The sequence below is a fragment of the Ensifer adhaerens genome (assembly GCF_002007205.1).
Taxonomy (GTDB): Bacteria; Pseudomonadota; Alphaproteobacteria; order Rhizobiales; family Rhizobiaceae; genus Ensifer; species Ensifer adhaerens_D.
The window spans coordinates 1,345,444-1,455,880 of the sequence record NZ_LAZS01000005.1 but is presented as its reverse complement, the minus strand read 5'-3'; the positions used below and the strand labels follow the sequence as shown (position 1 = coordinate 1,455,880).

The 110,437-nt window shown below is 61.8% G+C and carries 118 protein-coding genes and 6 tRNA genes (2 of these 124 running past the window's edge); 76 read left to right on the top strand and 48 right to left on the bottom strand.

The annotated features are described in order from the left end of the window. The 8 genes from XB14_RS10855 to XB14_RS10820 form a co-directional block, all read right to left on the bottom strand. Positions 1–413 carry the 5' portion of an NUDIX hydrolase gene (locus XB14_RS10855; protein ID WP_077961545.1) on the bottom strand. 292 nt of this gene lie to the left of the window's left edge, so only the first 413 of its 705 coding nucleotides appear in the window; the start codon lies at positions 411–413; its stop codon lies off the left edge, out of view. Next, positions 410–865, bottom strand: a complete 456-nt coding sequence (locus tag XB14_RS10850; protein ID WP_077961544.1) for a DUF983 domain-containing protein — start codon at positions 863–865, stop codon at positions 410–412. Before XB14_RS10850 ends, XB14_RS10855 begins: the two co-directional genes overlap by 4 nt. Before the next feature lie 25 nt (positions 866–890). Further along, positions 891–3,263: a ribonuclease R gene (gene rnr, locus XB14_RS10845; protein WP_077961543.1), complete on the bottom strand. Its 2,373-nt coding sequence runs from the start codon at positions 3,261–3,263 to the stop codon at positions 891–893. A 2-nt stretch (positions 3,264–3,265) separates the two neighbouring features. Then, positions 3,266–5,932: a type I DNA topoisomerase gene (topA, locus tag XB14_RS10840; protein WP_077961542.1), complete on the bottom strand. Its 2,667-nt coding sequence runs from the start codon at positions 5,930–5,932 to the stop codon at positions 3,266–3,268. Between the two features lie 229 nt (positions 5,933–6,161). Continuing rightward, the gene (dprA, locus tag XB14_RS10835; RefSeq protein ID WP_077961541.1) at positions 6,162–7,310 is read right to left on the bottom strand and encodes a DNA-processing protein DprA; all 1,149 of its coding nucleotides are present in this window, start codon (positions 7,308–7,310) and stop codon (positions 6,162–6,164) included. Continuing rightward, on the bottom strand, positions 7,310–7,921 hold the full coding sequence (gene plsY / locus XB14_RS10830) for a glycerol-3-phosphate 1-O-acyltransferase PlsY (protein ID WP_077961540.1): 612 nt from the start codon (positions 7,919–7,921) through the stop codon (positions 7,310–7,312). Before plsY ends, dprA begins: the two co-directional genes overlap by 1 nt. 30 nt (positions 7,922–7,951) lie before the next feature. Continuing rightward, positions 7,952–9,244 (bottom strand): dihydroorotase, encoded by a 1,293-nt coding sequence (locus XB14_RS10825; protein WP_077961539.1) that lies wholly within the window; start codon positions 9,242–9,244, stop codon positions 7,952–7,954. Next, positions 9,241–10,182 (bottom strand): aspartate carbamoyltransferase catalytic subunit, encoded by a 942-nt coding sequence (locus XB14_RS10820; protein ID WP_077961538.1) that lies wholly within the window; start codon positions 10,180–10,182, stop codon positions 9,241–9,243. The genes XB14_RS10825 and XB14_RS10820 overlap by 4 nt, the downstream gene beginning before the upstream one ends. A gap of 157 nt (positions 10,183–10,339) precedes the next feature. Between XB14_RS10820 and XB14_RS10815 the strand changes: the two genes are divergently transcribed. After that, complete coding sequence (locus XB14_RS10815; protein ID WP_077961537.1) at positions 10,340–11,992, top strand: acyl-CoA dehydrogenase family protein; 1,653 nt, start codon at positions 10,340–10,342, stop codon at positions 11,990–11,992. Positions 11,993–12,050: 58 nt separating this feature from the next. On the opposite strand, the gene XB14_RS10810 is transcribed toward XB14_RS10815, so the two are convergent. After that, positions 12,051–12,986 carry an AEC family transporter gene (locus tag XB14_RS10810; protein WP_077961536.1) on the bottom strand — a complete coding sequence of 312 codons (936 nt, stop codon included), beginning with the start codon at positions 12,984–12,986 and terminating at the stop codon, positions 12,051–12,053. A 241-nt stretch (positions 12,987–13,227) separates the two neighbouring features. Here XB14_RS10810 and XB14_RS33175 point away from each other — a divergent pair, with 241 nt between their 5' ends. Continuing rightward, complete coding sequence (locus tag XB14_RS33175) at positions 13,228–13,368, top strand: hypothetical protein (RefSeq protein ID WP_089045732.1); 141 nt, start codon at positions 13,228–13,230, stop codon at positions 13,366–13,368. Further along, positions 13,365–13,706 (top strand): DUF6105 family protein, encoded by a 342-nt coding sequence (locus XB14_RS10805; protein WP_077961535.1) that lies wholly within the window; start codon positions 13,365–13,367, stop codon positions 13,704–13,706. Before XB14_RS33175 ends, XB14_RS10805 begins: the two co-directional genes overlap by 4 nt. On the opposite strand, the gene ruvX is transcribed toward XB14_RS10805, so the two are convergent. Next, positions 13,652–14,137 (bottom strand): Holliday junction resolvase RuvX, encoded by a 486-nt coding sequence (ruvX, locus tag XB14_RS10800; protein WP_077961534.1) that lies wholly within the window; start codon positions 14,135–14,137, stop codon positions 13,652–13,654. The two genes, XB14_RS10805 and ruvX, sit on opposite strands and share 55 nt — an antisense overlap. 81 nt (positions 14,138–14,218) lie before the next feature. On the opposite strand from ruvX, the gene XB14_RS10795 reads away from it, so the two are divergent. The 5 genes from XB14_RS10795 to XB14_RS10775 all read left to right on the top strand — a co-directional run bounded on the left by XB14_RS10795 (position 14,219) and on the right by XB14_RS10775 (position 18,988). Further along, a complete protein-coding gene (locus XB14_RS10795; RefSeq protein WP_077961533.1) occupies positions 14,219–14,923 on the top strand; it encodes a metal-dependent hydrolase in 705 nt (234 codons plus the stop codon). Between the two features lie 109 nt (positions 14,924–15,032). Next, entirely contained in the window at positions 15,033–15,320 is a 288-nt protein-coding gene (gene gatC / locus XB14_RS10790; protein WP_077961532.1) for an Asp-tRNA(Asn)/Glu-tRNA(Gln) amidotransferase subunit GatC, read from the top strand. 50 nt (positions 15,321–15,370) lie between these two features. Continuing rightward, positions 15,371–16,852 carry an Asp-tRNA(Asn)/Glu-tRNA(Gln) amidotransferase subunit GatA gene (gatA, locus tag XB14_RS10785; RefSeq protein ID WP_077961531.1) on the top strand — a complete coding sequence of 494 codons (1,482 nt, stop codon included), beginning with the start codon at positions 15,371–15,373 and terminating at the stop codon, positions 16,850–16,852. A gap of 82 nt (positions 16,853–16,934) precedes the next feature. After that, positions 16,935–17,426, top strand: a complete 492-nt coding sequence (locus tag XB14_RS10780; protein WP_077961530.1) for a GNAT family N-acetyltransferase — start codon at positions 16,935–16,937, stop codon at positions 17,424–17,426. 125 nt (positions 17,427–17,551) lie between these two features. Further along, a complete protein-coding gene (locus tag XB14_RS10775) occupies positions 17,552–18,988 on the top strand; it encodes a sensor domain-containing diguanylate cyclase (protein ID WP_077961529.1) in 1,437 nt (478 codons plus the stop codon). A gap of 88 nt (positions 18,989–19,076) precedes the next feature. On the opposite strand, the gene XB14_RS10770 is transcribed toward XB14_RS10775, so the two are convergent. Further along, positions 19,077–19,331, bottom strand: coding sequence for a YjhX family toxin (locus tag XB14_RS10770; protein ID WP_077961528.1), 255 nt, complete (start codon positions 19,329–19,331; stop codon positions 19,077–19,079). Between the two features lie 206 nt (positions 19,332–19,537). Then, positions 19,538–19,816 carry a DUF1294 domain-containing protein gene (locus tag XB14_RS10765; protein ID WP_077961527.1) on the bottom strand — a complete coding sequence of 93 codons (279 nt, stop codon included), beginning with the start codon at positions 19,814–19,816 and terminating at the stop codon, positions 19,538–19,540. 160 nt (positions 19,817–19,976) lie between these two features. Between XB14_RS10765 and gatB the strand changes: the two genes are divergently transcribed. The 5 genes from gatB to XB14_RS10740 all read left to right on the top strand — a co-directional run bounded on the left by gatB (position 19,977) and on the right by XB14_RS10740 (position 23,654). Beyond that, a complete protein-coding gene (gatB, locus tag XB14_RS10760) occupies positions 19,977–21,479 on the top strand; it encodes an Asp-tRNA(Asn)/Glu-tRNA(Gln) amidotransferase subunit GatB (RefSeq protein WP_077961526.1) in 1,503 nt (500 codons plus the stop codon). 2 nt (positions 21,480–21,481) lie between these two features. Further along, positions 21,482–21,982 (top strand): GNAT family N-acetyltransferase, encoded by a 501-nt coding sequence (locus tag XB14_RS10755; RefSeq protein WP_077961525.1) that lies wholly within the window; start codon positions 21,482–21,484, stop codon positions 21,980–21,982. Positions 21,983–22,103: 121 nt separating this feature from the next. Next, a complete protein-coding gene (locus tag XB14_RS10750; RefSeq protein WP_077961524.1) occupies positions 22,104–22,574 on the top strand; it encodes a GNAT family N-acetyltransferase in 471 nt (156 codons plus the stop codon). Positions 22,575–22,677: 103 nt separating this feature from the next. Next, positions 22,678–23,076 (top strand): NADH:ubiquinone oxidoreductase subunit NDUFA12, encoded by a 399-nt coding sequence (locus XB14_RS10745; protein WP_234804037.1) that lies wholly within the window; start codon positions 22,678–22,680, stop codon positions 23,074–23,076. A 125-nt stretch (positions 23,077–23,201) separates the two neighbouring features. Further along, on the top strand, positions 23,202–23,654 hold the full coding sequence (locus XB14_RS10740) for a DUF2155 domain-containing protein (protein ID WP_034795441.1): 453 nt from the start codon (positions 23,202–23,204) through the stop codon (positions 23,652–23,654). 39 nt (positions 23,655–23,693) lie between these two features. Here the strand turns inward: XB14_RS10740 and aat are convergent, their stop codons facing one another. The 5 genes from aat to XB14_RS10715 all read right to left on the bottom strand — a co-directional run bounded on the left by aat (position 23,694) and on the right by XB14_RS10715 (position 27,500). Further along, complete coding sequence (gene aat / locus XB14_RS10735) at positions 23,694–24,308, bottom strand: leucyl/phenylalanyl-tRNA--protein transferase (protein ID WP_077961523.1); 615 nt, start codon at positions 24,306–24,308, stop codon at positions 23,694–23,696. A gap of 10 nt (positions 24,309–24,318) precedes the next feature. After that, positions 24,319–25,662 carry an acetyl-CoA carboxylase biotin carboxylase subunit gene (gene accC / locus XB14_RS10730; protein WP_077961522.1) on the bottom strand — a complete coding sequence of 448 codons (1,344 nt, stop codon included), beginning with the start codon at positions 25,660–25,662 and terminating at the stop codon, positions 24,319–24,321. 12 nt (positions 25,663–25,674) lie between these two features. Then, a complete protein-coding gene (accB, locus tag XB14_RS10725; protein WP_043614150.1) occupies positions 25,675–26,154 on the bottom strand; it encodes an acetyl-CoA carboxylase biotin carboxyl carrier protein in 480 nt (159 codons plus the stop codon). Between the two features lie 25 nt (positions 26,155–26,179). Further along, positions 26,180–26,626 (bottom strand): type II 3-dehydroquinate dehydratase, encoded by a 447-nt coding sequence (gene aroQ / locus XB14_RS10720; protein ID WP_077961521.1) that lies wholly within the window; start codon positions 26,624–26,626, stop codon positions 26,180–26,182. A 106-nt stretch (positions 26,627–26,732) separates the two neighbouring features. Further along, on the bottom strand, positions 26,733–27,500 hold the full coding sequence (locus XB14_RS10715) for a DsbA family protein (RefSeq protein WP_077961520.1): 768 nt from the start codon (positions 27,498–27,500) through the stop codon (positions 26,733–26,735). A gap of 233 nt (positions 27,501–27,733) precedes the next feature. Here XB14_RS10715 and XB14_RS10710 point away from each other — a divergent pair, with 233 nt between their 5' ends. After that, positions 27,734–28,891 (top strand): pyridoxal phosphate-dependent aminotransferase, encoded by a 1,158-nt coding sequence (locus tag XB14_RS10710; protein WP_143348322.1) that lies wholly within the window; start codon positions 27,734–27,736, stop codon positions 28,889–28,891. 116 nt (positions 28,892–29,007) lie between these two features. On the opposite strand, the gene XB14_RS10705 is transcribed toward XB14_RS10710, so the two are convergent. Next, positions 29,008–31,809, bottom strand: coding sequence for an Rne/Rng family ribonuclease (locus XB14_RS10705; protein WP_077961518.1), 2,802 nt, complete (start codon positions 31,807–31,809; stop codon positions 29,008–29,010). A gap of 771 nt (positions 31,810–32,580) precedes the next feature. Between XB14_RS10705 and XB14_RS10695 the strand changes: the two genes are divergently transcribed. The 3 genes from XB14_RS10695 to prfB all read left to right on the top strand — a co-directional run bounded on the left by XB14_RS10695 (position 32,581) and on the right by prfB (position 37,821). After that, positions 32,581–33,801: an N-acetylmuramoyl-L-alanine amidase gene (locus XB14_RS10695; RefSeq protein ID WP_077961962.1), complete on the top strand. Its 1,221-nt coding sequence runs from the start codon at positions 32,581–32,583 to the stop codon at positions 33,799–33,801. Positions 33,802–34,139: 338 nt separating this feature from the next. Continuing rightward, positions 34,140–36,593, top strand: a complete 2,454-nt coding sequence (locus XB14_RS10690; RefSeq protein ID WP_077961517.1) for a penicillin-binding protein 1A — start codon at positions 34,140–34,142, stop codon at positions 36,591–36,593. A gap of 96 nt (positions 36,594–36,689) precedes the next feature. Then, a protein-coding gene (gene prfB, locus XB14_RS10685; RefSeq protein WP_143348320.1) for a peptide chain release factor 2 occupies positions 36,690–37,821 on the top strand; the annotation gives its coding sequence in 2 pieces (ribosomal slippage) (positions 36,690–36,758 and positions 36,760–37,821; 1,131 coding nt in all). Between the two features lie 67 nt (positions 37,822–37,888). On the opposite strand, the gene XB14_RS10680 is transcribed toward prfB, so the two are convergent. Together XB14_RS10680 and XB14_RS10675 are read right to left on the bottom strand one after the other, a co-directional pair. Beyond that, positions 37,889–38,377, bottom strand: coding sequence for a hypothetical protein (locus XB14_RS10680; protein WP_077961515.1), 489 nt, complete (start codon positions 38,375–38,377; stop codon positions 37,889–37,891). A gap of 102 nt (positions 38,378–38,479) precedes the next feature. Further along, positions 38,480–39,253, bottom strand: a complete 774-nt coding sequence (locus XB14_RS10675) for an NAD kinase (RefSeq protein WP_077961514.1) — start codon at positions 39,251–39,253, stop codon at positions 38,480–38,482. Positions 39,254–39,409: 156 nt separating this feature from the next. Between XB14_RS10675 and XB14_RS10670 the strand changes: the two genes are divergently transcribed. Beyond that, a tRNA-Thr gene (locus XB14_RS10670) sits at positions 39,410–39,485 on the top strand. Between the two features lie 126 nt (positions 39,486–39,611). Here XB14_RS10670 and XB14_RS10665 read toward each other — a convergent pair. Next, positions 39,612–39,971 (bottom strand): hypothetical protein, encoded by a 360-nt coding sequence (locus XB14_RS10665; protein ID WP_077961513.1) that lies wholly within the window; start codon positions 39,969–39,971, stop codon positions 39,612–39,614. On the opposite strand from XB14_RS10665, the gene XB14_RS10660 reads away from it, so the two are divergent. Then, positions 39,964–40,443: a hypothetical protein gene (locus tag XB14_RS10660; protein WP_210190010.1), complete on the top strand. Its 480-nt coding sequence runs from the start codon at positions 39,964–39,966 to the stop codon at positions 40,441–40,443. The two genes, XB14_RS10665 and XB14_RS10660, sit on opposite strands and share 8 nt — an antisense overlap. Before the next feature lie 268 nt (positions 40,444–40,711). On the opposite strand, the gene XB14_RS10655 is transcribed toward XB14_RS10660, so the two are convergent. After that, the gene (locus XB14_RS10655) at positions 40,712–41,653 is read right to left on the bottom strand and encodes a LysR family transcriptional regulator (protein WP_077961512.1); all 942 of its coding nucleotides are present in this window, start codon (positions 41,651–41,653) and stop codon (positions 40,712–40,714) included. 136 nt (positions 41,654–41,789) lie between these two features. On the opposite strand from XB14_RS10655, the gene XB14_RS10650 reads away from it, so the two are divergent. Together XB14_RS10650 and XB14_RS10645 are read left to right on the top strand one after the other, a co-directional pair. After that, a complete protein-coding gene (locus tag XB14_RS10650; protein WP_077961511.1) occupies positions 41,790–42,410 on the top strand; it encodes an FMN-dependent NADH-azoreductase in 621 nt (206 codons plus the stop codon). Between the two features lie 132 nt (positions 42,411–42,542). Continuing rightward, entirely contained in the window at positions 42,543–42,806 is a 264-nt protein-coding gene (locus XB14_RS10645) for a hypothetical protein (protein ID WP_419178571.1), read from the top strand. Positions 42,807–42,857: 51 nt separating this feature from the next. On the opposite strand, the gene XB14_RS10640 is transcribed toward XB14_RS10645, so the two are convergent. Further along, positions 42,858–43,733 (bottom strand): TrmH family RNA methyltransferase, encoded by an 876-nt coding sequence (locus tag XB14_RS10640; RefSeq protein WP_077961510.1) that lies wholly within the window; start codon positions 43,731–43,733, stop codon positions 42,858–42,860. Positions 43,734–43,950: 217 nt separating this feature from the next. Between XB14_RS10640 and XB14_RS10635 the strand changes: the two genes are divergently transcribed. The 3 genes from XB14_RS10635 to tuf (XB14_RS10625) all read left to right on the top strand — a co-directional run bounded on the left by XB14_RS10635 (position 43,951) and on the right by tuf (XB14_RS10625) (position 45,585). Further along, a tRNA-Tyr gene (locus XB14_RS10635) sits at positions 43,951–44,035 on the top strand. Between the two features lie 23 nt (positions 44,036–44,058). Further along, positions 44,059–44,132, top strand: a tRNA-Gly gene (locus XB14_RS10630). Positions 44,133–44,409: 277 nt separating this feature from the next. After that, the gene (gene tuf / locus XB14_RS10625; protein ID WP_034795467.1) at positions 44,410–45,585 is read left to right on the top strand and encodes an elongation factor Tu; all 1,176 of its coding nucleotides are present in this window, start codon (positions 44,410–44,412) and stop codon (positions 45,583–45,585) included. A 16-nt stretch (positions 45,586–45,601) separates the two neighbouring features. Here tuf (XB14_RS10625) and XB14_RS10620 read toward each other — a convergent pair whose 3' ends face one another. Beyond that, a complete protein-coding gene (locus tag XB14_RS10620; protein WP_077961509.1) occupies positions 45,602–46,138 on the bottom strand; it encodes a GrpB family protein in 537 nt (178 codons plus the stop codon). 250 nt (positions 46,139–46,388) lie between these two features. Between XB14_RS10620 and XB14_RS10615 the strand changes: the two genes are divergently transcribed. The 9 genes from XB14_RS10615 (at position 46,389) to rpoC (ending at position 58,836) form a co-directional block, all read left to right on the top strand. Then, a tRNA-Trp gene (locus XB14_RS10615) sits at positions 46,389–46,464 on the top strand. A 198-nt stretch (positions 46,465–46,662) separates the two neighbouring features. Beyond that, positions 46,663–46,863, top strand: coding sequence for a preprotein translocase subunit SecE (gene secE, locus XB14_RS10610; RefSeq protein WP_034795473.1), 201 nt, complete (start codon positions 46,663–46,665; stop codon positions 46,861–46,863). 16 nt (positions 46,864–46,879) lie between these two features. Further along, the gene (nusG, locus tag XB14_RS10605) at positions 46,880–47,410 is read left to right on the top strand and encodes a transcription termination/antitermination protein NusG (protein WP_034795476.1); all 531 of its coding nucleotides are present in this window, start codon (positions 46,880–46,882) and stop codon (positions 47,408–47,410) included. Between the two features lie 207 nt (positions 47,411–47,617). Beyond that, positions 47,618–48,049 carry a 50S ribosomal protein L11 gene (rplK, locus tag XB14_RS10600; RefSeq protein WP_034795479.1) on the top strand — a complete coding sequence of 144 codons (432 nt, stop codon included), beginning with the start codon at positions 47,618–47,620 and terminating at the stop codon, positions 48,047–48,049. Positions 48,050–48,053: 4 nt separating this feature from the next. Then, the gene (gene rplA / locus XB14_RS10595; RefSeq protein ID WP_057252169.1) at positions 48,054–48,752 is read left to right on the top strand and encodes a 50S ribosomal protein L1; all 699 of its coding nucleotides are present in this window, start codon (positions 48,054–48,056) and stop codon (positions 48,750–48,752) included. Positions 48,753–49,083: 331 nt separating this feature from the next. After that, the gene (rplJ, locus tag XB14_RS10590; protein ID WP_034795485.1) at positions 49,084–49,602 is read left to right on the top strand and encodes a 50S ribosomal protein L10; all 519 of its coding nucleotides are present in this window, start codon (positions 49,084–49,086) and stop codon (positions 49,600–49,602) included. A gap of 58 nt (positions 49,603–49,660) precedes the next feature. After that, positions 49,661–50,038 carry a 50S ribosomal protein L7/L12 gene (rplL, locus tag XB14_RS10585; RefSeq protein ID WP_077961508.1) on the top strand — a complete coding sequence of 126 codons (378 nt, stop codon included), beginning with the start codon at positions 49,661–49,663 and terminating at the stop codon, positions 50,036–50,038. Between the two features lie 267 nt (positions 50,039–50,305). Continuing rightward, complete coding sequence (gene rpoB, locus XB14_RS10580) at positions 50,306–54,445, top strand: DNA-directed RNA polymerase subunit beta (protein ID WP_077961507.1); 4,140 nt, start codon at positions 50,306–50,308, stop codon at positions 54,443–54,445. A gap of 185 nt (positions 54,446–54,630) precedes the next feature. Beyond that, positions 54,631–58,836 (top strand): DNA-directed RNA polymerase subunit beta', encoded by a 4,206-nt coding sequence (gene rpoC, locus XB14_RS10575; RefSeq protein WP_077961506.1) that lies wholly within the window; start codon positions 54,631–54,633, stop codon positions 58,834–58,836. Between the two features lie 115 nt (positions 58,837–58,951). On the opposite strand, the gene XB14_RS10570 is transcribed toward rpoC, so the two are convergent. After that, positions 58,952–59,248 (bottom strand): hypothetical protein, encoded by a 297-nt coding sequence (locus XB14_RS10570; protein ID WP_034795498.1) that lies wholly within the window; start codon positions 59,246–59,248, stop codon positions 58,952–58,954. A 568-nt stretch (positions 59,249–59,816) separates the two neighbouring features. Between XB14_RS10570 and rpsL the strand changes: the two genes are divergently transcribed. The 31 genes from rpsL to rplQ all read left to right on the top strand — a co-directional run bounded on the left by rpsL (position 59,817) and on the right by rplQ (position 79,184). Further along, on the top strand, positions 59,817–60,188 hold the full coding sequence (gene rpsL, locus XB14_RS10565; RefSeq protein WP_003507760.1) for a 30S ribosomal protein S12: 372 nt from the start codon (positions 59,817–59,819) through the stop codon (positions 60,186–60,188). 77 nt (positions 60,189–60,265) lie between these two features. After that, the gene (gene rpsG, locus XB14_RS10560) at positions 60,266–60,736 is read left to right on the top strand and encodes a 30S ribosomal protein S7 (protein ID WP_043626305.1); all 471 of its coding nucleotides are present in this window, start codon (positions 60,266–60,268) and stop codon (positions 60,734–60,736) included. Positions 60,737–60,769: 33 nt separating this feature from the next. Then, the gene (gene fusA, locus XB14_RS10555; protein WP_077961505.1) at positions 60,770–62,869 is read left to right on the top strand and encodes an elongation factor G; all 2,100 of its coding nucleotides are present in this window, start codon (positions 60,770–60,772) and stop codon (positions 62,867–62,869) included. Between the two features lie 71 nt (positions 62,870–62,940). Continuing rightward, entirely contained in the window at positions 62,941–64,116 is a 1,176-nt protein-coding gene (tuf, locus tag XB14_RS10550; RefSeq protein ID WP_034795467.1) for an elongation factor Tu, read from the top strand. Positions 64,117–64,436: 320 nt separating this feature from the next. Then, a complete protein-coding gene (gene rpsJ / locus XB14_RS10545) occupies positions 64,437–64,745 on the top strand; it encodes a 30S ribosomal protein S10 (RefSeq protein ID WP_003507767.1) in 309 nt (102 codons plus the stop codon). A gap of 139 nt (positions 64,746–64,884) precedes the next feature. Continuing rightward, complete coding sequence (rplC, locus tag XB14_RS10540; protein ID WP_065776811.1) at positions 64,885–65,571, top strand: 50S ribosomal protein L3; 687 nt, start codon at positions 64,885–64,887, stop codon at positions 65,569–65,571. Between the two features lie 12 nt (positions 65,572–65,583). Further along, complete coding sequence (gene rplD / locus XB14_RS10535) at positions 65,584–66,204, top strand: 50S ribosomal protein L4 (protein WP_034795521.1); 621 nt, start codon at positions 65,584–65,586, stop codon at positions 66,202–66,204. After that, positions 66,201–66,494 (top strand): 50S ribosomal protein L23, encoded by a 294-nt coding sequence (locus XB14_RS10530; RefSeq protein ID WP_034795524.1) that lies wholly within the window; start codon positions 66,201–66,203, stop codon positions 66,492–66,494. The genes rplD and XB14_RS10530 overlap by 4 nt, the downstream gene beginning before the upstream one ends. Positions 66,495–66,537: 43 nt before the next feature. Then, the gene (gene rplB / locus XB14_RS10525) at positions 66,538–67,374 is read left to right on the top strand and encodes a 50S ribosomal protein L2 (protein ID WP_043623402.1); all 837 of its coding nucleotides are present in this window, start codon (positions 66,538–66,540) and stop codon (positions 67,372–67,374) included. Positions 67,375–67,389: 15 nt separating this feature from the next. Further along, positions 67,390–67,668 carry a 30S ribosomal protein S19 gene (gene rpsS / locus XB14_RS10520; protein ID WP_018239488.1) on the top strand — a complete coding sequence of 93 codons (279 nt, stop codon included), beginning with the start codon at positions 67,390–67,392 and terminating at the stop codon, positions 67,666–67,668. A gap of 2 nt (positions 67,669–67,670) precedes the next feature. Then, positions 67,671–68,060, top strand: coding sequence for a 50S ribosomal protein L22 (gene rplV, locus XB14_RS10515; RefSeq protein WP_077961504.1), 390 nt, complete (start codon positions 67,671–67,673; stop codon positions 68,058–68,060). Next, positions 68,060–68,794, top strand: a complete 735-nt coding sequence (gene rpsC / locus XB14_RS10510; RefSeq protein WP_034795537.1) for a 30S ribosomal protein S3 — start codon at positions 68,060–68,062, stop codon at positions 68,792–68,794. Before rplV ends, rpsC begins: the two co-directional genes overlap by 1 nt. Before the next feature lie 38 nt (positions 68,795–68,832). Then, complete coding sequence (gene rplP / locus XB14_RS10505; protein ID WP_011975175.1) at positions 68,833–69,246, top strand: 50S ribosomal protein L16; 414 nt, start codon at positions 68,833–68,835, stop codon at positions 69,244–69,246. 11 nt (positions 69,247–69,257) lie between these two features. Further along, entirely contained in the window at positions 69,258–69,458 is a 201-nt protein-coding gene (rpmC, locus tag XB14_RS10500; protein ID WP_034795543.1) for a 50S ribosomal protein L29, read from the top strand. Positions 69,459–69,470: 12 nt separating this feature from the next. Then, positions 69,471–69,707, top strand: a complete 237-nt coding sequence (rpsQ, locus tag XB14_RS10495) for a 30S ribosomal protein S17 (RefSeq protein WP_034795546.1) — start codon at positions 69,471–69,473, stop codon at positions 69,705–69,707. A gap of 178 nt (positions 69,708–69,885) precedes the next feature. Further along, complete coding sequence (gene rplN, locus XB14_RS10490; RefSeq protein WP_034795548.1) at positions 69,886–70,254, top strand: 50S ribosomal protein L14; 369 nt, start codon at positions 69,886–69,888, stop codon at positions 70,252–70,254. A 14-nt stretch (positions 70,255–70,268) separates the two neighbouring features. Next, positions 70,269–70,580 carry a 50S ribosomal protein L24 gene (gene rplX, locus XB14_RS10485; protein WP_025426674.1) on the top strand — a complete coding sequence of 104 codons (312 nt, stop codon included), beginning with the start codon at positions 70,269–70,271 and terminating at the stop codon, positions 70,578–70,580. Then, the gene (gene rplE, locus XB14_RS10480; protein WP_077961503.1) at positions 70,573–71,130 is read left to right on the top strand and encodes a 50S ribosomal protein L5; all 558 of its coding nucleotides are present in this window, start codon (positions 70,573–70,575) and stop codon (positions 71,128–71,130) included. The genes rplX and rplE overlap by 8 nt, the downstream gene beginning before the upstream one ends. A 34-nt stretch (positions 71,131–71,164) precedes the next feature. Then, positions 71,165–71,470, top strand: coding sequence for a 30S ribosomal protein S14 (rpsN, locus tag XB14_RS10475; protein WP_034795562.1), 306 nt, complete (start codon positions 71,165–71,167; stop codon positions 71,468–71,470). 12 nt (positions 71,471–71,482) lie between these two features. Then, positions 71,483–71,881, top strand: coding sequence for a 30S ribosomal protein S8 (gene rpsH / locus XB14_RS10470; RefSeq protein WP_025426677.1), 399 nt, complete (start codon positions 71,483–71,485; stop codon positions 71,879–71,881). A 46-nt stretch (positions 71,882–71,927) separates the two neighbouring features. Next, complete coding sequence (gene rplF / locus XB14_RS10465; protein WP_034795564.1) at positions 71,928–72,461, top strand: 50S ribosomal protein L6; 534 nt, start codon at positions 71,928–71,930, stop codon at positions 72,459–72,461. Between the two features lie 12 nt (positions 72,462–72,473). Next, positions 72,474–72,836, top strand: a complete 363-nt coding sequence (gene rplR, locus XB14_RS10460) for a 50S ribosomal protein L18 (protein ID WP_034795567.1) — start codon at positions 72,474–72,476, stop codon at positions 72,834–72,836. A 128-nt stretch (positions 72,837–72,964) separates the two neighbouring features. Further along, a complete protein-coding gene (gene rpsE, locus XB14_RS10455; protein ID WP_043623386.1) occupies positions 72,965–73,534 on the top strand; it encodes a 30S ribosomal protein S5 in 570 nt (189 codons plus the stop codon). 12 nt (positions 73,535–73,546) lie between these two features. After that, positions 73,547–73,750 (top strand): 50S ribosomal protein L30, encoded by a 204-nt coding sequence (gene rpmD, locus XB14_RS10450; protein ID WP_077961502.1) that lies wholly within the window; start codon positions 73,547–73,549, stop codon positions 73,748–73,750. 13 nt (positions 73,751–73,763) lie between these two features. Further along, positions 73,764–74,234: a 50S ribosomal protein L15 gene (gene rplO, locus XB14_RS10445; RefSeq protein ID WP_077961501.1), complete on the top strand. Its 471-nt coding sequence runs from the start codon at positions 73,764–73,766 to the stop codon at positions 74,232–74,234. Positions 74,235–74,467: 233 nt separating this feature from the next. Then, positions 74,468–75,808, top strand: a complete 1,341-nt coding sequence (secY, locus tag XB14_RS10440) for a preprotein translocase subunit SecY (RefSeq protein WP_077961500.1) — start codon at positions 74,468–74,470, stop codon at positions 75,806–75,808. Continuing rightward, the gene (locus XB14_RS10435; protein WP_077961499.1) at positions 75,805–76,383 is read left to right on the top strand and encodes an adenylate kinase; all 579 of its coding nucleotides are present in this window, start codon (positions 75,805–75,807) and stop codon (positions 76,381–76,383) included. The genes secY and XB14_RS10435 overlap by 4 nt, the downstream gene beginning before the upstream one ends. A gap of 232 nt (positions 76,384–76,615) precedes the next feature. Continuing rightward, on the top strand, positions 76,616–76,984 hold the full coding sequence (gene rpsM / locus XB14_RS10430) for a 30S ribosomal protein S13 (RefSeq protein ID WP_034795586.1): 369 nt from the start codon (positions 76,616–76,618) through the stop codon (positions 76,982–76,984). 226 nt (positions 76,985–77,210) lie between these two features. Next, complete coding sequence (gene rpsK / locus XB14_RS10425) at positions 77,211–77,600, top strand: 30S ribosomal protein S11 (RefSeq protein ID WP_003536496.1); 390 nt, start codon at positions 77,211–77,213, stop codon at positions 77,598–77,600. A gap of 103 nt (positions 77,601–77,703) precedes the next feature. Further along, a complete protein-coding gene (locus XB14_RS10420; RefSeq protein ID WP_034795592.1) occupies positions 77,704–78,714 on the top strand; it encodes a DNA-directed RNA polymerase subunit alpha in 1,011 nt (336 codons plus the stop codon). Between the two features lie 44 nt (positions 78,715–78,758). Next, a complete protein-coding gene (rplQ, locus tag XB14_RS10415) occupies positions 78,759–79,184 on the top strand; it encodes a 50S ribosomal protein L17 (RefSeq protein ID WP_077961498.1) in 426 nt (141 codons plus the stop codon). A 161-nt stretch (positions 79,185–79,345) separates the two neighbouring features. On the opposite strand, the gene msrQ is transcribed toward rplQ, so the two are convergent. Then, positions 79,346–79,999, bottom strand: coding sequence for a protein-methionine-sulfoxide reductase heme-binding subunit MsrQ (msrQ, locus tag XB14_RS10410; protein WP_077961497.1), 654 nt, complete (start codon positions 79,997–79,999; stop codon positions 79,346–79,348). A gap of 2 nt (positions 80,000–80,001) precedes the next feature. Beyond that, positions 80,002–80,943: a protein-methionine-sulfoxide reductase catalytic subunit MsrP gene (gene msrP / locus XB14_RS10405; protein WP_077961496.1), complete on the bottom strand. Its 942-nt coding sequence runs from the start codon at positions 80,941–80,943 to the stop codon at positions 80,002–80,004. Positions 80,944–81,141: 198 nt separating this feature from the next. On the opposite strand from msrP, the gene XB14_RS10400 reads away from it, so the two are divergent. The 3 genes from XB14_RS10400 to sugE all read left to right on the top strand — a co-directional run bounded on the left by XB14_RS10400 (position 81,142) and on the right by sugE (position 84,417). Further along, positions 81,142–82,539, top strand: a complete 1,398-nt coding sequence (locus XB14_RS10400; protein ID WP_077961495.1) for a DegQ family serine endoprotease — start codon at positions 81,142–81,144, stop codon at positions 82,537–82,539. Next, entirely contained in the window at positions 82,536–83,849 is a 1,314-nt protein-coding gene (locus tag XB14_RS10395) for a replication-associated recombination protein A (protein ID WP_077961494.1), read from the top strand. The genes XB14_RS10400 and XB14_RS10395 overlap by 4 nt, the downstream gene beginning before the upstream one ends. Before the next feature lie 253 nt (positions 83,850–84,102). Next, on the top strand, positions 84,103–84,417 hold the full coding sequence (sugE, locus tag XB14_RS10390; protein WP_077961493.1) for a quaternary ammonium compound efflux SMR transporter SugE: 315 nt from the start codon (positions 84,103–84,105) through the stop codon (positions 84,415–84,417). A 134-nt stretch (positions 84,418–84,551) separates the two neighbouring features. Here the strand turns inward: sugE and XB14_RS10385 are convergent, their stop codons facing one another. The 9 genes from XB14_RS10385 to XB14_RS10345 form a co-directional block, all read right to left on the bottom strand. Continuing rightward, positions 84,552–85,337: an ATP12 family chaperone protein gene (locus XB14_RS10385; protein WP_077961492.1), complete on the bottom strand. Its 786-nt coding sequence runs from the start codon at positions 85,335–85,337 to the stop codon at positions 84,552–84,554. Then, complete coding sequence (locus tag XB14_RS10380; RefSeq protein WP_077961491.1) at positions 85,330–85,995, bottom strand: HAD-IA family hydrolase; 666 nt, start codon at positions 85,993–85,995, stop codon at positions 85,330–85,332. Before XB14_RS10380 ends, XB14_RS10385 begins: the two co-directional genes overlap by 8 nt. Next, positions 85,995–86,987, bottom strand: coding sequence for an RluA family pseudouridine synthase (locus XB14_RS10375; RefSeq protein ID WP_077961490.1), 993 nt, complete (start codon positions 86,985–86,987; stop codon positions 85,995–85,997). Before XB14_RS10375 ends, XB14_RS10380 begins: the two co-directional genes overlap by 1 nt. Before the next feature lie 212 nt (positions 86,988–87,199). After that, positions 87,200–87,577: a fluoride efflux transporter CrcB gene (gene crcB, locus XB14_RS10370; protein ID WP_077961489.1), complete on the bottom strand. Its 378-nt coding sequence runs from the start codon at positions 87,575–87,577 to the stop codon at positions 87,200–87,202. A gap of 74 nt (positions 87,578–87,651) precedes the next feature. Next, complete coding sequence (gene fghA, locus XB14_RS10365; RefSeq protein WP_077961488.1) at positions 87,652–88,485, bottom strand: S-formylglutathione hydrolase; 834 nt, start codon at positions 88,483–88,485, stop codon at positions 87,652–87,654. Between the two features lie 24 nt (positions 88,486–88,509). Then, on the bottom strand, positions 88,510–89,157 hold the full coding sequence (locus XB14_RS10360; protein ID WP_077961487.1) for a DUF1345 domain-containing protein: 648 nt from the start codon (positions 89,155–89,157) through the stop codon (positions 88,510–88,512). A gap of 48 nt (positions 89,158–89,205) precedes the next feature. Further along, positions 89,206–89,646: a YaiI/YqxD family protein gene (locus tag XB14_RS10355; protein ID WP_077961486.1), complete on the bottom strand. Its 441-nt coding sequence runs from the start codon at positions 89,644–89,646 to the stop codon at positions 89,206–89,208. 135 nt (positions 89,647–89,781) lie between these two features. Continuing rightward, positions 89,782–90,909 (bottom strand): S-(hydroxymethyl)glutathione dehydrogenase/class III alcohol dehydrogenase, encoded by a 1,128-nt coding sequence (locus XB14_RS10350; RefSeq protein ID WP_077961485.1) that lies wholly within the window; start codon positions 90,907–90,909, stop codon positions 89,782–89,784. Positions 90,910–90,978: 69 nt separating this feature from the next. Continuing rightward, a complete protein-coding gene (locus XB14_RS10345; protein WP_077961484.1) occupies positions 90,979–91,377 on the bottom strand; it encodes a helix-turn-helix domain-containing protein in 399 nt (132 codons plus the stop codon). A 246-nt stretch (positions 91,378–91,623) separates the two neighbouring features. Between XB14_RS10345 and XB14_RS10340 the strand changes: the two genes are divergently transcribed. Beyond that, on the top strand, positions 91,624–92,562 hold the full coding sequence (locus XB14_RS10340) for a DMT family transporter (RefSeq protein WP_234804019.1): 939 nt from the start codon (positions 91,624–91,626) through the stop codon (positions 92,560–92,562). 6 nt (positions 92,563–92,568) lie between these two features. Here the strand turns inward: XB14_RS10340 and lipB are convergent, their stop codons facing one another. Next, entirely contained in the window at positions 92,569–93,288 is a 720-nt protein-coding gene (gene lipB, locus XB14_RS10335) for a lipoyl(octanoyl) transferase LipB (protein WP_077961483.1), read from the bottom strand. Between the two features lie 193 nt (positions 93,289–93,481). Between lipB and XB14_RS10330 the strand changes: the two genes are divergently transcribed. The 3 genes from XB14_RS10330 (at position 93,482) to XB14_RS10320 (ending at position 95,535) form a co-directional block, all read left to right on the top strand. After that, a tRNA-Leu gene (locus tag XB14_RS10330) sits at positions 93,482–93,566 on the top strand. Positions 93,567–93,950: 384 nt separating this feature from the next. Next, positions 93,951–94,035: transfer RNA gene (locus tag XB14_RS10325), tRNA-Leu, on the top strand. A gap of 297 nt (positions 94,036–94,332) precedes the next feature. Continuing rightward, on the top strand, positions 94,333–95,535 hold the full coding sequence (locus XB14_RS10320) for a serine hydrolase domain-containing protein (RefSeq protein ID WP_143348363.1): 1,203 nt from the start codon (positions 94,333–94,335) through the stop codon (positions 95,533–95,535). Between the two features lie 53 nt (positions 95,536–95,588). Here XB14_RS10320 and XB14_RS10315 read toward each other — a convergent pair whose 3' ends face one another. Beyond that, complete coding sequence (locus tag XB14_RS10315) at positions 95,589–95,858, bottom strand: hypothetical protein (RefSeq protein WP_077961481.1); 270 nt, start codon at positions 95,856–95,858, stop codon at positions 95,589–95,591. Between the two features lie 52 nt (positions 95,859–95,910). Next, a complete protein-coding gene (locus XB14_RS10310) occupies positions 95,911–96,420 on the bottom strand; it encodes a peptide deformylase (RefSeq protein ID WP_077961480.1) in 510 nt (169 codons plus the stop codon). 320 nt (positions 96,421–96,740) lie between these two features. On the opposite strand from XB14_RS10310, the gene mgtE reads away from it, so the two are divergent. Further along, complete coding sequence (gene mgtE, locus XB14_RS10305; protein ID WP_077961479.1) at positions 96,741–98,162, top strand: magnesium transporter; 1,422 nt, start codon at positions 96,741–96,743, stop codon at positions 98,160–98,162. A gap of 44 nt (positions 98,163–98,206) precedes the next feature. Next, positions 98,207–98,620 carry a MerR family transcriptional regulator gene (locus XB14_RS10300; protein ID WP_077961478.1) on the top strand — a complete coding sequence of 138 codons (414 nt, stop codon included), beginning with the start codon at positions 98,207–98,209 and terminating at the stop codon, positions 98,618–98,620. Positions 98,621–98,700: 80 nt separating this feature from the next. Here the strand turns inward: XB14_RS10300 and XB14_RS10295 are convergent, their stop codons facing one another. From XB14_RS10295 to XB14_RS10285, 3 genes are all read right to left on the bottom strand, one after another. Further along, positions 98,701–99,174, bottom strand: a complete 474-nt coding sequence (locus XB14_RS10295) for a methyltransferase family protein (protein ID WP_077961477.1) — start codon at positions 99,172–99,174, stop codon at positions 98,701–98,703. Positions 99,175–99,177: 3 nt separating this feature from the next. Then, entirely contained in the window at positions 99,178–100,185 is a 1,008-nt protein-coding gene (locus tag XB14_RS10290) for a DUF1624 domain-containing protein (RefSeq protein WP_077961476.1), read from the bottom strand. 130 nt (positions 100,186–100,315) lie between these two features. Continuing rightward, positions 100,316–101,008 carry a DUF599 domain-containing protein gene (locus XB14_RS10285; protein ID WP_077961475.1) on the bottom strand — a complete coding sequence of 231 codons (693 nt, stop codon included), beginning with the start codon at positions 101,006–101,008 and terminating at the stop codon, positions 100,316–100,318. Between the two features lie 742 nt (positions 101,009–101,750). Between XB14_RS10285 and XB14_RS10280 the strand changes: the two genes are divergently transcribed. After that, positions 101,751–103,151, top strand: a complete 1,401-nt coding sequence (locus XB14_RS10280; RefSeq protein ID WP_077961474.1) for an L-serine ammonia-lyase — start codon at positions 101,751–101,753, stop codon at positions 103,149–103,151. Positions 103,152–103,278: 127 nt separating this feature from the next. Next, positions 103,279–103,716 (top strand): DUF1489 family protein, encoded by a 438-nt coding sequence (locus tag XB14_RS10275; protein ID WP_077961473.1) that lies wholly within the window; start codon positions 103,279–103,281, stop codon positions 103,714–103,716. A 226-nt stretch (positions 103,717–103,942) separates the two neighbouring features. Here XB14_RS10275 and XB14_RS10270 read toward each other — a convergent pair whose 3' ends face one another. The 6 genes from XB14_RS10270 to XB14_RS10245 all read right to left on the bottom strand — a co-directional run bounded on the left by XB14_RS10270 (position 103,943) and on the right by XB14_RS10245 (position 109,669). Then, on the bottom strand, positions 103,943–104,212 hold the full coding sequence (locus XB14_RS10270) for a hypothetical protein (protein WP_077961472.1): 270 nt from the start codon (positions 104,210–104,212) through the stop codon (positions 103,943–103,945). A 76-nt stretch (positions 104,213–104,288) separates the two neighbouring features. Then, on the bottom strand, positions 104,289–105,821 hold the full coding sequence (locus XB14_RS10265) for an SPOR domain-containing protein (protein WP_077961471.1): 1,533 nt from the start codon (positions 105,819–105,821) through the stop codon (positions 104,289–104,291). A gap of 181 nt (positions 105,822–106,002) precedes the next feature. Then, entirely contained in the window at positions 106,003–106,743 is a 741-nt protein-coding gene (locus XB14_RS10260) for a hypothetical protein (RefSeq protein WP_234804018.1), read from the bottom strand. 278 nt (positions 106,744–107,021) lie between these two features. Continuing rightward, positions 107,022–107,630: a transglutaminase-like cysteine peptidase gene (locus XB14_RS10255; protein ID WP_077961470.1), complete on the bottom strand. Its 609-nt coding sequence runs from the start codon at positions 107,628–107,630 to the stop codon at positions 107,022–107,024. Positions 107,631–108,321: 691 nt separating this feature from the next. Further along, on the bottom strand, positions 108,322–108,930 hold the full coding sequence (locus tag XB14_RS10250) for a PilZ domain-containing protein (protein WP_077961469.1): 609 nt from the start codon (positions 108,928–108,930) through the stop codon (positions 108,322–108,324). A gap of 109 nt (positions 108,931–109,039) precedes the next feature. Next, positions 109,040–109,669 carry a PAS domain-containing protein gene (locus tag XB14_RS10245; RefSeq protein WP_077961958.1) on the bottom strand — a complete coding sequence of 210 codons (630 nt, stop codon included), beginning with the start codon at positions 109,667–109,669 and terminating at the stop codon, positions 109,040–109,042. Between the two features lie 364 nt (positions 109,670–110,033). Here XB14_RS10245 and XB14_RS10240 point away from each other — a divergent pair, with 364 nt between their 5' ends. Then, positions 110,034–110,437 carry the 5' portion of a rhomboid family intramembrane serine protease gene (locus XB14_RS10240; RefSeq protein ID WP_077961468.1) on the top strand. It continues 328 nt past the right edge of the window, so the window shows 404 of its 732 coding nt (coding positions 1–404); it begins with the start codon at positions 110,034–110,036; its stop codon lies off the right edge, out of view.

The window sequence follows — 110,437 nt, the reverse complement described above, 5'->3', positions numbered from 1 at the left end:
ATATAGCGCAAGTTTGCAAGATCGGGAAGGAAGGGCACAGGAGCTGCCGCGGCCGGATGCGGCGCGCCAATGGCAATGCCGGCTTCCTCGTAGAGTTCACGCAGGGCGGCAAGCGCGAGCGCACGCGCCCGGGCATCCGACAGCCCGCGCGCACCGGCCACCTTGAGCGTTCGCAGGACGGAGGGATGGAGATCGGAGCCAAAGCCAATTCGGTGATCGCCGCTATCACGGCGTCCGCCGGGGAACACGTAGAGATCCGGCATGAAGGCGTGTGCACCGTGGCGCCGCCCCATCAGCACGCGCACGCGGCCGCCAACCCGATCGAGCAGCATGATCGATGCGGCATCCCGAGGCCGCAGGGTTACGGGACGCGGAGGCTTGGACTCGCTGCCGGTCTCCCCCGCCGGCGTCATGCCCGTTCGTCTCGCGGCGGCAGTACGTCCTCGGGCGCGTCCTCGTGTCCACCGAAACCATGCATCTTCAGCGCCCATTGCAGGCCGATGACGGCGCCCTTGACCGGCTGCAGCAGCGCCAGCGAACTGATGACGGTGATCGGTGCCCAGATGGCGAGGTGCTGCCAGCTGTTGAGCGGCAGGATGAGGTCGGTCGCCATGTAGCCACCAAGCACCAGGTGGCCGACGATCGTGACGACGATATAGGGCGGGAAATCGTCGGCGCGGTGGTGATCCATGCGCTCGCCGCAGGCCGCACACGTCTCAACCGATTTGAGGTAACTGCGAAACAGTTTGCTGCTGCCACACGCCGGACAGCGGCCGAGAAAGCCGCGCCTCATCGAAAGCCCAACGGAGCGCTCGTCGCTTTCGGAGCCGCCCAGATGGAGTGTTTCGCCTGCTGCTGCTTTCATGCCTATTCCTCTGCCTTGCGGGAGCCTAGCGCCTGCCTCTCGGCGGCCGAGTTCCCGGCTTCTTGCGGGCGCCGGTACGGTCACGCCGGCCGGACTTGTGGAAGGAGCGCGTCGCCGTCGGCATCTTGCGTCCCTCGCTCTGCATCTCGAACCGGAGCGCGCCCGCAAGCGGTACGGCCTCGACGAGCTTGACGCGTACGGGATCGCCGAGGCGATAGCCAAGTCCGGTCTTTTCGCCGGAGAGCGCCTGATGCGCCTCATCATAGATGAAGTAGTCGCGCCCGAGTGTAGATATCGGAACGAAGCCGTCGGCGCCATAGGCGGGCAGGGTGACAAAGAGTCCCGCCTTGGTGACACCGGAGACCCGGCCATCGAATTCCTCGCCGACGCGACCGTTCAGATGATGCGCGATCAGCCGGTCGACGGTGTCCCGCTCAGCCGCCATGGCACGGCGCTCGAAAGTCGAGATCTCGGCAGCGATGTCGTCGAGAACGGCTTCTTCCTGCGGCGTCAGTCCGCCTTCGCCGAGGCCGAGCGAGGCAACCAGCGCGCGGTGCACGATGAGGTCGGCATAACGCCGGATCGGCGAGGTGAAATGCGCGTATTTCAACAGGTTCAGGCCGAAATGCCCGATATTCTCGGGGCTGTAGATCGCCTGGCTCTGCGAGCGCAGCACCATCTCGTTGACCATGGTCTCGAAGGGCTTGCCTTCGGCCTTGGCGAGAATGCCGTTGAAGTGGTTCGAGCGCATGTTCCCGCCCTTGACGAGCGAGATGTCGAGCGTCGCCAGGAATTCGCGCAGGCTTTCCTGCTTGGCGAGCGACGGCTGGTCGTGCACGCGGTAGATCAGGACCTGGCGCTTCTGCTCCAGCGTCTCGGCGGCCGCAACGTTCGCCTGGATCATCATCTCCTCGATCAGCTTGTGGGCGTCGAGGCGTTCGGGAACGAAGACACGGTCGACCGTGCCGTCGGGCTTCAGGATGATCTTGCGCTCGGGCATGTTGAGCTCAAGTGGCTGGCGCCGGTCGCGCCCGCGCGTGAGGATGCGATAGGCCTCCCACAACGGCTTCAGGATCGCCTCGAGGATCGGCCCGGTCTTGTCGTCGGGGTTGCCGTCGATCGCCGCCTGTGCTTGCTGGTAGGAGAGCTTTGCCGCGCTCTTCATCATGATGCGATGGAAGGTGTGACCTGCCTTGCGGCCTTCCTTGGAGAAGCGCATGCGCACGGCAAGCGCCGGGCGATCGACGCCTTCCTTCAGCGAGCAGAGATCGTTGGAGATCCGTTCGGGCAGCATCGGCACGACGCGGTCGGGGAAATAGACCGAGTTGCCGCGCTTCAGCGCCTCGAGATCCAGAGCGGACTTCGGGCGCACGTAGTAGGAGACGTCGGCAATCGCCACAGTGACGATGACACCGCCCGGATTGTCTTCGGATGGATCCGGTTCGGCATAGACCGCGTCGTCGTGGTCCTTGGCGTCGGCGGGATCGATGGTGATGAGCGGCAGCGTGCGCCAGTCCTCGCGGTGCGCCATGGTGGCGGGACCGGCGGCATTCGCCTCCTCGGTCACCCGTTCCGGGAAGATGTGTGGGATGGCATGCGCGTGGATGGCGATCATCGAGATCGCCTTTTCCGAGGCGACAGAGCCGATGACGTTCTGCACCTGGGCGCGCGGCAGACCGTAGCGGCCGAGCCGCGACAGTTGCACTTCGACCAGGTCGCCGTCGGCGGCATTGCCGGTGAACTCCGGATCAACAAGGATTTCTTCGCCGCGCTTTTCGATCGGCATCAGGCGGCCGCCGCCGCCGGGTGTTGATCGGAAGACCCCGAGCACGGCATCCTTGCGTTTGTCCAGCACCTTGATGATGCGCGCCGTATAGGCAGGGCCGCCGCGTTCCTTGGCCGGGAAGATCTTGGCAAGCACGCGGTCGCCGAGACCGCCGACCGGCGCCTTGCCCTTACCCTTGGCGACAGCGGACTGCTTGATCAGCACCGCCGGCGCGACGCCGTCGTCATCGAGCCATTCGGCCGGGCGGCCGATCAACTCGCCGTCGACATCACGGATGGTGATGTCGAGCACGGTCACCGGGGGCAGGGCGCCCGGACGCACCAGCGATTTGCGCTTCTTTTCGACTAGGCCGTCGACTTCGAGCGACTTCAGCAGCGCCTTCAATTCGACGCGAGTGTCGCCCTTCAGCCCGAACGCCTTGGCGATCTCGCGCTTGGAGGCGCGATCGGGATTTTCGGCGATGAAGCGCATCAGCACGTCGCGCGGCGGAACCGCGCCGTGGATGATCGGTTCGCTTGGCTGGGCCGATCCGGCCTTTGCCGCGCGAGCAGGCTTCTTGCCCAGGCCTCTCTTGCCGGACTGCTCGGTCGGGTCGCGCGGTATTCTGGTCAAGATCAGTCCTTCTTGGCCTTGGCGGCCGTCTTGGTTTTGCTTTTGGCAGGCGCCTTGGCCTTAGCCTTGGTCGCCTTGGCGCCGTCCTCGGACTTCGCCGCTGCCTTGGTCGGCTTGGCCTTGGTTGCCTTGCCCTTTGTCGTTCCGCCCTTGGCGGCCCGCTCGGAGATCAGCACGAGCGCCTCCTCGACCGTCACCGACTGCGGATCCTTGCCCTTCGGCAGGGTGGCGTTGACCTTGCCCCAGTTGACATAGGGGCCGTAACGACCGTCACGAACGGTGATGGCGCCACCGTCGGGATGATTGCCTAGTTCCTTGAGCGCGGCTGCCGCGGCGCCGCCACGACCGGCACCGGCCTTCGACTGCTTGTCGGCGAGAACCGAGACGGCGCGATTGAGGCCGATCGAGAAGACGTCCTCGATCGATTCGAGATTGGCATAAGTGCCGTCGTGCAGCACGAACGGTCCGTAGCGGCCAAGCCCGGTTGAGATCATCTTGCCGGATTCCGGATGGGCACCGATATCGCGCGGCAGCGACAGCAGCGCGACCGCCTTCTCGTGGTCGATCGTCGATGGCGTCCAGCCCTTCGGCAGGCTCGAGCGCTTGGCTTCCTTGCCGTCGCCACGCTGGACATAGGGGCCGAAGCGGCCGCTCCTGAGCGTGATTTCCTCGCCGGTATGCGGATCCTTGCCGAGCGCCTGCGGTTCGTTCGAGACCGCCGCCTCCTCGCCGTTGCTGTCGGAGGAAAGCTGGCGGGTGAAGTTGCACTCCGGATAGTTCGAGCAGCCGACGAAGGCGCCGTACTTGCCGAGCTTCAGCGACAGCTTGCCGGTGCCGCAGACCTGGCAGATCCGCGGATCGCCGCCGTCCTCGCGCTTGGGGAAGACCAGCGGCGCCAGTTCCTCGTTCAGCGCGTCGAGCACGTTCGTGACGCGCAGTTCCTTGGTTTCCTCGATCTGGGCGAAGAAATCCTTCCAGAAGTCGCGAAGCACGTCTTTCCAGTTGACCTCGCCGGCGGAGACCTGGTCGAGCTTTTCTTCGAGCGACGCGGTGAAGTCGTAGCCGACATAGCGTGTGAAGAAGCTTTCCAGGAACGCTGTCACCAGCCGTCCCTTGGCCTGGGGGATGAGCTTGCGCTTGTCGTTGGTGATGTAGTCGCGATCGAGCAGGGTCGTGACGGTGGCGGCATAGGTGGAGGGACGGCCGATCCCGAGCTCTTCCATCTTCTTGATCAGGCTTGCTTCGGAATAGCGCGGCGGCGGCTCAGTGAAATGCTGCGAGGCATTGATCTTCTGCTTGGCGAGGTTTTCGCGCGCATTGATCTCCGGCAGGCGGCCATCCTCGTCGCCGTCATCAGTCTGTTCGCCGTCTTCCTTGGCATCCGTATAGGCAGCGATGAAGCCGTCGAAGCGGATGACCGAGCCGGTGGCGCGCAGACCGGCCTTCTGGCCGCCATTGTCCGCAGTGATTTCCGCGGTCGTACGCTCGATCTCGGCCGATGCCATCTGGCTGGCGATGCCGCGCTTCCAAACGAGGTCGTAGAGCCTGAGCATGTCGCCATCGAGGAAACGGCGAACCTGGTCCGGCGTCCGGTTGAAATCGGTCGGGCGGATGGCCTCGTGCGCTTCCTGGGCATTCTTCGCCTTGGTCGAATAGAAGCGCGGCTTTTCCGGTAGATAGCGGTCGCCGAACTGGCTGGCGATCGCAAGGCGCGAGGCTTCGATCGCTTCCGGCGCCATCTGCACGCCGTCGGTACGCATATAGGTGATCAAACCGACCGTCTCGCCGCCGATGTCGACGCCTTCATAGAGCTTCTGCGCGACCTGCATGGTGCGCGAAGCGGAGAAGCCGAGCTTGGAGGAGGCGGCCTGCTGCAGTGTCGAGGTGGTGAAGGGCGGCGACGGGTTGCGCTTGACCGGCTTTGCTTCGATGCTATCGACCACATAGGCGGCGCCATCGAGCAGGGTCTTGAGACGATTTGCTTCTTCGCCGTTGCCGACAGCCTTCGGCGCAAGACGCTTGCCATCGGCCGAAACGAGACGCGCCTCGAACTCGTCGCCGCGCGGCGTCTTCAAGAGCGCCGAGATATTCCAGTACTCCTCGGAGATGAAGCGCTCGATCTCGTTTTCACGATCGCAGACGAGGCGCAGCGTCACCGACTGCACGCGGCCAGCCGAGCGGGCGCCCGGCAGCTTGCGCCAGAGCACCGGCGAGAGGTTGAAACCGACGAGATAGTCGAGTGCGCGGCGCGCCAGGTAAGCGTCGACCAGCGAGGTGTCGATGTCGCGCGGATGAGCGATCGCTTCGAGAACGGCCTTTTTGGTGATGGCGTTGAAGGCTACGCGCTTGACCGGCTTGTCGCCGAGCACCTTCTTCTTCTTCAGAAGGTCAAGTACGTGCCAGGAAATCGCTTCACCTTCGCGATCCGGGTCGGTTGCGAGAATGAGGCCGTCAGCGGATTTGACCGCGTCGGCGATGTCCTTCATGCGTTTCGCCGAGGCACTGTCGACTTCCCAGGACATCTCGAAGTCTTCGTCGGGACGGACCGAACCGTCCTTCGCCGGCAGGTCGCGCACGTGACCAAACGAAGCCAGTACCTTGTAGCCGGGGCCCAGGTACTTGTTGATCGTCTTTGCCTTGGAAGGCGATTCCACCACTACAACATTCATCGTCATTTTCTGAGACAACCGGTCCTGGTTCGGCGTCAGCGCCGTTTGCGCCGTACTTCGCCTGATATCGACGCCCCGAAATGGACAGGGATTCGAACGGGGTCAAGGGGGTTCGCCCAAAATAACGAAGAGAGGCCAGTGGGCGAACCATGCGGAAACACGCTGAATCTGCGATCTGAAACGCGTGATTGGTCCCGCTGGCGTGCCCGCCTGTGGCTGTGGCTTGTTATCATTCGGGCGTCGCGAGCGACACGAGGCCGCCAGCATGGCGATCAAGCCGACCGGCCAGATCAAGTTCCAGCAGAAGCAGATAGACCTGAGCCGGCGAAAGCCCTGTGTGGCGGACGATATCGTCGATCTCGACCGGCGTCGGGCCGAGCGCGGTGCTGACCGCGGCGCGGTCGCCGTCGCTCGCACTCGCCGGAACACCAGTCCGCGCCTGACCATCCGGTTCCCGCACGGCCGGCAGCGGCAGCTCCAGCTGGCTGAGTGGCGCCAGCGCCTCGATCACGTCACCCGGGCCGGTCGTGACGATCGCGCCCTGTTTCAGGAGATCGTTGGTGCCATGGCAGCGCGGATCGAGCGGCGAGCCGGGAACCGCAAAAACGAGCCGGCCGAAATCGGCGGCGTAGCGCGCGGTGATGAGCGAGCCGGAGCGGTGCGCGGCCTCGACGATCGCAACGCCGAGGCTGATGCCGGCGATCAGCCGGTTGCGGCGCGGAAAGTCGCGCGCCCGTGGCTCCCAGCCGAAAGGCATTTCGCTGATCGCGAGGCCCCGACCGGCCGTGATTTCTTCGAGCAGGCCGACGTTCTCGGGCGGATAGGGACGGTCGAGACCGCCGGCAAGGGCAGCGATCGTGCCGGTATCAAGGCTGGCGCGGTGGGCGGCCGTATCGATGCCGCGCGCAAGACCTGAGGTCACGACATAACCGGCGCGGCCGGCGTCGCACGCAATCATCGCCGCAAACTTTGCGCCGCTGACCGACGCGTTGCGCGAGCCGACAATGCCGAGCGACGGGCGGCCAGCCGCGCTGAGATCGCCTTTCATCGCGAGCAGAGGGGGAGCACCGTCGATCTGCCTGAGTGCCGAGGGGTAGGCTGCTTCGCCGATGCCGATGAAGACAGCGCCATGGCGTCGGGCAGCTTCGAGTTCCCGTTCGACCTCGCTTACAGAAGCCACACGATAGGTCTGCCTGGTTCCACCGCGCCGCGACAGTTCAGGCAAGGCGTCGAGCGCATTTTCCGCGGTGCCGAAATGGTTGATCAGGTCGCGGAAGGCGATGGGGCCGACATTGTCGCTGCGGATCAACCGGAGCCAGGATATCTTCTGTCGTTCGGTCAGCGCCACTCCGTTTCGTCCTGCGCTGGCCTCAGACATTATCCCTTGTCTCCGATCTTGCTTTCCGTGCCGGCGAGCAGCCGCCGAATGTTGGCGCGGTGCTTCACCCAGGTGATGACCGTCATGGCGGTAAAGAGGAGGGCGACCTTCTCGTTGCCTGCCGCGTAAAGTAGAACCGGAATGATAGCCGTTGCAACCAGGGCGGACAATGAGGAGTAGCGGCTGATTTTCGCCATGCCGAGCCAGATGACCGCGAAGGCAAGCACCATGAGGGGAGCAAGGCCGAGCAGGACGCCGATATAGGTGGCGACACCCTTGCCGCCCTTGAAGCCAAGCCAGACCGGGTAGAGATGGCCAATGAAGGCGGCAAAGCCCGCGGCGATTCCCGCCTCGACGCCCCAGTAGGATGCGATGAACGCTGCGGCGGAGCCTTTCAGGGCATCGAGCAACAGCGTTGCGGCAGCAAGCTTCTTGTTGCCGGTTCGCAGCACATTGGTCGCGCCGATATTGCCGGAGCCGATCTTGCGCACGTCGCCGAGCCCGGCCATGCGCGTCAGGATCAGTCCGAACGGGATCGAGCCAAGGAGATAGCCTAAGGCAAGGCTTAAGAGCGTAAAGGGCAGCCCAAGCTGCCAGGACAATAGATCCACCGGTTCCCCTCCCGCGCGACCGCTTTCGGCTTAGGCCGAATGCACCAGCTTGCCGGCAACATAGGTTTGCACGACACGCCCGGTAAAGCGCGCATTTTCAAACGGCGTATTCTTGGAGCGAGAAACGATCGCCTCTTCGTAAAGCACCCAAGGCTCGTCGAGATCGAGGACGGTGATATCGGCCTTGGCGCCGGGTTTCAGCGTACCGGCGTCGAGACCGAAGATCGCCGCCGGCCGCGTCGACATCGCATCGATCAGGCGCATCAGCGGAACCTGGCCGCTGTGATGCAGGCGAAGCGCGGCCGCGGCCAGCGTTTCCAGGCCGATCGCCCCATCGGCAGCATCGGCAAAGGGCAGCCGCTTGGTGTCGACGTCCTGCGGGTCGTGCGAGGAGACGATGATATCGATCGTGCCGTCGGCCAGTGCCTCGGCCATGCCGATCCGGTCGTCCTCGCTGCGCAGCGGCGGCGAAAGCTTGAAGAAGGTCCGGTACTCGCCGATGTCATTCTCGTTGAGCGCGAGATTGTTGATCGACACGCCGCAGGTGACGTTGGCGCCGCGCTCGCGTGCGGTGCGGATCGCTGCGGCCGATTCGGGAACCGAGATCTGGGCGGCGTGATAGGCGGCCCTCGTCAGCCCGGCGATACGCAGGTCGCGCTCGAGAGGAATGATTTCCGCTTCACGCGGGATCCCGGAAAGGCCAAGCCAGCTGGCAAGCAGACCTTCGTGCATGACGCCGTTGGCGCCGAGATACTTGTCGCGGGTCTCAAGCGCGATGACCGCGCCGAATTCGCGCGCATAGGTCATGGCCCGACGCAAAACCAGGGTGTCGTGGATCGAGCGGCGGCCGTTGGTGAAGCAGACGGCACCGGCTTCGCGCAGCAGGCCGAACTCGGTCATCTCCTCGCCGTCGAGGCCCTTGGTGAGCGCTGCGGCCGGGTGCACGTTGACGAGCGCCTTGTCGCGCGCCGTCTTCTTTACGTATTCGACGAGCGCGATGTCGTCGATGACAGGATCGGTTTCCGGCATGGCGATGAAAGTGGTGACGCCGCCGGCAGCCGCGGCGCGCGATGCGGACTCGAAGGTCTCGCGGTGTTCGCTGCCCGGTTCGCCGACGAAGACGCGGGCATCGACGAGCCCCGGAACGGCCGTGAGCCCGGCGCAATCCTTGACGAAGGCGCCGTCCGGCACGCCCTGGTTTTGCGCGTCGGCACCGGCTGCGAGAATGCGGCCGTCGTCGCCGACGATAACAGTGCCGACCTCGTCGAGGTTGCGCGAGGGATCGAGGATGCGAAGGTTCTGCAGAACGAGTGGTCTGGTCATAGGCGCGGCCCCTGGTTCTGCGAGAGAAGCAGCGTTTCCATCACCGCCATACGCACGGCAACGCCCATCTCGACCTGCTGTTCGATCACGCTCTGCGGACCGTCGGCGATTTCCGAGGCGATTTCGACGCCGCGGTTCATCGGCCCCGGATGCATGACGAGCGCATCCTCCTTGGCCGCCTTCAGCTTTTCCGCATCGAGCCCGAAATAGTGGAAGTACTCGCGCACCGAAGGCACGAAGGATCCTGCCATGCGCTCGCGCTGCAGCCGCAGCATCATGACGACATCTGCGCCCTTCAGGCCTTCGGCCATCGAATGGTAGACCTCGACGCCCATGTCCGCGATCCCCGAGGGAAGGAGCGTCGCAGGTGCGACGACGCGCACCCGCGCGCCCATCTGGTTCAGCAGCAGGATGTTGGAGCGCGCCACGCGCGAATGCAGCACGTCGCCGCAGATGGCGACGATGATACGCGAGAGCTTGCCCTTGGCGCGACGGATGGTCAGCGCATCGAGCAGCGCCTGGGTCGGGTGCTCGTGCTGGCCGTCGCCGGCGTTGACGACGGAGCAGGAGACCTTCTGCGCCAGAAGTGCTGCAGCACCGGCCGAGGAGTGGCGCACGACCAGCACGTCCGGGTGCATGGCGTTCAGCGTCATCGCCGTGTCGATCAGCGTTTCGCCCTTCTTCACCGAGGAGTTGCCGACCGACATGTTCATGACGTCGGCGCCAAGCCGCTTGCCGGCGAGCTCGAAGGAGGACTGCGTGCGCGTCGAGGCCTCGAAGAAGAGGTTGATCTGCGTCAGCCCCCGGAGTGTCGACGTTTTCTTTTGTCTCTGACGGGAGATTTGGACGGCTTCGTCGGCGCGATCGAGCAGATAGGTGATATCCTGCTCCGTGAGCCCCTTGATGCCGAGCAGGTGGCGATGCGGGAAAGTGATCATGGGCCGCCCTTGCGCTCTTTAAATTTTGTCGCTCTATAAGACCTGGTCCCCGGCACGGCAAGGCTTGCGCGGTTCCGTCCGCAGAAAACTTGCAACGGCGATCCTATCTTTTCCACGCCCCGTTCCGTGGCCGGGAAACTTGCGCTAGAACCGGCCCATGAATCAGATGAACCGGACTGAACAGAAACTCGCCGAGCTGAACCAGCCCAAGCCCTGGTCCGGTGTCAACGCCTATCGCTCCGATCCGCTCGTGGTGGACATCACCTCGGGCATGAGCAAGGCGCTGCGCGACGAGTTCGACGTGCTCGGCCGTTATGTCACGTCGCCCGAGGCGCAGGAACTGGCGCGGATGGCGAACGAAGGTCCGCCAAAGCTGAAGACGCATGGCCCCCGCGGCGAGCGTCTCGATGTTGTCGAGTTCCATCCGGCCTGGCATGCGCTGATGCGCCGCTCGATGTCCTCGGGCCTGCATGCATCCGCCTGGGAAAACCTGGCCGAAGAGCGCAACCAGTCGCATAAAGTCCGCGCCATCCGATTCTATCTGACCGCCCAGCTCGAATGCGGCCATCTCTGCCCGCTGACGATGACGAGCGCCTCGCTTGCCGCGATCACTGCGTCACCGGCGGTGCAAAAGGAATGGGCGCCGAAGATCCTGTCGCGCAAGTACGATTCCACCAATCGTCCGTGGATGCAGAAATCGGCGGTCACCGTCGGCATGGGCATGACCGAGAAGCAGGGCGGCACAGACGTGCGCGCCAACACCTCGACTGCCGAGCGGGTGGGCGAGGGCATCTATCGGCTCAACGGCCACAAGTGGTTCATGTCGGCGCCGATGAGCGACGCCTTCGTCATGCTGGCACAGACCCGCGAGGGGCTCGCCTGCTTCCTCGTTCCCAGACTTCTGGAAGACGGCAGCGCCAACGGTTTGCGTTTCCAGCGGCTGAAGGACAAGCTCGGCAACCGTTCGAATGCGTCCTCTGAGGTCGAGTTCTCCGACACGTTCGGCTTCATCCTCGGCGCGCCGGATGCCGGCATCCGCACGATCCTCGACATGGTGACGCTGACGCGTCTCGACTGCGCGCTGGCCTCCGCCGGCATGATGCGCGCCTCGCTTGCCGAGGCCGTGCACCATACCCGCGGCCGCAAGGTTTTCGGCAAGCCGCTTGTCAGCCAGCCGATGATGACGCGCGTGCTTGCCGACATGGCGCTCGACGTCGCTGCGGCAAGCGCACTTTCGTTCCGTCTGGCGGAAGCCTTCGACAAGGCGCGCAACAGCGCGGAAGACGCGGCCTACGCGCGGATCATGACGCCGGTCGCCAAATACTGGGTCTGCAAGATCGCGCCGGCGCTGATCTATGAGGCGATGGAGTGCCTGGGCGGCAACGGCTACGTGGAAGAGCGGGCGCTCGCGCGCCACTACCGCGAAGCGCCCGTCAACGCCATCTGGGAAGGCTCCGGCAACGTCATGGCACTGGACGTGTTGCGAGTTCTCGCCAAGGGCAAGGATCTGTTCGAGCAACTCTTCGTGGTGCTGGCGCGTGACCTCGGGCCAGCCGGCCGCAAGACGATCGACGTGCTGCGCGCGGCCATGTCGCTGTGCGAACGCGACGAAGGCGCGGCACGCATGCTGGTCGAGCAACTGGCGCTCGCCGCCGCCGCCGCCGAGCTTTATCGCCTCGGTGCCGGGCGCATTGCCGATGCGTTCCTGGAATCGCGCCTGGCCGCCGGCTGGCGCTCGACCTATGGCATGCTCGATTCCCGCTTCGATTCCGCCTACATCCTCGACCTTCTCTATCCCCCTGCGGCGTGAGCCGTCAGGCCCCGCGTCGTCAGTCCCCTGACGTGTCAGCCCGCTGCGACGTAGGTCGTCAGCCCGCTGCGACGTAGGTCGTCAGCCAGAGCACGAGCGGGATCGTGAAGAACGACACCACCGTCTGGACGGTGGCGACCGCCGCATAGAGGTCGGCGTCGCCATTCATCTGCTTGGCGAGCAGGTAGCCGTTCATCGCCGTCGGTACCGCCGCGCCAAGCGCGATGACGAGCAACGCGTCGCCGCGGATGCCGAGTAGGTAACTCGCGCTCACCATGAAGACCGGCATGACGATCAGCTTGAGGAAAACGGCAAGCAGCGCAACCGCGCTTGGTTTCAATGCGTCGGAAGCACGCAAACCAGCGCCGACCATCACCAGCCCGAGACTGAGCGACGCGCTCGCCAGCATCTCGATGGTGGCCATCAGCGGGCTGTAGATCTTCAGTCCGATCAAGTTGACGAAAATTCCAAGCACCGAAGAAACGATGATCGGGTTCGTGGCAATCCGCATGAAGAAGCGGCGAAAGTCGCGGTTGCCGCCTGCGAACCAGACGAGCGCAGCGATATTGTAGAGATTGGTCGGGATGATCAGGAGCGTCATCAAGAGCGCGGTCAGCGTCAGGCCAAGCGAGCCGTAGAGCTTGTGGGCGATCGCAAGCGCCATGAAGCCGTTCCACCGCGTCGCAGTCTGGAAAACCGACGTGAAGGACGATGCGGAAACCTGCCGGTCACGGAGGATCGGCCAAAGCAAGAGCACGAAGATCGACATCAGGCTAACGCTGCCGATCGTGGCGATGGCGGTTGCGTCGGCCTGCAATCCGGCGAAATCGGCCTGAGCAAGGGTCGAGAACAAGAGGGCAGGGAACAGGATGAAATAGCCGAATTGCTCAAGCCCGAGCCAAAGGTTCTGGTCGACGAAGGTCGAGCGTTTGAGCCAGGCGCCAAGCAGAACCAGGAGGAAGACAGGAAGGATGCTTTCAAAGACAACGGTCATGGGGGAGGGCCTGCGTGCGGGACGTCTATCGCTACCTCAAATCATCGCCGACCGGAATGCGCTAGTGGCACGAGGCGGCGATCAAACGGGAGTGTCCCGCCTTCAAGGATCCGCGACCGGACTGCCCTGTGAAAATTAACCTTAACAAATGGTTTACATTGCGCGGGTCGCCGCAAGGGCGGAGATTGATCCGGCATTTTAATGGATTCCGGAATGGAGCGGTTCGGTGAGAACTGGTCTTATGATCATCATGATGATGTTTTTTGCCGGACTGGCGCTAGATATCGCAGTTCCCGCGATGGTTCTTGTGGCCGTCGTGCTGGCTGACCGCGCGATTTACCCAGTTGTCTTTCGGCAGATCTCGGAAAGGGGAGCCGCATGAAGTGGTTTCTGATCCTTTGGGGCGGGCCGATCCTGCTGCTGGGCTCCTGGTATGGCCTGTCGTACTACGACATGAGCTTCGGCTTCTTCATGCTGACGCGGCAAACCCATGATCTGGTGTTCCAGATCTACGGCAATGTCCTCGGCATCCCGCCGGAAACGATTCCGCCGCTCGTAGCCCGCGCGATCGTCGTCGACAGCCTGATCGTTTTCGCCATCATCGGCTTTCGCAAGCGCCGCCAGATCGCAGCCTGGTATCGCCGTCGCTTCGGTGCCGTGGCCCCTCAGTCCGAGCGGCCGTCTCTTGCCAGCGACGCCAGCCTGTCGAGCGCGCCCTGAAGAATGAACGAGGCCGCGGCCGAATCGATGCGTTCGGCCCGCTTGCGTCGTGACACGTCCATCTCGATCAGCACCCGCTCGGCCGCGACGGTCGAAAGCCGTTCATCCCAGAAGACGAAGGGCAGGGGCGTTTTCTGTTCCATGTTGCGCACAAAGGCGCGGGTCGCCTGACAGCGCGGCCCCTCGCTGCCGTCCATATTGACGGGCAGGCCGATGACAAAGGCCGCGATCTTTTCTTTCGTCGCTGCCGACAGCAGCGCCTCCGCGTCCACGCCGAACTTGACCCGACGGATCACCTCGCGCGGGGTCGCAAAGCGGCGACCGAGATCGGAGACCGAGAGGCCGATCGTTTTCGTGCCGAGGTCGAGGCCTGCAATCGCCTGGTTCGGCTGTAGCTGGGCTGCGAGTTCTTCGATGGTGAGAATTGCCATGTCGGTGTCGATTCGATCTTTGCGCGGAGAGTTGTCTGATCCATATGCTGTTGCGACCGACAAATCATCAGGGAGATCGACATGAAGATCAAATGGCTCGGACACGCCGCCTTCCATATCGAAACGGCAAAGTCCAAAATCCTGATCGACCCCTTCTTTACCGGCAATCCGGCCTTCCGCGACGAGGAGCGCCGGGACGCGACCGCCGGGCTCACTCATATTCTCCTGACCCACGGCCACGGTGACCATGTCGGCGATACCATTGCGATCGCCAAGGAGACGGGTGCGACGGTCGTTGCCAATGCCGACCTTGCCGCCTGGCTCGGCCGGCATGGCGTCAAGGCGCTGGAAATGGGGAACACCGGCGGCACGATCAATCTCGGTAGTTTCTCGACGACCTTCGTCAACGCGCTGCATTCGTCGGCGCAGCTGACCGAGGACGGCGTCTCGCACTCGCTCGGCAATGCCAACGGCCTGGTGCTGCATTTCGAGGACGAGCCGACGCTCTATCATATGGGCGACACGGACATCTTCTCCGACATGGCGCTGATCAACGAGCTGCATCAGCCGGAGATCGGCATCGTGCCGATCGGCGATCGTTTCACCATGGGCGGGGCGGTTGCGGCCCTGGCCTGCCAGCGCTTCTTCAAGTTCTCGACAGCCATCCCTTGCCATTACGGCTCGTTCCCGATCATCGACCAGACGCCGGAAACCTTCGTTGCGGGCATGGAAAGCGCGTCCACCAAGGTTGAGACACCGCATGTCGGCGGCGTCGTCGAGGTCTGATGTTGCGCCGGGCCTTCTGACGCGAGGCCTGGTCCTCCGGCAATTCCCCCGTTGCGTGGCTCGCTCTGCGCCATTATAGCGGGGGAAGTTCCAGATACCGGAGACGATCATGTCCGTAGACCTTGCCACCGTGAAGCGCGTCGCGCGCCTTGCCCGTATCGCCGTCAGCGAAGAGGAAGCCGAACGGATGATGGGCGAGCTCAATGGTATCCTCGGTTTCGTCGAGCAGCTTTCCGAAGTCAATGTCGATGGCGTCGAGCCGATGACCTCGGTTACGCCGATGGAGATGAAGAAGCGTATCGACGCTGTATCGGACGGCAACAAGGCCGACGACATCGTCGCCAATGCGCCGAATTCGGATCGCAATTTCTTCCTCGTTCCGAAGGTGGTCGAGTAACCTCCCGCCAGCCGCCCCGACGTTCCCGATTGCGAAAGCCCGATTTCACCATGACCGACCTTACCAGCCTGACGATTGCCGAAGCTCGCACGAAGCTCGCCGCCAAGGAAATCACCGCCGTCGAACTGACGGATGCCTATATCGGCGCGATCGATGCCGCCAACGAGGCGATCAACGCCTATATCACTGTCACGCCGGACAAGGCGCGCGAGATGGCGAAAGCCTCGGATGCGCGCATCGCCGCCGGCAAGGCCGGCGCGCTTGAAGGCATCCCGCTCGGCATCAAGGACCTGTTCGGCACCGAAGGCGTGCACACCCAGGCCTGCAGCCACATCCTCGATGGCTTCGAGCCGCGTTACGAATCGACCGTTACCCAGAACCTCTGGAACGACGGTGCCGTCATGCTCGGCAAGCTGAACATGGACGAGTTCGCCATGGGCTCGTCGAACGAGACCTCCTATTACGGTGCCGTGAAGAACCCCTGGCGCGCCAAGGGCTCCAACATGGATCTCGTCCCCGGCGGTTCGTCCGGCGGTTCGGCCGCAGCCGTTGCCGCGCATCTCTGCGCCGGCGCGACGGCAACCGATACCGGCGGCTCCATCCGCCAGCCGGCCGCCTTCACCGGCACCGTCGGCATCAAGCCGACCTACGGTCGCTGCTCGCGCTGGGGCGTCGTCGCCTTCGCTTCGTCGCTCGACCAGGCCGGCCCGATCGCCCGCGACGTGCGCGATGCCGCGATCCTTCTGAAGTCGATGGCAAGTGTGGATTCTAAGGACACGACCTCTGTCGACCTGCCGGTGCCGGACTACGAAGCCTCGATCGGCAAGTCGATCAAGGGCATGAAGATCGGCATTCCGCGCGAATACCGCGTCGACGGCATGCCGGAAGAGATCGAAGCGCTCTGGCAGCAGGGCATTGCCTGGTTGAAGGAAGCCGGTGCCGAGATCGTCGACATCACCCTGCCGCACACGAAATACGCGCTGCCGGCCTATTACATCGTTGCTCCGGCCGAGGCGTCTTCGAACCTCGCCCGCTACGACGGCGTGCGCTACGGCCTGCGCGTCGATGGCAAGGACATCGTCGACATGTACGAAAAGACCCGTGCCGCCGGCTTCGGCCATGAGGTCAAGCGCCGCATCATGATCGGCACCTACGTGCTGTCGGCCGGCTACTACGACGCCTACTACCTGCAGGCGCAGAAGGTCCGCACCCTGATCAAGCGTGACTTCGAACTGGCGTTCCACGCCGGCGTCGACGCGATCCTGACGCCGGCCACGCCGTCGTCCGCCTTCGGCATTGCCGACGAGGATCTCGCTGCGGATCCGGTGAAGATGTACCTCAACGACATCTTCACGGTGACGGTCAACATGGCCGGTCTTCCGGGCATCGCCGTCCCCGGCGGTCTCGACCACAAGGGCCTGCCGCTCGGCCTGCAGCTGATCGGCAAGCCGTTCGAGGAAGAGACGCTGTTCAAGACGGCGCATATCATCGAGCAGGCGGCGGGCCGCTTCACACCCGCCAAGTGGTGGTAAGATTGCGATGGCGGCGCCGGTGAGGCGCCGCCATTTTTCATTTTGAAGACCAGTCACTGTTGTCGCGGAGGTAGCCCGCGCCGTGCCCGTCATCCGCCATGCCCGCGTCGGCGACGTCGACCGTTTGACGGCGATCGGTCTTGGTGCCTGGCAATCTGCGATTGCCGGCCTTGCCGACGGCGACAAGATGCGGGGGGTGGCTGAAACCGCATTTCACCGCTTTCTTTCGGATCAATGGCTTTCCGTCCTGCTCCTCGAAGCGGACGGTGACATTCGCGGCTGGACCGCGCGCGAGAACTTCGACAATGCGATATCCGACCTGTGGATCGAGCCGTCTGCACAAGGGCGAGGGTTTGGCGGCCTCTTGCTCGGTGAGATCGAGGCCCGCATCGTCAAGGACGGCTTCGAGAGCGTGACCACCAAGACCCACGCGCGCAACGAGCGGGCCGTGCGCTTCTTCTGCAACAGCGGATACGGAGTGAGCTGGCTTTCGACCGCCTATGCACCACAACTCGACAGCGACGTGGAGTTCATCGGCCTGAGAAAAGTTCTCAGGGGGGAGGGCGACGTCTGACCTGCGGCTGCCGAATGGCTGTCATCCAGAATTGGTGCTGGCGCATTCACACCTCATTCATTAGGCCCATGAAATATTATGGGTTATGAAAGTGCGGTGGCACTGCGGGGGAACGCTTGTTGCAAATGCTGGAGAGGACGGCCGCGCGGCCGTTGGTTCTGAAGCCCTTCCATCACTCGTTTTGGATTGCCGGCCTGGGGCTGATCATTTTCGTCGCCTGCGTGCTCGGCATCCTGAGTCGTCCGGTCGGCATGCTCGCTTCAATCTGGCCGGCCAATGCCATCCTTCTTGGCCTTCTCGTCAGAAACCCTGCGTTGGCGTCCCCGGCCGGTTGGTCTGCCGCCGCCTTGGCCTATGTGCTCGCCGACGTCGTTACCGGATCGGACCTGACGCAGGCGGTCTCGCTGAATGCCGCCAACATGGTCGGTGTCATCATCGGCTACGCGCTTTTCGCGAGGCTTTCCAGCGAACATCGGCATCTGCGCCGGCCGCTGTCGGTGCTTCATATGTTTGTCAACGCCTCGCTCGCTGCGATCGGTGCCGCCATAGTTGGGGCCGCTGCCGTGCACGTTGCGTTCGGCGCACGGCTGTCGGAGGCTTTTGTCGCCTGGCTGACGACTGAACTTGTCAATTACGTGGTTATCCTGCCGGTCTTCCTGGCAGCGCCGATCTTCAGCGACGGTTCGCGCGCCGGTACCGCGTCGCTTGCGGCTTCCGCCAGGGCCGGCAGCCCATGGCCGCTGGTTGCCTTGGTCGCCTCGTGCGCCGCGGCGCTTGTGATCGGCGGTCCCGGCGCCTTCGCCTTTCCGGTGCCGGCTCTTCTGTGGTGCGCCCTGACCTATGGGTTGTTTTGCGTGACGGTGTTGACGGCGATCGTCGGTGTGCTGACGCAGATCGCGGTGGCATCCGGAGCACTGCATCTTGGTGTCAGCGCCGTTGCCGAGGCGACGCTTACATCGACGCGGCTCGGAACGACGCTTCTGGCGCTCTGTCCCCTGACCGTTGCCAGCGTCGACGCGGCCCGGCGGGCCCTGATCGGGCGTTTGTCCCATGCGGTCGACTACGATTTCCTCACGCAGTGCCTGGCGCGCTCCGCCTTCATGTCCCGGGCCGCTGCCCTGGTGGCAGCACCCGCTGCGCGCCGAAGCGGTACGGTCGTGATGATGCTCGATATCGATCGCTTCAAGGCGATCAACGATACCTACGGCCATGCCGTAGGAGATCGCGTGCTGACCGCAGTCGCCCGCACGGTACGCTCGACGCTCCGCGGCGATGATCTTTTTGGCCGGCTTGGGGGAGAGGAGTTCGCCGTCGTACTTGCCCGGCAGTCCCCTGCCGACGCGCTCAAGGTCGCCGAACGGCTGCTTGAGGCGGTGCGTGCGCTGGAACTCGATCTGGAGCAGGGTGGCAAACTCTCTGTGACGATCAGCATCGGAGCCGCCGAGGTTTCAACCGGCGAAGCCGGTCTCGACCGGCTGCTCCTGGCCGCGGATCGCGCCCTTTACCAGGCGAAGGATGCTGGTCGTGATCGCGTTCGCTGTGCCCTGCCGGCCCACGCATGACGTAAGGTCAACCGAAGCATTGGCATTCACGTTACGTGAAGAGTGAATACCGGGCATGAAACATGCCCGGTATCGCCGTCGCTGCCACTCAACGATTGTTCAGTTCCGATCGAACCAGACGAAGCCCTTGTTCGGTGATCCGGTAGGGCTTCCCGCCGGAAGACGAGATCGCCTTCTTGCGCTTCAGCTTGCGGAAGAGTTCGAGGTCGAAGCCGGGATAGACCCAGCCGTCACGGGTGAAGCACCGGATCTCGGTGATCGCCTTGTCTTCGCGGATGATTTCGATACGGCCGCCCTGGGCCAAATGATGAAGGATGCGCTGTTCTGCGCGCGAGATATCCATTGTCTGAATGTTCCGGAATAGCGTTCGGAAGAACGCAGGAAAACGTTCCGCAAATCTCTAGAAAGCGGGGTGACGTTTCCGGCCCGTGCGCGCAATCAAAAGGGATTACGCGGACGGGCTTTACCGGGACTCAGGCGACGAACGGAACATAAAAACTCCAATAGAACGATGCCTTCCTAGAAGACCGGCGCCGGCGCGTCAAGGTGTCATTGCAACGCCAGAGTGCCGATGGCCGCCAGCGCCACCTGGAAGACGATGATCAACGCGAGGCGCGTACGAAAAGGCTCCTTGCGCGTCTTGTGTCGGAAGATATGGCGCGCCGTCATCGCTCCCGGGCTGCCGCCGAAAAGGGCGACCGTCAGCAGGGTCCGCTCGCTGATCCGCCGTCGGCCGGAGCGCGCCGCTTGCTTGTCGTTCCAGAACAGCCCGAAGGCAGCCACGTTGACGAGAATTGCGAATGAGAGGAGGGCAAGGCCGATGGACATGACCGAAGTCTTGCCGATAGGCGCTAAACGATGGTTAACAGACGCCTGCCGTCCGCATGAGGATGCAGATGGCGCTTCTGATCCAGCCGAACAACTTGCACCGGCGGACCAATTGTTCTACCGAGAAACTAAGAATTCAGGCTTCAAAGAAGAGCATGATATGAGCATTGTCGACGTCCGCACCCCCGATCCGAAACGCTTCATCCCCGGCGCCACCGGCGACTGGGAAGTCATCATCGGCATGGAGGTCCATGCCCAGGTGCTTTCCAATTCGAAGCTGTTTTCGGGTGCCTCGACCGAGTTCGGCAACGCGCCGAATGCGAACGTGTCGCTCGTCGACGCCGCCATGCCCGGCATGCTGCCCGTCATCAACGAGGAATGCGTGAAGCAGGCAGTGCGCACCGGTCTCGGCCTCAAGGCCCAGATCAACAACCGCTCGATCTTCGACCGCAAGAACTATTTCTACCCGGACCTGCCGCAGGGCTACCAGATCTCCCAGTTCAAGGATCCGATCGTCGGCGAGGGCAAGATCATCATTTCGATCGGTCCGGACCGTCAGGGCCAGTTCGAGGATGTCGAGATCGGCATCGAGCGCCTGCATCTGGAACAGGATGCCGGCAAGTCGATGCACGACCAGCATCCGTCGATGTCCTATGTCGATCTCAACCGCTCGGGCGTCGCGCTGATGGAAATCGTCTCCAAGCCGGACATGCGCTCGTCGGACGAGGCCAAGGCCTACATGACGAAGCTGCGTTCGATCGTGCGTTATCTCGGCACCTGCGACGGTAACATGGATGAAGGCTCCATGCGCGCCGACGTCAACGTCTCCGTGCGTCGTCCGGGCGAAGGTTTCGGCACGCGCTGCGAAATCAAGAATGTCAACTCGATCCGCTTTATCGGCCAAGCGATCGAGTATGAGGCACGCCGCCAGATCGGCATCCTCGAGGACGGTGGCAGCATCGACCAGGAAACGCGTCTGTTCGACCCGAACAAGGGCGAGACCCGCTCGATGCGCTCCAAGGAAGACGCGCACGACTACCGCTATTTCCCGGATCCGGACTTGCTGCCGCTGGAGTTCGACGATGCCTTCGTCGAGGCACTGAAGGCGGACCTGCCGGAACTGCCCGATGACAAGAAGGAGCGCTTCGTGCGCGATCTCGGCCTCTCGGTCTACGACGCCTCGGTTCTCGTTTCCGAAAAGTCGATCGCCGACTATTTCGAGGCGGTGGCCGAAGGTCGCGACGGCAAGATTGCCGCCAACTGGGTCATCAACGACCTGCTCGGCGCCTTGAACAAAGCCGGCAAAGCCATTGAAGAGACTCCGGTTTCGCCGGCCCAGCTCGGCGGCATCATCGATCTCATCAAGGCCGAGACCATCTCCGGCAAGATCGCCAAGGACCTCTTCGAGATCATCTGGAACGAAGGCGGCGACCCGGCCGAAATCGTCGAATCTCGCGGTATGAAGCAGGTGACCGACACCGGCGCCATCGAGAAGGCTGTCGACGAGATCATCGCCGCCAACCCGGATCAGGTCGCCAAGGTCCAGGCCAAGCCCTCGCTCGCCGGCTGGTTCGTAGGCCAGGTGATGAAGTCGACCGGCGGCAAGGCCAACCCGCAGGCCGTGCAGGCCCTCGTGAAGGCCAAGCTCGGCATCGAGGAATAACAATGTTCTTCGTGCGCACGGCAAGCGACCGCGATCTGGACAAGGTTCGCGCCCTGCTTGTCGAAACGTGGCACGCGACCTATGACACCTTCTACGGTGTCGAGAAGGTCAACGAACTGACGGAGCGCTGGCATTCCCTGCCGGCGCTCAAAGCCCGGCTCGCGCGCAAGAATGCGGAGTTCCTGGTGGCCGACGACGGACGGCAGCTTGGCGGCATGGGCTTTGCCGCCATGTCCGACGCGCTGCCCAAGACTGCGGTGCTTCATCAGCTTTATGTCCTGCCGAAATTCCAGCGGCAGGGGATTGGCCGCGACATTTTCGCTGAACTCGAGACCTGTTTCCCGGACGCCGAGCGCATGCGTGTCGAGGTCGAGCCGCAGAACCTGCACGCCTTGGCATTCTACCGAAGCCACGGCTTTGCCGAGGCGGGTGAAATCGCCCACTGCGGCGACGAGCAATCCGGACTGCCGGCCATCATCCTTGAGAAGCCGCTTCCAGGTTAACCGCTTTCCGCACGGTCGCTTCCTTGGATCTGTGGAAAACCCGGAAGACTAGGGGACTGTCATCAAGCCGTTACCTTCGGGTGTTTGGTCCGCTGCCGACGACCGATGTGAGCGGGGAACCATGGACGCGACAACCGATCTCTTGATCCGCAAAGCCGAGCGCAAAGACCTTGAAGCGATCGTCGAGATCTTCGCCGGCGATCCGCTCGGCGGCCATGGCGACACGACCGATCCGGAGGCCTTTGGCGATTATGTCGCTGCGTTCGAGAAGATCGCTCTTTCGTCGTTGCAAACGCTCTATGTGGCGGTGCTCGGCGGCGAGATCGTCGGCACTTTTCAGACGGCGCTGCACACATCGCTGTCGGGGCGCGGAAGCTCCAGCCTTGTCGTCGAGGCGGTTCAAACCCGCAAGGATATGCGTGGCCGCCGGATCGGCGAACGCATGATGCGCCATGCGATCGCCGAGGCGCAGGAGAGGGGCGCAAAGAAGGTGCAGCTCAGCTCCAACGCCCTGCGCACCGACGCGCACCGCTTCTACGAGCGGCTAGGCTTCACGCGCAGCCATTTCGGCTTTCGCATGCCGTTGAAATGACGGCCTTTGCCTCGGAATCACTGGACAAGCCATGAGCGCCGGGGCATAAGCGGGGACATTGTTTTGGTATCTGGCCGCCTCCCAACGGCCGGTCAAGGACGGCATCATGAAGCTCCTGCTGCAGATTTTCACCTGGTGGAACGAACAGACGATCGGAACGCGCTTTCACACCTGGCGCCACGGTCAACGCGTCGGTCAGGATGAGCTCGGTAATGTCTACTACCAGGGCGGCAAGGACTCTGAAGGCCGCACCCGCCGCTGGGTGATCTACAACGGCTACGCCGAAGCCTCCGCCATTCCGGCCGGCTGGCACGGCTGGATGCATCACCGGACCGACGTTTCGCCGGCTGATGAAAAGTACACGCCGCGCGAATGGCAGAAGGCGCACCGCGCCAACCCGACCGGAACGGCCAACGCCTACCGTCCCCAGGGCTCGATTGCCGCGACCGGCAAGCGCCCTCGCGTGACCGGCGACTACGACGCCTGGACGCCCGGTTCCTGAATAATCTGTTATCAGTGACGACGACGGACCGCGGAACAGGTTCCTCGATCATGGCGCGGCCACAATTGATGGTTAGCGCCTGAAATCCATCGATGACGAACAGGACACGCGGGAGACAGGCGACAATGGCAGGTTCTGATCTGCGCAAGGCAATCGGCCAAGGAACACGGCGTTTGGGCTTGTCCCTGCTTGCCGCCTTGCCGCTGGTCGCATCTGCGGAAGCTGTTGACGCAGCCCGCCTTTCCAACGCTGTTGCCGTTTTCTCCGGCATCGACAAGATCACCGGCCGGATCACCACCTTCGACGTCTATATCGGCGAGACCGTGCAGTTCGGCGCTCTCCAGGTTACGCCGCGCGTCTGCTACAGCCGTGACGATACGGAAGCGCAGAAGATCACGACCTTCGTCGAAGTCGAGGAAATCACCCTCGACCGCAAGATCCGCCGCATCTTCACCGGATGGATGTTTGCCGACAGCCCCGGCCTGAATGCCGTCGAGCATCCGGTCTATGACGTCTGGCTGCAATCCTGCAAGGCGACGTCGGACCTGCCGCCACCGGACACCGCGCAGAAGCGCTGAGCGGCGGGCCGCATCCCCATTCTTTAAAAATCGGTCTGGTTAAAAGGCGAGGTCGGGCGACGACATCGCGTTTGCCAACATGACCTCGTATTCCGCCTTCGGCACGTCGACGGCGCCGAACGACTTCAGGTGCTCGGTGGTGAACTGGGTATCGAGCAGTTCGAAGCCACGCGCCTTCAGCCGCTCGACCAGGTGCACGAGGCAGACCTTCGAGGCGTCGGTGCGTCTGGAGAACATGCTTTCGCCGAAGAAGGCGGAACCGAGCGAAACGCCGTAAAGTCCCCCGACCAGCTGCTCGCCTTCCCAGGCCTCCACGCTGTGGGCGTAGCCCATGGTGTGCAGGGTCGAATAGAGCGTGCGGATCTTGTTGTTGATCCAAGTCGTCGGGCGATCGGGAGCAGGGGCCGCGCAGCCGTCCATGACCGCTTCGAAGGCGGTGTTGAAGCGGATATCGAAGGGGTTTCGGCGGATGGTCTTGGCAAGGCTCCGCGAGACATGGAAGCCTGCGAGCGGGATGACCCCGCGGATTTCCGGCTCGACCCAGAAGATCTCCGGGTCGTCGGCCGAATCGGCCATCGGAAAGAGGCCGATCGAATAGGCGCGCAGCAGCATGTCCGGGGTAATGTCGGGCTGCTTGCTGCGCGTCCCTTTCAACGTCTGGTCCTTACTCGGACGTGGCGGCCAGATGCTTCTCCAGCCAGTGGATGTCATAGTCGCCGTTGGCAATGTCCTGATTATTGATCAGGTCCTGGAACAGCGGAAGCGTCGTCTTGATCCCGTCGATGACAAATTCGTCAAGCACGCGGCGCAGGCGCATCATGCACTCGACACGGGTGCGGCCGTGCACGATCAGCTTGCCGATCAGGCTGTCGTAGTAAGGCGGGATCCGGTAGCCCTGATAGGCACCCGAATCGACGCGTACGCCGAGGCCGCCCGGAGCATGGAAATGCGTGATCGTGCCCGGGGAGGGCACGAAGGTGCGCGGGTCTTCGGCATTGATGCGGCATTCGATGGCGTGGCCGGAGAACACGATGTCTTCCTGCCGGACCGAGAGGCCGCCGCCGGAGGCGACGCGGATCTGCTCGTGCACCAGGTCGATACCGGTGATCGCTTCGGTGATCGGATGCTCGACCTGAAGACGGGTGTTCATCTCGATGAAATAGAACTCGCCGTTTTCATAGAGGAACTCGATCGTGCCGGCGCCGCGATACTTCAGCTTCTTCATCGCATCGGCGCAGATCTGGCCGATCTTCATGCGCTGGTCGACGTTGAGGGCCGGGGAGTTTGCCTCTTCCCAGACCTTCTGGTGACGGCGCTGCAGTGAGCAGTCGCGTTCGCCGAGGTGGACAGCATTGCCGGCACCGTCGCCAACGATCTGGATCTCGATGTGACGTGGCTTGCCGAGGTACTTTTCCATGTAGACGGCGTCGTTGCCGAAGGCGGCAAGCGCCTCGGCGCGGGCAGTCGACACGGCCTCTTCGAGGTCAGCTTCGGAGCGGGCGACCTTCATGCCGCGGCCGCCGCCGCCGGCGGTTGCCTTGATCAGCACCGGGAAGCCGATCTTGCGGGCGACTTCGAGCGCGTTCTCGGGCTTCACTTCGCCGTCGGAGCCCGGAACGACCGGGATGCCAAGTTCCTGCGCTGTCTTCTTGGCGGTGATCTTGTCACCCATGATGCGGATGTGTTCCGCCGTCGGGCCGATGAAGGTGATGTCGTGCGCTTCGAGGATTTCGGCGAATTTGGCGTTTTCCGACAGGAAGCCGTAGCCCGGATGCACGGCATCGGCACCGGTGATTTCGCAGGCGGCGACGATCTGGTGAATGTTCAGATAGCTATCGCGCGAGGGCGGCGGGCCGATGCAGACGCTCTCGTCGGCGAGGCGCACATGCATGGCATCGGCGTCGGCCGTGGAGTGAACGGCGACCGTGGCGATGCCGAGTTCCTTGCAGGCACGAAGCACGCGAAGGGCGATTTCGCCGCGATTGGCAATGAGAATTTTCGAGATCATCGCCGCGCCGCCTTATTCGATTACGATCAGCGGTTCGCCATATTCGACGGGGGCTGCGTCCTGGACGAAGATTTCGGTGACCTTGCCCGAGCGCGGAGCCGGGATCTGGTTCATCGTCTTCATCGCTTCGATGATCAGGATCGTCTGGCCTTCCTTGACGGTAGCGCCGACTTCAACGAAGGGGCGGGCGCCCGGCGCCGGCGACAGATAGGCAGTGCCGACCATCGGCGCGGTCACGGCATTCTTCGATGCACGGGCGCTCTCGGCGGCGGGAGCGGCAACGGCGTTTGCCGGCGCGGCCGCTGCGGCGGGCATCTGGTAAGCCGGCATCTGCGGCATGGCCATCGGCATGGCAACCGGCGTGCCGTTGCGCGAGACACGAATGCGCAGGTCGTCCTGCTCGACTTCGATCTCGGTCAGATCGGTGTCCTTGAGAATGTTGGCGAGGTCGCGGATCAGCGCCTGGTCGATACCTGGTTTCTTGTCAGCCATGGAATATGAGCCTCTTGTGTTCTTTTTATTTCGACGAATTTGTCAGGTTCTTTAGCGCATGCAGCGCAAGAATGTAACTCTGGGCGCCGAAGCCGCAGATGACGCCCTTGACGGCGGGTGCGATCATCGACTTGTGGCGGAACTCCTCACGCGCATGTATGTTCGAGAGGTGCAGTTCGACCACCGGAATGCCGATAGCGCGGATGGCGTCGTGAAGCGCGATCGACGTGTGGCCATAGGCGGCCGGATTGATCGCCACGCCTGCGGCGACGTTGCCGGCCTCGTGCAGCCAATCGACCAGCGTTCCCTCATGGTTCGACTGGCGGAATTCGACGTCGAAGCCGAGCGTCTTGCCTTCCGCCTTGCACATCGCCTCGATGTCGGCCAGCGTCTGGCCGCCATAAATACCCGGCTCGCGCTTGCCCAGCGCATTCAGGTTGGGGCCGTTCAGCACGAAAATGGTCGATGGCATAAGGGATTCCGGTCCGGTCATGGAGGGTTACCTATAGACTGATGGTCCCGCGAGGAAAAGCCCTTTGGGCCCCCGCGGGATTTGTCCACAGTCATGGGAAGGTTCGTCAGCAGGCGGTCTTGCCGCATTCGCGCATATTGGCGACCTTGCCCTCGATCTCTTCGGCGCCGACGGCCCCGAAGACCGCTTCGTTGCCGATGACGTAGGAGGGGGTTCCGGTGATGCCGAGGTCGTTGGCAAGACCATAGGCCTCGCGCACGGCCGCATCATGCGGCTCCTTTTCCATCTTGGCGCGCAGATCCTTTTCGGAGACGCCGAGCTTGGCGGCAACCGCGAGCGCGGTTTCCTCGGTGGCGCGGTCTTCCCCGCCGAGCAGCGCACGGTGGAAGTCGCCGAATTTCTCCGGCGCGACCAGGCGGAAGGCGGCGCTCACCTTGTGGGCGGCAAGCGAATCCGGACCGAGGATCGGCAGTTCCTTCAGCACGAAGCGGACGTTCTTGTCCTTGGCGAGGATGTCGTCCATGTCGGAGAGCGCGCGTTTGCAGTAGCCGCAGTTGTAATCATAAAACTCGACAACGGTGACGTCGCCCTTGGGATTGCCAAGCACCATGTCGAAGTCGGAATTGAAGATCGCCTTCCTGTTCTCGGTGATCGTGCCTTCGGCCGCTTCCTGCTGCTTGGCGCGCTGTTTCGTCGTCAGCGCCTCCTGGACCTCGAGCATGATCTCGGGATTGGCGATCAGGTATTCCTTGATGAAGGCGCCGATCTCTTCCTTCTCTTTCGCGTCGAGCGCGAGTGCGTTCTGCGGCAGGCTGACCCCGGCCACGAGCGCTGCGAGCGTTCCGGCGGCAATCATCTTGGTGCTGAAATTCATTTCTACCTCGTTGTCCTTGCGTATCCCGTGTGTCGTCCATCTCATATCGCCGGGTCAACCGGCACTTCGGAAAGGCAACAGGAATCCTCTGATCCGCAATATGCTGGCAGCATAGGGTGGGTGCCGCGGAAACGAAACGGCAAAATCGGCGGAAATACGGCACTCGCGGACTTGTGAAGGTCATTTTCATCGGGCAAAGGGCTGAGGAACAGCCGCATGTCGAGGATTTTCCATTGGTAGATTTGTCTAAACGCAGTGCCGTCGAGCCTTTCCACGCGATGGACGTGCTGGCCGAAGCCACCCGCCGCCGGGATGCCGGCCATCCCGTCATTTCGATGGCTGTCGGGCAGCCGGCGCATCCGGCACCGAAGGCGGCGCTGGAAGCGGCACGCAGGGCGCTTGAGCATGGCCGGCTCGGCTATACGGACGCGCTCGGCACTCTGTCGCTCCGAACTGCAATCGCCGGGCACTATGAGAAACGCCACGGCATTCGCCTTGATCCGCAGCGGGTTGCGGTCACCACCGGTTCGTCCGCCGGCTTCAACCTTGCTTTTCTGGCACTCTTCGATCCCGGCGATTGTGTTGCCATCGCGCGGCCCGGTTATCCGGCCTACCGCAACATCCTGGCGGCCCTCGGCCTTACGGTCGTCGAGGTCGAGGCCAATGCCGAGACCGGCTTCACGCTGACGCCGGAAAGTCTTTCGCGTGCCGCTGCCAAAATAGGCCGGCCATTGAAGGGCGTGCTTTTGGCGAGCCCGGCAAACCCGACCGGCACCGTGACGGGCAGGGCAGGGCTGAAGGCGCTCGCCGACTATTGCCGGGCGGAAAAGATCGCCTTCATCTCCGACGAAATCTATCACGGGCTGACTTTCGCCGGCGAAGAGGCAAGCGCGCTGGAGGTCACCGACGACGTCGTCGTCATCAACTCCTTCTCGAAATACTACTGCATGACGGGCTGGCGGATCGGCTGGATGGTGCTGCCGGCGGACAAGGTGCGTGGCTTCGAGCGCATCGCCCAGAGCCTTTATATTTCGCCGCCAGAACTGTCGCAGATCGCGGCTGAAGCCGCGCTCGACGCGCATGAGGAACTCGACCGCTACAAGGCGGCCTATGCGGCCAATCGGGAAATGCTCTTGAAGCGCTTGCCGGAAATCGGCTTCTCGATCGCCTCGCCGATGGATGGTGCGTTCTACGCCTATGCGGATGTCACCCGCTTTACCAATGACAGCATGGCCTTTGCCAGGCGGATGCTCGCCGAGATCAATGTCGCGGCAACCCCGGGGTTCGATTTCGATCCGCTGGAAGGGCATCGCACGATGCGCTTTTCCTATGCCGGCGCCGAAGCCGACATGGTCGAGGCCATGGACAGGATCGCGCGCTGGCTCGCGTGACCGTCTGAATAAACGGGCAGGGGTAAAGTCCCTTCTGTCATCCACCCAAAGGAAAAGGCCCGGATCACTCCGGGCCTTTCGTGTTTTTCAGACTTTGGCGCTCGCCGCACGGCTTCTTAGAAGAAGCCGCGGCGCTGCCACCAGCCGCCCTTTTTCGGCTTGGCCGGCTCTTCCTCTTCGGGCTTCGTCGCGCTCGATGTCACCACCGGCTCGGAAGCGATCTTCGAGAGGTCGCGGTTCGCGCGCACCGGCTTGGCTTCGGCCAGATCGGCCGCCGCTTCTTCCACCGCCTCGACGGTGGGGTCGGCAACGGCCGGCTGGTCTTCGATCGCTGCCTGGGCAACTTCGTCGACGCTCACGGCCGGTTCTTCAGCCTTGACGGCCTTCTTGCGGGTGCGCTTCGGCTTGGCCGGCTTTACGTCCGCCAGCTCGGCTTCTTCGGCAACCACAGCCGTTTCCTCGACGGCGACAGCCACTTCGACCTCGGCTGCAGCGGCCGGGGCCTCTACGGCTTCGGCTTCTTCGGCGCCATCGTCGCCGGCTTTCGCGTCGGCATCGGCTTCGAGCTGGCCTTCACCTTCGCCTTCCGGACGGTTGCGGCGACCACCGCGCTTACCGCGGCGGCGGCGCTTGCGCTTCTGATCGCCATCGGCGGTCGTGGCTTCCGCATCGACGCCCTCGTCGTCTCCTTCGTCCTCATCGGAACCGTCTTCGGCATCACCTGCCGATTCGGAGACCTGGAGAGCGCCACCCTCGGCCTGCTGGCCGCCCTTGCCGCGACGGCGGCGACGACGCTTGCGCTTGCGACCGCCCTGGTCGTCCGACTGCGCGGCGGCCTTCGGCTGTTCCGGGCGCTGCTCGCCGACGATTTCTTCTGCTTCTTCCTCGTCGAGATCCTCTTCGATCACGACGTCGTCTTCTTCCTCTTCCGGCTCGAAATGCAGCAACTGCTCGATCTTGACCGGGTTTTCGACCGGCTCCCCGCGATCGATCGCGAAGTGCTGCGCGCCGACATGGGCGTCAGCCTCGATGATGATCGCGACCCCGAAGCGGGCTTCGTAGTCCATGATCGTGCCGCGCTTCTGGTTGAGCAGGTAAAGCGCGATGTCCGGGATCGTGCGCACGGTGATGTCGTGCGTGGTGTTCTTGAGCAGGTGCTCTTCGATGCCACGCAGCACGTGCAGGGCGACGGAGGACTGCGAGCGAACATGACCCGTGCCATTGCAGTGCGGGCAGGTCTGCATCGTCGATTCGAGCACCGAGGCGCGAATGCGCTGGCGCGACATTTCGAGCAGGCCGAAATGCGAGATGCGGCCGACCTGGATGCGGGCGCGATCGTTCTTCAGGCAGTCCTTCAGCTTCTTCTCGACGGAGCGGTTGTTCCGCTTTTCTTCCATGTCGATGAAGTCGATGACGACGAGGCCGGCAAGGTCGCGCAGGCGCAGCTGGCGCGCCACTTCTTCCGCGGCTTCGAGGTTGGTCTGCAGCGCCGTGTCTTCGATCGAGTGTTCGCGCGTCGAGCGGCCGGAGTTGACGTCGATCGAAACCAGCGCTTCGGTCTGGTTGATGATGATGTAGCCACCGGACTTCAACGTCACCTGCGGCTGCAGCATGCGGTCGAGCTGCGCTTCGATGCCGGAACGCGAGAAGATCGGATGCACGTCGCGATAGGGCTGAACCACCTTGGCGTGGCTCGGCATCAGCATCTTCATGAAGCCCTTGGCTTCCTTGTAGCCTTCCTCACCGGAAACGATGATCTCGTTGATGTCCTTGTTGTAGAGATCGCGGATCGAGCGCTTGATCAGGCTGCCTTCCTCGTAGACGAGGCAGGGCGCGGTGGAGTTCAGCGTCAGCGTGCGGACGTTTTCCCACAGGCGCATCAGATATTCGAAGTCGCGCTTGATCTCGACCTTGGTGCGGTTCGCGCCGGCGGTGCGCAGGATGACGCCCATGCCCTGCGGCACTTCCAGCCCGCGTGCGATTTCCTTCAGGCGCTTGCGGTCCTGCAGGTTGGTGATCTTGCGGGAGATGCCGCCACCACGCGCCGTGTTCGGCATCAGAACCGAGTAACGTCCGGCGAGCGACAGATAGGTCGTCAGCGCCGCACCCTTGTTGCCGCGCTCTTCCTTGGCGACCTGCACGAGCAGGATCTGGCGGCGCTTGATGACTTCCTGGATGCGGTACTGCTTGCGCGGCTTGCGAACCTGGCGGTCCGGAACCTCTTCCATGGCATCTTCGGCGCCGACGGATTCGATGATTTCCTTTTCGCCGTCGTGGCTGTCGTCGTCGTCATCGTCGTCGTCATGGCGACGGCGGCTGTCGACATCCTCGGAAATCGCGTCGGTGTCGACCATGGCAGCCATTTCGCCGCCGTTGCTTTCGTCGCCCTCGGGGGAGGCGGCTGCCGCTTCTTCAGCGGCCTTGGCCTTGGTCTTGCGGGTACGCTTCGGCTTCGCCTTCGGCTTTTCGGCCGGCACTTCCTCTTCGACTGCCGGTTCGGCGACGGCGGCCTCTGCCGGCTGCGCCTCGGCTTCGGTCTCCGCTGCGACCTCGAGGTCGACGGGAACGGAAAGCTCGCTTGCCCGAGCGGGCGCGGTCTCGACATGCTCGATGTCGTCATCGCGCCGCGCTTCTTCGGCTTCCGCCTTCAAGAGCGCCTGGCGGTCGGCGAGCGGGATCTGGTAGTAGTCGGGGTGGATTTCGGCGAAAGCCAGGAATCCGTGGCGGTTGCCGCCGTAGTCGACGAAGGCGGCCTGGAGCGAGGGCTCCACCCGGGTGACCTTCGCCAAATAGATATTGCCGCGGATCTGCTTCTTATGTTCCGACTCGAAGTCGAACTCTTCTATGCGGTTCCCGCGAACGACAACGACGCGCGTCTCTTCTGAATGAGACGCATCGATAAGCATTTTCTCTGCCATCTAAGCTGTGCTCCTCGGCGCGCCAGCGGAACGGGAGGCAGACCTGCTTCCTTGGGAAGACTGCCAAACACGTCGGAAGGTGCGCCGGATATGAAAGTTCCTGTTTGGCGCAGGCGATGGTGCAGCAGCCAGACGACAGCCGGAACATGTGTGTCCCGGGGCCGCGCTACTTCTGACCGATACTGCTGAGTCAACATCAATGACCAAACAAGAATGCCAATGTCCAAGGTCTCATGAAGACCCGATGAATGCGCCCGCTTGCGGGCGTCGGTGAAAAATCACCATCAAGAACTCCGGCCACCGCCGGAAATTTGCGATCCAGTGTACGGGGAGGAAATGCAGCGACGGCGGATGAACACTTGCGACCGCGGAATTGCGATAAGTTAACCGGTCAATCCGGTTCGACCGCACCCTGGCGCCAAGCTTTGGAGAAGCTCCGGCTGCCCGGTCGACTGTTCTATCCCGTCAACACTTTCTCCTTGTGACGCTTTTATGTTTTCTATGTCACATTGGCAAGGGAAAAGCCCGTGCCGCCACAATAATGATCGATTCGCTTGTCCACGTGGAGTAGGTCGATAAACGGTAAATCGATTGTCCCGGCGGGCCCGGGAAGATGATCATTGTCAAGCATTGGTTAACCATAAGGGTTCATTGATCAACCTGTGCGTCCAGCAGCCGTGCGTCGACTGCTGTTTGGTTTTCTGAGAAAGTGGTGGAGAGCCCGAGGTGAGGCCTTTGGCGGTTTGTATGCGTGGTTCGCTGTTGTCGTTGATGTCGCGCACGGGCAGGCTTCTGCTCGGAGCATCGCTGCTTGCCGGCGGTCTTCTTTTGAACGTGCCGGCGGCTGTTGCCGCCGAGCCGGGTCCTTTGCTCGCCTTTGCTGCGCGGATCGCCGGTGACGATGCACGCACGCGCGTCGTCGTCGAGTTCGATCGCAAACCGGAATTCTCCCTGCACTACGTAGCCGATCCTGTTCGCGTTGTGGTCGACCTGCCGGAAACGGCCTTTGGCCTCAAGGCGGACAGCCTTGAACCGCGCGGCCTCTTCGATGCCATCCGTTACGGCGGCATGGGGGCAGGCAGCTCCCGCATCGTTCTTTCGGCGAAAGGCCCCGTAGCGGTAACCCATGCGGAAGTGATCGCCGAAGAGGGGGGGAAGGGCTACCGGCTCGTGCTTGATGCCGAGCGCGTCGACCAGGCGCGCTTCGATGCGCTTCTCGGCGAACAGCAGTGGACCGGATCGGTTGCCGCCGCCAAGACCGACAGGCCCGTTGCCGTCGCCCCCACCAGGGACGGCGGGCCTTTCATCATCGCGATCGATGCAGGCCATGGCGGCATCGATACCGGCGCGCTCGCGAGCGAAACGAAGACGGAGGAAAAGCACGTCACGCTCGCTTTCGCGAACGATCTTGTAGAGGCCTTGAACAAGGGTGCCGGGATCGAGGCTTTTCTCACCCGCGACAAGGACGTCTTCCTCTCGCTTCCCCAGCGTGTGCAGATCGCCCGCAACAGGGGCGCCAATCTCTTCATCTCGCTGCATGCGGACGCGCTCCGCCAGAAGGATATCCGCGGCGCTACGGTCTACACGATCTCCGACAAGGCGTCCGACCATCTGGCCGCAAGCCTTGCCGCCCGCGAAAACCTGTCGGACGAAATCGCCGGCGTGCCGCTGCAGAGCGAGCCGGCGGAAGTGGCCGACATCCTGATCGATCTGACGCGCCGCGAAACACAGGCGTTCTCGGTCAACATGGCGCGTGCTGTCGTTTCGTCCTTCGAGGGGCAGATCAACCTCATCAACAATCCGCATCGTTTCGCAGGCTTCCGGGTACTGCAGGCGCCGGACGTGCCGTCGATCCTGCTCGAACTGGGCTTCCTGTCGAACAAGGAGGACGAGAAGCTGCTGCTCGATCCGGAATGGCGCAAGAAGGTTTCCGAGCGTCTTGCCGTTGCCGTTCAGCGCTACCGCGAGCAGGCGGTCGCCAGCGGCGGATGACGCTTGAAGGCAGGCGCGGCGACGAAGTGATTTGTGTCGCCCCGGTAACAGCGCTATGCTTTTCAACGGGATGCGCACGCGAATATCGGAAAAAGCCCTATTTTACGCACAATCCGGGACGTAACCGGAATTGCGCCCGGATTTGTTGAGAAACGAGTTGAAGCCCGGAGTTCCCCGCCATATGAGGAGCCGGGCTGGCGGGGCGCTGCGATGCCAGACGATTTCTAGCGAAAGAGTTTGGCCGGGCCGCCGTCATGCAAGCCGGCAGGACAGAATTTTGAACTGTCAGTCGGGCGGTTCGGTAATTGGACGATAATTAAGGTACCGGTATCTGACTGATGATCAGGCTGATTGGATATTTCTTCGGGATTGGCGCGTTTCTGCTGCTTGGTGTGGCCGGGGCCGTGGCGCTCTATCTTGGTGTCGTCACCAAGGACCTGCCGGACTACGAGGTGCTGGCGAAGTATTCGCCGCCGGTGACCACGCGCTTCCATGCCGGCAACGGCGCGCTGATGGCTGAATATGCCCGCGAGCGGCGCCTCTATCTGCCGATCCAGGCCATCCCGGATCGCGTCAAGGCGGCCTTCATTTCTGCGGAAGACAAGAATTTCTACCAGCATCCGGGCGTCGACATTACCGGCCTGGCGCGCGCCATCGCGGTGAACCTGCAGAACTTCGGCTCCGGCCGCCGCCCGGTCGGCGCATCGACGATCACGCAGCAGGTGGCGAAGAACTTCCTGCTCTCGTCCGACCAGACGATCGACCGCAAGGTCAAGGAAGCGATCCTCTCCTTCCGCATTGAGCAGGCCTACAGCAAGGACCGGATTCTCGAACTCTACCTCAACGAGATCTTCTTCGGCCTGAATTCCTATGGCATCGCCGGCGCGGCGCTCACCTATTTCGACAAGTCGGTCACCGAGCTGACCATTGCCGAGACCGCCTATCTCGCAGCCCTTCCGAAGGGCCCGGCCAACTACCATCCGTTCCGCAAGACCGAAGCGGCGCTCGAGCGCCGCAATTGGGTGATCGACCGCATGGTCGAAAACGGCTACGTCACCAAGGCCGACGGCGAGGAAGCCAAGAAGCAGACGCTCGGCGTCAACCCGCGTCGCGGCGGGGCGCATCTCTTCGCCTCCGACTTCTTCGCCGAGGAAGTCCGCCGGCAGATCATCCAGAAATACGGCGACAACGCGCTCTATGAAGGCGGCCTGTCGGTGCGCACCTCGCTCGATCCGCGGCTGCAGATCGCCGCGCGCAAGGCGCTGCAGGCGGGTCTCCTGAGCTACGACGAGCGTCGCGGCTTCCACGGCCCGGTCAAGTCGATCGAGATCGGTGGGGACTGGGGCGAGCCACTGGGGGCGGTCGTTGCCTTCAGCGACGTGCCGGAGTGGAAGCTTGCCGTGGTTCTTTCCGTCGATGGGCAGGGCGCGGAGATCGGCATCCAGCCGGAGAAGGAAGCCTCTGGCAAGATCGTCGCCGAGCGCGTCACCGGGCACATCTCCGCCAAGAACATGCAATGGGCCTACCGTTCGGCGACGGGCGATCGCAAGTCGGTGAAGTCCCCCGAAGGTGTCTTCGGTGCCGGCGACGTCATCTATGTCGAGCCCCTGCCGGAAAAGGGCGAGTATCGCCTGCGACAGCCCCCGAAAGTTCAGGGTGGCCTCGTCGCCATGGACCCGCAGACCGGCCGCGTGCTGGCGATGGTCGGCGGCTTCTCCTATGGGCAGTCGGAATTCAACCGCGCGACGCAGGCGATGCGCCAGCCCGGTTCGTCCTTCAAGCCCTTCGTCTACGCAGCCGCCCTCGACAACGGTTATACGCCGGCATCGGTCATTCTCGACGCGCCGATCGAAATCGTCGCGGGCGGCCAGGTCTGGCGTCCGGAAAACTACGGCGGCGGCTCGGCCGGCCCGTCGACACTGCGCCTCGGCATCGAGAAGTCGCGCAACCTGATGACCGTCCGCCTTGCCAACGACATGGGCATGAACCTCGTTGCCGAATATGCCGAGCGCTTCGGCATCTACGACAAGATGCCGCCGCTCTTGGCGATGTCGCTGGGTTCGGGCGAAACGACCGTCCTGCGCATGGTCTCGGCCTATTCGGTGCTCGCCAACGGCGGCAAGCAGATCAAGCCGTCGCTGATCGACCGCATCCAGGACCGCTACGGCAAGACGATCTTCCGTCACGAGGACCGCACCTGCGACAACTGCAACGCCGGAGATTGGCAAAGCCAGGAAGAGCCGGTTCTGACCGACAATCGCGAGCAGGTGCTCGATCCGATGACCTCCTTCCAGATCACCTCGATGATGGAGGGCGTGGTGCTGCGCGGCACGGCTGCCGGCAAGATCAAGCTCGATCGCCCGGTCGCCGGCAAGACCGGCACCACCAACGATGAAAAGGACGCGTGGTTCGTCGGTTACACGCCGGACATGGTCGCCGGCCTCTACCTCGGCTTCGACAATCCGGCCCCGCTCGGCCGCGGTGCGACGGGCGGCAGCCTTGCGGTGCCGATCTTCAACGACTTCATGACGGAAGCAGTCAAGGGCACGCGCCCGAGCAAGTTCGTCGTGCCCGAAGGCATGAGCATGGTCGCCGTCAACCGCAAGACCGGCATGGCCGCCCAGGAAGGCGAGCCGGACACGATCATCGAAGCCTTCAAACCCGGCACGGGGCCGGCCGACACCTTCTCGGTCATCGGCGGTCTCGACCAGTACGTGCCGCCGGAAGAGATCCTGAAGAACTCGCCGCAGGCAAACCAGGCGGTGAGTTCCGGTTCCAACGGCCTGTTCTAAGCCTTTCCCTTCTCCCGATGCCCGCCGCCTTTACATCAGCGGCGGGCATCGCTATTTGACGCTCACCTTCATATCGGGTTCACAAGAAGCAGGATCATGCGCAGCGAAATCGAGAACATTGTCGACGAAATCAAGCAGGCCATAAGCCTGCTGAGGAGGCATCTTTGACTGGGATCAGGCGGTAAGACGACTGGACTGGTTAAACAACAAGGCGGAAGACCCGACGCTCTGGAACGATGCTGCGGAAGCGCAGAAGCTGATGCGCGAGCGCCAGCAGCTCGACGACGGCATCAACGGCCTGCGTCGTTTCGAGCAGCAGCTCAACGACAACATCGAACTCATCGAACTCGGTGAGGAAGAGGGCGACGCCGCCATCGTTGCCGACGCCGAACAGGCGTTGCGCGAGCTGCGCAACGAAGCGGCCAAGAAGCAGGTCGAGGCGATGCTCTCGGGTGAGGCCGACCAGAACGACACCTATCTCGAAGTGCATTCCGGTGCCGGTGGCACCGAGAGCCAGGACTGGGCCAACATGCTTCTGCGCATGTACACCCGCTGGTCCGAGCGCCAGGGATACAAGGTCGAACTGATGGAAATTCAGGACGGCGAAGAGGCGGGTATCAAATCCGCGACGCTGCTCGTCAAGGGGCACAATGCCTATGGCTGGCTGAAGACCGAATCGGGCGTGCACCGCCTCGTTCGCATTTCGCCCTATGACAGCAACGCGCGCCGTCACACCTCGTTCTCCTCGATCTGGGTCTACCCGGTCGTCGACGATTCGATCCAGATCGACATCAACGAGAGCGATTGCCGCATCGACACCTACCGCTCTTCGGGCGCTGGCGGTCAGCACGTCAACACCACCGACTCGGCCGTGCGCATCACGCACATCCCGTCGGGCATCGTCGTGCAGTGCCAGCAGGAGCGCTCGCAGCACAAGAACCGGGCGAAGGCCTGGGACATGCTGCGCGCCCGCCTCTACGAAGCGGAACTGAAGAAGCGGGAAGATGCCGCAAATGCCGAAGCCGCGTCGAAGACCGACATCGGCTGGGGCCACCAGATCCGCTCCTACGTTCTGCAGCCCTATCAGCTCGTCAAGGATATGCGTACCGGCGTCGAAAGCACCGCACCGGGCGACGTTCTCGACGGCGAACTCAACGAGTTCATGGAAGCGGCACTTGCGCACCGTGTCAGCGGTGGCGCGGATGCCGTCGTGGATGATCTGAACTAAGCAGGCAGCCGTCTGCAGAACTGAAACTGAAGAGGGCCGGGCGTTCGCATCCGGCCCTTTCTTTTGATCAGTTGGAGGCGCGCTCGATCTTGATGTCGCCGAGATCGTCGATGAGCACGGTCCAGCTTTCAGGCTCGCGCGCGGCCGGGTCGGTCTTCAGATAGACGGTCGCAAACATGCCGGGCTGTGCGGTGACGCCGGTCGAGGTCTCGGGGCGGATATCGGTGACGTAGGCCCTGAGCGCGGAGAACTCTTCGAGTTCCGCCGACGAAATCACCACGGGCCCGGCCGAGGTCGCTTCTACCTGCTGCAGATGGACCTGGGCGGTTCCGTCAGCCTGGCGAAGCGAGATCAGCTTGTAGTAACCGCGCCGGGCGTCGCTCGGCTTTTCGGCGGCGGCGTTCGGGTCGAGCGATGAAAGCGGTTCGCCACTTTCCTCCCAGAAGCCGGTGCTCGTCACGAAGGTTGCCTCAGGCGGCACGATGTTGGCGTCCTCGGCCTTGGCACCGACACTGCTGACAAACAGAAGCAAGGCGAGGAGGGCAGGTCTGTGCATCTGGGCGTGGTCCTTAAGGCGAAGGCTCGATCGCCGTTGGCTGCGGGCCGGGGAAAACCTGGCCGGAAGGATGATAACATAGGTCGCGCGGAGTGCGTGCGCTCAGTTCGAAAATTGCTCGGCCAGGATGCGGTCGGACCAGGAGTGATCGGGATCCGAGAGAATGCGCGCTGTCATGTTTTCCGATTCGGCGATCTTCACCTTGACCACGGATTTGACCTCCTGATGGTCCGCCACCGCGTTGACCGGCCGCTTGTCAGCCTCGAGGATTTCGATTTCGACGGTCACATGGTTCGGTAAAAGCGCGCCGCGCCAGCGGCGAGGACGGAAGGCACTGACGGGCGTCATGGCGAGAAGCGGGGCCTCGAGCGGCAGGATCGGCCCGTGAGCCGAAAGGTTATAGGCTGTGGATCCGGCGGGGGTGGCGACCAGCAGGCCGTCGCAGGTCAACTCCTCAAGTCTTGTCTTCCCGTCGATCAGCACACGCAGCTTCGCCGCCTGGTAGGACTGGCGGAAGAGGTAGACCTCGTTGATGGCAAGCGCCGTGAAGCTCTCGCCATAGACGTCGGTCGTCTGCATCTCCAGCGGATGGAACGCGTTCTCGACCGCCTGGCAGATGCGGTCCGTCAGGTTCTCGGTGCTGTAGCGGTTCATCAGGAACCCGACCGAGCCGCGGTTCATGCCGTAGACCAGCTTGCCGCTGTTCATGGTCTGGTGCAGCGTCTGCAGCATGAATCCGTCGCCGCCGAGCGCGACGATCACGTCGGCCTTTGCCGGGTCGTGATCGCCATAGATCGCCTTGAGATCAGCCGCAGCCTTTTGTGCCTCCTCTGCGGACGAGGCGAGGAAGGCTAAGGAAGTGAACGTTCGGGCCATGAACTCTAGTCCGTTCGATGCGTTGCTTGCCGCTTACGGCGATCTCTCTTTGTCGTTTCTGGCATGGCCCGGAACCGAACGCATCTGAAAAATTGGGAGAATTCGCAATTTTGCTTTACACCGCACGAGATTATGGTAACTCCCAGCAAAGCAAGTGCCCTTATAGCTCAGTTGGTAGAGCGGCTGATTTGTAATCAGTAGGTCGGGAGTTCGAGTCTCTCTGGGGGCACCACTTGATTCCTTTCAAATTGATTTTGTTGCGCTTTTTGCGATCTTGCTTGCGTCTGGATTTGAGCTGCGGGATTAAGCTTGCAGGCTTATCCTGTCGCCGATGCGCCCATCGCGGCAAATCGAACAGTCATTCACGCATCGCAAAGATCGTCATTAAAACAGGCGTGCCGACCAAAACGCCGACGATGGAAAACAGCGGCCCATAGATCAGTGCGCTGAGCGGGATCATGGAAGTGCACTCGCCGATGCCGTCCTTCAGGCAGTTGTAGGATCCGCCCTGGAAAATGCCGTAGACGGGCAGAAACAGTCCTGCGACCAGCAGGCTGCCAAAGAATGCCAGGACGGCAGAGATGATCAGGGTTCCAAGAGTTCTCATGTTGCTGGAATATAGACAACTCTGGGTTCCGGCCAACTCCGATTGTCGCGCAATGTCGGCGGGCTCGAACGCGCATTCTGTTTCCGGTATCCGAAGAAAGGTCATGGTCATCAAACGCTTCCTCTCCGCCACAGTTACGAGCGCCTTGAGCATGCGCATGCCGTTGCCACCGATCAGACCCACTGCCGTGTTGCTTTGCGGGCTTGTCGCGCTCGCGGCCGGTTCCGCCGGTTCTCAAGACGTATCCGATTGGGCCGAAGTGAGTTCAGGCGCTACCGATGTCCCCGGTGTCGGGGCGGTCCACTATTCCGTCGGATACAGCAGCGTCGGGTATGATCATTTTCGCTCGGAGATCGTGGTGCAATGGCACGATGGCGCCGATCGGACACAGTCGATCTACGACGGCATTTACGATAGGCCTCCTGCAAAGGTCTGGGGCATTCAAGGCCATCTCTGCGTTTCGATGGAGGCTTGCGCGCGATACGAGGATGCCTGCACGGCGCAGACGATCGCCTATCGCTATGATGCCGCGGCCAAGTTGTTTGGCGAGCTTGCGAACGGCGACGGGCTCTGCCATCGATAGACATGTAGCGCCGCCCCCGGCCAGATCAGGTAGTCGGAGTGCTTCGTTGACCACGGTACTGTGGCTATTGATCTTTTTCTCCTCGGGCCGGCAAAGCTCAGCCGAAACTTAGGCGGATCTTGATCGAACCGGTGATCCGGCTCAGTTTCCGGCCCACCGGAGGTGGAGAGGGCCGTGCTGTACGAGCAAGGGTTCACGATCCGCGATCCCGACTGCAACCTGCTGATGGTCTGCCGCTGCTGATGGGAAAAACCACAGCGCGGCAGCATCAGATCTCGAACGACGGCCCCATGCGCACCGGAACTTCGCGGCATTTCTGCAGGGCGTTGAGCAGGTTTTCGGCGAGATAGTCGATCAGCGCCCGGGTTGCCGGCAGCATGCCCTGGCGGGATGGAAAGACGAGATGGACGACGACGTCGTTCGAGGTCCATTCCGGCAGCACCGGCGCCAGGACGCCGGCGCGGAAGGCGCGCTCGCAGATATGATCGGGCAAAAGCGCAACGCCCATGCCTTCGATCGCGGCGCGTTCGAGAATCAGGAAGTCGCTGCAGCCGATGATCGGACGATGGGAGATTTCCGTCGTGTTGCCGTCGACCGAAACCAGCCGCCAGACGTCGGTCGGATGCTGTTCGTTCATCGACAGCGTCGCCTGCTGGCTGAGATTGTCGATGGTGATCTCGCCCGAGCGGGCAAGGAAGGTCGGGCTGGCGGCAAGCCGCTCGCGCACCTCGCCGAACTTGCGGATGATCAACTGGTTGTCGGTATCGAGCTGGCCGCGGGCGCGCAGCGCCACGTCGACCCGCTCCTCGATCAGGTCGATGCGGCGGTTGGTGGCGGTGATCAGCAGGCGGACGCCGGGGTAGCGGCGGTGAAATGCCGGCAGGATATCGGCGAGCATGGGGGTGAAACCGAGCGGGCAGGCGAGCCGGACCGTGCCCGAGGGTTCGGCCCGCACGGCGGCAATTTCGGCCTCGGCGGCAGCCACGCCGTCAAGCAGCCCCTGGCAATGTTCATAGAACACCCGGCCGATGTCGGTGACGCGCAGCTTGCGGGTGGAGCGTTCCAACAGTCTTACGCCGAGCTGCTCTTCGAGGCGGGCCACATGTTTGCTCAGCTTGGATTTGGGTATATTGAGATCGCGCGCGGCGGCGCTGAAGCCGTTGTTTCGCACGACGGCGGCAAAAAGCCCGAGATCGTTCAGATCCTGCATAGTCCTGTCTCCGAGGTCCGGATGTTTGCCCGATTGTTTCCGTCTGGAAACAGTATGTCAAATATCCGCTGGCTTATCGGGTCATTGTTTTCCCCTCATATGTGGAACACCGCAACGCAAACACAAAGGTGTTCCCATGAACGTTCTTCATATCGACTCCGGTATCCTTGGTGATCACTCGGTTTCCCGCCGCCTGACGGCGGCACTCGCCGCTCAGGTCAAGGCTGACCGCGCGGATGCCACCGTGACCTATCGTGATCTCGCAGGCAGCTCGCTCCCGCATCTGACCGGCGCCCAGATCATGGCTCCTGCCGATCTCGAAGGCGTCGATGCCGCCCTTGCCGCCGACGTCAAGCTTGGCCGCGACATGCTCGAAGAATTCCTGGCGGCCGACACGGTCATCATCGGCGCGCCGATGTACAACTTCGGCATCCCGAGCCAGCTGAAGGCCTGGATCGACCGCATCGCCGTCTCCGGCAAGACGTTCCGCTACACCGAGAACGGTCCGGAAGGCCTTGCCAAGGGCAAGAAGATCATCGTCGCCTCGACCCGTGGCGGCCATTACTCCGCCGGTCCGGCTGCCGTCATGGATCACCAGGAATCCTACCTGAAGACGGTCTTCGGTTTCCTTGGCGTCACCGATGTCGAGTTCGTTCGTGCCGAAGGCCTGAACCTCAGCGCCGACTCCAAGCAGTTCGCAATCGCCGAGGCTGAAAAGACCATCGCGGATGGCAGCGTCCTTCGCCTGGCGAGCTAACACATAAGTTCAGCGGGTCACTGAGGTGACCCGGTGGAGGGGGCTTAAGGCCCTGCGTGCGGACGATGCCGGTTGCAATCGCAGCCGGCATTGTCCGTTTCGGGATTTTACAATCTGCTTTATAATGCGGCGATGGTGGACCGGCGGACAATTCTGTTGGGCATGACCGCTGCGGTGGCTGCGCTGCTCGTTGCCGATGTAGTGCGCGCACACAATTGCACCTGCCGCAACCGCGACGGTTCGAAGTATCAGCTTGGACAGATCGCCTGCCTGAGGGTCGACGGCAACGTCTATATGGCGCGCTGCGAAATGAACCTCAACGTCTCCACCTGGAAGAAGCTGAGTGACGGCTGCCCGACAGCAGCGCGCAGCGGTGCTGCGTTCACCGCGCGCTGAGTGAAATCTCGACAGTGAGTGGGCCGGGATCGTTGCCGAGAGCGGACGCGATCACCGCTTCAGATACTGACGCGCCGCATACATGGCGATCGCCGCCGCGTTCGACACGTTCAGCGACTTGATCGCGCCAGGCATGTCGAGCCGGGCAAGATCGTTCACGATCGTCCGGGTCTTCTGCCTCAGCCCCTTGCCTTCGGAGCCGAGAACGAGCGCGATCTTCTCGCCGCTGAATGTTCCTTCCAGCGGCTGCGGCCCCTCCGAATCAAGGCCGATCGTCTGGAAGCCCAGCCGGTGCAGTTCCTCGATGGCATCGCCAAGGTTGGTGATCTGGATATAGGGGATCATTTCCAGCGCGCCGGAGGCCGACTTGGCGAGCACGCCCGATTCGGTCGGGCTGTGGCGCATGGTGGTGATCAGCGCGCCCGCATCGAAGGCGACGGCGGAGCGCATGACGGCGCCGACATTGTGCGGATCGGTCACCTGGTCGAGCACGAGAATCAGCGGGCAATCGCGCAGCGCCTCGAGCCTGCGATGCGGCAGCGGGCGGGTTTCGAGCATCACACCCTGGTGGATCGCGTCGGGACCGAGAATCCTGTCGAGATCCTGTGGCGTCACCGTTTCGACCGGGAAGGGCAGGGCCTGGAGCTCGCCGAGCTCCAGGCGGACGGCCGCGTTCGGCGTGACGCTGAGGCGGATGACCTCGCGCGCCGGATTGTCCAGCGCCGCGCGCACCGTGTGCAGGCCGTAGAGCAGGACCTGCTCGGGCGCGAGCGGCTGGGGCTTCCAGTCGGCCGGCGCTTTGCGGCGCTTGTCCTGTTTCGGCGTTGGGATTTCGCCACGTTCCCGCTTGGCGTCGCGATGCGCGCGCCTCAGGTTGGCGTAATGGGTGTCCTTGGCGCTCTTGTCGCCGGTGCGATCTTTGCTCATGGGCGTCTTATAGTGAGGTTGCGCGCCCGACGAAACGGTTTTCGGTGCGGCGTGTATTTTTGCGGCTGTGGAGAAATTCAGAATTTTTCCGTCGAGCCGTGTTGACAGGACGAAACGGGGCGGTCATATACCCGGCCACAGATCGAGAGCGGCAACGACAAGTCGCTGGTTGTCTCGCGATCTCAATTGCTTGGTCGAAAGATCCCGACAGAATAATGGAGGGATGCCCGAGTGGTTAAAGGGGACGGACTGTAAATCCGTTGGCTCAGCCTACGTTGGTTCAAATCCAACTCCCTCCACCATTCTGCTTCTGGATCGAAGGCCCGCGGGTATAGCTCAATGGTAGAGCAGCAGCCTTCCAAGCTGAATACGCGGGTTCGATTCCCGCTACCCGCTCCAGCAGCGAACACCCCTCTCTTTCCGAACTGATCCAACGCATCAACGCTTCGCCGTAAACCGTTGTTTTCCTTCGTTGTCTGGTGATTCGTGATTCGTGAATGCTCGCCCTTGCGCCGGCGCTCCTGCGTTCTTACATACCGCCAGGAAAAGGCCGTCGGCGACCGGTCCGGGCGTACGCAATTAAGTCTTGCGCAAATCCCCTGAAACCCTTAAACGGCTCCACAAACCGGCCCTGCCGGCTGATCATTATTCATACTTGACCACAGGAAACGTACCCATGGCAAAGAGCAAATTTGAGCGCAACAAGCCGCACGTTAACATTGGCACGATTGGCCACGTTGACCATGGCAAGACGTCGCTGACCGCAGCGATCACGAAGTACTTCGGCGAGTTCAAGGCGTATGACCAGATCGACGCCGCTCCGGAAGAAAAGGCCCGTGGTATCACCATTTCGACGGCCCACGTTGAGTACGAGACGCCGAACCGTCACTACGCTCACGTCGACTGCCCCGGCCACGCCGACTACGTCAAGAACATGATCACCGGTGCAGCGCAGATGGACGGCGCGATCCTGGTTTGCTCGGCTGCTGACGGCCCGATGCCGCAGACCCGCGAGCACATCCTGCTCGCCCGCCAGGTTGGCGTTCCGGCAATCGTCGTGTTCCTCAACAAGGTCGACCAGGTTGACGACGCCGAGCTTCTCGAGCTCGTCGAGCTGGAAGTTCGCGAACTTCTGTCGTCCTACGAATTCCCGGGCGACGACATTCCGATCATCAAGGGCTCGGCGCTTGCTGCTCTTGAAGATTCGGACAAGAAGATCGGCGAAGACGCGATCCGCGAGCTGATGGCAGCTGTTGACGCCTACATCCCGACGCCGGAGCGTCCGATCGACCAGCCGTTCCTGATGCCGATCGAAGACGTGTTCTCGATCTCGGGCCGTGGTACGGTTGTGACCGGTCGCGTTGAGCGCGGCATCGTCAAGGTCGGCGAAGAAGTTGAAATCGTCGGCATCCGCGACACGTCGAAGACGACGGTTACGGGCGTTGAAATGTTCCGCAAGCTGCTCGACCAGGGCCAGGCCGGCGACAACATCGGCGCGCTGATCCGTGGTGTTAACCGTGACGGCGTCGAGCGTGGCCAGATCCTGTGCAAGCCGGGTTCGGTCAAGCCGCACAAGAAGTTCATGGCTGAAGCCTACATCCTGACGAAGGAAGAAGGCGGCCGTCATACGCCGTTCTTCACCAACTACCGTCCGCAGTTCTACTTCCGCACGACGGACGTGACGGGCATCGTGACGCTGCCGGAAGGCACGGAAATGGTCATGCCGGGCGACAACGTCACCGTTGCCGTCGAGCTGATCGTTCCGATCGCGATGGAAGAAAAGCTGCGCTTCGCGATCCGCGAAGGCGGCCGTACCGTCGGCGCAGGCATCGTTGCCTCGATCGTCGAGTAATCTGCTGATTTAAAAGTCAGTAGGAAGGCCCCGCCGGCGACGGCGGGGCCTTTTTCGTTGTAGCCGCCGCCAGTACTTCATCGATGAAGCTCCGCTTCCCGTTGTTGTAGGTGTCCCAGTCGCCGCCGGCTTGGGCAGCGAGCGCTCTCTTCAAGGCTTCATACCGGCGGGCGAAATCCGGCCTCTCACGCAGCCGGTTCCGGAAGAGCAGGCGGGCCGCATGGGCGGCGTTGCCTTCCCCGCAGAGATAAAGCCGCGTGCCATAGGGCAGCGCTGCCGCGGTAAACGTCCAGAGGCCGCTTGCGTGCGGGTCGCCGTGAAAGGTGTAGTCTGCCTTGCAAAGGCGAGCACGGAGCTCGGGCATCGCCCCTTCATCCGTTATCACCGCGTCGATATCGATCTTCGGTTTCGCTGCCAGTCCGGGGATCGCCGTGCTGCCGATGTGGTGGATCTCGCGGGCGAAGGGAGAGAGCAGGGTGGATATGGCCGCGGCTCGCTCTTCGAAGAGCGATGGCCAACGGGGATCGTATTCGACCAATGTGACGCGCGGCATGCGAATCGGTTCCGGTGGGAGGCCCCGGCAGGATAGCGGATGCTTGCAGTGCAGCGACCATTTCTGAGTGGCGAGGCAATGACTTGTGTCTCTTTCGGGGCGCTCCCGCCGACAGGGCAGGGGATGGATGCAATTGAATGAGGATTTTTTCGGATCTGCGGTGAAAGGTGCTTGTCATCCTCCGGCAAACTGAATATGAAGCCGCTGACTTGAGGCGGCGACACGTTGTTGAACGGGCACGCAGCCGAATAGGGGTATAGCTCAGTTGGTAGAGCGGCGGTCTCCAAAACCGCAGGTCGGGGGTTCGAGCCCCTCTGCCCCTGCCATTCTCTCCAGGCTTGCATAAGCGCTGAGGGTTCGGCAGAGTAAAACTTAAGGACCGGTTATCCGGTCGACGAAATTCACAGAAAAGACTGATTGGCTCTTGTGGTTTTCAGAATCGGTCTTTATGTAGGGTCCAAACAGACACGCGGTGCGTGGGGCTGAATCATCGGCTTTACGCGCCGTAATGGCGTGAGCATTACATGGCATCCAAAACGAATCCGGTAACGTTTCTGCAGCAGGTTCGCTCCGAGACGTCGAAAGTGACCTGGCCCTCTCGGCGCGAGACGATGATCTCGACGCTGATGGTCTTTGTCATGGTCTTTTTTGCCGCTGCCTTCTTCTTTGCTGCGGACCAGTTGATGGGTTGGGCGATCGGCCTCATCCTCAACGTTGGCGCTTGATTGGGTGGAGGCTAGTATGGCTGCGCGCTGGTACATTGTTCACGCCTATTCGAACTTCGAAAAGAAGGTCGCTGAATCGATCGAGGAAAAGGCCAAGCAGAAGGGTCTCGAGCATCTGTTCGAGAAGATTCTCGTGCCGACCGAGAAGGTTGTCGAGGTGCGTCGCGGCCGCAAGGTCGACGCCGAGCGCAAGTTCTTCCCGGGCTACGTTCTGGTTCGCGCCAACCTGACGGATGAGGCTTTCCACCTCATCAAGAATACGCCGAAGGTGACCGGTTTCCTCGGTACCGACAGCAAGCCGGTTCCGATTCCGGACCATGAAGCCGAGCGCATCCTCGGTCAGGTCCAGGATGGCGTCGAGCGTCCGAAGCCCTCGGTCTCGTTCGAGATCGGCGAGCAGGTTCGCGTCTCCGACGGTCCGTTTGCCTCGTTCAACGGCGTCGTTCAGGATGTCGACGAAGAGCGTTCGCGCCTCAAGGTCGAAGTTTCGATCTTCGGCCGCGCGACCCCGGTCGAGCTGGAATACGGTCAGGTCGAGAAGGTCTGATAAGGCCTTAAAAGGATAGGGTGGGTTTAGGCCCATTCTGGCGGAGAAATCCGCATGCGCGTGGGAGGATGCCGGCCTTAGCCGGGTCGGACGTTCCGTACCACGCAACCGCAGCCGCCGGCCTTGGGTCGGCAAAAGTCGAGCAATCGGCGCAATTGATCCCAAGAGCGATCCGTCGCGACGGGATTTCAGAAAAGGCAGAGAGAAATGGCTAAGAAAGTTGCAGGCCAGCTCAAGCTGCAGGTGAAGGCTGGGGCGGCCAATCCGTCCCCGCCGATCGGTCCTGCGCTCGGTCAGCGTGGCATTAACATCATGGAATTCTGCAAGGCGTTCAATGCCGCCACGCAGGAAATGGAAAAGGGTATGCCGATTCCGGTCGTCATCACCTATTACCAGGACAAGTCCTTCACTTTCGTCATGAAGCAGCCGCCGGTCAGCTACTTCCTGAAGAAGGAAGCAAAGATCCAGTCCGGTTCGAAGACCCCCGGCAAGGGCGGTTCGGCCGGCAAGCTCACCAAGGCTCAGATCAAGTCGATCGCCGAAGCCAAGATGAAGGATCTCAATGCTGCCGATATCGAAGGCGCAATGGCCATGATCGAGGGCTCTGCCCGCGCTATGGGCCTGGAAGTGGTAGGCTAAGACCATGGCGAAGATTGCAAAGCGAGTACAGAAGTCCCGCGAGGGCGTTGACCCGACGAAGATCTACGGTCTCACCGAAGCCGTCTCGATGGTCAAGGAACGCGCAACCGCCAAGTTCGACGAAACCATCGAAGTTGCGATGAACCTCGGCGTTGACCCGCGCCACGCAGACCAGATGGTCCGCGGCGTTGTCAACCTGCCGAACGGCACCGGCCGCTCGGTTCGCGTCGCCGTTTTCGCACGTGGCGCCAAGGCTGACGAAGCCAAGGCTGCTGGTGCTGACGTCGTTGGCGCAGAAGAGCTCGTCGAAATCGTCCAGGGCGGCAAGATCGATTTCGATCGTTGCATCGCCACCCCGGACATGATGCCGCTCGTCGGCCGCCTCGGTAAGGTTCTCGGCCCGCGCGGCATGATGCCGAACCCGAAGGTCGGCACGGTTACGATGGATGTTGCTGGTGCCGTCAAGGCATCCAAGGGCGGCGCCGTCGAATTCCGCGTCGAGAAGGCCGGTATCGTTCACGCCGGCATCGGCAAGGCATCGTTCGACGCCAAGGCACTGGAAGAAAACATCCGTGCTTTCGCTGACGCCGTGATCAAGGCGAAGCCGACGGGTGCCAAGGGCAACTACGTCAAGCGCGTCGCGATTTCGTCGACCATGGGCCCGGGTCTCAAGATCGACCCCGCCACGCTCAGCGTCGCCTAATAGTTTCCGGGCTTCGGCCCGGTACTCGAATTCCCGGCCTTTCGGGGCCGGGAATCCGGACGTCACGTCCGGAACTCCTGTCCGAGATTGCGGGTGGTTATACCTTAATCACTTCGGCCTGCATGAGACGGGTAAGATCTGAATTTCAAAATGGCGCCGGAGGCGTCGAAATTCGGTTCGAACCTCGCTTGCCTTGTGTCAGACCCGGCTCTTCCGGGAACGCCAAGGGACAGGATCCTTAAGCGTTATCAGGGATCGAGCTCGATCTCGGGTGACAAAGGCAAACCCGATGGGGCTGCATTATTGCAACCCTGTCTACTGGAGACAGACAGTGGAAAGAGCGGAAAAACGCGAATTCGTCACGGAGCTGAACGAAGTCTTCAAGGCTTCCGGTTCGGTTGTCGTGGCCCACTATGCTGGTGTCACAGTTGCGCAGATGAACGACTTCCGTTCGAAGATGCGCGCTGCTGGCGGCACCGTCAAAGTCGCGAAAAACCGCCTGGCCAAGATCGCTCTTCAGGGCACCGAGTCGGAAGGGATGACCAATCTCTTCAAGGGTCAGACGCTGATCGCATACAGCGAAGACCCGATCACGGCTCCTAAGGTTGTCATGGATTTCGCCAAGACCAACGACAAGCTCGTTGTTCTCGGTGGCGCCATGGGCACGACCACGCTCAACGCCGAAGCAGTCAAGTCGCTCGCGACCCTGCCTTCGCTCGACGAGCTGCGCGCAAAGCTGCTGGGCCTTCTCAATGCCCCGGCAACCCGCGTCGCAACGGTTGTACAGGCACCGGCAAGCCAGCTTGCTCGCGTGTTCTCGGCCTATGCCAAGAAGGACGAAGCCGCCTAAGGCGGATTTTCGCTGTTGTATTTAAAACCAGTTCGAACCGAACAAAAGGAAAAGTAAAATGGCTGATCTCGCAAAGATCGTTGAAGACCTCTCCTCGCTGACCGTCCTGGAAGCTGCTGAGCTTTCCAAGCTGCTCGAAGAGAAGTGGGGCGTTTCGGCTGCTGCTCCGGTAGCTGTTGCTGCTGCTGGCGGCGGCGCTGCTCCGGCTGCTGCTGAAGAAGAAAAGACCGAATTTGACGTTATCCTCGTTGACGCTGGCGCCAACAAGATCAACGTCATCAAGGAAGTCCGCGCTATCACCGGTCTCGGCCTCAAGGAAGCCAAGGACCTGGTCGAAGGCGCTCCGAAGCCGGTCAAGGAAGCCGTTTCCAAGGCTGAAGCTGCTGACCTCAAGAAGAAGCTCGAAGAAGCTGGCGCCAAGGTTGACGTCAAGTAATTCGGCTACATGCAAGGGGAGGTGGCCTTTTCAGGCCGCCTCTCTTTGACCGTTTTTAGAACATATTACCCAAAAGCCTGTCGAAAAACGGCTTTTGGGTAATGGGTTCTTCAAGAGGATGGTCTCGAACGGAAGGCAGCACAGCAATCCGCGCTGAGCGTTTTCCGTTAGCTGGACGAGATTGAACTACTCATTGATTGATGGGGTCGACTGGCCATCGGTTCCCGTCCGTTGCAGGCCCGGATGCAAGATTGACAAGGAGCGACGATGGCTCAGACCCTTTCGTTTAACGGTCGCAGGCGCGTACGCAAGTTTTTTGGTAAAATTCCAGAAGTCGCAGAAATGCCGAACCTCATCGAGGTTCAGAAGGCATCCTACGACCAGTTTCTGATGGTAGAAGAGCCCAAGGGCGGTCGCCCTGACGAAGGGCTCCAAGCTGTTTTCAAGTCCGTTTTCCCGATCAAGGATTTCTCGGGCGCATCGATGCTTGAATTCGTTTCCTACGAATTCGAGCCGCCGAAGTTCGACGTCGAGGAATGCCGTCAGCGCGATCTGACCTACGCAGCGCCGCTCAAGGTGACGCTGCGCCTCATCGTATTCGATATCGACGAGGATACCGGCGCGAAGTCGATCAAGGACATCAAGGAACAGAACGTCTACATGGGCGACATGCCGCTCATGACCGACAACGGTACCTTCATCGTCAACGGCACCGAGCGCGTCATCGTTTCGCAGATGCACCGTTCGCCGGGCGTGTTCTTCGACCACGACAAGGGCAAGAGCCATTCGTCGGGCAAGCTTTTGTTTGCAGCGCGCGTCATCCCGTATCGCGGTTCCTGGCTCGACATCGAGTTCGACGCCAAGGACATCGTTCACGCCCGTATCGACCGCCGCCGCAAGATTCCGGTGACCTCGCTGCTGATGGCGCTCGGCATGGACGGCGAAGAGATCCTCGACACCTTCTACACGAAGTCGCTCTACCAGCGCGACGGCGAAGGCTGGCGCGTGCCGTTCCAGCCGGATGCGCTGAAGGGCCAGAAGGCGATCACCGACATGATCGACGCCGACACCGGCGAAGTCGTTGTCGAGTCCGGCAAGAAGCTGACGCCGCGCCTGCTGCGCCAGTTGCAGGACAAGGGTCTGAAGGCGCTCAAGGCGACCAATGACGACCTGTACGGCAACTATCTTGCCGAAGACGTCGTCAACTTCGCAACCGGCGAGATCTACCTCGAAGCCGGCGACGAGATCGACGAGAAGACCCTCCCGCTGATCCTGTCGGCAGGTTTCGACGAAATCCCGGTCCTCGACATCGACCACATCAATGTCGGCGCCTACATCCGCAACACGCTGACCGCCGACAAGAACGAGAACCGCCAGGACGCTCTGTTCGACATCTACCGCGTCATGCGTCCGGGTGAACCGCCGACCATGGATTCCGCGGAAGCCATGTTCAACACGCTGTTCTTCGATGCCGAGCGCTACGACCTTTCGGCCGTCGGTCGCGTCAAGATGAACATGCGCCTCGACCTCGAAGTCGCCGACACCGTGCGCATCCTGCGCAAGGAAGACATCCTGGCCGTCGTCAAGATGCTCGTCGAGCTGCGTGACGGCAAGGGCGAGATCGACGACATCGACAACCTCGGCAACCGTCGTGTTCGCTCGGTCGGCGAACTCATGGAGAACCAGTACCGTCTCGGCCTGCTCCGCATGGAGCGCGCGATCAAGGAACGCATGTCCTCGATCGAGATCGACACTGTCATGCCGCAGGACCTGATCAACGCGAAGCCGGCGGCCGCCGCCGTTCGCGAGTTCTTCGGTTCCTCGCAGCTGTCGCAGTTCATGGACCAGGTGAACCCGCTTTCGGAAATCACCCACAAGCGCCGTCTTTCGGCTCTTGGCCCGGGTGGTCTGACCCGCGAGCGCGCCGGCTTCGAAGTCCGCGACGTTCACCCGACCCATTACGGCCGTATTTGCCCGATCGAAACGCCGGAAGGCCCGAACATCGGTCTGATCAACTCGCTCGCAACCTTCGCCCGCGTCAACAAGTACGGCTTCATCGAAAGCCCGTACCGCAAGATCGTTGACGGCAAGGTGACGAACGACGTCGTCTATCTCTCCGCAATGGAAGAGGCGAAGTACCACGTCGCCCAGGCCAACTCGGTTCTCGAAAGCGATGGTTCGTTCGCTGAAGAGTTCGTCGTTTGCCGTCACTCCGGCGAAGTTATGCTGGCGCCGCGCGACAACATCAACCTGATGGACGTTTCGCCGAAGCAGCTCGTTTCGGTCGCCGCGGCGCTCATCCCGTTCCTTGAGAACGACGACGCCAACCGCGCACTGATGGGCTCGAACATGCAGCGTCAGGCCGTGCCGTTGCTGCGCGCTGAAGCGCCGTTCGTCGGCACCGGCATGGAGCCGGTCGTTGCCCGTGACTCCGGTGCTGCGATCGCGGCCCGTCGTGGCGGTGTCGTCGACCAGGTTGACGCGACCCGTATCGTTATCCGCGCCACCGAAGACCTCGATCCGTCGAAGTCGGGCGTCGATATCTACCGTCTGCAGAAGTTCCAGCGTTCGAACCAGAACACCTGCGTCAACCAGCGCCCGCTGGTTACCGTTGGTGACGTTCTGAACAAGGGCGACATCATTGCCGACGGCCCGTCGACCGACCTCGGCGATCTGGCACTCGGCCGCAACGCGCTCGTCGCGTTCATGCCGTGGAACGGCTACAACTACGAAGACTCGATCCTGCTTTCCGAGCGGATCGTGCGCGACGACGTGTTCACCTCCATCCACATCGAAGAATTCGAAGTGATGGCGCGTGACACCAAGCTCGGTCCGGAAGAAATCACCCGCGACATTCCGAACGTTTCGGAAGAAGCGCTGCGCAACCTCGACGAAGCCGGTATCGTTTACATCGGTGCTGAGGTTCAGCCGGGTGACATCCTCGTCGGCAAGATCACGCCGAAGGGCGAAAGCCCGATGACGCCGGAAGAAAAGCTTCTGCGCGCCATCTTCGGCGAGAAGGCTTCCGACGTCCGCGACACCTCGATGCGCATGCCTCCGGGCACCTTCGGTACCGTCGTCGAAGTTCGCGTCTTCAATCGCCACGGCGTTGAGAAGGACGAACGCGCGATGGCGATCGAACGCGAGGAAATCGAACGCCTCGCCAAGGACCGCGACGACGAACAGGCGATCCTCGACCGCAACGTCTATGCACGTCTCGTCGACATGCTGCGTGGTCACACCGCCGTTGCCGGCCCGAAGGGCTTCAAGAAGGGCACTGAGCTTTCGAACCTCGTCGTCAGCGAATACCCCCGCTCGCAGTGGTGGATGTTCGCCGTCGAAGACGAAAAGGCTCAGGGCGAGATTGAAGCTCTGCGTGCCCAGTACGACGAATCCAAGTCGCGCCTTGAACAGCGCTTCATGGACAAGGTCGAGAAGGTCCAGCGCGGCGACGAAATGCCTCCGGGCGTCATGAAGATGGTCAAGGTCTTCGTCGCTGTGAAGCGCAAGATCCAGCCGGGCGACAAGATGGCCGGCCGTCACGGCAACAAGGGTGTCGTTTCGCGTATCGTGCCGATCGAAGACATGCCGTTCCTGGAAGACGGCACGCATGTCGACGTCGTTCTGAACCCGCTCGGCGTGCCTTCGCGCATGAACGTCGGCCAGATCCTCGAGACGCATCTTGGCTGGGCTTGCGCCGGCATGGGTCAGAAGATCGGCGCGATGCTCGATGCCTACAAGGCAGGCGCCGACATCCAGCCGCTGCGCGACACCATCGACAGCGTCATCGGGTCGGGCCCGAAGGGCGAGCCGATCAAGCAGTACGACGACGAGTCGATCGTGCGCCTGGCCGAGCAGACCCGTCGCGGCGTTTCGATCGCAACGCCGGTCTTCGACGGTGCTGTCGAAGCCGACGTCAACGAGATGCTGGAGCAGGCGGGCCTGAAGGTAACCGGTCAGTCGACGCTTTACGATGGCCGTACCGGCGATCAGTTCGACCGTCAGGTGACCGTGGGCTACATCTACATGCTGAAGCTCAACCACCTTGTCGACGACAAGATCCACGCCCGTTCGATCGGTCCGTACTCGCTCGTCACCCAGCAGCCGCTGGGCGGTAAGGCGCAGTTCGGCGGTCAGCGCTTCGGGGAAATGGAAGTCTGGGCGCTCGAAGCCTACGGCGCCGCCTACACCCTGCAGGAAATGCTGACGGTCAAGTCGGACGACGTTGCCGGTCGTACCAAGGTCTACGAAGCGATCGTCCGTGGCGACGACACCTTCGAAGCGGGCATTCCGGAGAGCTTCAACGTTCTCGTCAAGGAAATGCGCTCGCTGGGCCTTTCGGTCGAGCTCGAAAACTCGAAGGTCGACGAGGCAGGCGGGGCGCAATTGCCCGACGCAGCCGAGTAAGAAGACCCAAGGTGCGTGCCGCTCCAAGCGGCGCGCACCGTTTCCGCCTGGAGACGCTGACGTCTCCGGCAGGAACGAAGCCGCAGCCAATGCGGTTTTAGCTGTTTATGGGGCAGGGGCCGGCGCCCGGGATTTGTCGGCACCCTCGCCAAGCTCAGGGCGTAAAGCCCGTAAAGGAGACAGGCATGAACCAAGAGGTCATGAATCTTTTCAATCCGCAGGTGCCTGCACAGACCTTCGATTCCATCCGGATTTCGATCGCCTCGCCGGAGAAGATTCTTTCCTGGTCTTACGGTGAGATCAAGAAGCCGGAGACGATCAACTACCGCACGTTCAAGCCGGAACGCGACGGTCTGTTCTGCGCGCGTATCTTTGGCCCGATCAAGGACTACGAGTGCCTGTGCGGCAAGTACAAGCGCATGAAGTACAAGGGCATCATCTGCGAAAAGTGCGGCGTCGAAGTCACGCTGTCGCGCGTTCGCCGTGAGCGCATGGGCCACATCGAGCTCGCAGCTCCCGTTGCCCACATCTGGTTCCTGAAGTCGCTGCCGAGCCGCATTTCGACGCTGCTCGACATGACGCTGAAGGATGTCGAGCGCGTTCTCTACTTCGAAAACTACATCGTCACCGAGCCGGGTCTGACGTCGCTGAAGGAAAACCAGCTCCTCAGCGAAGAAGACTACATGCTCGCCGTCGACGAGTTCGGCGAAGACCAGTTCACCGCCATGATCGGCGCCGAAGCGATCTATGAGATGCTCGCTTCGATGAACCTGGAAAAGATCGCTGGCGACCTGCGCGCCGAGCTCGCTGAGACGACCTCGGATCTGAAGCAGAAGAAGCTGATGAAGCGGCTGAAGATCGTCGAGAACTTCATGGAATCCGGCAACCGTCCGGAATGGATGATCATGAAGGTCGTTCCGGTGATCCCGCCGGACCTGCGTCCGCTCGTGCCGCTCGACGGCGGCCGTTTCGCGACGTCGGATCTGAACGATCTCTACCGCCGCGTCATCAACCGTAACAACCGTCTGAAGCGCCTGATCGAACTGCGCGCTCCGGGCATCATCATCCGCAACGAAAAGCGCATGCTGCAGGAATCTGTCGATGCGCTGTTCGACAACGGCCGTCGCGGCCGGGTCATCACCGGCGCCAACAAGCGTCCGCTGAAGTCGCTGTCCGACATGCTCAAGGGCAAGCAGGGCCGCTTCCGTCAGAACCTGCTCGGCAAGCGCGTCGACTATTCCGGCCGTTCGGTCATCGTGACCGGTCCGGAACTGAAGCTGCACCAGTGCGGTCTGCCGAAGAAGATGGCGCTCGAGCTGTTCAAGCCGTTCATCTACGCCCGTCTTGACGCCAAGGGCTTCTCGTCCACCGTCAAGCAGGCAAAGAAGCTCGTTGAAAAGGAAAAGCCGGAAGTCTGGGATATCCTCGACGAGGTCATCCGCGAGCATCCGGTTCTCCTGAACCGCGCGCCGACGCTGCACCGCCTGGGCATCCAGGCCTTCGAACCGACCCTGGTCGAAGGCAAGGCGATCCAGCTGCACCCGCTCGTCTGCACGGCCTTCAACGCCGACTTCGACGGTGACCAGATGGCCGTTCACGTGCCGCTGTCGCTCGAAGCGCAGCTCGAAGCACGCGTGCTGATGATGTCGACGAACAACATTCTGCACCCGGCAAACGGCGCGCCGATCATCGTTCCGTCGCAGGACATGGTTCTCGGCCTCTACTACTTGTCGATCCTGAACCAGAACGAGCCGGGCGAAGGCATGGCGTTCTCGGACATGGGCGAGCTGCATCACGCGCTCGAAACCAAGTCCGTGACCCTGCATGCCAAGATCCGTGGCCGCTTCAAGACCGTCGACGCCGAGGGCAACCCGGTTTCGAAGATCTATGAAACCACGCCTGGCCGTATGATCATCGGCGAGCTGCTGCCGCGCAACGTCAACGTGCCGTTCGACATCTGCAACCAGGAAATGACCAAGAAGAACATCTCCAAGATGATCGACACGGTCTACCGTCACTGCGGCCAGAAGGACACGGTCATCTTCTGCGACCGCATCATGCAGCTCGGCTTCGCCCATGCCTGCCGCGCCGGCATTTCGTTCGGCAAGGACGACATGGTTATTCCGGACACCAAGGCGAAGATCGTCGGCGACACCGAAGCGCTGGTCAAGGAATACGAGCAGCAGTACAACGACGGTCTCATCACCCAGGGCGAAAAGTACAACAAGGTTGTCGACGCCTGGGGCAAGGCAACCGAAAAGGTCGCCGACGAGATGATGGCCCGCATTAAGGCGGTGGAGTTCGACGACAACGGCCGTCAGAAGCCGATGAACTCGATCTACATGATGTCGCACTCCGGCGCCCGCGGTTCTCCGAACCAGATGCGTCAGCTGGGCGGCATGCGCGGCCTGATGGCCAAGCCCTCGGGCGAGATCATCGAGACGCCGATCATCTCGAACTTCAAGGAAGGCCTGACCGTTAACGAGTACTTCAACTCGACGCACGGTGCCCGTAAGGGTCTGGCAGACACCGCCTTGAAGACCGCGAACTCCGGTTACCTGACCCGTCGTCTCGTCGACGTCGCGCAGGACTGCATCGTCAACTCCGTCGATTGCGGCACCGAGAACGGTCTCACCATGACGGCGATCGTCGATGCCGGTCAGGTCGTGGCCTCGCTCGGCGCGCGTATCCTTGGCCGTACGGCCCTGGACGACATCGATCACCCGGTCACGGGCGCTCGCATCGTCGATGCCGGTCGCATGATCCTCGAAGCCGACGTCATCGAGATCGAGAAGGCTGGTATCCAGTCGATCCGCATCCGTTCGGCGCTGACCTGCGAAATCCAGACGGGCGTTTGCGGCGTCTGCTATGGCCGCGACCTGGCACGTGGTACGCCGGTCAACATGGGCGAAGCGGTCGGCGTTATCGCCGCACAGTCGATCGGTGAACCGGGCACCCAGCTCACCATGCGTACCTTCCACTTGGGTGGTACGGCGACCGTGGTTGACCAGTCGTTCCTGGAAGCCTCGTACGAAGGTACGGTCCAGATCAAGAACCGCAACATGCTGCGCAACTCTGACGGCGTTCTCGTCGCCATGGGCCGCAACATGGCCGTCCAGATCCTGGACGAGCGCGGCGTCGAGCGGTCGTCGCAGCGCGTCGCTTACGGTTCGAAGATCCTCGTCGACGATGGTGACAAGGTGAAGCGCGGTCAGCGTCTCGCCGAGTGGGACCCCTACACCCGTCCGATGATGACGGAAGTGGAAGGTACCGTTCACTTCGAAGACGTCGTCGACGGCATCTCGGTTCTGGAAGCGACCGACGAATCGACCGGCATCACCAAGCGTCAGGTTATCGACTGGCGGTCGACGCCGCGCGGTACGGACCTGAAGCCGGCGATCGTCATCAAGGACAAGAACGGCGCCGTCGCGAAGCTTTCGCGTGGCGGTGACGCTCGCTTCATGCTCTCGGTCGACGCCATTCTGTCGGTCGAGCCGGGCACGAAGGTCAGCCAGGGTGACGTGCTTGCACGTTCGCCGCTGGAAAGCGCCAAGACCAAGGACATCACCGGTGGTCTGCCGCGCGTTGCCGAACTGTTCGAAGCTCGTCGTCCGAAGGATCACGCCATCATCGCTGAGATCGATGGTACGATCCGCTTCGGCCGCGACTACAAGAACAAGCGTCGCGTCCTGATCGAGCCGGCGGAAGACGGTGTCGAGCCGGTCGAATACCTGATCCCGAAGGGCAAGCCCTTCCATCTTCAGGATGGCGACTACATCGAAAAGGGCGACTACATCCTCGACGGCAACCCGGCGCCGCATGACATCCTGGCGATCAAGGGCGTGGAAGCACTTGCTTCCTACCTGGTCAACGAAATCCAGGAAGTCTACCGACTGCAGGGCGTTGTCATCAACGACAAGCATATCGAGGTGATCGTCCGTCAGATGCTGCAGAAGGTTGAAATCACCGACGCCGGTGACTCGACCTACATCGTCGGCGACAACGTCGACCGCATCGAGCTCGAAGACGTCAACGACGGCCTGATCGAACAGGGCAAGAAGCCGGCTTACGGCGATCCGGTCCTGCTCGGCATCACCAAGGCCTCGCTGCAGACGCCGTCGTTCATCTCGGCAGCGTCGTTCCAGGAGACCACGAAGGTCCTGACGGAAGCCGCGATCGCCGGCAAGACCGACGGCCTGCAGGGTCTGAAGGAAAACGTCATCGTCGGCCGTCTGATCCCGGCCGGTACCGGTGGCACGATGACCCAGATCCGTCGCATCGCAACTGCGCGCGACGAAATGATCCTGGAAGAACGTCGTCGTGGCACGGGTGCGGATGTCGCAACGCCGATGCTTGCCGATCTCGCCAACGAGAACGCGGCGGCCGAATAATCGGGGAGGGCGGTCTCGCCCCCTTGGCCCCTAAAAGGAAGCCGCCGGGAGTGATCCCGGCGGCTTCTTCGTTTGCAATGCATTGTCGCAGGCGGCGGACTTCGGTTCCGGCTTTTCAGCTGAAACGGATGATCGCGACTTCGCCTTCGAGTGCGCCCTGATAGGCCGACGCGTGCGGCTCTTCGCTCGGAACGTCGGTCAGTGTGCCGATCTGGTCCAGGTCGGCCTCGAGAAAACCCTCTTCGGCAAGCGCGTTCAGCGCTTCGCGCACCGCGGTGTCGTCGTCGGGCGCCTTGAGCATCACGTGAATGTCGACGCCGTCCTCGTCGCCGTCCGTCTCGTAGGCCTTGCCGATGATGATGAACACCATCGGTTCGTCCGGGGCATTGTCGTTGTCTGGGGTGACGGCCATTTTGTTTCCTTTCGAATGGGCTTGGCGCGACATTAGCGTCCTTTTTGATCCAGCGCGATGGAAATGCGGCGGCTGGCCGAGCGCTTCCGGCGGCAGCGACTCGATGGCGGTGGAAAACCCCCATAAAGTGGTTGCCGATTCCTTAATCCCGTCAGACACTCGGGGCAAGGAAGGGCAAACGAGGCGGGCGCCAGGCGCCAAACCATGTGTAAAAGCCTTGTTTTTCAGGCATGCCGGGCGAGTACGTCCGGGAATATTTCTTAATTGCCCTTGACTGTTGGCCTTGAAATCAGTACACCCCGCCGCATCGGAGCCCATGTGAGGCTGGCTGGTTCGGAACGTCGCGTTCTGAAGTTCGCCTCAAACAAGGTTCGAAACGCACGCTGACGACTACAATGCTGCACGCAAGACGCACACGATAGTGCGTCCTCTGCTTTATTTGGGGCCATCTGCGGAAAAGGCGGATCGGCCCTTGTTTTGCGCATTTCATGAGGCGTTCGAAACTGCCGGCGACGGCAACGATCCGCCCGCAAGGGTAATGTGACAAGATTTTGCAAGGGATGGGTATATGCCTACCGTAAACCAGCTGATCCGTAAGCCTCGTCAGGCACAGGTAAAGCGCAACAAGGTTCCTGCTCTGCAGGAAAACCCGCAGAAGCGTGGCGTTTGCACCCGCGTTTACACGACGACCCCGAAGAAGCCGAACTCGGCTCTGCGTAAGGTTGCCAAGATTCGCCTGACGAACGGCTTCGAAGTCATCGGCTACATTCCGGGTGAAGGCCACAACCTTCAGGAACACTCGGTTGTGATGATCCGTGGCGGCCGCGTTAAGGACCTTCCGGGTGTTCGTTACCACATCATCCGCGGTGTTCTCGATACCCAGGGCGTCAAGAACCGCAAGCAGCGCCGTTCGAAGTACGGTGCGAAGCGTCCGAAGTAATTCGGTTCCGAAAATCCCGGCGCTGCGCGAGGTCCTCCGCGTGGTAGAGCGCTAAATAGTTTGAAGAGACGAGAAGTATGTCCAGACGTCATAGAGCAGAAAAGCGTGAGATCAACCCGGATCCGAAGTTCGGTGATCTGGTTGTCACGAAGTTCATGAACGCGATCATGCTGCACGGCAAGAAGTCCGTCGCTGAAAGCATCGTTTACGGTGCGTTCGATGCGGTTCAGACCAAGCTGAAGCAGGAGCCGATCGCTGTTTTCCATTCCGCGCTCGACAACATCGCGCCGCACGTCGAAGTGCGTTCGCGCCGCGTTGGTGGTGCAACCTACCAGGTTCCGGTCGATGTTCGTCCGGAGCGTCGCCAGGCCCTCGCCATCCGCTGGCTGATCACGGCTGCACGCAAGCGCAACGAAACGACCATGGTTGATCGCCTCTGCGGCGAACTCATGGACGCAGCGAACAACCGTGGTAGCGCCGTGAAGAAGCGCGAAGACACGCACAAGATGGCTGATGCCAACCGTGCGTTCTCGCATTATCGCTGGTAATTCTGGCGCGAACGTCTCAAGAGGCAGTCCACTATGGCACGCGAATATAAAATCGAAGACTACCGTAACTTCGGTATCATGGCGCACATCGACGCCGGCAAGACCACGACGACCGAGCGCATCCTTTACTACACCGGCAAGTCCCACAAGATCGGCGAAGTCCACGACGGCGCCGCTACTATGGACTGGATGGAGCAGGAGCAGGAACGCGGCATCACGATCACGTCTGCTGCGACGACCACCTTCTGGAAGGGCCGTGACGGCAAGACCCGCCGCTTCAACATCATCGACACCCCCGGCCACGTCGACTTCACCATCGAAGTCGAGCGTTCGCTGCGCGTTCTCGACGGCGCTATCGCGCTGCTCGACGCCAACGCCGGTGTTGAACCGCAGACGGAAACCGTCTGGCGTCAGGCGGAAAAGTACAACGTTCCGCGCATGATCTTCTGCAACAAGATGGACAAGACCGGCGCGGACTTCTACCGCTCGGTCGAGATGATCAAGACCCGCCTGGGTGCGATCGCCGTCGTCATGCAGCTGCCGATCGGCGCTGAAACCGAATTCAAGGGCGTTATCGATCTGATCGAAATGAACGCTCTCGTCTGGCGCGACGAGTCCCTCGGCGCGCAGTGGGATGTTGTCGAAATCCCGGACGACATGAAGGACAAGGCTGAAGAATATCGCGAGAAGCTGATCGAGACCGTTGTCGAGATCGACGAAGCTGCGATGGAAGCCTACCTCGAAGGCAACATGCCCTCGAACGACAAGATCCGCGAACTCGTTCGCCGTGGCACCATCGACGTGAAGTTCCACCCGATGTTCTGCGGTACCGCGTTCAAGAACAAGGGCGTTCAGCCGCTTCTCGACGCCGTCGTTGACTACCTGCCGTCGCCGCTCGACATTCCGGCGATCAAGGGTATCGACGCGAAGACCGAAGCTGAGATCGAGCGTCACGCTGATGATGCCGAGCCGCTCTCGATGCTGGCGTTCAAGATCATGAACGACCCCTTCGTCGGTTCGCTGACCTTCGCCCGCATCTACTCGGGCAAGCTCGAAAAGGGCTCGTCGGTCATGAACACGGTCAAGGACAAGCGCGAGCGCGTCGGCCGCATGCTGCAGATGCACTCGAACAGCCGCGAAGACATCGAAGAAGCCTTTGCAGGCGATATCGTTGCTCTGGCCGGTCTCAAGGAAACCACCACGGGTGACACGCTCTGCGACCCGCTGAAGCCGGTTATCCTCGAGCGCATGGAGTTCCCGGAACCGGTTATCCAGATCGCGATCGAGCCGAAGTCCAAGGGCGACCAGGAAAAGATGGGCCTCGCGCTCAACCGCCTGGCAGCTGAAGACCCGTCGTTCCGCGTCAAGACCGACCAGGAATCCGGCCAGACGATCATCGCCGGCATGGGCGAACTTCACCTCGACATCATCGTCGACCGCATGCGTCGCGAGTTCAAGGTTGAAGCCAACGTCGGTGCTCCGCAGGTTGCCTACCGCGAAACCATCACGCGTCAGCACGAAGAAGACTACACGCACAAGAAGCAGTCCGGTGGTACCGGTCAGTTCGCGCGCGTCAAGCTCGTGTTCGAACCGAACCCGGATGGCGAAGATTTCGTCTTCGAATCCAAGATCGTCGGCGGTGCTGTTCCGAAGGAATACATCCCGGGCGTTCAGAAGGGTATCGAAAGCGTTCTGTCTTCGGGTCCGCTCGCTGGCTTCCCGATGCTGGGCGTCAAGGCGACCCTCATCGACGGCGCATTCCACGACGTCGACTCGTCGGTTCTGGCCTTCGAAATCGCATCGCGTGCTTGCTTCCGTGAAGCGGCCAAGAAGGCTGGTGCACAGCTTCTCGAGCCGATGATGAAGGTCGAAGTCGTAACGCCGGAAGACTACGTCGGCGACGTTATCGGCGACCTGAACTCCCGCCGTGGCCAGATCCAGGGCCAGGAATCGCGTGGCGTTGCCGTTGTGATCAACGCAAACGTTCCGCTGGCGAACATGTTCAAGTACGTCGACAACCTGCGCTCCATGTCCCAGGGCCGCGCGCAGTACACGATGACCTTCGATCACTACGCGCCGGTTCCGTCGAACGTCGCGCAGGAAATTCAGGCGAAGTATTCCGGTCAGAAGTGACCGGAATACCCACACGCTGACAGAGATTAAGAGTTTTCCCCGGTAAGGGGATAGAAAACGGAGAGCCGGAAATGGCAAAGAGCAAATTTGAGCGCAACAAGCCGCACGTTAACATTGGCACGATTGGCCACGTTGACCATGGCAAGACGTCGCTGACCGCAGCGATCACGAAGTACTTCGGCGAGTTCAAGGCGTATGACCAGATCGACGCCGCTCCGGAAGAAAAGGCCCGTGGTATCACCATTTCGACGGCCCACGTTGAGTACGAGACGCCGAACCGTCACTACGCTCACGTCGACTGCCCCGGCCACGCCGACTACGTCAAGAACATGATCACCGGTGCAGCGCAGATGGACGGCGCGATCCTGGTTTGCTCGGCTGCTGACGGCCCGATGCCGCAGACCCGCGAGCACATCCTGCTCGCCCGCCAGGTTGGCGTTCCGGCAATCGTCGTGTTCCTCAACAAGGTCGACCAGGTTGACGACGCCGAGCTTCTCGAGCTCGTCGAGCTGGAAGTTCGCGAACTTCTGTCGTCCTACGAATTCCCGGGCGACGACATTCCGATCATCAAGGGCTCGGCGCTTGCTGCTCTTGAAGATTCGGACAAGAAGATCGGCGAAGACGCGATCCGCGAGCTGATGGCAGCTGTTGACGCCTACATCCCGACGCCGGAGCGTCCGATCGACCAGCCGTTCCTGATGCCGATCGAAGACGTGTTCTCGATCTCGGGCCGTGGTACGGTTGTGACCGGTCGCGTTGAGCGCGGCATCGTCAAGGTCGGCGAAGAAGTTGAAATCGTCGGCATCCGCGACACGTCGAAGACGACGGTTACGGGCGTTGAAATGTTCCGCAAGCTGCTCGACCAGGGCCAGGCCGGCGACAACATCGGCGCGCTGATCCGTGGTGTTAACCGTGACGGCGTCGAGCGTGGCCAGATCCTGTGCAAGCCGGGTTCGGTCAAGCCGCACAAGAAGTTCATGGCTGAAGCCTACATCCTGACGAAGGAAGAAGGCGGCCGTCATACGCCGTTCTTCACCAACTACCGTCCGCAGTTCTACTTCCGCACGACGGACGTGACGGGCATCGTGACGCTGCCGGAAGGCACGGAAATGGTCATGCCGGGCGACAACGTCACCGTTGCCGTCGAGCTGATCGTTCCGATCGCGATGGAAGAAAAGCTGCGCTTCGCGATCCGCGAAGGCGGCCGTACCGTCGGCGCAGGCATCGTTGCCTCGATCGTCGAGTAATCGACGAGACTGAGGGCGGGAAGACACAAGGGGCATGTGCTATGCGCCTTGGACATACCCGCCCCTAAAGATTTAGTTGGTCGCACGGCTTGCCGAAGACGACGAAATAGTGCAAATGGCGCCCACGCGTGATTTGCACGGTGCTTCGACGTTGTGCGCTCACAAAAAGACAGGCCGGCCACGGCCGCTCAAATAGGAAGGGGCAGGGGAAACCCTGTCCCTCCGATCTTTGAAAAATTAGCGGACTGGCCGAAATTAAACGAAGTTCACTGCGTGTTTTTCCACGGAAACCGCAAGTAACCCGAACAAGGATAAGTCGTATGAACGGCCAGAACATCCGCATCCGCCTCAAGGCGTTTGATCACCGGATCCTCGACGCCTCGACGCGCGAAATCGTGTCGACTGCAAAACGCACCGGTGCCAGCGTGCGCGGTCCCGTACCGCTGCCGACGCGCATTGAAAAGTTTACGGTCAACCGCTCGCCGCACGTCGACAAGAAGAGCCGTGAACAGTTCGAAATGCGCACCCACAAGCGCCTTCTCGATATCGTAGACCCGACCCCGCAGACCGTTGACGCGCTGATGAAGCTCGACCTGGCCGCCGGCGTCGACGTGGAAATCAAGCTTTAATAAACAAGGAAGGTACGTGGACCCCGGTCCAACGGCTTCCAAAAACGGGCGACCTCAAGATCGGATGATCTCGAGGAAACCTTAAACCAGAGATGTGAGGGGGCTCGCTCCGTCACTAACTCTCAAGAGGAATGAACCGATGCGTTCAGGTGTGATTGCACAGAAAGTGGGAATGACCCGCGTCTATAACGACGCCGGTGAGCATATCCCGGTTACAGTTTTGAAGCTGGAGAACTGCCAGGTGGTAGCCCAGCGCACGGAAGAAAAGAACGGCTACGTAGCTGTCCAGCTCGGTGCTGGCCGCTCCAAGGTCAAGAACACGCCGAAGGCGATGCGCGGCCACTTTGCTGCGGCCAACGTCGAGCCGAAGGCGAAGCTCGTCGAGTTCCGCGTTTCCGCGGACAACCTGATCGACATCGGTCTCGAACTGACGGCGAACCATTTCGTTGCCGGTCAGCTCGTCGACGTCACCGGTACCACGATCGGTAAGGGCTTTGCCGGCGCCATCAAGCGCCACAACTTCGGCGGTCTGCGTGCAACGCACGGCGTTTCCGTATCGCACCGTTCGCATGGTTCTACCGGTTCCAACCAGGATCCGGGCCGCGTTTGGAAGGGCAAGCGCATGGCTGGCCACATGGGCCAGACCCGCGTTACCACTCAGAACCTCGAAGTCGTATCGACCGATGAAGACCGCGGTCTGATCCTGGTCAAGGGCGCTGTCCCCGGCTCCAAGGGTGCCTGGATCGTCGTTCGTGACGCCATCAAGTCGGGCACCCCGGAAGGCGCTCCGCGTCCGGCCGCTGTGCGCGCCGAAGCATCGAAGTAAGGGAGCCGAATAATGGATCTCAACGTCAAAACCCTCGAGGGCAAGGACGCGGGAAAGGTTTCCCTTTCTGACGCCATTTTCGGCCTCGAACCCCGTGAAGACATCATTGCCCGCGTCGTTCGCTGGCAGCTCGCCAAGAAGCAGCAGGGCACGCACAAGGCCAAGGGCCGCGCTGAAGTTTCCCGCACCGGCGCCAAGATGTACAAGCAGAAGGGTACGGGCCGCGCCCGCCACCACTCCGCTCGTGCTCCGCAGTTCCGTGGCGGTGGCAAGGCCCATGGCCCGGTTGTTCGCAGCCACGCCCATGACCTGCCGAAGAAGGTTCGCGCTCTCGGCCTGCGCCATGCGCTCTCGGCCAAGCTGAAGGCTGAAGAGATCATCGTCATCGACGATCTCGTTGCCAAGGAAGCCAAGACCAAGGCTCTCGCCGGCGTATTCGCCTCGCTCGGCCTCACCAACGCTCTCATCATCGGCGGCGCCGAGATCGAGAACAACTTCAAGCTCGCAGCCCAGAACATCCCGAATGTGGACGTTCTGCCGGTTCAGGGCATCAACGTTTACGACATTCTGCGCCGTGGCAAGCTCGTGCTTTCCAAGGCTGCCGTGGAAGCTCTGGAGGAGCGGTTCAAATGACGGATCTTCGCCACTACGACGTGATCGTGTCTCCCTCGATCACTGAAAAGTCGACGCTGGTTTCCGAACAGAACCAGGTCGTCTTCAACGTCGCCAAGGACGCTTCGAAGCCTGAGATCAAGGCTGCTGTCGAAGCTCTGTTCGGCGTCAAGGTTACGGCCGTGAACACGCTGGTCCGCAAGGGCAAGACGAAGCGTTTCCGCGGTTTTGCCGGAAAGCAGAAGGACGTGAAGAAGGCGGTCATCACGCTCGCCGACGGTCAGTCCATCGACGTCTCCACCGGTCTCTAACGGATAGGCCCATTAGGGTAAAAACCCAAAAGGGAACAAGAAAATGGCATTGAAAAATTTCAATCCGACGACCCCAAGCCAGCGTCAGCTGGTCATCGTTGACCGGTCCGGCCTCTACAAGGGCAAGCCGGTAAAGGCGCTGACCGAAGGCCTGTCCTCCAAGGGCGGTCGCAACAACCTCGGTCGCATCACCGTTCGCTTCCAGGGCGGCGGTCACAAGCGCACCTATCGTCTGGTGGACTTCAAGCGTCGCAAGTTCGACGTTGAAGGCACGGTCGAGCGTCTGGAATACGACCCGAACCGCACCGCGTTCATCGCGCTCGTCAACTACGCCGACGGCGAAAAGGCCTACATCCTCGCTCCGCAGCGCCTCGCTGCCGGCGACAAGGTCATCGCTTCCGAGAAGGCCGTTGACGTGAAGCCCGGCAACACGATGCCGCTGCAGTACATCCCGGTCGGCTCCATCATCCACAACGTGGAAATGAAGCCGGGCAAGGGCGGCCAGATGGCCCGCTCCGCCGGTACCTACGCACAGCTCGTCGGCCGCGACCAGGGCATGGCGATCCTTCGCCTGAACTCTGGCGAACAGCGCCTGGTACACGGTTCCTGCCTCGCCTCGATCGGCGCCGTATCGAACCCCGACCACGGCAACATCAATGATGGCAAGGCTGGTCGTTCGCGTTGGCGCGGCAAGAAGCCGCACGTTCGCGGCGTCGTCATGAACCCGGTTGACCACCCGCACGGCGGTGGTGAAGGCCGTACCTCGGGTGGTCGTCACCCGGTTACCCCGTGGGGCAAGCCCACGAAGGGTAAGCGTACGCGCTCGAACAAGTCGACCGACAAGTTCATCATGCGCTCGCGCCACCAGAAGAAGAAGTAAGAGAGGAAGTCTCGAATGACTCGTTCAGTATGGAAAGGTCCGTTCGTTGACGGTTATCTTCTCAAGAAGGCTGAGAAGGTCCGCGAAGGCGGTCGTAACGAAGTGATCAAGATTTGGAGCCGCCGCTCCACGATCCTTCCGCAGTTTGTCGGCCTTACCTTCGGCGTCTACAACGGCAGCAAGCACGTTCCGGTCAGCGTCAATGAAGACATGGTCGGTCACAAGTTTGGCGAATTCTCTCCGACCCGGACCTACTACGGTCACGGTGCGGACAAGAAGGCAAAGAGGAAGTAACAATGGGCAAGGCAAAAGCCGAACGCCGGCTGAAGGATAATGAGGCGCAGGCAGTTGCGCGCACGATCCGCGTCAGCCCCCAGAAGCTCAACCTGGTTGCCGCGATGATCCGCGGCAAGAAGGTCGATCGCGCTCTGGCCGATCTGCAATTCTCCCGCAAGCGCATCGCAGAGACGGTCAAGAAGACCCTTGAATCTGCCATCGCAAACGCAGAGAACAACCACGATCTCGACGTCGATTCGCTCGTCGTTGCAGAAGCTTACGTGGGCAAGTCGATTGTCATGAAGCGCTTCCACGCTCGTGGTCGCGGCCGTGCATCGCGTGTCGAAAAGCCGTTCTCGCACTTGACGATCGTCGTTCGTGAAGTGGAAGCCAAAGGGGAGGCCGCATAATGGGTCAGAAGATTAATCCAATCGGCTTCCGTCTCGGTATCAACCGGACCTGGGATAGCCGCTGGTTCGCGGACAACGCCGAATACGGCCAGCTTCTTCACGAAGACCTGAAGATCCGCGCTTACCTGATGGAAGAACTGAAGGCTGCCGGCATCGCCAAGGTGGTCATCGAGCGTCCGCACAAGAAGTGCCGCGTCACGATCCACTCGGCTCGCCCGGGTCTGATCATCGGCAAGAAGGGCGCTGACATCGAAAAGCTGCGCAAGAAGCTTTCCGAGATGACCAGCTCCGAAACGCACCTCAACATCGTTGAAGTGCGCAAGCCGGAAGTCGACGCGACCCTCGTCGCCCAGTCGATCGCCCAGCAGCTCGAGCGCCGCGTGGCTTTCCGCCGTGCGATGAAGCGCGCTGTTCAGTCGGCCATGCGTCTTGGCGCCGAAGGCATCAAGATCACCTGCGCCGGTCGCCTCGGTGGCGCCGAAATCGCTCGTACCGAATGGTACCGCGAAGGTCGCGTTCCGCTGCACACCCTGCGTGCGGACATCGACTACGGCACGGCTGAAGCGGAAACCGCTTTCGGTATCTGCGGCATCAAGGTCTGGATCTTCAAGGGCGAAATCCTTGAACACGATCCGATGGCTTCCGAGCGTCGCGCGATCGAAAGTGACAACCAGGGCCCGGCAGGCCGTGATCGCGACCGTGGCGATCGTGACCGCCGTCGTGAAAACGCGTAACATTCGCGTTTGGCAGCCAATATCGGAGAAGTAAAAAAATGTTGCAGCCAAAGCGTACGAAGTATCGCAAGCAGTTCAAGGGCCGCATCAAGGGCGTAGCCAAGGGCGGATCTGATCTCGCTTTCGGCGAATTCGGCCTTAAGGCTCAGGAACCCAACCGCGTGAATGCGCGCGAGATCGAAGCGGCCCGCCGCGCGATCACGCGTCACATGAAGCGCGCCGGCCGCGTCTGGATCCGCGTGTTCCCCGACGTTCCGGTCACCGCCAAGCCGACGGAAGTCCGCATGGGTAAGGGTAAGGGTTCGGTCGAATACTGGGCATGCAAGGTCAAGCCCGGCCGAATGATGTTTGAGATCGATGGTGTCAGCGAAGAACTTGCCCGTGAGGCACTTCGTCTTGGCGCTGCCAAGCTCTCTGTCAAGACGCGCTTCGTGCAGCGTATCGCAGAGTAAGGAGTGAACTCATGAAAGCCGTAGATGTTCGCGCCCTGAGCGCCGATCAACTCAACGAAGAGCTTGCCAAGCTGAAGAAGGAGCAGTTCAACCTGCGCTTCCAGAAGGCAACCGGCCAGCTCGAGAAGTCTTCGCGTATCAACGAGGTCCGCAAGGACATCGCACGCGTCAAAACCATTGCCCGCCAGAAGGCGGCAGAAGCCAAGGCCTAAGGACCAGAAAATATGCCGAAACGCATTCTGCAGGGCACTGTTGTCAGCGACAAGAACGACAAGACCGTCGTCGTACGGGTCGAGCGCCGCTTTGCGCACCCGATCCTCCAGAAGACCGTCCGTCGCTCGAAGAAGTACAAGGCGCACGACGAAAACAACCAGTACAAGGTTGGTGACGTCGTTTCCATCGAGGAATGCGCGCCGATCTCGAAGGATAAGCGCTGGACGGTAGTCGCCGCCCACGCTTGATTTCTGCAGGTTTTGCCCTGAAGACCCTTGCGTCTTGGGCAAATACCTGTATGAAGCACGCAATTAAAGCAGGAGGACGCTCGATTCCGGGCGTTCTTTTGCTTTGAGATGAGCACTATAAGCCGGGCGAGGGGGTTTCGACCCAACCGGCCTGGTAACAACAAGAAGGCGACCTGACATGATTCAGATGCAAACAAACCTCGACGTGGCGGATAATTCCGGCGCACGTCGTGTCATGTGCATCAAGGTGCTGGGCGGCTCCAAGCGCAAGTATGCGTCGGTCGGCGACATCATTGTCGTTTCGATCAAGGAAGCCATTCCGCGCGGCCGCGTAAAGAAGGGTGATGTCATGAAGGCTGTTGTCGTTCGCACTGCGAAGGACATCCGCCGTCCGGATGGCTCTGTCATCCGCTTTGACACCAACGCAGCCGTTCTTATCGATAACAAGAAAGAGCCGATCGGCACCCGTATCTTCGGACCGGTTCCGCGCGAACTTCGCGCCAAGAACCACATGAAGATCATCTCGCTGGCTCCAGAAGTACTTTAAGGGAGCGTTGAGAGATGCAAAAGATTCGCAAAGGCGACAAAGTCGTCGTTCTCACCGGTAAGGACAAGGGTCGTACCGGCGAAGTCGTCCAGGTCATGCCGAAGGAAGACCGGGCTGTTGTGCGTGGCGTCAACATGGTGAAGCGTCACCAGCGCCAGACCCAGAGCCAGGAAGCCGGCATCATCAACAAGGAAGCCTCGATCCATCTTTCGAACATCGCGATTGCCGATCCGAAGGACGGCAAGCCGACCCGCGTCGGCTTCAAGATCGACGGTGACAAGAAGGTCCGCGTGGCCAAGCGTTCGGGAGTAGTGATCGATGGCTAAGTCCGCTTATGAGCCCCGGCTCAAGAAGGAATATGTCGAGCGTATTCGTGCGGCGATGCAGGAGAAGTTCTCCTACGCCAACGAGATGCAGATCCCGCGCCTCGACAAGATCGTGATCAACATGGGTGTTGGCGAATCGACGGGCGACAGCAAGAAGCCGTCCGTTGCCGCTGCCGACCTCGCTGCGATTGCTGGCCAGAAGCCGGTAATCACCCGCGCTCGCAACTCCATCGCAGGCTTCAAGCTTCGCGAAGGCATGCCGATTGGTGCCAAGGTTACCCTGCGCGGCGTTCGGATGTTTGAGTTCCTCGATCGTCTCGTGAACATCGCTCTTCCGCGCGTTCGCGACTTCCGTGGCCTCAACCCGAAGTCCTTTGACGGACGTGGCAACTTCGCCATGGGCGTCAAGGAACACATTGTGTTCCCTGAGATCAACTACGACAAGGTTGATCAGATGTGGGGCATGGACATCATCGTTTGCACGACGGCTACCAACGACGACGAAGCTCGCGCTCTGCTCACAGAGTTCAACTTCCCGTTCCGTCAGTAATCCGTAACGACAAGCGTAAAGAAGGATAACTGTAATGGCGAAAACGAGCGCAGTTGAAAAGAACAAGCGCCGCCGCAAACTGGTTGCCTCGCAGGCTGCAAAGCGTGCCGCTCTGAAGGCGACCATCATGAACCAGTCTCTGCCGATTGAAGAGCGGTTCAAGGCAACCATCAAGCTGGCAGGCCTGCCGCGCGATGGATCCAAGACCCGCATCCGCAACCGTTGCGAAGTTACCGGCCGTCCGCGCGCCTTCTATCGTAAACTTCGTATGTCGCGTATTGCGCTTCGCGAACTGGGCAATCTCGGCAAGGTGCCGGGCATCGTCAAGTCGAGCTGGTAAGGAGACGGGCACATGGCAATGACTGATCCGCTGGGCGATATGCTCACCCGTATCCGTAACGGTGCGGCTCGCCGCAAGTCGAGCGTTTCCACGCCGGCTTCGAAGCTCCGCGCACGTGTTCTGGATGTTCTTCAGGCTGAAGGCTACATCCGTGGATACTCTGAAGTCGTATTCGGCAACGGCAAGGCCGAGCTGAACATCGAGCTGAAGTACTACGAAGGCGCTTCCGTGATCCGTGAGATCGGACGCGTCTCCAAGCCGGGCCGCCGAGTTTATGTCTCGGTTAAGTCCATTCCGCAGGTCGCGAACGGCCTCGGCATCACCATCCTTTCGACCCCGAAGGGTGTGATGGCCGATCATCAGGCACGCGAACAGAATGTTGGTGGCGAGATCCTTTGCTCCGTCTTCTAATCGAAGACGGTAGCAAGTTCTCCATAGCGAACAGACAGGTATAAAAATGTCTCGTATCGGTAAAAAGCCCGTTCAGGTTCCGGCAGGCGTCACGGCAAGCGTTGATGGCCAGAAGGTAACGGCGAAGGGCCCGAAGGGCGAACTGTTCTTTGTTGCAAACGACGAAGTATCGGTAAAGCTCGAAGAAAATGCGGTTGTTGTACAGCCGCTCAGCCAGAGCAAGGATGCTCGTTCGAAGTGGGGCATGTCCCGCACGATGATCGAGAACATCTTCAAGGGCGTCAAGGACGGTTACGAGCGCAAGCTCGAAATCAACGGCGTTGGTTATCGTGCGTCGCTGCAGGGCAAGAACCTGCAGCTGGCGCTCGGCTTCAGCCACGACGTCGTCTACCAGACGCCGGAAGGCATCACTATTGCTGTTCCGAAGCCGACCGAAATCATCGTGTCCGGCATCAACAAGCAGCAGGTCGGCCAGGTTGCCGCGGAAATCCGCGAATACCGCGGCCCCGAGCCCTACAAGGGCAAGGGCGTCAAGTATGCCGAAGAGCGGATTGTCCGCAAAGAAGGCAAGAAGAAGTAAGGAACACGCGAAATGGCTAGCAGGAAAGATACTCTTGTGCGTCGCGCCAACCGCGTGCGCCGTCAAATCAAGGCGGTCGCCAATGGCCGTCCGCGCCTGTCGGTTCATCGCTCGTCGAAGAACATCTACGTACAGGTTATCGATGACGTTGCCGGCAAGACGCTTGCGTCTGCCTCCACGCTCGATACCGATCTGCGTTCGTCGTTGAAGACGGGCGCTGACACGGCAGCTGCGGCTGCCGTCGGCAAGCTCATCGCTGAGCGTGCCGCAAAGGCTGGCGTCAAGGACGTTGTCTTTGATCGTGGCGCCTTCATCTATCACGGCCGCATCAAGGCTTTGGCCGATGCCGCCCGTGAAGGTGGTCTGAACTTCTGATCGGTCGCCAGGCGGGCTTTGCGCCCGCCTGGCACTCTCATAGGTTTCCGGTCGCATCCGATCCATCGGACGGGGGCGACTTTTGTCAATCTGCCGATTGCACCCGGAAAAGAAAAAGGAAAAGGACAATGGCACAGGAAAGAAAGGGTTCTCGCGAAGATCGCCAGAACCGCGAAGAGCGCGACAGCGAATTCGTCGATAAGCTCGTAGCAATCAACCGCGTCGCCAAGGTGGTGAAGGGCGGTCGTCGTTTCGGTTTCGCCGCTCTCGTCGTCGTTGGCGACCAGAAGGGCCGCGTCGGCTTCGGTCATGGCAAGGCACGCGAAGTGCCGGAAGCCATCCGCAAGGCGACTGAAGCTGCCAAGCGCGACCTCATTTTCGTCCCGCTGCGTGGTGGTCGTACCCTGCATCACGACGTCCATGGCCGTCACGGCGCCGGCAAGGTGCTGCTGCGCTCGGCCAAGGCCGGTACCGGTATCATCGCCGGTGGCCCGATGCGCGCCGTCTTCGAAACGCTCGGCGTTCATGACGTCGTTGCCAAGTCGACCGGTTCGTCGAACCCCTACAACATGGTTCGCGCAACCTTCGACGCCCTCAAGAACCAGATGCACCCGAAGGACATCGCAGCTCAGCGCGGCATGAAGTACGCCACGCTCCAGGCTCGCCGTGCCGCCTCCGGCGCTGCTTCCGAAGAATAAGGGAGCTGACAGATGGCTAAGAAAGAAGTTGCAAAGAAGACGGTTACCGTCGAGCAGATCGGTAGCCCCATTCGCCGCCCGGCCTCGCAGCGTCAGACGCTCATCGGCCTGGGCCTCAACAAGATGCACCGGGTTCGCACGCTGGAAGACACCCCGTCTGTCCGCGGCATGATCCGGACCGTCCAGCACCTCGTTCGCGTCGTCGACGAGAAGTGAGGGGGATAAGCTCATGAAACTGAATGAAATCAAGGACAACGAAGGCTCGACCCACAGCCGTAAGCGTCTTGGCCGTGGTATCGGCTCGGGCTCCGGCAAGACCGCCGGTCGCGGTGTGAAGGGTCAGAAGGCCCGTTCGGGCGTCGCCATCAACGGCTTCGAAGGCGGCCAGATGCCGATCTACCGTCGTCTGCCGAAGCGCGGCTTCAACAACATCTTCGCTTCGCAGTTTGTTGTCGTGTCGCTCGGCCGTATCCAGACGGCAATCGACGCCAAGAAGCTCGACGCTTCCAAGACCGTTGACGCAGCTGCCCTCAAGGCTGCCGGCGTTATCCGTCGCGAAAAGGACGGCGTCCGCGTTCTGGCCGACGGCGAACTGAAGGCGAAGGTTTCGCTCGAAGTTGCCGGTGCCTCCAAGTCGGCGATCGAGAAGATCGAAAAGGCTGGCGGCTCGATCAAGCTGCTCGCAGCGGCTGCTGAATAATATTATTGATGAACCGCCCGGGGTGCTTCACTCCGGGCGGTTTTGCTCCCATATGTGAGCCTCACGTCCGCAAGCGCGAATCGCTCGCCGCGGCGGACATAGCGGAAACCACGGTGAGGCATCCGATTGCAGTCACAATCGCCTCGCGTCCGGTTTTCAAGACGAAAAGTTAGTCCTTCCGGAACGGACCGGGTGTTCCCGCTGATTCCGAGATTTGGTACGCGGAGAATTGCATGGCTTCTGCAGCGGAACAGCTCGCCTCGAACCTGAATTTCTCGACTTTCGCCAAGGCGGAAGATCTGAAGAAACGTCTTTGGTTCACGCTTGGTGCGCTTCTGGTTTACCGTCTTGGCACCTATATCCCGCTGCCCGGTCTTAACCCGGAAGCGTTTGCCCAGGCATTCCGCGGCCAGAGCGGCGGCATCCTCGGCCTCTTCAACATGTTTTCGGGCGGTGCGGTTGAGCGCATGGCGATCTTCGCGCTCGGCATTATGCCCTATATCTCTGCCTCGATCATCGTTCAGCTCATGACGTCAGTCGTTCCGGCGCTGGAACAGCTGAAGAAGGAAGGCGAGCAGGGCCGCAAGATCATCAACCAGTATACCCGCTACGGCACGGTGCTTCTCGGCACGGCGCAGGCTTATGCCATCGCCGTCGGCCTCGAGAGCGGCAGCGGCCTTGTGAACGATCCAGGTTGGTTTTTCCGTATTTCCACGGTCATCTCGCTGCTCGGCGGCACGATGTTCCTGATGTGGCTCGGCGAACAGATCACCTCGCGCGGTATCGGCAACGGCATCTCGCTGATCATTTTCGCCGGCATCGTCGCGCATCTGCCGACGGCTCTTGCAGGCACGCTCGAACTCGGCCGCACCGGCGCTCTGTCCACCCCGCTGATCCTCGCGATCATCGTCATGGTCGTCGGCGTCATCGCGCTTATCGTTTTCGTCGAGCGTGCGCAGCGGCGGCTTCTGATCCAGTATCCGAAGCGCCAGGTCGGCAACCGCATGTTCCAGGGCGACACCTCGCACCTGCCGCTGAAGCTCAACACCTCGGGCGTCATCCCGGCGATCTTCGCCTCGTCGCTCCTGCTGCTGCCGGCAACGCTTGCTGGTTTCGCCAACACGGCGACGCTGCCGGGGTGGGCGACCACCATTGTTGGCGCGCTTGCGCACGGCCAGCCGCTCTACATGGTGCTCTACGGTGCGATGATCGCGTTCTTCGCCTTCTTCTACACTGCGATCGTCTTCAATCCGAAGGACACGGCCGACAATCTGAAGAAGCATGGCGGCTTCATTCCGGGCATTCGTCCGGGCGAGCGCACCGCGGAATACATCGATTACGTCCTGACGCGCATCACCGTGATCGGCGCGGCCTACCTGATCTTCGTCTGCATTTTGCCGGAAGTTCTGATTTCTCAGACCGGCGTGCCGTTCTACCTTGGTGGTACGTCGCTTTTGATTGTTGTCAGCGTCACCCTTGATACGGTAGCACAGATCCAGGGCCACCTCATCGCACAGCAATATGAGGGGCTGATCAAGAAGTCGAAGCTGCGCGGAGGAAAGAGGGGACGATGAGACTGATTTTTTTGGGACCGCCGGGCGCTGGCAAGGGGACACAGGCCAAGCTTCTGACGGAGAGATACGGCATTCCGCAGCTTTCCACAGGAGATATGCTGCGGGCGGCCGTCGCCCAGGCGACCGAGGTCGGCAAGCGTGCCAAGGCGGTCATGGATGCCGGTCAGCTGGTATCCGATGAGATCGTCAACGAAATCGTGTCGGATCGCATCGATCAGGCGGACTGTGCAAAGGGTTTCATCCTCGATGGGTATCCGCGCACCGTTCCGCAGGCGATCGCGCTCGGCAAGATGCTGGACGGCAAGGGCTTGAAGCTCGACGCCGTGATCGAGCTCAAGGTCGACGAAGCAGCCCTTGTAAAGCGGATGGAGAATCGCGTAGCGGAAACCATCGCAGCCGGTGGCACCGTCCGCTCGGACGACAATCCGGAGGCTTTCAAGCGCCGGCTGACCGAGTACCGTGAAAAGACGGCGCCGCTGTCTGAGCACTACGCCGGAACGGGGCAGCTCAGAACGGTTGATGGCATGGCGGAAGTGAACACCGTCACTGCCGAGATCGAGAAGATTCTGGCTTAGACACTGGTCTTTGCCGAAAAGGAACCACCGGGGAGTTGACTTTTCCGGCCGATTCCGCCAAAGACAGCGCCAACTCGCGACATGAGAGCGATCGGCGCGGTCTTCAAAGAAAATGAAGTCCGGGTACGGTCGTTTTTGACGTGTCTCGAACCTCAATCAACGTGCGGCTCTTCGAGGTCGCGTAACGAAGCACCTATTGCCGGATGGCAACTGGAACGCAAGGAGAATAGACGTGGCACGTATCGCTGGCGTCAACATCCCGACGGCGAAGCGCGTAGTTATCGCGCTGACCTACATTCACGGGATCGGCCCGAAATTCGCACAGGAAATCATCGAGAAGGTCGGTATCCCGGCTGATCGTCGCGTGCATCAGCTGACGGACGCTGAAGTCCTGCAGATCCGCGAAACGATCGACCGCGACTACCAGGTCGAAGGTGACCTGCGTCGCGAGACCTCGATGAACATCAAGCGCCTGATGGACCTCGGCTGCTACCGTGGCCTGCGTCACCGTCGCGGCCTGCCGGTTCGCGGTCAGCGCACCCACACCAACGCCCGCACCCGCAAGGGTCCGGCGAAGGCGATTGCCGGTAAGAAGAAGTAATTTCCCGAAGAGGGAGATTGGGAGGCTGGTGTCAAACACCGGCCTCCTTTTGCAGTTTGGAAGGGCGTTCGCCCGACCTTTGTTCGGCCGGTCCGGTCGGATGGCAAGTTCGCAGCACGGGGTTCCGTTCTGCGAGAAATGAAGATGCAGGGCAGGGGACGTCAAATCCTTTTCCCGGTGGAGCCGCTGGAATTACGGCGGTGCAGAGATCTAAGAAAGGGATCCTATGGCCAAGGAAGCCACCCGCGTTCGCCGTCGCGAACGCAAGAACATCACGTCTGGCGTTGCACACGTCAATTCGTCGTTCAACAACACCATGATCACCATCACCGACGCACAGGGCAACGCCATTGCCTGGTCGTCTGCCGGTGCCAAGGGTTTCAAGGGTTCGCGTAAGTCGACCCCGTTTGCCGCACAGATCGCCGCTGAAGACTGCGCCAAGAAGGCCCAGGAACACGGCATGAAGTCGCTGGAAGTCGAAGTTTGCGGTCCGGGTTCCGGCCGTGAATCCGCTCTTCGCGCGCTGCAGGCTGCGGGCTTCATGATCACCTCGATCCGCGATGTGACCCCGATCCCGCACAACGGTTGCCGTCCGCGCAAGAAGCGCCGCGTCTGATCATTTGCATTCAACATGCCGGTGAGGGGGCGTCCGCTCTCTCCCGGTCTTCGGGGCTCGGTTGTCACGATTGGATGGTGGCAACGAACGGAAGGCAGAAAACATGATCCAGAAGAATTGGCAGGAACTGATCAAGCCGAACAAGGTGGAGTTCGTCTCCTCCGGCCGCACCAAGGCAACGCTGGTTGCGGAACCGCTTGAGCGCGGCTTTGGTCTGACCCTCGGCAACGCGCTCCGCCGCGTTCTCTTGTCGTCGCTGCGCGGTGCTGCTGTCACCGCAGTGCAGATCGACGGCGTCCTGCACGAGTTCTCCTCTATCCCGGGCGTCCGGGAAGACGTGACGGACATCGTGCTCAACATCAAGGAAATCGCCATCAAGATGGATGGCGACGACGCAAAGCGCATGGTCGTGCGCAAGCAGGGTCCGGGCGTTGTTACCGCCGGTGACATCCAGACGGTTGGCGATATCGAAATCCTCAACCCGAACCATGTGATCTGCACCCTCGACGAGGGCGCTGAGATCCGCATGGAGTTCACCGTCAACAACGGCAAGGGCTACGTGCCGGCTGATCGCAACCGTTCGGAAGATGCTCCGATCGGCCTGATCCCGGTCGACAGCCTGTACTCGCCGGTCAAGAAAGTGTCCTACAAGGTGGAAAACACCCGTGAAGGCCAGGTTCTTGACTACGACAAGCTGACGATGTCCATCGAGACGGACGGTTCCGTCACCGGTGAAGATGCGATCGCATTTGCGGCCCGCATCCTTCAGGACCAGCTGTCGGTCTTCGTCAACTTCGACGAACCGCAGAAGGAAGCAGAGGAAGAGGCAGTTACCGAACTCGCCTTCAATCCGGCGCTTCTCAAGAAGGTCGACGAACTGGAACTTTCGGTCCGTTCGGCCAACTGCCTGAAGAACGACAACATCGTCTACATCGGCGACCTCATTCAGAAGACCGAAGCAGAAATGCTCCGCACGCCGAATTTTGGTCGCAAGTCGCTGAACGAAATCAAGGAAGTTCTCGCTTCCATGGGCCTGCACCTCGGCATGGAAGTGCCGTCCTGGCCGCCTGAGAACATCGAAGATCTCGCCAAGCGTTACGAAGACCAATACTAACCATTAGACTGCGGGCGAATGCCTGCAAGTGAAGGAGAATAGCCATGCGCCACGGTAAAGCCGGCCGCAAGCTGAATAGAACCGCCAGCCACCGCAAGGCGATGTTTGCCAACATGGCAGCCTCGCTGATCCAGCACGAGCAGATCGTTACGACGCTGCCGAAGGCCAAGGAAATCCGCCCGATCGTCGAGAAGCTCGTCACGCTCGGCAAGCGCGGTGACCTGCACGCTCGCCGCCAGGCGATCTCGCAGATCCGCGACGCCGCTGTCGTTGCCAAGCTGTTCGACACGATCGCATCGCGTTACGCCACCCGCAACGGCGGCTACCTGCGCATCATGAAGGCCGGCTTCCGCCACGGCGACAACGCCGCTCTCGCCGTCATCGAATTCGTTGACCGCGACGTCGACGCCAAGGGCGCTGCTGACCGCGCTCGCGTTGCCGCTGAAGCCGAAGCTGCTGAAGCAGCCTAAGCCGATCGAAGGCATTGAAATCAAAGCGGCCGGGTGTTCGTCACCCGGCCGCTTTTTCTTTGGGCCTATCGTTCAGACGTGCGTTTGATGGCGCGTTCGTCAGTCCGCGGTTTCGTCGAAATGCCGTGGATGGTCGATATTCAGATAGGGCGATGAACGCCTCAGGCTCTTCCGGCGGCCGTCCTTGCCGGCGCGTTGGCCTCCTGCCGCTTGCGCCGTAGATACGGCTTGCGCACCAGTCGCCAGGAAAGCAGCACGGCGACCAGGCCGAGATAGAGCATCTGCTCTGGCCCGACCACCTTGACCGCCATGGCGAAATGCAACGCGCCGGCGGCGGCGATCACATAGGCAAGCCGGTGCAGCGTGTTCCACCGCGCGCCAAGCCTGCGGATCGACCAGTTGTTGGAGGTCAGTGCCAGCGGGATCAGCATGGCCAAGGCCGCCATGCCGATCGTGATGAACGGGCGACGGGCGATGTCGGCGAAGATTGCCGGGACGTTCAGCCGCTGATCAAGCAGCATGTAAGCCAGGAAGTGCATCAGCACGTAATAGAAGGCGAGCAGACCCAGCGCCCGGCGGTAGCGTAGCCAGTTGATACCGAAGAGATCGCGGATCGGCGAGATTGCCAGCGTCGCCACGAGGAAACGCAATGCCCAGAGGCCGAGCAGGTGTTCGAACTCCTTGACCGGATTTCCGGGCAGGCGCCCTGTGGCGCCGAGATAGAAGGCGTAGGCGGCGGGCAGCAGGCCGAGGCCATAGAGCCCCCAGACCGAGGCCGAATGATAGCGTTTCGGAAGCGAGGGCAGGCGGGGCATGATCAGTAGTTCGCTCTCAGATCCATGCCGGCATAGAGGCTTGCCACCTCGTCGGCATAGCCGTTGAAGGGCAGGGTGTCGCGCCGGTTGGAACCGAAGAAGCCGCCACCGCCGATGCGGTTTTCCGTTGCCTGGCTCCAGCGCGGGTGATCGACCGCCGGATTGACGTTGGCAAAGAAGCCGTACTCGTTGGGGGCCGAGAGGTTCCAGGTCGAGGGCGGCTGTGTTTCCGTCAGCGAAATCCGCACGATCGATTTGATTCCCTTGAAACCGTATTTCCAGGGGGTGACCAGCCGAACAGGAGCGCCGTTCTGGCTGGGAAGCGTCTTGCCGTAGACGCCGACGGACAGGAGCGTCAGCGGGTGACGGGCCTCGTCGAGCCTCAACCCCTCGCGATAGGGCCAGGGCAGCGGCTGGAAGAAGCCGGATTGTCCCGGCATTTCGGACGGGCGCACCACGGTTTCGAACGAGACATATTTGGCGCTGCCAAGCGGCTCGACCTTGTCGAGGAGGGCCGAGAGCTGAAATCCGGTCCAGGGAATGACCATCGACCAGGCCTCGACGCAGCGCATGCGATAGACGCGCTCCTCGATCGGGAACGCCAGCAGCTCCTCGAGCCCGAATTCCTTCGGCTTGCCGACGAGGCCATCGACCTTCACCGTCCAGGGCGTCGGTTTGAAGCTGCCCGAATTGGCAGCGGGATCGCCTTTGCCGGTCCCGAACTCATAGAAATTGTTGTAGCTCGTGACATCGGCCTCAGGCGTCATGTCTTCGTCGACGGTGTATTTGCTCTTGGAGGCGCTGAGGGTGGCCGCTAGCCCCGTGCCACTGCCCGCAAGCAGCGCGCCGCCGGCAGCAGCCCCGAGGAAGGTGCGGCGGTTGAGGAAGATGGCCTCCGGAGTGATTTCGGAGGAAACGATTCGCGGCAGGCGGTAAGATGGCATGGTTTTTTCCGAAGCGATTTATGAGCTTTGTCTTTTATGAACTCACCAGACTTTCGATCACCGTGAAAGGGGTTTGAAACCACGTTTTCGTGCATAGCGCGTGAAGCGGACGCCTTTGCGTATCTTGCGCCAACATTTGCCTTTTTTCCCACGAAATCCTATCTGAACGTAGCCGCGACGAATAGGAGAATGCATTACATGATCGTTGGTCGAAGAGCGCTTGTTTCGCTCGTCATCGCTGTTTCTCTCGCCTGTCCGGCATTGGCCCAGGAGGCCAAGACGGTTCCGCAGTCGCGTACCGAAATGCAGCTTTCCTTTTCGCCGCTCGTCAAGCAGACGGCAAATGCCGTCGTCAACGTTTATGCGGAACGGGTCGTCGAGCGCCGCTCGATCTTCTCCGGCGATCCCTTCTTCGAGGAGTTCTTCGGCCAGCGCATGCCGAACCGCTCGGAGAAGCAGTCCTCGCTCGGTTCCGGCGTGATCGTCGGCAAGAACGGCATCGTGGTGACCAACAACCACGTCATCGAGGGCGCAGACGACATCAAGGTGGCGCTGGCGGACGGCCGCGAGTTTCCCTGCAAGATCGTGCTTAAAGACGACCGGCTTGATCTCGCGGTCTTGAAGATCCAGTCGGACGGTCCCTTCGACATCGTGCCGCTCGGTGATTCCGATGCCGTCGAGGTCGGCGATCTCGTGCTGGCGATCGGCAACCCCTTCGGCGTCGGCCAGACGGTGACCAGCGGCATCGTGTCGGCGCTCGCACGCAACCAGGTCTCGTCGGGCGATTTCGGCTTCTTCATCCAGACGGATGCGGCGATCAACCCGGGTAATTCCGGCGGCGGCCTCATCGACATGAACGGTCAGCTCATCGGTATCAACACCGCGATCTTCTCCAAGGGCGGCGGCTCGAACGGCGTCGGCTTTGCCATTCCCGCCAATCTGGTGAAGGTCTTCGTTGCGTCGGCCGAGGGTGGCAACGGCGCCTTCGTGCGTCCCTTCATCGGCGCCAGCTTTGAGCCGGTCACTTCGGAAGTGGCCGAGGCCCTCGGCCTCAACCGCGCCCGCGGTGCGCTGGTGACGGCCGTCGTGGCGGGTGGACCGGCCGAACAGGCCGGCATCAAGCCCGGCCAGGTGATCACCGCCGTCAACGGCATCGAGGTCGAACATCCCGATGCGCTCGGCTACCGCCTGACGACGGTGGGCATCGGCCATGAGGCGCGGGTGACGGTATCGGAAAACGGCAAGCCGCGTGAGGTGGCGCTGAAGCTCGACCGGGCGCCGGAGACCTCGCCGCGCGACGAACGGCTGATCGAGGGGCGCAACCCCTTTGCCGGTGCGGTCGTCGCCAATCTGTCGCCGCGTCTTGCCGACGAACTGCGCATGTCGACCTCGCTGCAGGGCGTCGTCGTCATGCAGGTCAACCGGGGCTCGCCGGCCGCCCGCATCGGTCTCGAGCCGAAGGATATTGTCCGCTCGGTCAACGGCACGTCGATCGACACCTCGAAGACGCTGGAAGAGGTGATGGCCGACGAAGCTTCCTTCTGGCGCGTCGAGATCGAGCGCGACGGCCAGCTCATTCGTCAGTTCTTCCGATGAGCGATCTGTTCACCGCCCACGAACCACCGGAAATGACCTCGGCAAGGCCGCTTGCCGACCGGCTTCGCCCGCGCACGCTTGCCGAAGTCACCGGTCAGGATCACCTGACCGGTGAGGACGGCGTGCTGTCGCGCATGATTGCTTCGGGTTCGCTCGGATCGATGATCTTCTGGGGGCCGCCCGGAACCGGCAAGACGACCGTGGCGCGGCTGCTTTCGGGGGAGGCGGGTCTCGCCTTCGAGCAGATCTCGGCGATCTTCTCCGGCGTCGCCGACCTGAAGAAAGTGTTTGAGGCAGCCAGAGCGCGGCGCATGTCCGGCCGCCAGACGCTGCTTTTCGTCGACGAGATCCACCGCTTCAATCGCGCCCAGCAGGACAGCTTCCTGCCTGTCATGGAGGACGGCACGGTCATCCTCGTCGGCGCGACGACGGAAAACCCGTCCTTCGAACTCAACGCCGCTCTTCTGTCCCGAGCCCGCGTGCTGACCTTCAAGCCGCATGGCGAGGACAGCATCGAGGAACTGCTGTCGCGCGCTGAGGAGGCCGAGGGCAAGAAACTGCCGCTCGATGCGGATGCACGCGCCAGTCTCATCCGCATGGCCGATGGCGACGGCCGGGCGGCGCTGACGCTTGCCGAGGAAGTCTGGCGTGCCGCGCGCCGCGACGAGATCTTCGATGCGGCGGCCCTGCAGAACATCGTCCAGCGCCGGGCGCCGGTCTACGACAAGGGCCAGGACGGCCACTACAATCTGATCTCCGCGCTGCACAAGTCGGTGCGCGGTTCCGACCCGGATGCCGCACTCTATTATCTCTGCCGCATGTTCGATGCCGGTGAGGACCCGCTCTATCTCGGGCGACGCCTGGTGCGCATGGCGGTCGAGGACATCGGCCTTGCCGACCCGCAGGCCCTGGTGGTCTGCAACGCCGCCAAGGATGCCTATGATTATCTCGGCTCGCCCGAGGGCGAACTGGCGCTCGCCGAGGCCTGTGTCTATCTCGCGACCGCACCGAAATCGAACGGCGTCTACACCGCCTACAAGGCGGCGATGCGGGCGGCGAAAGAAAACGGTTCGCTGCTGCCGCCCAAGCATATCCTCAACGCGCCGACAAAGTTGATGAAGGGCGAAGGCTACGGCGACGGCTACCGCTACGACCATGACGAACCCGACGCCTTTTCCGGCCAGGACTATTTCCCGGAGAAGATGGGCCGGAAGACCTTCTACGATCCGCCAGAGCGCGGGTTCGAGCGCGAGATCCGCAAGCGGCTGGAATGGTGGGCGAAGCTCCGCCGGGAGCGCAACGCACCTTAGAGCCGGTGCGGGGAAGCAACCGGCATCTCTCCACAGGGGCGAGCGCGCCTTTCGGAACTCGGTTTTTCACGGTTTTAAGGAAAGCGTGAAATGGTTTAGCTTTGCCACCGACGCAAGGCTGATCTGCCCGTGGCTGGCTTGCTGCCGAAACCGGAGTGTGAGATAGAACCCCCATTGCAGACGGCTGCACGGTTCGCAAAGTCGATACCGAACAACCGCGGGGACGGCCTCGCTCCAAACCTAGGAGTTTGACATGGCCTGGTTCCTTCTTCTGCTCGCCGGCATCCTCGAAATCGGCTGGGCAATCGGTCTCAAGTATACGGAAGGCTTCACGCGCGTGACGCCGACGATCCTGACCGTCGGATCGATGATCCTCAGCATCGCTTTGCTCGGTCTCGCCGTGCGCACCCTGCCGCTCGGTACGGCCTACGCGGTGTGGACCGGCATCGGCACGGTGGGCACGGTGATCCTCGGCATCTTCCTGTTTGCCGAACCGGCAACTTTCGTCCGCCTCGGCTGCATCGCCCTGATCGTCAGCGGCATTGCCGGTCTGAAGTTGGCTGCGTAACGTAGCGGCTATTGGCTTCCGTTACGTTAGCGCGAACAGAGCCGCTCTGACGCCGACATATTGAACCAAAAAGAAAGCGGGCTGCGCGTCGGAAGACACGCAGCCCGCTTCGCATTCCGTGGTATCCGGTGTCGTCAGCGCAGGGCGTCAAGAACTGTGGCGACCGCCTGCATTTCCTGCCAACGGTTTTCGCGCCGGCGGAAGGCTTCCTCGTCGGTCCCCCAGTGCTCGATCTGCCAGTCCTCGTCGACATGTGCGGCGGTCCAGGCTTCTTCGGCGGTGAGCCGGCCGGAGGCGAAGGCAAGCGCCAGCAACGCAGAGCCCGTCAGGCTCGTCACCGTGTGGATGCAGGTGAGGCCAAGCGGGGTTGCGAAGGCGCGTAAGCCTTCGGCATAGGCCGAAAGCGCTTCCTCGGGCTGCTCCTGGTGGATCACGCCTTCGGCGAGAATGAAGCGGGCGCCGAGCGCCTGTTGCGCCCAGTCGAGCACCGGGTTCCAGATCTCGTTCTGGCGCGCGACCAGGCCTTCGGGGCTGTCGGCGCGATAGCAGAGCATGTCGGTTCCGGAAAAGCGCAGGATATCGTCGAAGACCGAACGCTGATCCTTCGCGACGCCGTCGAGCGCCGTGTTGACGATGCGGGTGATCGGCATCTTGCCGGGATCGATGACCTCGGACTGCGCCTCCCATTCGGCGGCGAGCATGTCGGCGAGCTTGCGGGTCGGCACGGCAAGCGGCTGCTTGGCCGGTGTGCGCACGGTGCGGCCGTCGAGCAGCACCGCATGCGTGTCCCCTTCGGCCGCGGCCACGCTGACCTCCTTGTAGAAGCGCTTCGGCAGCGGCTTCAGCATCTGGATCTGTGCGCGGCGGACCGGATCCTCGTGGCTCATCGCACCGCTGAGTTCGTCGCGAATATCAGGCATGATTGTGTTCCATCCATTCAATGATGTCGGCCGGCGTCTTGGCAACGAAATCCGCGCCGGCCTCGATGAGATCAGGCACCGACGCGTAGCCCCAGGCAACGCCGATGGCGGATGCTCCAGCGGCCTTGGCCATCTGCATGTCGTAGATCGCGTCGCCGATGACGACCGTATCCTTCGCATCGATGCCGGCTTCAAAGCAGCATTCCGTCACCATGGCCGGATGCGGCTTGGAGGGGCAGTCGTCGGCGGTGCGCGAAACGAAGAAGATCCGATCGAAACCATGCGTCTCGGAAATGTGCGTCAGGCCGCGCCGCGACTTGCCCGTCACGGCGCCGATCAGCAGCGCATCGCGCGACGAGAGTGTCTGCATCATGTCGGCGATGCCCGGAAACAGAAGCTCCTGGAAGCCCGCCTCGCTGCGCACGCCCGCGAAGATCGCCTTGTAGTGCGCCGTCATCGCCAGTGCCAGGTCGTCGACATGCTCGCGGCCGAGCAATCGGGCAATGGCGATATCGAGCGTCAGGCCGATGATGCCCTTGGTTGCGGAAAGTTCGGGCCGGTCAAGGTCGAAGGCCTCGAAGGTCCGTGCCATAACTTCATGAATGAGACCGCCGCTGTCGACCAGTGTGCCATCGCAATCGAATAGCGCCAGTTTCATCAGTCGTCCTCGCCAGGCTCGTTCTCTTCGAAACCGAGCAGGTTCCAGCTCTGCACCATGTGCGGTGGCAGGGGTGCCGTCACCTGCAGACGACCACCATCAGGATGCGGAATATCGATATGGCGCGCGTGCAGATGCAGACGGTTCTGCATGCCACCGGGCAGGCTCCAGTTGATATCGGCGTCGAAATACTTGGGGTCGCCGAGGATCGGGTGTCCGATGTGCAGGGCATGTACGCGCAGCTGATGGGTGCGTCCTGTATAGGGCTCCATCTCCAGCCAGGCGAGGTTTTGTGCGGCCTGTTCGCGGATGCGGTAGTAGGAGATGGCGTGGTCGGCACCGTCTTCGCCATGTTTGGCGATGCGCATGCGGTCGCCGTCGGGCGTCTGTTCCTTGACGAGCCAGGTCGAGATGCGGTCTTCGCGCTTGCGCGGCACGCCCTTCACCAGCGCCCAATAGGTCTTCTTGGTGTCGCGCTCGCGGAAGGCGGCGGTCAGCTTCTGCGCGGCGCCACGTGTGCGGGCGATGACGAGTACACCCGACGTGTCACGGTCCAGGCGGTGCACCAGGCGGGGCTTTTCACCACGCTGGTTGGTCCAGGCCTCGAGCATCTTGTCAATGTGACGGTTGACGCCGGAGCCGCCCTGCACGGCAAGACCGGCCGGTTTGTTGAGCACGATGACCTTTGCGTCCTCATGCAACACCATGCGCGAAAGCAATTCGCCATCGGGCGAATGCCTGAGGTCGCGGCCGGCGATCGGGCCCGACTTCGTCTCCTTCGCATCGACGCCAAGGGGAGGGATGCGGATCGTCTGGCCGGGCTGCAGACGCGTGTCGGATTTGACGCGGCCGCCATCGACACGGATCTGGCCGGAGCGCAGCAGTTTCTGCAGCGGACCGAAGCCCAGCCCCGGAAAATGCACCTTGAACCAACGGTCGAGGCGCATGCCCGCCTCGTCGCCTTCTACTTGCCTGTGTTCTATACCTGCCATTTGCGCGAACCTGCCTTCTGTTTCCGCAGCGTCGCGCGTCAGTCCGAAGCTCTTGCGTTGGGATGGTCGCAAGAAGATCGCCTCGGGCGCGCAAGGGCTGCCGCAATCCTTTGATCGCTGCACGCGACGCCCTTGAAGCACGGATGGTTGAAGGGCAATGCAGCAATGCGCCGCGTTTCCCTCGGGATGCGCAGCGCCATTAGCTGCAGCCTTTAGACTATTGCGCGCATCAGAGCCAGCCCGCTGAAGACCGCGAGGATCGAAAGCGCGACGCTGGCAATGACATAGACGGCGGAAAGCATGATGTCGCCGCGCTCAAACAGCGTAATCGCGTCCAGAGAGAAGGCGGAAAAGGTGGTGTAACCGCCGAGAATGCCGGTGATGAGGAAGACACGCATGTCCGGCGAGGCGCCGAACTTGCGCATGATCAGTTCCGCCAGCACCCCGATCAGGAACGAGCCTGTTATGTTGACCCCGAGCGTGCCCCAGGGGAAGCCGGAGCCGAAGCGGTGAACCGCCCAGAGACCGACAAGGTAACGCAGCATCGAGCCGATCGCGCCGCCGGCGCCGACGAGGAGAAGGTGGGTCATCAGTCGCTCCGGGTCGAAATGGGCGGCGCAATTCCGCGAAAGCGGGTTCCGTCCGGAATTGCGCCCTCCAGAGATTAGATCAGCCGCTCGGCGTGCCACCGCAGATGATCGTCCATGAAAGTCGAAATGAAATAGTAGGAGTGATCGTAGCGCTCGTGCATGCGCAGCGTCAGATCGATGCCGGTGCCCTTGACCGCATCCTCGAAGAGCCAGGGGCGCAGGCCGTTTTCAAGGAAGCTGTCCGCCTTGCCCTGGTCGATCAGGAACTCGGGGAAGCGTGCGCCGTTCTTGACGAGCGCACAGGCATCATATTGGCGCCAGGCGGCGCGGTCGGCTCCCAGATATTTCTCGAAGGCACCGATCGACCAGTCGGCGGTCGAGGGCTCGACGATCGGCGCGAAAGCCGAGCAGCTCTTGAACCGGTCCGGGTTCTTCAGCGCGATGGTCATGGCGCCGTGACCGCCCATCGAATGGCCGAAGATGCCCTGCCGGCTCATGTCCATACGGAAGTGCTGGCTGGCGAAGGCGGGCAGCTCCTCGGTGATGTAGCTGTACATCTGATAGTGCTCGGCCCAGGGCGTTTCGGTGGCGTCGAGATAAAAGCCGGCACCCTTGCCCATCTGCCAGTTCGTCAGTTCGTCCGGAACATCAGTGCCGCGTGGGCTCGTATCCGGGCAGACGACGATCAGGCCGAGCTCGGAGGCCATGCGGCGGTATTCGCCTTTCTCCATCACGTTGGCATGGGTGCAGGTGAGGCCGGACAGATACCACAGCACCGGCCGCGGCTCCGTGATCGCCTGCGGCGGCACGAAGACGGCAAAGGTCATCTCGCCCTTGCAGGCCTTGGACTCATGCGAAAAGACGCCCTGCATGCCGCCAAAGGCGGTGTTTTGCGAAAGGACTTTCATGGAATGCTCCTTGGGTAATGGTGCTCAGCCGGCAAGCTGCACGGCCGCATTGACCGCGGCGGCGACGAGCACGGTGTTGAAGAAGAACGAAACGATAGCGTGCATCAGGTTGATGCGCCGCATGGCCGTCGTGGTGATGGCCACATCCGAGGTTTGGGCCGTCATGCCGATGACGAAGGAAAAATAGAGAAAATCGTAGCCTCCAGGCTCCGGCGTGTCGGGAAAATCGAGGCCGCGCGCCGGCTCGGTTGCCGGATGATCCTGGTTCGGGATCCAATAGGCGTGGGCATAGTGCATGGCGGCCATCATGTGGATCGTCGCCCAGCCGAGTACGACGGAGGCAAAGGCGAGGCTGAGCGCCAGCGCCGAACCGGTCTTCTCACCGTTGAGGGCGAAGAACAGGGATACGAGCGAACTCGCGGCTGCCCCGAACGTCACAAGCAGGATGACGACCTCGGGCTCGTCGGTGTTTCTTGCATGGGTCTTCAGGTGCCGACCGGTCATCATGCGCAATCGCCGCCAGCACATGACAAGATAGACACAGAAGAAGGTGATCGCAGCGCCTTCCAGTGCGAAGCGCCGCGCGAAGAACCAGAGAACCGGCACGCTTGCGAGTGCGCACAGAATGGCGGTGTAGAAGGGCCAGTGTCTGAGCTTCGTCGTCGCCGTCATTCTAGCGCCCTTGCAGTTGTGGGCTCCACGAACGCGCCCGTTGCATGGTCATTTTTTCGACTGCCGCGCGAGTCGGTCAAGCGTTTCGAGGAAGGTGGAACGATCGCGTTGCGTAAAGGCTGCGTTGTAGCCCTTGCTTTCGCCGGTCTCGCGCAGGTGCTGTCCGAGATCGCGCATGGCCGAAGCCATGCCGATGTTGCCCTTGTCAAAGATGCGGCCCGAGGGGCCGGTGACGAGCGCGCCGGCGGCAACGCAGCGAACGGCGAGCGGCACATCGGCGGTAATGACGATATCGCCCTCATGGGCCCGTTCCGCGATCCAGTTGTCGGCCGCGTCGAAGCCTGCCGAGACGATGACATTGTGCACCATCGGATCACGCGAAGGGCGTAGGCCCGAATTGGCGACGAAAGTCACCTCGATCCCGTGACGCTCGGCCACCTTCAGGATCTCCGCCTTCACGGGGCAGGCATCTGCATCGACATAGATCATCTTGAATCAACTTCTTAACGGGACTGAAAAGGCGCCGGAAAATCAATCGACTCCGGCGCCTTTCTGAATCGGATCATGAGCAACTCCAGGAAAAGTGTGAAGCGGTTTTCCGTCCGGAGTTGCGTCATTTCCAGCTTAGTAAAGAACCACGCTGCGGATGCTTTCGCCCGAATGCATCAGTTCGAAGCCCTTGTTGATGTCTTCGAGCGGCATCGTGTGTGTGATCATCGGATCGATCTCGATCTTGCCCTCCATGTACCAGTCGACGATCTTCGGCACGTCGGTGCGCCCGCGCGCGCCGCCGAAGGCCGTGCCCATCCAGCTGCGGCCGGTGACCAGCTGGAACGGCCGCGTGGAGATTTCCTGGCCGGCGCCGGCAACGCCGATGACGACCGACTTGCCCCAGCCGCGATGCGAGGCTTCGAGTGCCTGGCGCATCACCTTGGTGTTGCCGGTGCAGTCGAAGGTGTAGTCGGCGCCGCCGATCTGGTCGGCGCCGCGCTTCGTCATGTTGACGAGGTAGGGCACGATGTCGTCGCCGACTTCCTTCGGGTTGACGAAGTGGGTCATGCCGAAGCGCTCGCCCCAGGCCTTCTTGTCGTTGTTGAGGTCGACGCCGATGATCATGTCGGCGCCGGCAAGACGCAGGCCCTGGATGACGTTGAGGCCGATGCCGCCGAGACCGAAGACGATCGCGGTCGCGCCCATCTCCACCTGCGCGGTGTTGATGACGGCGCCGATGCCGGTCGTCACACCGCAGCCGATGTAGCAGATCTTGTCGAAGGGGGCGTCCGGGTTGACCTTGGCAACGGCGATCTCGGGCAGAACCGTGTAATTGGCGAAGGTCGAGCAGCCCATGTAGTGGTGGATCTTGTCCTTGCCGATCGAGAAGCGCGAGGTGCCGTCGGGCATCAGGCCTTGCCCTTGCGTCGAGCGGATCGCGGTGCACAGGTTGGTCTTGCGCGACAGACACGACGGGCAGGAGCGGCACTCGGGCGTGTAGAGCGGAATGACATGGTCGCCCTTCTTCACCGAGGTGACACCCGGGCCGACGTCGACGACGATGCCGGCACCCTCATGGCCGAGGATCGCCGGGAACAGGCCTTCCGGGTCGGCGCCCGAGAGCGTGAAGTCGTCGGTGTGGCAGATCCCGGTGGCCTTGACCTCAATCAGCACTTCGCCGGCCCGGGGGCCTTCGAGTTGAACCGTCATGACCTCGAGCGGCTTGCCTGCCTGAACGGCAACGGCGGCGCGTACATCCATCTATTTTCTCCTTGGACTGAAATGACTTCGGGCCGCCAGGACGGCGGCCCTAAGTGGAATCGCAATAGGTTATCGAATGTTCTGTTGAACGCGATTGAGTTCCATCTCAAGTGCGGCGATGGCCTTGCCGGTCTGTTCGTGCAGCTTCTTGACGAGAGCGAGCTGCTCGCGCAGGCCGTCCTTCTCGTCGTCGATTGCGTCGGCATCCGGCGCGCGGCCAAGCCCGGCGATCAGCCAGGCCGGGGTCACGCCGAGAACGCCCGCGAGCATGAACAGCCGGTTCGTCCGGGGTTCCGCCCGGTCCCGTTCCCAGGCCGCGATCGTTTCTACGCGCACGCCGAGCTGGTCGGCCAGTTCCTTGGTGCTGAGATTGGCGGCGTCGCGCGCCCTCCAGATGCGTCCTCCCAGCGTATCACCGTCGCTGGTGTCGCGCAGGCGGGCAATCATCGTTTCGGTGGACAAGCGCATGGATATCTCCTTTGCCACGGTCACGTTCAAAGGTACCGGACCTCGGAGGCTGAACGCCGATTTTGAGGTCCGGGGCGGAAGATTGTCCTGAGCTTATAGGCATTTGGGCGGCGAGGGACCACCCCGAAGCGCCAAAAACACCGTCAATTGCGGCTAGGGCGCGGATAGTTCCTTGCTCGTCGCATCTTCAACCGTTGAAAACCAGGGCATAGGCTCTAATGTGCGGCGGCCAGAGGAGCTTGCCCCATGACAGACGCCCGAACCGCGACCGCCGAACACACAGACACGGTGATGCAGGGCGTCGCCATCATGCTCTTCGCCATGGTCATTCTGCCCGGCATGGACGTGATCGCGAAATATATGGCCGTCTATGAGGGCATGTCGCCCGGCCAGGTGACCTTCTACCGCTTTTTCTTCCAGTTGGTGGCGACGTTGCCGATGCTGCTTGGCGCCGGCGGCCTGCGGGCGCTGAGGCCGAAGCGCCCTTGGGCAAACCTGCTGCGCGGCGTGCTGCTCGCAACCGCCGCGCTGTTCTTCTTCATTTCCGTGAAGTACATGCCGCTTGCCGACACCTTCGCCATCTATTTCGTCGAGCCCTTCATCCTCACCTGCCTCTCGGCCGTCTTTCTGAAGGAGAGGGTGGGCTGGCGGCGCTGGCTCGCCATTGTCGTCGGTTTCGGTGGAGCGATGATCGTCATCCAGCCGAGCTTTGCCGCTTTCGGCCTGACCGCGCTGTTGCCGGTTGCCTGCGCCTTCGTCTTTGCCTGCTACCTGCTCCTCAACCGCGCTGTCGGTACCGGCGACTCGCCGCTGACGATGCAGACAATTGCCGGCATCGGCGGCACATTGACGATGGCGCTGGTGATCCTGATCGGCAACGGCATGGGCAGCGCCGATTTCGTGCCGTCGCTGCCGAAGTCGCCGCTTGGCTGGATGCTCGTGATCGTGCTTGGCGCGCTGTCCGGCTACGGCCATCTGCTGGTGGTCAAGGCGTTCCGGGCGGCACCCGTCTCGCTGCTCGCACCGTTTCATTATTTCGAGATCGTCACGGCGACGGCGCTCGGTTATCTCATCTTCGGAGACTTTCCGTCGCTCTCCAAATGGCTTGGTATCGCCATCATCGTTGGCTCGGGCCTCTTCATCATCTGGCGTGAGCGGCAGGCTGGACGTCGAACGGCAAGTTGAACGGGCTTACGACGCGTCGTTCCGCGTCGGACCGAACACGCTCTCGAAGGCCTCGCGCAAGCGGATATCCACGTCCGGCATCATCACGGGCAGGCCGAGATCGACGAGGCTGGTGACGCCATAACCGCGAATGCCGCAGGGCACGATGCCGCCGAAATGGTCGAGATCCGGGTCGACGTTGAGCGCAAAGCCATGGAAACTCACCCATTTGCGCAGGCGGATGCCGATCGCGGCGATCTTGTCTTCCGACATGGAGCCGTCGGGCAGGGCAGGCTTTTCCGGGCGCCGCACCCAGACGCCGACGCGGTCCTCGCGGCGCTCGCCCCGAACGTTCATCGAATCGAGCGTCGAGATGACGACGCTTTCGAGCGCGGCGACGAAGGCGCGCACGTCCTGTTTGCGGCGCTTGAGATCAAGCATGACGTAGACGACGCGCTGGCCGGGGCCATGATAGGTGTATTCGCCGCCACGGCCGGTGGCAAAGACCGGAAAGCGATCGGGCATCACCAGATCAGCGGCATCGGCGCTGGTGCCGGCGGTATAAAGCGGCGGATGTTCGACCAGCCAGACGAGTTCGTCGGCGGTGCCGGCGGCGATCGCGGCGGCTTCCTGCTCCATCAGCTCGACGGCCTGTGGGTAGTCCACCAGTTCGGAGGCGATACGCCAGCGAACCGGAGGCGATTCCGGAGGGGCGAACATCTCCTGGCTCAGATTTTCACGCTGCATTCGTTCGGCATTCCTGTTTTTCAGAGCCTGTACATGGGATGGCGCGGAGCAAGAGTCCAGCGTTTCCGGGGGTTCCCGAACGGGCCGTTGAAATAGTTTCAGTTCCCGTCAAATTTCTCTCGTCATCCCCTTGTGCCCCCAATGGGCTTTTGCTACATGCAGCCCCGTCGACGCAAGTCGGCCCTACCACGATGCGGTCGTGGCGGAATTGGTAGACGCGCAGCGTTGAGGTCGCTGTGGGGCAACCCGTGGAAGTTCGAGTCTTCTCGACCGCACCAAAAAAACCCGGCTTCGGCCGGGTTTTTTGTTTTTAATCCTGATGTTAGCCAAGGCCGGCCTGCTGGTTGGAATGGCGTCGCATGCATCCCTTCCGCCTCCGGTTAACGCCGGGCATTGGAATAGGGCGAGATGGCGTTGTCCGGTGGCTCGCGCTCGGAGACATTGCCGACGATCCTGTTGCGGCGAGAGGAGGCCTTCCGATGACGCCGGTAGCTCGTTCTGCGGGTCAGGCAGGCGGCCGCCGAACTCGGCTTTTTCCCATTGCAATGCGACTGCCACTGACGTCCGTCACCATTGTTCGAATTGTCCACAGCCATCCCTTGTGCACGCAAGGGGCTTTTGCTACATGCAGCCGCGCCGACGCAAGTCGGCCCTACCACGATGCGGTCGTGGCGGAATTGGTAGACGCGCAGCGTTGAGGTCGCTGTGGGGCAACCCGTGGAAGTTCGAGTCTTCTCGACCGCACCAAATACCCGGCTTCGGCCGGGTTTTTTGTTTTAAATCACACGTTTATCTCAGTCGGTCTCTCCCCCTCGTACAGGGATCGTGACGCCATATGGCAGTCCCGGTCTTGCTCGTGCCGAGTTCAGATGGCCGGCACATCTCCCGTTCCACGAGGCCGGCGCAAAAATGTCCCAGGCCGCCTTTTGTGCTAAGATCTGGCCGCCGGTCCAGGTGAAGGCGGGTCGGAAACGACGCGCGTGCCGTGGCGAGGGTTCAGTGATTGCCTCCGCTGAGGAGCCGTTGCTTACGTGGGAGGTTCCTTTGCTTGGCGATCTCAAGACAGCTGCCGATGCAATCCTCAATGCCGTTGTCAGCGCCGCCGATGGCGTGCCGGGCGTCGTCGCGATCGCCACGGACGGACGCGGCAATATCTACGATGGGGCGGCCGGAAAGCGCGCTTTGGCTTCCTCGACGGATATGACCGTCGACAGCGTCTTTGCGATTTTCTCGATGACCAAGGCGATTACCGCGACGGCCTGCCTGCAATTGCTCGAGGAGGGCAGGCTCGACCTCGACGCTCCAGCCAGGCAGTACGCACCAGAGATCGGCAAGCTGCAGGTGATCGACGGCTTCGATGCCGCGGGGAACCCGAAGTTCCGCCCGCCCAGACGGGATATCACCACGCGTATGCTGCTCCTGCACACGGCCGGCCTTGGCTATGATTTTTTCAACGAGACCTATGCCAGGTTGGCCCGACAACATGGGCAGCCAAGCGTGATCACGGCGTCCCATGCCTCCATCCGGACGCCCTTGCTCTTCGATCCCGGCGACGACTGGGAATATGGGAGCAACATGGACTGGGCCGGGCAGGTCGTGGAGGGCATTACCGGCAAGCGGCTTGGAACCGTGATGGCGGAGCGAATATTCCAGCCGCTTGGCATGGAGGATACCGGCTTTGCAATGACCCCATCCATGGCCTCGCGGGTGGTCACTTTGCATCAAAGGGACGATGCCGGACGTTTGACGCCGCGGCCTGATTTCAGGCTGCCACAAGACCCAGAGGTCCAGATGGGCGGGCATGGTCTCTATTCGACGGCTGTGGACTACGCCAAGTTTATCCGCATGTGGCTCAATGCTGGAGTGTCGCCCGGCGGTCGCGTGCTGAAGGCCGAAACCGTCGAAATGGCGGAAAAGAACGGTCTTGGAGACAAGAAGATCAGTAGGCTTCCGGGGGTGATCCCAAGCCTTTCGCACGATGCCGAATTTTTCCCGGGCATGCCGAAGTCCTGGGGGCTCGGCTTCATGATCAACGATGCGGTGGCGCCGACAGGGCGAGCGGCCGGCGCGCTGGGCTGGGCGGGGCTCGCCAATCTCTATTTCTGGATAGACCGACAAAGTGGTATCGGCGGACTGTGGGCGACCCAGATATTCCCCTTCGCCGACCCCGCATCGATCGGGGGATACCTCGAATTCGAAACGGCAGTTTACGCTACGCTTCCCAAGCCACCGGCTGGATCTGCGTAGTTGCGCACGGGCGACCGAGGCCGCTGCGCCCGTACGCCATGCGCAGACGCTTGTCAGCTGTTGCCGGCCGGTCCGCTCTGGTCCATGCGGCGGCGGACGAGCTTGTAGGTGCGATCGGGCTGAACCTCGTAGGTTTCGTAGACCATCTGGCCCTCATACATGAATCGGTTCTGGACCATGGCGCCCGGTGCGGCCTGTGTCTTTCTGTTGGCTGCGTTCTCGCCATAGGTCAGGCTCTGGGGCAGGGGCTCCAGATTCTGCTGGGCGCTGTTGCAGCCGGCAAGCGCGAGGAGGCCGATGACGGCGAGATAGGTCGGTTTCATGGTTCGGTCCTTGGTGGCTTTGACTTGATGTTGTGGGCGTGGAGCCGCCGCGCTAGCTGCGCGCCTGTTCCCGTGTCAGCTTTTCGAACTTCTTGATGGCGCGATCGCGTTTCAGGCGCGAGAGCCGTTGTGTCCAGAAGATGCCGTCGAGCTGGTCGATCTCGTGCTGCAGGCAGATGGCCATGAAGCCGTCGGCTTCCTCCTCGACCGTCTCGCCGCCAAGCGTCTGGTAGCGGATGCGAACGGCGTTCGGGCGCTCGACCTCTTCCAGGATGCCCGGCATCGAGACGCTGCCTTCCGTATGCGTCGTCGTCTGGTCGCTGTGCCAGACGACTTCCGGATTGACGAAGGTCCTGGCGCCGCTGTCGCGATCGAGCTCAATCACCGTCACGCGCTCCAGGACGCCGATATGCGGCGCTGTGATGCCGACGCCGGGGGCGGCCCGCATCGTGTCGAGAAGGTCGGTCGCGAGCGCCTCAAGCGCCGGGTCGAAACGGGTGATCGTCTCCGCTTTCCTGGTCAGCAACAGATTAGGAAAGCGGATAATGGGGCGAATGGCCATCAGATCTTCCTTGGCGGCGCGAATGGGTGCTGCGCCTCCGTCATCTTGACTGAAGTGCTAGCCGATCGCGCGATCGATGTCGACTGTGTCGGGATGCAGCCGGTTTTTCATGTATTTGCAACAGCTTGAATAAATCTGTTGTTGCGGCGCGCCCGGTGGTATCTGTGCTGTGGACCTCAGCAGGGCTTTGCGCTAGCAGGCTGTAAAGCCCATCTTCCCGCGCATGGCGGCGGTTGAGGGGCAGGCAACCGTCAGTGACGCATTCTTTCCCGCTCGCGAGGTGGACGACCGGGAAGCAACCAATCGTTTCGAGGGCGCACATGAGCAATACTGGCGACGAAGACCGCGGCTCAGAAGACGTCAAGGCCTTTGACGGTTCGGACATCTATGCCGACGACGGTTCGGTCCGTTCCGATTTTCTCATGCATGTCGGCGCGGCGATCGCCGATCGTGATACGATCTATCTGCGCCAGCACGTCGCCGGGTTGCACTCGTCGGAAATGGGTGACCTGCTCGAGGCGATCCAGCCCGATCAGCGCCTTGCGCTCGTCTCGCTGCTTGGTAAGGAATTCGACCTTTCGTCGCTGACCGAGGTCGACGAGGCGATCCGCCTCGATATCGTCGAGCACATGCCGAACGAGCAGATCGCCGAGGCCATCGGCGAGATGGATTCGGACGATGCCGTCTACATTCTGGAAGACCTGGACCAGGAAGACCAGGACGAGATCCTGGCGAAGCTGCCGTTTACCGAGCGGGTTCGCCTCCGCCGCTCGCTGGATTATCCCGAAAGCACGGCCGGCCGGCGCATGCAGACCGAGTTCGTGGCGGTGCCGCCGTTCTGGACCGTCGGCCAGACGATCGACTACATGCGCGAAGACGAGGATCTGCCGGAGAGTTTTACGCAGATTTTCGTGATCGACCCGACCTTCAAGCTGCTCGGCGCGATGGACCTTGACCGCATCCTCAGAACCAAGCGGTCGATCAAGGTCGACGCGATCATGCACGACACGAGCCATGCCATTCCGGCCGAGATGGACCAGGAAGAGGCGGCTCAACTGTTTGAGCAATACGACCTTCTCTCCGCCGCCGTCGTCGACGACAATGGCCGGCTGGTCGGTGTGCTCACCATCGATGATGTTGTCGACGTCATTCAGGAAGAAGCCGAGGAAGACCTGTTGCGCCTGAGCGGCGTCGGTGACGAAGAACTGTCGGACTCGGTGGCGGAAGCATCGCGCTCGCGCGTGCCCTGGCTGTTCATCAATTCGATGACCGCCTGCATTTCCGCTTCGGTCATCGGTCTCTTCGATGCGACGATCCAGCAGATCGTCGCGCTCGCCATCCTCATGCCGATCGTTGCCGGCATGGGCGGCAACGCCGGTTCGCAGACGATGACGGTCACCGTGCGCGCGCTCGCAACCCGAGGCCTCGACATTCATAACGCGCCGCGCATCATCCGGCGTGAAGCAGGCGTCGGGTTGCTGAACGGCATGATCTTCGGCACGCTGATTGGGCTGCTTGCCGGTCTCTGGTTTCAGGATCCGAACATCGGCGGCATCATCGCCACGGCCATGCTGATCAACATGATGGCCGCAGCCCTTGGCGGCATCCTCGTGCCGCTCTGCCTCGACCGCTTCGGCGCCGACCCCGCGGTCTCCTCGGCGGTCTTCGTCACCGCCATCACCGACATCACCGGCTTCTTCAGTTTCCTCGGCATCGCCACCTGGTGGTTCCACGTTACGTAACGTGGCGCGTTGTTTGACTTTTACGTCAAGGTAAACGATAGTGCATGCCCAGGAACACATGGAATGGCAGCGTGAATAAATACTATAGCATCACCGAATTGACGCGGGAATTCGGCATTTCCACCCGAACGCTGCGCTTCTATGAGGACGAGGGCCTCATCCATCCGGAGCGCCGTGGCCGCACGCGCCTGTTCCGGCCGGCTGACCGGCGGCTCATTCAGGAAATTCTGCGCGGACGGCGCATCGGCTTCACCATCGCCGAGATCCGTGAAATCATTCAGGTCTACAAGGACCCGCCCGGCGAGCTCGGCCAGCTTCAGCTCCTGATGTCGCGCGTCGAGGAAAAGCGCGAAGAGCTGCGCCAGAAGCGCAAGGATATCGACGATACGCTGACGGAACTCGACAATGTCGAGGAGGCGTGCCTGACGCGTCTGGCGGAAATTGGCGTCGGCACCTGAAGCGCCGCTGGTTTATCGTTGGAAATTTCGAAGGGTAGCGTTCGCGCTGCCCTTTTTGCTGCGCGCACCCCAGCCGGCACTCAGATCCAGCGGCTGGTGTGGCGGCAGTAGCGCTCGAATTCGAAGCCGAAGCGCGACAACAGGTGCCGCTCCTCGTTGCGGATGGCAAAAAGCGTCGTCAGCATCACGGCTGCGATCGCCATGATGAAGAACCAGGGATTGAGGGTCGCCAGGCCAAAGCCGATCATCATCAGCGTGTAGCCGAGATAAATCGGGTTGCGGGTGAAGCGGAACGGTCCGTAGGTGACGAGGCAGGTTGCCGATCGATAGGGCATGACGGCGGTATGGCGGTCGAGCAGCGTCTTGACGGCCCAGAGAGCCAGCCAGATGGCAGCGACAATCAGAATGCCGCCGCTGATCCAGGGAAACCACCCGTGTCCGTGTGCCACCGGAATGGGAAAATATCGCGCCAGAATGAGCGCCGCAAGCGTGGCCGCCCCGAAGAGCAGGGCCGGCCATGGGAAGTTCAGCGGCTTGGCACGATAGGCATTCATGTCCTAGTCCCCTGATTGCACGTTCATTGTGCATTGCTGCGCGATTCGCGCAATGCGCTCATCGGTGCTGACCTTGATCTCTCCCCTGTTCAGACTGTCGAACAGGTTCTGTTCCACCAGACGGTCCAGCGTACAGCCGCAGAAGCTGTCGCACGGCACGGCCGGATTTCCCTGGTTGCAGGCAGCCACACAATTGCTGCGGTAGGCTTCCTTGGGGTCGGGCAGTGTCGGCGGAGAGATTAGCGAGAAGAGATAGACCAGTCCGATGAGCACGGGCTGGTGAATGAGGTATATGGCCAGACTGTGACGGCTGCCGAAGACAAGCGGCGTCGTCCACAGGCGGCCCTTGCCTGCTGTGGATGACCGGTGCGAAAGCGCAGCGACGAGCCGCGCATGGAACAGCTTGGCCGCGCCAAGGCCGAGCAGGAACGGCCCGAGCCACGGCAGCAGCGGCACGTAGTCGTTGGACCGCGGTAGCGTCTCGGACAGCCCGACCCACCAGAACCAGGGCGCATCGAAGATCGGCGAACGCAGATAGAGCGGGGCCACGATGGCAGCCGCGGCTGCCACGAAGGAAACGGCGGCCGGAAGCCGGAGGAATAGGAGGCCGACCAGGCTTGCCGCGGCGATCGAATGCAGGATGCCGAAGAAGATGAAAGTGTCCGGGAAGGCGAAATAGGTGGCAATCGTGATCAGCGCTGCGGCGCCGGCGATCTTGGCGAAACGGCGCAGGAACGCGTGGAACCGGAGCGTCGGCCATTGCCCGAGCACGAGGCTGTAGCCGGCAAGAAACAGGAAGCTGCTGGCGATGAGGCGGGCAAAGATCTTCCAGCCGCCGGTGCCGGCCGTGCCTGCAGCGACGTAGCCGAAGAATTCGAGGTCCCAGACGAAGTGGTAGAGCGCCATCGCCAAGAGCGCGAGGCCACGTGCGACGTCGATGAAGGCGAGCCGTCCCCGCGGCCGCGCGGGTGGGGTCTCAGTTGCCGGGGAGGTCACGGTGATATCGGACATGGGCGTTCGCCATCCTGTTGGCGTGAGGAAGAGTGGCAGGCCAGGCTTGCGCCAGGCGAGCGTCGTTCGGTGGGCGGTGAATTGGGCGGGTGCGGGCTGGTCTCGTCCGAATCGTAATCCGCGCGTTGCGTCAGGGCGTAGCGTCCTGCAGCAACGCTGAACGCGCCTCCGAGAAGAACTGCCGCCGGGTGAGCACGAAGATGACGAAGACGGTGAGCGCGACGAACACATACGGGCTGATGAACCAGCCGAGATAGCCGATCGACAGGAAGATCGCCCTGAGGCCGGCATTGAAATGCTTGGCGGCGAGCACGTTCATGCGGATCGCCCGTTCGGCCGCCTTCTCCGCTCCCTGCGGATCGCGCTGCATGTCGGCGGTCATCGGGATGCCGCCCATCAGGATCGAGCAGTAGTTGAACAGCCGGTAGGACCAGCCGAACTTGAAGAAGGAATAGCCGAAGAGGCAGGTGAGACCGCCGACCTTCAGCTCGAACGCCGTCCGCCCGCCGTGGAAGACATAGGGCATGTCGGCAAAGATCATCTGCGCCTGTTCGGTCGCGCCGAGCAGCGCGAAACAGCCGCCGAGCGCGAAGATCGTCGTTGAGGCGAAGAAGGCGGTGCCGGCCTGCAGGCCGGCGATGATCTGCGTGTCGATCATCTTCAGGTCGCGGTTGAGCGAATTGCGGATCCAGCGGCCGCGATGCTCGTTCATGAGGCGCGTCAGACTCACGCGCTTGAAGCCGCGCGTGCCATCGGTTGCCCAGCTGAAGCCCGCCCAGAGCAGCACGAACACGGCAAGTGCTATGTAATCTTCGAAGGTCATACACGTGTTTTTGGCATGGCTTTTGGAAATTGCAAGGTGGCCGGAACGGCGTTGGAATCGGCGACGCGTCAACTACTGTGATGAAATTGCGGCAGAATTTCTCTTCGCTTCTTCCGGGGAATTGAGAGGTTTTCACCAGGATCCTGCGGAGGAACGCCGAAGCCTGACACCTTTCCGCCACATTCCCCCATTGCGCATTTACGCTTTCTTCAATATGCATGGCCCCAGACGCGGGCCCCCACTGTGCTGCCCGCGGCCGTTGAGAGTGTTTTCGGAGACATCATGGACAATACAATTCAGAAGTCTTGCTGGGGCGTGACTGCACGCGCCGTAGCTGGTTTCGCTGGCGTTCTTGTTCTTGCTTATCTTTTCGGCGGCCTTTGATACCTAGTATCCAGAAAAGTCCACTGATTGACGGCGCGGCTTCGAAAGAGCCGCGCCTTTTTTTGATTCCGGGGTATGGCGTCCCGGAGCATGCGCGGGTGGCAATGTCGCATGGATGCGATCGAATGTCGGTTGACCGCCTGAGCCCTTGCCCTGGGATCGCTTAGGCTTCGTTCCTATATCTGTTCGACGATTTCCTTAAATCGGCACCGATCTGAGGATAAAATCGCAGAGCAGATGTGACGATATCACGCCGGTTCGCATCGACCGTGAAGCGTGATATCGAGGCAAATCGTGAATGCGGCGTACGAGCGTTTGTGCCCGTCCGCCGTGGGTCAGTCTCCGGGGCAGGCAGCTTATGTTTCTTTCCGTCTTCGACGTGTTCAAGATTGGTATCGGGCCTTCGAGCTCGCATACGATGGGGCCGATGTCGGCCGCCAATCGCTTTCTCGATCTCATCCTCTCCGACGATTGGCCGCGACCGTCCCACGCGACGGTCGCCGCGATCAAGGTGAGCCTACATGGTTCGCTCGCCCACACGGGTATCGGCCATGGAACGGGCAGGGCGGTGATCCTCGGCCTCGTCGGCGAACGTCCGGATCTCGTCGATCCGGACCGCATGGATGCCTTGATTGAGGAAGTCGAGCGCACCGGCCGCATCACGCCGCCCGGCCATCCGTCCTACGAATTCCAACCGAAGACCGATCTGGTCTTCGACAAGAAGGTGCCGCTTCCCGGCCATGCCAATGGCATGTCGTTCTCCGCCTTCGACCGCGACGGCCGGCTGCTGTTGAAGCGGATCTACTATTCGATCGGCGGCGGCTTCGTCGTGACCGATACGGAGCTGGAGGCCATGCGCGCCTCGAAGAACAAGGCGACGGGCGTCAAGGTGCCGTTCCCATTCTCCTCGGCCCAGCAGATGCTGGACATGGCAGCCCGCTCCGGCATGACGATCGCCCAAATGAAGCGGGCGAACGAGGAGGCGACGATGTCGCCGGACGAGCTGAATGCCGGGCTCGACCGCATCTGGGGCGCCATGAGCAATTGCATCGACCGGGGCCTCAGCCAGGACGGCATCATGCCCGGCGGCTTGAAGGTCCGCCGCCGCGCGCGTTCGATCCACGACAAGCTGCAGGAAGAGTGGCGCTCCAACAAGGCCAACCCGCTGCTCGCCAACGACTGGCTGAGTGTCTACGCGATGGCCGTCAACGAGGAAAATGCCGCCGGCGGCCGCGTCGTCACCTCGCCCACCAATGGCGCAGCCGGCGTGGTTCCGGCGACGATCCGCTACTACATGCATTTCCATGACGACGCCGATCAGGAAGGCATTCGCGACTATCTGCTGACGGCCGCGGCGATCGGTGGCATCATCAAGCACAACGCCTCGATTTCCGGCGCCGAGGTCGGCTGTCAGGGCGAGGTCGGCTCCGCGTCCGCGATGGCCGCTGCCGGCCTTGCTGCGGTCATGGGCGGTACGCCCGAGCAGATCGAAAATGCCGCCGAGATCGCGCTGGAGCATCACCTCGGCATGACCTGCGATCCCGTCGCCGGCCTCGTGCAGGTGCCCTGCATCGAGCGCAACGCGCTCGGTGCGGTCAAGGCGGTGACGGCAGCGTCGCTGGCACTGAAGGGCGACGGCAAGCATTTCGTGCCGCTCGACGCCTGCATCGAGACGATGCGCCAGACCGGCGTCGATATGAACGAGAAGTACAAGGAAACATCGACCGGCGGTCTTGCGGTCAACGTCGTCGAATGTTGAGGCCGGCAACGTTGCACGCCTCATGAGGCCCAGACGTCGGTGTATCGACTGGACGTGCTGCGGTGATTGTGGATGAACGACGTCTGGCCGCTTGACCGCAACGGCCGGACGGGTGTTCAAAAAAGCCATGTCTCTTAATCTCATAAAGCTCTGCGTCGGAGCGGAATCGATCGAGGACCTGCGCGAATGGGTTTCGCGCAAGGCGATGGCGGCTATGGCCGCCGGCCTTGAGCCGCATTCGTTCCACACGACGCGCATGGTGCCGAAACGCGTGGAGGAACTGCTGGAAGGCGGCTCGCTCTACTGGGTGATCAAGGGCAGTGTGCAGGCGCGCCAGCCGTTGATCGGCATCGAGACCTTCACCGACGGCGAAGGCATCGGCCGCTGCAATCTGCTGTTGGGCCCGGAAGTGATCGAGACGGAACTGCAGCCGCGGCGCGCGTTCCAGGGATGGCGTTACCTGACCGACAAGGACGCCCCGCGCGACCTGGCGTCGCTGTCGGGTGGCACTTCCGAGATGCCGCTCGAATTGCGGCGCGAACTGGCGGAACTCGGGCTTCTCTAGAGCGCCGTGCGTTCATCCGAATGCACAAAGGACGGTCTGGAATTCGTCAGCCAACGGCATTCTTGCTCAATTCTTGGCGATCGAGCGGCAACCGACCCGTCCTTGGAAGTACGGCCCCCGCTCGCGCTGCTTCTGCGGGCTCGAAGACGGTTTCACTGAGACCGCACCCTCTCCAGCCAAAAAGCAAAAAAGGCGGCCGTGGCCGCCTTTCGAACTGGGAGAATTTTCAGGTGATCCGCATCTTCAACGGGTGGCGCCGGTTTGGCGCCGTGACGTGAAGGTGGATGCCGGCGCGCGGCTGGGTCGAGCGCCAGGCGCGGGCCCCATGCGTCAGGAGCATGCCGACGAGATCGCGTGTCTTGGCCTTCGATCGATTGAGGCCGAGATCGGCGATGCGCATGGCCGCCTCGTGCAGGGGGTGCAGGTTGATGCGCGACGGTTTGCCCCGTCGGCCCGGCAGCGGGGTGACGCCCGGAACGTTCTCGTTCATTGCCATGATTAACCTCGTTACGCTGTACAAATCCGAGGAAGGCGGCCGAAAAACAAACACATCCGGCCGCCGAATTTCGTCGTTACTGCTGGCTGGCCCAGCAGGAAATGCCTTTCTTCTTCAAGGCTTTGCAGGCGTTGACCGCCGAATTCTGGTCATCGAAGCCGCCGAAGCGGGCGCGGTATACCTGACCGAAGGCGACGGTGAACGGCTGCGCGTTGCGCAGCGCCTTGCCGCCCTTGTCCTTGGCGTTGCCGAGCAGCGTCATCGCCTGTTCCTTGTCCGGCGTCGCGCCGATCTGGATCACCCAACCCTGCGGCTGGGCCGGCATCGGTTCGGCCTTCGCGACTTCGGCGGGCTCGGCCTTGGCAACGGTCTCGGCCTTCTTCGGGACGGAGTTGGTAATCTGCGTATCGACCATCGCTGCGGTCGCAGGCTGGCGAAGCTTCAGGCTCTGCGCGTCGAGGGTGTTGGGAACGATCTTCGGGGACAGGACGGGGTTGTCCGATGCGCGCTTGTTGCCGGCATAGGCCATCTGCACGCTGCTGGCGCTTTCGCCGTTGTAGCGGATGCCGGGAACGGGTCCGGTGCTGGGCAGGTCGTGGCCAGTGGCGGCAGCTGCGACGACCGGCGTCTCGGCAACGGGGGCTGCGACTGCAACCTGGGTCTCTTCGGCCGGAACGGGCGTCGGCTTGGTCTCGGCAATCAGGTTGCCATTGCCGCGACGCGACGCGTCCGGCATGTACTTTGCGACCAGGCGGCGCATCTGCGCATCGCGGCTCGCGCCCGAGGTGCCGCCCATGACAACGGCGACGATGCTGCGGCCTTCAAGCTGCGCAGAGGTTACGAGATTGAAGCCGGAGGCGCGGGTGTAGCCGGTCTTGATGCCGTCGACGCCGCGCACATTGCCGAGCAGGCGGTTGTGGTTGCCAATGGTCTGCTTGCCGAAGCGGAAGCTGCGGGTGGAGAAATAGTCGTAATACTGCGGGAAATGCTGGCGAAGCGCGAGACCGAGGCGGGCCTGGTCGCGTGCGGTCGTGCGCTGTTCCGGATTGGGCAGGCCGTTGGCGTTGCGGTAGGTCGTGCGCGTCATGCCGAGCGCGCGCGCCTTGTTCGTCATCATGCGGGCGAAGCGTTGCTCGGAGCCGCCGAGATATTCGCCAAGTGCCGTGGAGGCATCGTTGGCCGAGCGGGTGACGAGCGAAAGGATCGCCTGTTCGACGGTGATCGACTGGCCGGCGCGAACGCCGAGCTTCGACGGCGGTTCTGCGGACGCATTTTTCGAGAAGGGAATCTGCGTGGACTTGCTGATCCGGCCCGCTTCGAGCGCCTCGAAGGTGAGGTACAGCGTCATCATCTTGGTGAGAGACGCCGGATAGCGCAGTTCGTCGGCATCCTCGCCGTAGAGAATCTTGCCGGTCTTGGCATCGACGACGATGCCCGAATATTTGGGATTGGCGTAGGTCGATGCCGCAAAGCCAGGAAACGCAAAGGCGACCGAGGCAATGGTGCCTGCCAGGACGACCCGTCCTACCATCTTTGAAAGAGCGCCGAACGGGCGCTTCGCGAGATCAAAAAAACCGGATTGGGACACTACGCTGCTCTTTATTCTCATGTCATGGGGTTGTCCGGACGCCGCCTCCGGGAACGACCGTTCTCGAGACAGTATCGGCATAGCGTTACCAATCGGTTTATGATGAATGATTGGTTTCCGGAATCGGACGCATTCGTACAAAGACGATTCCGGTGTAGCGCAATGGCGCGGCCGTTGCCTCGACCACATCACTTGGACGAAATCAGGGCACGATTCGGCTTTTGATGAAAGCCGCAATCGCGTCGTCGATCTCTCTCCATTGTGGCAGCAACTTTTCGGTGAAGCGGTAGAGCACGACGAGATCCTTGCCGGCATGAATGTCGCGCTGACAATCGGCGCTGGTCGATAGGGTTTGCACGTCGGCTTTCAGGCAGCGCACCACATAGGGCGCCCGGCCGGCTCGCTCCGCCGTATAGAAGACTTCGCCCGCATAGCTTGAGGTCGCTCTGGTCGCATGCATCGTCAGTCCGTTCGGCCCGGCTGCCGGGGTGCCGTCGAAGACCTGCCCGTATATCGGTTCCAGCCGGCCTGACATGTCGCGGGACATGGTACTTTGCGAAATCTGCAGGAAGATCAGGTTTTCAGGCGCGTCGACGTCGTTGAAGAGCGACCGGTTTTCATCGCTGTAACCTTCGAGGCTGGGCCAGGTCAGGTAGATATCGACGCGTTCGACGATCGAGGTGGCGCGTTGCGCTTCGAAGCGGATCACGTTCGCCGGCAGCCGCAGGTGATCCTGGCCGATGAAAATATCGAAAAGCTCGCGGCTCGCCGTGTGGCCGGCGAGGGCAAGGTTCTCGCCGAACCAGCGGCCGGCGAACGCGATCGCCGCGGTCAGCCCGGCAAGCAGGACGACGATCGCCGTCACCCGGTAGACGAAACGCGGCGAGAGCAGCGGCCGGAGCTCCGGTTCGTGCGTGCTGTTTGGAGAGTTGTTGTTCATCATCGGCCGTCCGGTCGCGTTGGTCGAGCCCAGGTCGAATGCCGATTGCCTGGTTCGCGGCGGACCGAAGTGTGGCGAACGCCGCTTGCCCGACGCTGGTCGAAGACGGTTAACTTTCGGTGAATGCTCTTTGTGCGCGGGATGTCGGGGGAGTCGATCCTGCATAAAAACGGCCGGTTCCGAGGGACACGGAACCGGCCGAATGGCCCGGTCTGGACGGGGATAGTAAACTGACCGGAGCCCTTTTCGTGGCGACCGCTGCTCTGCGGTGCGCCGATTGCTTACTGGGTCCGTACGCTGCCGACGGCGACGGTACGGCCGTCCTGAAGCTTGACCCAGCGGCCGGAATGCTCGGTCGATTGGCGCTTGAGGTAGGTGTATTCGGTATCCGACCACAGCAGCACTTTGTTGCGCATGTTGTCGAGGATGAAGTCGCCGCGATCGGTGCGTACGGTCAGGACCGCATGGCCATCGCCGTTCGGCTGCAGCACGACGGTGATCAGCAGGTCGGAGGCGGAGAAGCCGTTTTCGATCAGCTTGCGGCGCTTCAGGAGAACGTAGTCTTCGCAATCGCCGACGGTTTCCGGATAGGACCACTTCTCCTCGACGCCATGGATTTCCATGTCGGTCATCGGGGTGATCGCCTGGTTGACGTCGTAGTTGATCTCGAGAATTTTCTGCCAGCCTTCGCGGGTCAGCACCATCGGGCCGCGATCCTTGCCGTTGGAGGCGCACTCCGACGCATAGATCTTGCAGAACTCGTAGTGGCCGATCGGCGGATTGGTGGAGCCGGTCACGACCATGTTGGCCGGGAGGGCCTGAGCCGTGCCGAAAAGGCTGCCGGTGAAGAGGACCGCAACCGCGATCAGCTTGGTGATTGTCTTGAGCATGATTGTCTCCCCGTTATGGTTCGACAATGACACGGACGTTTTTATCGCTCGCGAACTTGCGAGCTAAAAACAAGTACAAATGAAAGTCGTATAAGAATAAAACAAGAATAGACTTTTATTTGTATTTGAATCGAATTTGACTCAAATTTTATCGATTTTGGCTCGGCCTTCGGGCGGCGCTGCAATTTGTTAAGTATACAAGTTGCTGTATTCTTGTCATTTTATGATGGTCGACCTGTCGCATGCGGCAAAAGTGGCGTCGTGGGCGCGGCGGCTGGCACGCCTTTGCGGCAGCTCCCATTGGCTCTTCTGGCGATTTTCGACTTGAAATATGCGTTTTCGCTTGAATTCTGCCGGAAAAAATATTTGCAGAAAACGCGGGCGCTTAATCGCCGCGCCGGAATTGTTTCGAAATGATCCAGGTGAGGATATGGGCCGTGTCTGTCACCCGGCAATCTCTCCGCGCACCGCAGACGATCGCATGACGTCCGGTCTGGCGGTCGTTCGCCCTGTTGAGAGCGCCTGCGGCGCGTTCGGGCTGGGCGCAGTCATGCGGAGGGAACTGGTGCGGGAAAGGAAAGCGGCTGCGCGCTGCCGCGCGAGCGGGGCCGAAAGGCGGCTTTTGCCAGATAAGACGATCGCGGGATGATCGGGCGCTTGCCCAATGCCAGCGTGCGGCGCAGGCGCGCCGTTAGAGGAATTCGGTCAGTGCCTCGCGGGACTGGACGCCCGAAAACTCGATGGCGCAGCCTTCCTGGAAGTGGCGAACGATCTTCCCTTTCATGTTGCCGAGCAAGATCTGGGTGCCGATCGGCGGACGGTTCTCGATGTCGATCGCGGCGCCGGAGAGCGAAAGATCGATGATGCGGCAGGGAAGCTTGACGCCGGTGTCGAGCGTCAGTTCGGTCGCCGTCTTGCGCGGCGCAAGGCGATCATGGCGGCGGTCTTCGGGCAGGCCGAGTTCGTGCTTGTTGGCGATCCAGGTGAGCTGGGCCGCCAGTTTCTCGCGTTTGCGCTCGGTGGCGTTGAGTTGGATGACGAAGGCGCCGTCGGCGATGCGGGACACGGTGCCTTCGAGGCGCCCGACGTGATCGACATAGGCGATGATGCGTTCGCCGCCGCGCGGCCGGGCGGGTGAGGAAAGCAGGACGTCGCCGGGCGACATTTCGATGGCCGTGCACTCGAACTCGTCATAATTCGCAAGCATCAGCCGCCCCGTAAGGTTCACGGAAACGCGCTGGAATGCACCTTCGTGGTGCGGTTTCGGAGCGGTATTCTGTGCGTGCTGAAACGAGAACATGATGACTCTGTGGCGACATGGCTTGGCTGGCGGAGCTTAACCTTTTCAAGTTAATAGAAGGTTCGTCCTGCGGTTGGTCCCGGGCGTCAACCCGGGACAGCGGGCAAGGTCAGTCGCGGCGTCCGCCTTCGAGAATACGAAGATGTCCAAACTGGCGGAATTCGCTCGAAAATGGGCCGGCCGCCGGCGATTTTGGAAGAGTTGCGTTCTGTTGCTGGGCATCCTCGTCGCGAAACACGGCGGTCCGGTCGGGGTCGAGGACCTTCATGCCCGTCACGTCGAGATATTCGATCGAGGTCGCATGCAACCAGTGCGGGCGAGAAAGCGGCGAAAGCGCACCCAGAACCCGGTCGCTTTCTCCTTCCCTGGAGGCGAGCGGCAAGAGCAGGGTCTCGATATCGACCTCGCGCGCGTCGGCGGTACGACCCTTGGCCGAAAGCACGAGCGGCACGCGGTGCGTCATGACCTGGCCGGTGATGCGTTGCGTCTTTGCAGCCTGGCTGCCGAGCCAGAGCATGCCGAATTGCCGGCCGCGCAACTCCTGGCCGAAGAGCGCGCAGACCTGGGTTCCCGCCAGGCGGAACGAAATGCCGGCGCTGCGGTCGCGCTCGAGGATGAACAGGTTCGGCAGCAGCGTTCTGATATCCGAGGGTTCAAGCTCGTCGCGGCGGGGAAGCTCGCGCTTCCCGCGAATGGTGTTCCAATATCGGAAAAGCTCCGTCGTCGTATTGCTGCGCATCGCGTCGTTCATTCCACTCGTGCGGCCCTTCGTGTCCCGGTTCGAGACAGCTTCGGCCGTGCATTTCGGTTCTGAGGTTCAGGGAGCGAAAACCGTGCCAGCCGGAAATTAAGGTTAACAAACGGTTTCCGTTGCAGCGCGCCGCTGCAACTGGCAGGGGAGGGCATCACTTTACGAAGCGTTGTCTTCGGCACTTGAACTGGAGCTCGGATTTGAGCTTGGCGACCGTTCAGTTTTTGCTGGACGGTCTTTTTTTGTTTGCTTATGGCTGGTCGCCCCAATCCAGTCCCAATTTCGGCGATGCCATGCCATCGCCGCGATCACGCGGGATTGTGCGGGCGCAGCAGGGAAGAGAACGGCAACCATGGAACGAGATCAGACGGCGACGCCACCGGAAGCAGAGCGCGAAGACGCTGCGAGCCCGGCGCGCGAGCCCGCCTTCAATCTGCCGGCGGGGCTGACCTTCATCCTGCTGTTCCTCATCTCAATCCACGTCTTGCGGACCTACATCCTGCCACCGGCGATCGATCAGGAGATCATCTTCAATTTCGCGTTTCTGCCGGCGCGCTACGATCACCCCCTGGCAGAGCAGGGGCTCGCCTGGCTCTGGAGCCCCGTCACCTATTCGTTCCTGCACGGAAGCTGGGAGCACCTGATCTTCAACATCTTCTGGATGGTGGCTTTCGGTGCGCCGGTCGTCCGGCGGATCGGCATGGGGCGGCTGGCCGTGTTCTGGTGCCTGTCGGCGGCGGCCGCTGTCGCGCTGCA

Excerpts from the sequence above, each read along its gene's own strand:
- XB14_RS10850 (WP_077961544.1), bottom strand. The coding sequence starts at position 865 with ATGAAAGCAGCAGCAGGCGAAACACTCCATCTGGGCGGCTCCGAAAGC.
- topA (WP_077961542.1), bottom strand. The coding sequence starts at position 5,932 with ATGAATGTTGTAGTGGTGGAATCGCCTTCCAAGGCAAAGACGATCAAC.
- dprA (WP_077961541.1), bottom strand. The coding sequence starts at position 7,310 with ATGTCTGAGGCCAGCGCAGGACGAAACGGAGTGGCGCTGACCGAACGA.
- XB14_RS10825 (WP_077961539.1), bottom strand. The coding sequence starts at position 9,244 with ATGACCAGACCACTCGTTCTGCAGAACCTTCGCATCCTCGATCCCTCG.
- XB14_RS10820 (WP_077961538.1), bottom strand. The coding sequence starts at position 10,182 with ATGATCACTTTCCCGCATCGCCACCTGCTCGGCATCAAGGGGCTCACG.
- XB14_RS10815 (WP_077961537.1), top strand. The coding sequence starts at position 10,340 with ATGAATCAGATGAACCGGACTGAACAGAAACTCGCCGAGCTGAACCAG.
- XB14_RS10810 (WP_077961536.1), bottom strand. The coding sequence starts at position 12,986 with ATGACCGTTGTCTTTGAAAGCATCCTTCCTGTCTTCCTCCTGGTTCTG.
- XB14_RS33175 (WP_089045732.1), top strand. The coding sequence starts at position 13,228 with ATGATCATCATGATGATGTTTTTTGCCGGACTGGCGCTAGATATCGCA.
- XB14_RS10805 (WP_077961535.1), top strand. The coding sequence starts at position 13,365 with ATGAAGTGGTTTCTGATCCTTTGGGGCGGGCCGATCCTGCTGCTGGGC.
- ruvX (WP_077961534.1), bottom strand. The coding sequence starts at position 14,137 with ATGGCAATTCTCACCATCGAAGAACTCGCAGCCCAGCTACAGCCGAAC.
- XB14_RS10795 (WP_077961533.1), top strand. The coding sequence starts at position 14,219 with ATGAAGATCAAATGGCTCGGACACGCCGCCTTCCATATCGAAACGGCA.
- gatC (WP_077961532.1), top strand. The coding sequence starts at position 15,033 with ATGTCCGTAGACCTTGCCACCGTGAAGCGCGTCGCGCGCCTTGCCCGT.
- gatA (WP_077961531.1), top strand. The coding sequence starts at position 15,371 with ATGACCGACCTTACCAGCCTGACGATTGCCGAAGCTCGCACGAAGCTC.
- XB14_RS10775 (WP_077961529.1), top strand. The coding sequence starts at position 17,552 with ATGCTGGAGAGGACGGCCGCGCGGCCGTTGGTTCTGAAGCCCTTCCAT.
- XB14_RS10770 (WP_077961528.1), bottom strand. The coding sequence starts at position 19,331 with ATGGATATCTCGCGCGCAGAACAGCGCATCCTTCATCATTTGGCCCAG.
- XB14_RS10765 (WP_077961527.1), bottom strand. The coding sequence starts at position 19,816 with ATGTCCATCGGCCTTGCCCTCCTCTCATTCGCAATTCTCGTCAACGTG.
- gatB (WP_077961526.1), top strand. The coding sequence starts at position 19,977 with ATGAGCATTGTCGACGTCCGCACCCCCGATCCGAAACGCTTCATCCCC.
- XB14_RS10755 (WP_077961525.1), top strand. The coding sequence starts at position 21,482 with ATGTTCTTCGTGCGCACGGCAAGCGACCGCGATCTGGACAAGGTTCGC.
- XB14_RS10750 (WP_077961524.1), top strand. The coding sequence starts at position 22,104 with ATGGACGCGACAACCGATCTCTTGATCCGCAAAGCCGAGCGCAAAGAC.
- XB14_RS10740 (WP_034795441.1), top strand. The coding sequence starts at position 23,202 with ATGGCAGGTTCTGATCTGCGCAAGGCAATCGGCCAAGGAACACGGCGT.
- accC (WP_077961522.1), bottom strand. The coding sequence starts at position 25,662 with ATGATCTCGAAAATTCTCATTGCCAATCGCGGCGAAATCGCCCTTCGC.
- accB (WP_043614150.1), bottom strand. The coding sequence starts at position 26,154 with ATGGCTGACAAGAAACCAGGTATCGACCAGGCGCTGATCCGCGACCTC.
- aroQ (WP_077961521.1), bottom strand. The coding sequence starts at position 26,626 with ATGCCATCGACCATTTTCGTGCTGAACGGCCCCAACCTGAATGCGCTG.
- XB14_RS10715 (WP_077961520.1), bottom strand. The coding sequence starts at position 27,500 with ATGAATTTCAGCACCAAGATGATTGCCGCCGGAACGCTCGCAGCGCTC.
- XB14_RS10705 (WP_077961518.1), bottom strand. The coding sequence starts at position 31,809 with ATGGCAGAGAAAATGCTTATCGATGCGTCTCATTCAGAAGAGACGCGC.
- XB14_RS10695 (WP_077961962.1), top strand. The coding sequence starts at position 32,581 with ATGTCGCGCACGGGCAGGCTTCTGCTCGGAGCATCGCTGCTTGCCGGC.
- XB14_RS10690 (WP_077961517.1), top strand. The coding sequence starts at position 34,140 with ATGATCAGGCTGATTGGATATTTCTTCGGGATTGGCGCGTTTCTGCTG.
- XB14_RS10680 (WP_077961515.1), bottom strand. The coding sequence starts at position 38,377 with ATGCACAGACCTGCCCTCCTCGCCTTGCTTCTGTTTGTCAGCAGTGTC.
- XB14_RS10675 (WP_077961514.1), bottom strand. The coding sequence starts at position 39,253 with ATGGCCCGAACGTTCACTTCCTTAGCCTTCCTCGCCTCGTCCGCAGAG.
- XB14_RS10660 (WP_210190010.1), top strand. The coding sequence starts at position 39,964 with ATGGTCATCAAACGCTTCCTCTCCGCCACAGTTACGAGCGCCTTGAGC.
- XB14_RS10665 (WP_077961513.1), bottom strand. The coding sequence starts at position 39,971 with ATGACCATGACCTTTCTTCGGATACCGGAAACAGAATGCGCGTTCGAG.
- XB14_RS10655 (WP_077961512.1), bottom strand. The coding sequence starts at position 41,653 with ATGCAGGATCTGAACGATCTCGGGCTTTTTGCCGCCGTCGTGCGAAAC.
- XB14_RS10650 (WP_077961511.1), top strand. The coding sequence starts at position 41,790 with ATGAACGTTCTTCATATCGACTCCGGTATCCTTGGTGATCACTCGGTT.
- XB14_RS10645 (WP_419178571.1), top strand. The coding sequence starts at position 42,543 with ATGGTGGACCGGCGGACAATTCTGTTGGGCATGACCGCTGCGGTGGCT.
- XB14_RS10640 (WP_077961510.1), bottom strand. The coding sequence starts at position 43,733 with ATGAGCAAAGATCGCACCGGCGACAAGAGCGCCAAGGACACCCATTAC.
- tuf (WP_034795467.1), top strand. The coding sequence starts at position 44,410 with ATGGCAAAGAGCAAATTTGAGCGCAACAAGCCGCACGTTAACATTGGC.
- XB14_RS10620 (WP_077961509.1), bottom strand. The coding sequence starts at position 46,138 with ATGCCGCGCGTCACATTGGTCGAATACGATCCCCGTTGGCCATCGCTC.
- secE (WP_034795473.1), top strand. The coding sequence starts at position 46,663 with ATGGCATCCAAAACGAATCCGGTAACGTTTCTGCAGCAGGTTCGCTCC.
- nusG (WP_034795476.1), top strand. The coding sequence starts at position 46,880 with ATGGCTGCGCGCTGGTACATTGTTCACGCCTATTCGAACTTCGAAAAG.
- rplK (WP_034795479.1), top strand. The coding sequence starts at position 47,618 with ATGGCTAAGAAAGTTGCAGGCCAGCTCAAGCTGCAGGTGAAGGCTGGG.
- rplA (WP_057252169.1), top strand. The coding sequence starts at position 48,054 with ATGGCGAAGATTGCAAAGCGAGTACAGAAGTCCCGCGAGGGCGTTGAC.
- rplL (WP_077961508.1), top strand. The coding sequence starts at position 49,661 with ATGGCTGATCTCGCAAAGATCGTTGAAGACCTCTCCTCGCTGACCGTC.
- rpoB (WP_077961507.1), top strand. The coding sequence starts at position 50,306 with ATGGCTCAGACCCTTTCGTTTAACGGTCGCAGGCGCGTACGCAAGTTT.
- rpoC (WP_077961506.1), top strand. The coding sequence starts at position 54,631 with ATGAACCAAGAGGTCATGAATCTTTTCAATCCGCAGGTGCCTGCACAG.
- XB14_RS10570 (WP_034795498.1), bottom strand. The coding sequence starts at position 59,248 with ATGGCCGTCACCCCAGACAACGACAATGCCCCGGACGAACCGATGGTG.
- rpsL (WP_003507760.1), top strand. The coding sequence starts at position 59,817 with ATGCCTACCGTAAACCAGCTGATCCGTAAGCCTCGTCAGGCACAGGTA.
- rpsG (WP_043626305.1), top strand. The coding sequence starts at position 60,266 with ATGTCCAGACGTCATAGAGCAGAAAAGCGTGAGATCAACCCGGATCCG.
- fusA (WP_077961505.1), top strand. The coding sequence starts at position 60,770 with ATGGCACGCGAATATAAAATCGAAGACTACCGTAACTTCGGTATCATG.
- tuf (WP_034795467.1), top strand. The coding sequence starts at position 62,941 with ATGGCAAAGAGCAAATTTGAGCGCAACAAGCCGCACGTTAACATTGGC.
- rpsJ (WP_003507767.1), top strand. The coding sequence starts at position 64,437 with ATGAACGGCCAGAACATCCGCATCCGCCTCAAGGCGTTTGATCACCGG.
- rplC (WP_065776811.1), top strand. The coding sequence starts at position 64,885 with ATGCGTTCAGGTGTGATTGCACAGAAAGTGGGAATGACCCGCGTCTAT.
- rplD (WP_034795521.1), top strand. The coding sequence starts at position 65,584 with ATGGATCTCAACGTCAAAACCCTCGAGGGCAAGGACGCGGGAAAGGTT.
- XB14_RS10530 (WP_034795524.1), top strand. The coding sequence starts at position 66,201 with ATGACGGATCTTCGCCACTACGACGTGATCGTGTCTCCCTCGATCACT.
- rplB (WP_043623402.1), top strand. The coding sequence starts at position 66,538 with ATGGCATTGAAAAATTTCAATCCGACGACCCCAAGCCAGCGTCAGCTG.
- rpsS (WP_018239488.1), top strand. The coding sequence starts at position 67,390 with ATGACTCGTTCAGTATGGAAAGGTCCGTTCGTTGACGGTTATCTTCTC.
- rplV (WP_077961504.1), top strand. The coding sequence starts at position 67,671 with ATGGGCAAGGCAAAAGCCGAACGCCGGCTGAAGGATAATGAGGCGCAG.
- rpsC (WP_034795537.1), top strand. The coding sequence starts at position 68,060 with ATGGGTCAGAAGATTAATCCAATCGGCTTCCGTCTCGGTATCAACCGG.
- rplP (WP_011975175.1), top strand. The coding sequence starts at position 68,833 with ATGTTGCAGCCAAAGCGTACGAAGTATCGCAAGCAGTTCAAGGGCCGC.
- rpmC (WP_034795543.1), top strand. The coding sequence starts at position 69,258 with ATGAAAGCCGTAGATGTTCGCGCCCTGAGCGCCGATCAACTCAACGAA.
- rpsQ (WP_034795546.1), top strand. The coding sequence starts at position 69,471 with ATGCCGAAACGCATTCTGCAGGGCACTGTTGTCAGCGACAAGAACGAC.
- rplN (WP_034795548.1), top strand. The coding sequence starts at position 69,886 with ATGATTCAGATGCAAACAAACCTCGACGTGGCGGATAATTCCGGCGCA.
- rplX (WP_025426674.1), top strand. The coding sequence starts at position 70,269 with ATGCAAAAGATTCGCAAAGGCGACAAAGTCGTCGTTCTCACCGGTAAG.
- rplE (WP_077961503.1), top strand. The coding sequence starts at position 70,573 with ATGGCTAAGTCCGCTTATGAGCCCCGGCTCAAGAAGGAATATGTCGAG.
- rpsN (WP_034795562.1), top strand. The coding sequence starts at position 71,165 with ATGGCGAAAACGAGCGCAGTTGAAAAGAACAAGCGCCGCCGCAAACTG.
- rpsH (WP_025426677.1), top strand. The coding sequence starts at position 71,483 with ATGGCAATGACTGATCCGCTGGGCGATATGCTCACCCGTATCCGTAAC.
- rplF (WP_034795564.1), top strand. The coding sequence starts at position 71,928 with ATGTCTCGTATCGGTAAAAAGCCCGTTCAGGTTCCGGCAGGCGTCACG.
- rplR (WP_034795567.1), top strand. The coding sequence starts at position 72,474 with ATGGCTAGCAGGAAAGATACTCTTGTGCGTCGCGCCAACCGCGTGCGC.
- rpsE (WP_043623386.1), top strand. The coding sequence starts at position 72,965 with ATGGCACAGGAAAGAAAGGGTTCTCGCGAAGATCGCCAGAACCGCGAA.
- rpmD (WP_077961502.1), top strand. The coding sequence starts at position 73,547 with ATGGCTAAGAAAGAAGTTGCAAAGAAGACGGTTACCGTCGAGCAGATC.
- rplO (WP_077961501.1), top strand. The coding sequence starts at position 73,764 with ATGAAACTGAATGAAATCAAGGACAACGAAGGCTCGACCCACAGCCGT.
- secY (WP_077961500.1), top strand. The coding sequence starts at position 74,468 with ATGGCTTCTGCAGCGGAACAGCTCGCCTCGAACCTGAATTTCTCGACT.
- XB14_RS10435 (WP_077961499.1), top strand. The coding sequence starts at position 75,805 with ATGAGACTGATTTTTTTGGGACCGCCGGGCGCTGGCAAGGGGACACAG.
- rpsK (WP_003536496.1), top strand. The coding sequence starts at position 77,211 with ATGGCCAAGGAAGCCACCCGCGTTCGCCGTCGCGAACGCAAGAACATC.
- XB14_RS10420 (WP_034795592.1), top strand. The coding sequence starts at position 77,704 with ATGATCCAGAAGAATTGGCAGGAACTGATCAAGCCGAACAAGGTGGAG.
- rplQ (WP_077961498.1), top strand. The coding sequence starts at position 78,759 with ATGCGCCACGGTAAAGCCGGCCGCAAGCTGAATAGAACCGCCAGCCAC.
- msrQ (WP_077961497.1), bottom strand. The coding sequence starts at position 79,999 with ATGCCCCGCCTGCCCTCGCTTCCGAAACGCTATCATTCGGCCTCGGTC.
- msrP (WP_077961496.1), bottom strand. The coding sequence starts at position 80,943 with ATGCCATCTTACCGCCTGCCGCGAATCGTTTCCTCCGAAATCACTCCG.
- XB14_RS10400 (WP_077961495.1), top strand. The coding sequence starts at position 81,142 with ATGATCGTTGGTCGAAGAGCGCTTGTTTCGCTCGTCATCGCTGTTTCT.
- XB14_RS10395 (WP_077961494.1), top strand. The coding sequence starts at position 82,536 with ATGAGCGATCTGTTCACCGCCCACGAACCACCGGAAATGACCTCGGCA.
- sugE (WP_077961493.1), top strand. The coding sequence starts at position 84,103 with ATGGCCTGGTTCCTTCTTCTGCTCGCCGGCATCCTCGAAATCGGCTGG.
- XB14_RS10385 (WP_077961492.1), bottom strand. The coding sequence starts at position 85,337 with ATGCCTGATATTCGCGACGAACTCAGCGGTGCGATGAGCCACGAGGAT.
- XB14_RS10380 (WP_077961491.1), bottom strand. The coding sequence starts at position 85,995 with ATGAAACTGGCGCTATTCGATTGCGATGGCACACTGGTCGACAGCGGC.
- XB14_RS10375 (WP_077961490.1), bottom strand. The coding sequence starts at position 86,987 with ATGGCAGGTATAGAACACAGGCAAGTAGAAGGCGACGAGGCGGGCATG.
- crcB (WP_077961489.1), bottom strand. The coding sequence starts at position 87,577 with ATGACCCACCTTCTCCTCGTCGGCGCCGGCGGCGCGATCGGCTCGATG.
- fghA (WP_077961488.1), bottom strand. The coding sequence starts at position 88,485 with ATGAAAGTCCTTTCGCAAAACACCGCCTTTGGCGGCATGCAGGGCGTC.
- XB14_RS10360 (WP_077961487.1), bottom strand. The coding sequence starts at position 89,157 with ATGACGGCGACGACGAAGCTCAGACACTGGCCCTTCTACACCGCCATT.
- XB14_RS10355 (WP_077961486.1), bottom strand. The coding sequence starts at position 89,646 with ATGATCTATGTCGATGCAGATGCCTGCCCCGTGAAGGCGGAGATCCTG.
- XB14_RS10350 (WP_077961485.1), bottom strand. The coding sequence starts at position 90,909 with ATGGATGTACGCGCCGCCGTTGCCGTTCAGGCAGGCAAGCCGCTCGAG.
- XB14_RS10345 (WP_077961484.1), bottom strand. The coding sequence starts at position 91,377 with ATGCGCTTGTCCACCGAAACGATGATTGCCCGCCTGCGCGACACCAGC.
- XB14_RS10340 (WP_234804019.1), top strand. The coding sequence starts at position 91,624 with ATGACAGACGCCCGAACCGCGACCGCCGAACACACAGACACGGTGATG.
- lipB (WP_077961483.1), bottom strand. The coding sequence starts at position 93,288 with ATGCAGCGTGAAAATCTGAGCCAGGAGATGTTCGCCCCTCCGGAATCG.
- XB14_RS10315 (WP_077961481.1), bottom strand. The coding sequence starts at position 95,858 with ATGAAACCGACCTATCTCGCCGTCATCGGCCTCCTCGCGCTTGCCGGC.
- XB14_RS10310 (WP_077961480.1), bottom strand. The coding sequence starts at position 96,420 with ATGGCCATTCGCCCCATTATCCGCTTTCCTAATCTGTTGCTGACCAGG.
- mgtE (WP_077961479.1), top strand. The coding sequence starts at position 96,741 with ATGAGCAATACTGGCGACGAAGACCGCGGCTCAGAAGACGTCAAGGCC.
- XB14_RS10300 (WP_077961478.1), top strand. The coding sequence starts at position 98,207 with ATGCCCAGGAACACATGGAATGGCAGCGTGAATAAATACTATAGCATC.
- XB14_RS10295 (WP_077961477.1), bottom strand. The coding sequence starts at position 99,174 with ATGAATGCCTATCGTGCCAAGCCGCTGAACTTCCCATGGCCGGCCCTG.
- XB14_RS10290 (WP_077961476.1), bottom strand. The coding sequence starts at position 100,185 with ATGTCCGATATCACCGTGACCTCCCCGGCAACTGAGACCCCACCCGCG.
- XB14_RS10285 (WP_077961475.1), bottom strand. The coding sequence starts at position 101,008 with ATGACCTTCGAAGATTACATAGCACTTGCCGTGTTCGTGCTGCTCTGG.
- XB14_RS10280 (WP_077961474.1), top strand. The coding sequence starts at position 101,751 with ATGTTTCTTTCCGTCTTCGACGTGTTCAAGATTGGTATCGGGCCTTCG.
- XB14_RS10275 (WP_077961473.1), top strand. The coding sequence starts at position 103,279 with ATGTCTCTTAATCTCATAAAGCTCTGCGTCGGAGCGGAATCGATCGAG.
- XB14_RS10270 (WP_077961472.1), bottom strand. The coding sequence starts at position 104,212 with ATGGCAATGAACGAGAACGTTCCGGGCGTCACCCCGCTGCCGGGCCGA.
- XB14_RS10265 (WP_077961471.1), bottom strand. The coding sequence starts at position 105,821 with ATGAGAATAAAGAGCAGCGTAGTGTCCCAATCCGGTTTTTTTGATCTC.
- XB14_RS10260 (WP_234804018.1), bottom strand. The coding sequence starts at position 106,743 with ATGATGAACAACAACTCTCCAAACAGCACGCACGAACCGGAGCTCCGG.
- XB14_RS10255 (WP_077961470.1), bottom strand. The coding sequence starts at position 107,630 with ATGCTCAAGACAATCACCAAGCTGATCGCGGTTGCGGTCCTCTTCACC.
- XB14_RS10250 (WP_077961469.1), bottom strand. The coding sequence starts at position 108,930 with ATGTTCTCGTTTCAGCACGCACAGAATACCGCTCCGAAACCGCACCAC.
- XB14_RS10245 (WP_077961958.1), bottom strand. The coding sequence starts at position 109,669 with ATGCGCAGCAATACGACGACGGAGCTTTTCCGATATTGGAACACCATT.